Source organism: Microvirga aerilata (assembly GCF_016743775.1).
Taxonomy (GTDB): domain Bacteria; phylum Pseudomonadota; class Alphaproteobacteria; order Rhizobiales; family Beijerinckiaceae; genus Microvirga; species Microvirga aerilata.
This window is the reverse complement of the sequence record NZ_JAEQMY010000012.1, coordinates 1-115,343: the sequence shown is the minus strand read 5'-3', so window position 1 is coordinate 115,343 and position 115,343 is coordinate 1. Positions and strand designations below refer to the sequence as shown.

The following is a 115,343-nucleotide window of genomic DNA, read 5'->3' as shown; positions in this document are numbered from 1 at the left end:
TTTCCGCGAAAGCTTGATCAAGGGCGGAGAAACGGCAAGACGTCCGGATCGTCTGCGATCCGGACCATGACCGCCGGTCGGATCCCTTCCACAGGGACGCGCGATCTCTCGCCGCCTGACGCGAAAACGGCAACCAGCGGCCGATACGATCCTGTGCGTAACGTCTCTGAGACCCGCTTGGCAGCATCGAACCCTTGTCTTGCAACAAGGCATCGGCTTCTGGCGCGGTCGGCTGGTGCTGCCAGAGAGGATCGAACTCTCGACCTCTCCCTTACCAAGGGAGTGCTCTACCACTGAGCTACGGCAGCGCGCCAACGGGGAGGGCCGCTTACTGCCACAGTGCAGCCCTCCGTGCAAGCTTGAAAATGATCTTTATTCGGCCGCCTGCACTTTCGGCTCCAGGGGGAGCCTGAGCGCCGTCCAGACCTCCACGAGAGCTGCGGCCAGGGCGTCGATATGGGCGTTGGAGTGGAAGGGGCCGGGCGTGATGCGCAGGCGCTCCGTGCCGCGGGGCACAGTGGGGTAGTTGATCGGCTGGATATATATGCCGTGCTTCTCCAGCAGGCGGTCGGAGGCCGCCTTGCAAGCCTCCGCATCACCCACCATCACCGGCACGATATGCGTGACCGTATCGAGCACCGGCAGGCCGGCGCCGGCCAGGACCGCCTTGGTGCGGGCAACTTGGCGCTGCTGCTGCTGGCGCTCGGTGGACGATCCCTTCAGATGCCGGATCGAGGCCGTGGCGGCGGCGGCGACGGCTGGGGGGAGGGCCGTGGTGAAGATGAAGCCGGGCGCGAAGCTGCGGATGGCATCCATCACCACCTTGGTGCCCGTGAGATAGCCGCCCATCACCCCGAAGGCTTTGCCGAGCGTGCCCTCGATCACGTCGATCCGGTGCATGGCGCCTTCGCGCTCCGCGATCCCGGCGCCGCGGGGGCCGTACATGCCTACCGCATGGACCTCGTCGATATAGGTCATGGCGCCGTAGCGCTCGGCCAGGTCGCAGACGGCATGGATGGGGGAGATGTCGCCGTCCATGGAATAGATGCTCTCGAACACGATGAGCTTGGGCCGGTCGCCGGCCGCCTGGAGCAGCTCCTCCAGGTGTTCGAGATCGTTGTGGCGGAAGATCGCCTTGTCGCAGCCGGACTGGCGCACGCCCTCGATCATGGAGTTGTGGTTCAGCGCATCCGAGAGGATCAGGCAGTTCGGGATCAGCCGGGCGAGCGTCGCGATGCCGGTCTGGTTGGACACGTACCCCGACGTGAAGACCAGAGCGGCCTCTTTGCCGTGGAGATCCGCGAGTTCCGCCTCCAGGGCAACGATGGGGTTGCTGTTGCCGGAAATGTTGCGGGTGCCGCCGGCCCCGGTGCCCAGCCGCCAAGCCGCTTCGACCATGGCGCGGGTCACGTCACGGTTCTGGCCCATGCCGAGATAATCGTTGGAGCACCAGACGGTGATGGGCCGCTGACCTTCCGGGGAATGCCAGATCGCCTGGGGATAACGGCCGGCCAAGCGCTCGATGTCGGCAAAGACGCGGTAGCGCCGCTCCGCTTGGAGATGCTCGAGGGCTGACGTGAAGAAGTTCTGATAATCCATCATCTCACCGGGTGGGCACTGCAATGCCCAGGGATACTAAGGTCTTATTATGCCAGATGGCATTGATCCGGGTCAAAGTCTCGGAACTGCGACATTACGGTTGAGGGCCGCCTGCGAAGCCTCTATTGGGTAAAGGCGACGACGGGTCGCTTGAACCATGACTGACGTGAAATCGCAACAAAAGGCCGACCGGCTCAAGGCGGCCTTGAAAGAGAATCTGAAGCGCCGCAAGGCTCAGGCCCGTGGACGGCAGGCCGTGAGGATGTCGGGAACCGAAAGCGGGAGCTTGAGCGTTTCGGCAGAGCGCGACAAGCCGTCCGACTAGCCTGGAGGGCCGAAGGCGCGCATAGCGCATGGCTCAGATAGATATTGCAAGGGGACTTTGATGGATCGCATTCGCATTACGGGCGGCGCGCCTCTCAACGGGTTGATTCCGATTTCAGGCGCCAAGAATGCGGCCCTGCCTCTCATGATCGCCAGCCTGCTGACGGAGGATACGCTTGAGCTCGGCAATGTGCCGCGGCTCGCCGATATCTCTTCCCTCCTGCGGATCATGAGCAATTTCGGCGTCGATCACTCGATCGCCGGCCGCCGGCCAGGACAGTCCACCGAGACGGGTCAGACGATCCGCCTGACGGCCAAGAACGTCATCGACACCACCGCTCCTTATGAGCTGGTCTCGACGATGCGGGCGAGCTTCTGGGTGATCGCCCCCCTGGTTGCCCGCTTCGGCCGGGCCAAGGTTTCCATGCCGGGCGGCTGCGCCATCGGTACCCGCCCGGTGGACCTGCTCATCATGGCGCTGGCCAAGCTGGGCGCTGCCATCGAGATCGAGGCCGGCTATGTGGTGGCAACGGCTCCCAAGGGGCTCATCGGGGCCGAGATCGACTTCCCCAAGGTGACGGTCGGCGGCACCCACGTGGCCCTGATGGCGGCAACCCTTGCCCAGGGCACCACCGTGATCCGCAACGCCGCCCGCGAGCCGGAAGTGGTGGATCTCGCCGAATGCCTCATCAAGATGGGCGCCAGGATCCAGGGCGCCGGCACCTCGGAAATCGTGGTGGAGGGTGTCTCCCGCCTGAATGGCGCCTCCCACGACGTGATGCCGGATCGCATCGAGACCGGCACCTACGCCATGGCGGTTGCCATGACGGGCGGGGACCTGGTGCTCGACAACACCCGGCCGGACTGTCTCCAGGCCGCCCTCGACGTGCTGGGACAGGCGGGAGCCGAGGTATCGTCAACCCATGGCGGCATCCGCATCCGGCGCAACGGCAATGGCATTCAGCCCGTCGATATCACGACGGACCCGTTTCCCGGCTTCCCGACCGATCTGCAGGCCCAGTTCATGGCCCTCATGACCCGCGCCAACGGCACCTCGCGCATCCGTGAGACGATTTTCGAGAACCGTTTCATGCACGTGCAGGAACTTGCCCGCCTTGGCGCCCAGATCCGCCTCGACGGTGACAGCGCCTATGTGGATGGCGTTTCCGGGCTCAAGGGGGCCCCGGTGATGGCAACCGACCTGCGTGCCTCCGTGTCCCTGGTGATTGCGGGCCTCGTGGCCGACGGCGAGACCACCATCAACCGGGTCTACCATCTCGATCGCGGATTTGAGGCGCTGGAAGCCAAGCTCATGCGCTGTGGTGCTCAGATCGAGCGCGTCAGAGGTTAAAACAAGCCAAAAGGCCGGCGCTCCAGCCGGCCTTTTCTTTTCTCGGGCCTTTTCCCGGGAAATTTCCGGCCCTCGGCCCCGGGACGGCAGCCGCACTTCAGCGGAGAGGTTGCGCCCGGGCAGGGGGCTCTCTACCTAAACCTCAAAGTTCAACAACAGGTTGGTAGGCCCATGGACCTTCTGAGACTCGTCGCGTTCGACCCTGAAGATCTTGCCGTCATCTCCGCACATCTCCAGGATTCCCTGCTGCGCGTCGGCGATATCGCCTATCTGCCCAAGGAGCGGCGCTTCGCCATCCAGGTCCGCCGCTATGACTGGGAGGCGGCCACGCCCCAGCGCCGCCTGACCTGCATGCATTTCGAACATGTCACGAGCGTGCGCGTGCGGGGCATCGAGCAGACCAATAAGGATGCCGTTCTTAACCTTCTCGCCATTGCGTTCGAGGAGCGGAATGCGCCCTCGGGCACCGCTACCTTGATCTTTGCCGAAGGTGGGGCCATCCAGGTGGATCTGGAGTGCGTCGAGATGCAGATGAAAGACACCGGCCCCGTCTGGGCGGCCGAAAGCCGTCCCTCCCACGAGGACCAGCCGCAGCCGGCGGAGCGCCTCTGATGGCGCAAAGGCTCGATGCGCGGGAGCCGTCCTTCCCGCAGGCGTTCGCCGAACTCCTGTCCGCCAAGCGCGAGGTGTCCGAGGACGTGGACCAGGCGGTCCGCGCGATCATCGAGGATGTGGTCGTGCGGGGCGACGAGGCCCTGATCGACTATACCTATCGGTTCGACGGACTGGCGCTCCAGCCTGAGACCTTGCGGGTCTCCGATGCCGAGATCGATGCCGCGGAAGCCCAGTGCCCCAGGGAAGCCCTGGAGGCGCTTGCCTTCGCCAAGGAGCGCATCGAGGTCTACCATCAGACGCAGCGCCCGCAGGACTCCATGACCACGGACGCCCTCGGCGTCACCCTTGGATGGCGCTGGAACGCCATTGAGTCCGTTGGACTCTATGTTCCCGGCGGCCGAGCCAGCTACCCTTCTTCCGTTCTGATGAACGCCGTGCCCGCAAAGGTTGCGGGCGTTCCCCGCATCGCCATGGTTGTCCCGACCCCGCGTGGCGACACGAACCCGCTCGTCCTGGCGGCCGCGCGCCTTGCCGGTGTCGACGAGGTCTTTCGCATCGGCGGTGCGCAGGCCATAGCGGCGCTCGCCTACGGCACCTCCTCCGTCCGGCCGGTCGCCAAGATCGTGGGGCCTGGCAATGCCTATGTGGCGGCCGCCAAGCGGCGGGTGTTCGGTCAGGTGGGCATCGACATGATCGCCGGTCCCTCCGAGGTGCTCATCCTCGCGGACGCCCACGGCAATCCGGAGTGGATCGCGGCCGATCTCCTGGCCCAGGCCGAGCACGATCCCGCGGCGCAATCCATCCTCATCACGGACAGCGCTGCTCTTGCCGATTCGGTCGAGCAGGCGGTCGAGCGTCAGCTCAAGACCTTGCCGAAGGCTGACATCGCAGGGGCAAGCTGGCGCGACTACGGCGCGATCATCCTGATCGATCACCTGGAGAATGCCATTCCTCTTGTGGATCGGCTGGCTCCCGAGCATCTCGAAATCGAGACGGATGATGCGGAGGAGCTCGCGAGCAGGGTCCGCAATGCCGGCTCGATCTTCCTCGGCAGCCATACGCCCGAGGCCATCGGCGATTACGTGGGCGGCCCGAACCACGTGCTGCCCACGGCCCGCTCCGCCCGGTTCTCGTCGGGCCTCGGCGTGCTTGACTTCATGAAGCGAAGCTCGATCCTGAAATGCGATGCGGAGGCCCTGCGGGCGCTCGGCCCCGCAGCCATCGCCCTTGGGCGATCGGAGGGGCTGGAGGGGCATGCGCGATCGGTTGCGATCCGCCTGAACCTCTAGCGCATCGTGCGGAGGAGTGGATCCGGTTTTCGCCGACGCGGCACACCGGGTTCGGCTCAAACGATGCGTGGGTCTTAGGGAATGAGCATCGGATCAACCCAAAAGTGGATCCCACTTTGAGGTCCGAGGCTCTGAAGCAGGCGGAGGCGGGATGGCGAGCGAAGCAAAGGAGCAGAGGCGTCTTGTGGCCGTCACGCTCGACGAAGCCTCCATCGGCCGGGGCAACCCCGATCAGGAGCATGAGCGGGCCATCGCCATCTACGACATCCTCGAAGAGAACACCTTCGCGTTGCCGAACTATGATGGCGGCCCTTATGCGCTGCGCATTTCGCTCATCGACAAGAAGCTTTGCTTTCAGGTCGACACGCAGGACGGCGCGCATCTCATCTCCCACCATCTGTCGCTGACGCCGTTCCGCAAGGCGATCCGCGACTACGAGATGATCTGCGACAGCTATTACCAGGCCATCCGCTCCGCCTCGCCCGCACAGATCGAAGCCATCGACATGGGGCGCCGGGGGTTGCACAACGAGGCCGCCGAATTGTTGATGAAGCGTCTCGACGGCAAGTTGATCCTCGATTTCGACACGGCGCGGCGCCTCTTCACGCTCATCTTCGCCCTGCACTGGAGGGGCTGACGCTTGGAGGAGCCCCGCTCGAAACGGATCCACTCGGTTCTGTTCGTCTGTGCGATGAATGCCGTGCGCTCGCCCATGGCAGAGGCCCTCGCGCGCCACTATTTCGGCAAATCGATCTATGTGCAGTCGGCAGGCGTGCGCAAAGGCGAGACGGACGGCTTCATGGCATCGACCCTGTCGGAAATCGGCATCGACGCCTCCAAGCACAAGCCGCGCACCCTGGAGGAGCTGGAGGAGTGGGAGGGGCTCAATTTCGACCTCATCATCTCCCTCTCGCCGGAGGCGCACCATGCCGCTCTCGAGCTGACGCGGACGATTGCGGCCGATGTGGAGTACTGGCCGACACCGGATCCGACCATCGCGCAGGGCTCGCGCGAGCAAGTGCTCGACGCCTACCGCAATATCCGCGATGGCCTGATGTACCGCATTCGTCTGCGGCTCAAGCAGGGCTCACCCAAGAGCCCTGATGATGGCGAGGGTGCCTAGGCCTGCCACGAGGCCGACAATGTCGATCCGCGTGACGGCCATCGCAACGACAGCGGCGCCCAGGGCGACGAGCGCCGGCCAGCCGTTGTCGATCACGGCGGGCAGAATGGTGGCCAGGATGATGGAGCCGGGCAGAGCGCGTAGGCCCCGTTCGAAGCGAGGCGTGATGCGCACCCGGCTCATGACCACGACACCTGCGATGCGACAGAGGAACGTCACCAAGGCCATGGCCGCTATGGCCATCACGGAGCCCCAGGGACTTGCAATGAAGGTCCCGAAGGTGGTCATTCGATCAGCATTCCGGCCACGACCCCGGCCAGAGCCCCTGCAATGATGAAGGCATAACCGGGCACGAGGGCATGGACAATGAGCGAGACCACACCGGCCACCAACCAGGGCAGGGCGGATTTTGCGCCCTTCCAAAGGGGAACAAGCATGACCCCGAAGAAGATCGGCATCACGAGATCGAGGCCGAAGCGCCTTGGCTCCGGCACGAGGGCGCCTGCGAAGTACCCTGTGAGCGTGGCGAAGAGCCAGACCAGCCAGAGGATGAGCGCGCAGCCCAGCAGCACCCCCACGTCCCTCCCGCCCTGGTTGTGGTAGCGGGTGCCGATAAGCCAGCCGGCCTCGGTGAGGAGAAAGAGGTTGAGCGCTGTGCGGGCGAGCGGCTCGTCCTTGAGCCAGGGCTGAAGGGTCGCGCCCAGAAGGATCATGCGCGCGTTCACGACGGCGGTCACCGTGACGATCGTGAGGATCGTCGTGGGCGACCAGACCTGCTGCCAGATCTCAAGGCCGACCATCTGGGAGGCGCCTGCATAAACGAAGGCGGAGAGGCCGAGGGTTTCGCCGAGCGACAGCCCCTTCTGGGCCGCTGCCGTGCCAAAGGCTATGGCGAACATGATGAAGCCGGGGAAGGCGGGCAGGGCGGCGCGAACGCCGTGGCGCAGGCCGGCTCGGGAAAAGTGAGGGCGGGGAGCGGGGGACATGAGCGTCACGCTCTGTGCCTTCCCGCATCCCCGCCGTCAATCGGCAAATGGCAGGGCCGACCGATGGTCGGCCCTGCAGTGGAGTTTAACCGGTCACGCCGTTGACGTATGGAGCCACCTCGACATAGCCCTCGTAGATCATCTTGAGCGCCACGTAGAGGATGATGGCCAGGCCCACATAGGCAATCCAGCGATAGCGCTGCAGCAGGCGGGCGATGTAGGAGGCTGCAAGGCCCATGAGAGCGATGGACAGCAGGAGACCGAAGGCCAGGATGTAGGGATGCTCGCGCGCTGCGCCGGCCACGGCAAGGACGTTGTCGAGGGACATGGACACGTCGGCGATGACGATCTGCCAGGCTGCCTGGGAGAAGGTCTTGCGCGGGACGCCACCGGCGACGGTGCCGTCCTGGTTGATGTCGCGGCCCTCCAGAGCCTCTTCCGCCGCATGCTGCTCCGCCTCATGGCCCGTGCGTAGCTCGCGCCACATCTTCCAGCACACCCAGAGAAGGAGAACGCCGCCTGCGAGCAGGAGGCCTACGATCTGGAGAAGCTGCGTTGTGAGAAGAGCGAAAATGATGCGCAGGACGGTTGCAGCGAGAACGCCGAGCAGGATCGCCCTGTTGCGCTGCTCCTTAGGAAGGCCCGCGGCCGCAAGGCCGATGACGATGGCATTGTCGCCGGCCAGCGCCAGGTCGATGCCGATGACCATCAGGAAGGCCACGACCTCCGGGGAGAAGTATTGTGAGAGCTCAAACATGCGTTGCCTCATATGTCGGTTCGGGAGCAGCGCATGCGAAACGCTCAAAAGGGCGCATCCGGCACCAGCATGGTCCGAAATCATTCGGGCCAGAGGCCGAGATGCAGGCAAAACCGTCTTTTTGAACGAACCCAGGCCGTCCTGGTTTTCATCCAGTCCGACATCGCCGCTCAAAGGGAGCGACCAGAGGGGCCCGGCCTGGCTATACCGGGTCCATCTAGACAAGACGGGGCGAGGGATCAAGGGACCCTTCATCCGCTTTGGGCAGGTGTCCAATAGTTTAATAGACCTTTTTTCTCCCCTTGCTGCACTGATGCAGGCATCCATCTCCATCGGGATGGGTCTTGTTGAGAAGCTTTACCCTCCAACAAACAGTAGCTTGATCCGGCCTGCCGCCTTAGGTCATATCGGGTTGAAGAACCTTGGCGCATAAGGCGTCCGTCGGGAGGTCGTCCATGTCTCTTTCTCATGAAGGCTCCGGTCTCCCGGGCCCCCGAGGGCCGATCCGCGCCCCGCAAAGCTTGGCCGGGGGGATCCTGCTGATAGCTCTTGCGGCCCTGGCGTTGTGGCTGACCCGGGATCTCGATCAGGGCACCCTGAACGCCATGGGCCCCGCCATGCTGCCGCGCTGGCTCGCCATGGCCGTGGGCCTCTCCGGTCTGGCCCTGCTCGCCTTTGCCTTCATCAAGCAGGGCGATGTGCTCGAGCGCTGGAGCCTGCGCGGCCCGGTCTTCGTGATCGGGGCGATCCTGGCCTTTGCCGTCACGATCCGACCCTTCTCCTTCGGGCCGCTCGCCATGCCGGGGCTCGGCATGGTGGCGGCGGGTCCGCTGGCCATCATCATCGGTGGCTTTGCCACCCCCGAGGCGCGCCTGCGCGATCTCGTGATCCTGGCCTTGAGCCTGACGCCCTTCTGCATGGTGCTGTTCGGCGATCTCCTGAACCTGCCGATCCCCATCTTTCCGCAGGCCCTCACCGGGTTGTTTCCCGCCGACTGGTCGCAAAAGGCGGTGCTGCGCGCCACCGCCGCGATCATGGCCGTTGCGGCGGCCATCCTGTTCTTCGCAACCCGCAGCCGCCGCACGAACCGGATCGACGTCGCCGATCACAGTGGGAGAATCTGATGGGTGACTTTTTCTCCAACCTGAGCCTCGGCTTCGGCGTCGCCCTGACCCCGCTCAATCTCGGACTGGCGTTTCTGGGCTGCCTCGTCGGCACTCTGATCGGCGTTTTGCCGGGCGTCGGCCCGATTGCCACCATCGCCATGCTGCTGCCGATCACCTTCGGGCTCGATCCCACCGGCGCGCTCATCATGCTGGCCGGCATCTATTACGGCGCGCAATACGGCGGCTCGACCACGGCAATCCTCGTCAACATCCCCGGCGAGGCCACCTCCGTGGTGACCGCGCTCGACGGCCACCAGATGGCCCGCCAGGGCCGCGCGGGCGTGGCGCTCGGCATTGCGGCCATCGGCTCGTTCTTTGCCGGCACCGTGGCAACCCTCGTGATCGCAGCCCTGGGCGTGCCGCTGACCGGCCTTGCGCTCATCTTCGGCCCGACGGAGTATTTCTCCCTCATGGTCATGGGCCTCGTCTTCGCCGTCGTGCTGGCACGTGGGTCGATCCTCAAGGCCATCGCCATGATCCTGGTGGGCATCCTGCTTTCCACCGTGGGCACGGATCTCGAGACCGGCGAGGAGCGTATGACCTTCGGTCTGCCCATCCTCTCCGACGGCATCGACTTTGCGGTGCTGGCCATGGGCATCTTCGGCATCGCCGAGATCATGCGCAATCTCGATCATACCGAGCACCGGGACGTGGTGAGGCAGGCCATCGGCCGCTTGCTGCCGAACAAGGAAGACTTCCGGCAGTCCTACAAGCCGGTGCTGCGCGGCACCTTCATTGGCGCGATCCTCGGCATCCTGCCGGGCAACGGCGCTGTGCTCGGGCCTTTCGCGGCCTATACGCTGGAAAAGAAGCTCGCCAAGGACCCGAGCCGCTTCGGCCGCGGCGCCATCGAAGGCGTGGCAGGCCCCGAGAGCGCCAACAATGCCGGCGCGCAGACCTCGTTCATTCCGCTGCTGACGCTGGGCATTCCGCCGAATGCCGTGATGGCCCTGATGGTGGGCGCCATGACGATCCACGGCATCATCCCGGGCCCGCAGGTGATGACCAAGAACCCGACCCTGTTCTGGGGCATGATCGCCTCCATGTGGGTGGGCAACCTGATGCTGCTGGTGATCAACCTGCCGCTGGTGGGCATGTGGGTGCGCCTGCTCAAGGTGCCGTACCGGCTTCTGTTCCCGGCGATCCTGATGTTCTGCTGCATCGGCATTTACTCCATCAACTCGCTGCCCACCGACGTGATGTTCATCGGCCTGTTCGGGTTTGTGGGCTACATGCTGATCAAGTTCGGCTTTGAGCCGGCGCCGATGCTGCTTGGCTTCGTGCTCGGTAAGCTGATGGAGGAGAACCTGAGGCGCGCGCTGATCATCTCGCGCGGCTCGCTTGAGACCTTCATCGAACGCCCAATCAGCGCGGGCCTGCTCGCAGTCGCCGCTATCCTGCTTGTGATTGCGCTCCTGCCCTCCATACGAAAGGGGAGGGACGAGGTGTTCACGGAGTAGCTTGTCTTCGAAGGTGCCTTGCCCAATTGTAAGGCCATAACTTTCCAGGGAGAAAACAGATGAAGAAGATCACTTTGGCCCTTGCCGCCGTTGCCGGCTTGGCCGCAACGGGCGCCCAGGCCCAAGGATACCCGACCCGCCCGATCACCATGATCGTGCCCTTCGCGGCCGGAGGCCCGACGGATGTGATCGCCCGCATCGTGACCGACAACATGAGCCGCACGCTAGGCCAGCAGATCGTGATCGAGAACGTGGCAGGCGCCGGCGGCACGACGGGCATCACCCGCGCTGCGCAGGCTCAAGCGGACGGCTACACCATCATGATGGGACACATGGGCACCCATGGCGCAGCGCCGGCCCTCTACCCGAACCTGAAATACGATCCCACCAAGGACTTCGCCCCCATCGGGCTTGCCGCCGGCACGCCGATCGTGATCGTGGCCAAGAAGGACTTTCCGGCCACCGACCTCAAGGGCTTTCTCGATCACATGAAGGCCAATGGCGAGAAGGTGAACATGGCCCATGCGGGCGTGGGCTCCGTCTCCCACTCCACGGGCATCTTCTTCAACTCCGTCATCAAGGCGAAGCCCACCATGGTGGCTTATCGCGGCACCGGCCCGGCCCTGAACGACCTCATGGCCAACACGGTCGACTTCATGACCGACCAGATCGTCAACGTGGCACCGCAGATCCAGGGCGGCAACATCAAGGCCTTCGCCATCGCGACCCGTGAGCGCTCCCCCGTGCTGCCGAACGTGCCGACCACCAAGGAAGCCGGCCTGGAGGGCTATGAGGTCAGCGCCTGGAACGCGGTCTTCGCCCCCAAGGGCACTCCTCCGGATGTGGTCAAGAAGCTCAGCGACGCTCTTATGAAGTCCCTCGACGACGAGAACACCAAGAAGCGCCTTCTCGAGCTTGGCGGTGTCATCCCGACCGGCGCAGAGCGGACCCCGGAAGCCCTGCAGAAGCTCGTCGAGAGCGAGGTCGCCCGCTGGACCCCGGTTCTCAAGGCGGCCGGCGCCACGGCGGAATAAGCTTTTCCAAGCTTGAACATGGATGCGGCGGGCTCCACAAGCCCGCCGTTGTCATTTCGGGCCCTCAAACCGCCAAACAGGTCTTGAAATTGCTCGCCCGGGCGATTACACCCTGCCTCACGTGCAGCCGTAGCTCAGTTGGTTAGAGCACCAGATTGTGGATCTGGGGGTCCCCCGTTCGAGCCGGGGCGGCTGTACCATCAATATCAAAGGCTTAGGCCTCGCAGGTTCGAGGGCAGCTTACCAGAGAAGAAGGTTGGGGTAACAAACGGGGTAACGCTCGCCTGGTGTCTGGCACGTGCTGCCTATAGGGCCCCACAAATCTGGCCTTCGGCTTCCATCCCGATATCAGGTCCTATTCTAAGGAGGAGGCGGATCGCCTGCGGTGCCCCTTCACAAAAATCATCATTGAAATGATATTACAGACGTAAGAGGTTGCATTTGCAACTCGTGGCTTGTACTTGCGTGTAAGGCTTTGGGTATACAGCGTGCAAGTATGTTTCAGGTCGACCGAAAAACAATTACGTTTCGTCACTCCCTTCATTCTGAAGTAATCGACACGCTGAAGCACGCTGGCATCGTGTGCCTTGAAACCGCTGATGTGCTTGTTAGTGTTATATCACTTCTCGCGAACTATCAGGAGGAGGGGCACAGCCTTTCACCGGATGTTTTCGTCTGCAACTCTATCCGGGATTTGGTGCAGCGTGTTGGGACCGCGGAGTTTGTCTTTCTTGGCAAAGCCCCGCTGAACGGGGGCGCTGCCCAACGAGCCTTGAAGGAGGCGGCTCCGCTGGCAACCGGTAACTGGGCCATTTTCCTGGAGCGAGGGTCCCAAAGTGAGCTTCACTATGGGCTGTTTACTGGGTCTACTGATCCCTCTGCATTAACCCTGGTCGAAACCGCGCTTGAAACGCCAGATCCTGCCTTCCCTGTGCTCATGGCACGACAACTTGGGCCCAACAGGGTAGAAATCCGCTCTAACGCTTCTAGGTCCAGATGCTTCCATTTTCATGGCGAGGAAGGATCGGCCCACCAGGGAGACGAGGAGCTTGCATCCTTGGCTGCCTGCATTGCCTCCGGCGTCTCAGAAGAGTTGATGAGCGTCTTTCCCGGAATGATGAAAAGGGTACTGGCAGAGGCGATTCAGAAGTCACATGGGACGCTTATTGCTGTTGTTCCTAATTCAGCGACAGCCATCCCAAATGTGCTTCACGATATGGTTGTTCTGAACCCCATCATTGATTTTGCTGGGCGGCTCCTGCGCCACCGCGAGGATGCTCTGTCTGGTGCATCGCTGAGCAGTCTTCAAGCAGCAGCACAACTGATCCAAGGCATGATCTCCAGCGATGGCATCACTGTCTTTAAGCAAGGCGGCCATGTCTTGGGATTTCGGGCCTTTGTTCAATCAAAGCCTGCCGCGGCAGGTGTTGTTGGTGGAGCGCGAACTCGCGCCTTTCAGGCTCTCTCTGAGCATGTTGGAGGTGAGTTTTCTGCTGCTTTTTTCCGATCTCAAGACGGCGTAACTAAGCTTAAGCTTTCCGAAGCTGAACCCAAAGTATAGGTGGCCTGCACAAATGCCAAACGACATTGCAATCTGGAAAGGGCCTGAGGGACATGTTGTTCCACAGAGTGCAAGGAGTGCCAAGCAAATCCTAGCTTATGCGCAGCAACTCACGCCTCGGGATGCTCAACATATCGTAAAGGCATTCCAATCTGGCAGCTACGAAATGGTCAGTGGATATGTTCTGAAAAAGAGCTTGGCCGCGCTAAAGAAACAGCTTGCCGAACTCGGGATGGAGTTCATTGGCGAGATGCTTGGACGTCCAGATATTACCGAGAAATCAGTTCCGAGCGCGGTAATTACTGACTTTGAAGCGATTAATCTCGCTCGCGAACTTGGCGTCATGAATTCTACTGACGCGAAGCGCATGATGCAGACACTCGAAATGCTTTCTCACTTCGAGGAGCTTGCGCCTGAAGAAGCTCAAGAAGTGGAAATGAGCAAGGAGGAGGCGATAATCTGCCTTCGGACTTGTGTTCAATCGGTTCTAGGGCGAGCTGACAGTGCTGTTTCACTTCAATTCGTGTCATTCAGATCAGCATTAGAGTCAAAAACGTTCAAGAAGGATGACATAGAAGTCGTTAAACTGATCGACTCTCCATACTTCTTTCAAAGGACCACATTGAGTGTCCTCCTCGCAGGTTTGAAGACGAAGACTGGAGCACAGTTTGAGCACCTTGTTGGGAACACAGCAGTCATAATTCCTGTACTTTGGCCATCACTAAAGGGGCCCGAGAGATGGTCTGTTGGGCAGAGTTACGCGGAGGTCGTTTCTGCTGGTATGGCGGCGGCTGCTAAGGGCCTTAAAACAGCATTGTTGGCAGTGAAAGGTTTCGACTATGTACCCGAGAGCCTCAGGTCGAGCACTTTCACGGCTGCCGCAAACGCAGTACTTGCTGCTCACGCTGGTTTCCAAAATTTCTATAATGAGCCCGCTGCCATAAGTGCTTTGGCGCGTCTCGGTACAACAATACCTTGGCCTGCATTTCCAAATTGCATGTCTGCAGTCATGGCCGTTGCCCTAGGGAACATGTACGGTGTCGCATTCGCTGCTCAACCTGACGCACATGCGCTGTTAGATCGTCTGTCGGATAATCAATGGGACTACTACCTCAATGAATGTCTGCCGCGAGATAGGCTCATCGTGCAAAAGCTAGAGGCAGACAATCCGAGGCAGCGTTGGATCGAAATTGCTTCAAAGTACAACTTGCAAGATAGAAACATAAAAGATCAAAACGTGAAAAAATTAGTGAAGGCTTCGGTAGAAAAGAAGCCATCTTCAATAAAGGCGTTTGCTGAAACCATCATAAAAGCGATCGAAACCCCATAGTAGCTATCTATTGCCGCTCACTTACGGTAAAGATCTGCGAAATCCCCATAACGGCAGAAGGATTAAGTGCTGTGATGGGGATTCGCCTGTCGACCATGCCTTTGCATTCTCGTTCCACATTGGTTTGAGATGGATAGGTTTGCCCACTCAAACGGTAACTCAGTACTTAGTTACAACCCTGGGCTCAGTAGTCTAAGCTTCATGCGAGACAGCCAGATAGAACCTCAACTCAGGGTCGCGGGTACTAGAGCGCGCATTCTCGAAGGCTAGGCTTAGACTCGCTAAGCGAACGAACAACAGCCCACGAGCTGTGGCTTCCAAGCAATTGCAACCTTCATCCCATTTTAGCCAAGTTACCTTTGAACCCCGCTGAATCAGCTGCGCTATGTAACAAGGACGCAGAAGCAAGCCCCGCCTCAGCAGCCAAGAAGCTCACGGGGCTGCACGAACCAAAGTAACATTCTGGACTGGCCTTTAGCGTGGCAATTAAGCTAAAGGGGAGCGTACAAACGTGGAATGCGGGCTGAGGGGATGACAACAGAGTATCACGCCAAGCTTTATGCTCATGAACTGCTTCGGCGGCGCTCGGTGGCTGACGGGGAAAAGCTTGCTGCAGCCCTGCTCGATGCGCAAGTGGATCTCAATCCTCACCAAGTCGAAGCAGCCCTATTCGCCTTCAAGTCTCCCCTCTCCAAAGGTGCTATCCTTGCTGACGAGGTCGGCCTTGGTAAAACAATCGAGGCGGGACTCGTTCTGGCTCAAAAGTGGGCGGAGGGCAAACGGCGCATCCTTGTCATTACGCCTGCCAACCTACGCAAACAATGGGCGCAGGAAATCGAAGAAAAGTTCTTCCTGCCGACAATCATTCTCGAAGCGCGCAACTACAACAAAATGTCCAAGGAGGGGATGCGCCGTCCCTTTGAGCAAAAAGCTCTTGTCATGTGCTCATACCAATTTGCCGCGCGCCATGCCGAAGAGCTCATGGTAATCCCGTGGGACCTAGTGGTGATTGACGAGGCCCATAGGCTGCGAAACGTCTATCGTCCGGATAACCGGATTGGGAAAACGTTGAAAGGAGCTTTGGCGAATGCACCGAAGGTGCTTTTAACTGCAACGCCACTCCAGAACTCCCTAATGGAGCTTTACGGCCTCGTTAGCCTGATCGATGATTATGCATTTGGAGACGCTAAGAGCTTCCGCGCACAATATGCCCGGCTCACTGGTGATAACCTCTTCGATGAGCTGAAGGGGCGCCTTAAGCCAGTCTGCCACCGCACTCTTAGACGACAGGTGCTCGAATATATCCGCTACACAAACCGGATCCCAATCACACAAGAGTTCGTTCCGACCGACGCGGAGCAGACGCTCTATGACATGGTCTCCGACTATTTAAGACGGCCATCGTTGCAAGCACTGCCGTCAAGTCAGCGGACGCTGATGACGCTGATCCTTCGCAAACTGCTCGCCTCGTCGACGTTTGCAATAGCAGGAGCACTAGACTCACTGGCGCGTAAACTGGAACGTCAGCTCCGAAGCGATAGGAGCCTACGTGATAGACTTGAAGAGGAACTTTCTGACGATTACGAGGAGTTCGAGGAAGTTGCCGATGAGTGGGGCGAGGATGTTGCTGAGCCTGAGCTCCTCACCGCTGAAGACATCACCAGCATTGAACAGGAGATTGCTGATCTGAGGCAATTCCGGGATCTCGCCGTCTCCATCTCCGAGAATGCAAAGGGGCAGGCGCTGCTTCAGGCGCTGCGCGCCGGGTTCGCAAAGGCTGCTGAGCTCGGGGGTGCCGAAAAGGCAATCATCTTCACGGAATCGCGTCGTACGCAGGAATACCTTGTCCGCCTTCTCTCGGACAACGGCTATGATAGCAAGCTCGTCTTGTTCAACGGCTCAAATTCTGACCCAGAATCCAAAGCGATCTACGAGGCATGGGTTGAGCGGCACAAGGGCACAGATCGGGTAACTGGCTCGCGCACCGCCGACATGCGCGCAGCACTCGTTGAACATTTCCGCGAGAGTGCAGCGGTCATGATTGCAACGGAAGCCGCAGCGGAGGGTATCAACCTTCAGTTCTGCTCAATGGTGGTCAACTACGACCTTCCCTGGAACCCGCAACGGATCGAACAGCGGATTGGACGCTGTCACCGCTACGGCCAACGCTATGACGTGGTCGTCGTCAACTTTCTCAACAAGAATAACGCTGCCGATCAGCGAGTCTATGAGCTACTCGCGGAGAAATTCAAGCTCTTCTCTGGTGTATTTGGAGCGAGCGACGAAGTGCTTGGTGCTATTGAGTCTGGTGTCGAATTCGAGAAGCGCATTGTCTCCATTTATCAGAACTGCCGTTCGACGGAAGAAATAGAGGCCGAATTCAAGCACCTCCGCGACGAAATGGAAGCCGATATAACAGTAACCATGGAGGACACTCGGCGTAAGCTGCTTGAGAACTTCGATGCCGAGGTCCACGACCGCCTAAAAGTGAATATGAGCCAAAGCAAGGAGTATCTGGATCGCTTTGCAAGGATGCTTTGGGCAGTGACCAAGCACGAACTCGGCAAATATGCGAACTTCGACGACGACTATTTAACGTTCTCGCTCGGAGTTGTGCCTGATGGATTTCAAGCGTCGGAAGGCAGCTATTTTATGGCTAGGCATGGGATCGATGGCCACCGCTATCGTCTCGGTCACCCGCTGGCGCAACATGTTCTATCGACTGCCTCATCACGCCAGCTCGAATGCGCTGAGATTGTGTTCGACTATACTGCGTGGCCGCAGAGAGCTTTGGCACTGGAGCCCTTCGTCGGAACTTCCGGAATTCTTATCGCGCACAAGCTCTCGATACGTGGTGCAGACGATCAGGATCATGTCCTACTCGCGGCAATGACAGATGAGAGCAAGCTCCTAGATCCTAAAATTGCGATGCGCCTGTTTGAGCTCCCTGCCCGCAAGACAGGGGTAACCATAGTGCAGTCGTCGGAAGCAGTTAGGCAGATTGTCGACAACCAGCGAAGAGCCGTGCTCGACGAAATGGCAAACCGACAGTCCACATGGTTCGACGAAGAGATGCAAAAACTTGACAATTGGGCTGAGGATAAGCGTGCGGGGTTGAAAGCTGATCTCAAAGATCTTGATGAGCAGATCAAGGCGCTTAAGAGGGATGTCCGCCAAACCAACAATCTCCCGGACAAACTCGTGCTTCAGCGACAGGGTCGTTTGCTAGAGGCCAAACGCGACGAGGCGTGGCGCACCTATGATGCTGCCGCAAAAGAGATAGAGGCTCAGAAGGATAGTCTCCTCGACCAAGTGGAAGAGCGCCTCGGGCAATCGGTATCGGACGAAGAACTGTTCGTAATCAGGTTTATGGTTAAGTAAGGGGCTAAGAATGAACAAACCGGAGCCAGCAATGCCTGAGAAAGTGGACCTCAGGTCAATGGATGTGGTGGCAGGAAAGCGTGATGTGCTCAAGAGTGTCCTAGAGCAATATTTTCCGGAAGCACTCACGGAGGGGAATGTCGACTTCAACCAACTTAAGAGAGCACTTGGCGATTGGATTGATCCTGACAAGGAACGGTTCGGTCTGACCTGGCCAGGCAAGGCCGAGTGCATGAGGATTATTCAGCAACCGAGCGTCGCTACGCTGAAGCCTGAGCGAATTGAATCAGTAGACTTCGATTCGACTGAGAATCTTTTTATCGAGGGCGACAATCTTGAAGTGTTGAAGCTGCTTCAGAAGGCGTACTATGGTAAGGTAAAGATGATCTACATAGACCCGCCATATAACACAGGGCAAGAATTTATTTATCCCGATAAGTACGCGGAGAGTTTAGAAACCTACCTCGCCTATACAGGGCAAATTGACAGTCAAGGGAAGAAGTTCGCGACAAATTCTGACACTGTTGGCCGCTACCATAGTAATTGGCTCAACATGATGTACCCTAGGATCTATCTGGCTCGTAACCTGCTGAGCGACGATGGTGTAATCTTCATTTCGATTGATGACAACGAGGTTGCGAACCTTCGCAAGTTGTGTGACGAGATCTTCGGAGAGGAGAATTTAGTAGCCACATTCGTTTGGAAAAGTCGGCAGAACAAGGACAACCGACCTGAAAAGGGAGCTTCGGTCGATCATGAGTACATCCTCTGCTATGGTCGCCGAGTTCGCGGTGACGAGCGCAACTTATCGCAATACAGCAATCCGGATGATGATCCACGCGGCCCATGGACCAGTGCGAATATGGTCGGCTTGGCTACGAAGGATCGGCGACCGAACCTTCACTTTGATCTTATCGATCCTGCAACGGGTATCAACTACGGCTGCCCGGCTATGGGATGGCGCTATGATCCAAGAACAATGGCGCATCTCATAGCGGAAGGGCGCATTTTGTGGCCTTCGTCCGCCGATGGCCGTCCTCGGAGAAAGGCTTTTCTCGAGGAGCTCACCAGCGAGTTCACTGGCGTTTCCTCAATCATCGGCTCTGATGTTTATACGCGCGATGGAACAGCAGAAGTAAATGAAATATTCGGCTTTCGTGCTATGGATTTTCCCAAGCCGACAGGTCTGCTGCGAGAGCTAATTGAGCAAGGTGCGAGCGATGGCTGCGTTGTACTAGACTTCTTTGCGGGCTCTTGTACGACCGCCCACGCGCTGTTCGAGCATAACATCTCAAAGAATATGAAGTGCCGATTCATCACTGTCCAGCTCCCCGAGAAAGTGGACGAGACATCAGAGGCATATAGAGCCGGATACAAAACCATCGCAGACATAGGTAAGGAACGGATTCGGCGGGTCGCAAATCAACTTTCCTCAGTGCAGGATGGGCACCTAGATGGCTCAACTGCGATCACTGATTTCGGTTTTAGAGTGTTCAAACTCCACCGTTCCAACTTCAAGGTGTGGGATGGGCAGGTCTCCTCAGAGGCAGACCTCGGCAATCAGCTTGAGCTGCATATCGATCATGTTCTCGACACCAGCAATGCCGAGGATGTGCTCTACGAGCTGCTGCTGAAGGCTGGGTTCCCTCTGACAACCAAGGTGCAAACGACCGAAATGGCTGGAAAGCAGGTCTACTCCGTTCAGGATGGTGCGCTGCTGATCTGCCTTGAGAAAGAGATCACGCCCGAGCTGCTTGACGCCCTCGCCGAGGCTGACCCATTGCAGGTCATCTGCCTGGACGAAGGCTTCAAAGGCAACGACCAGCTCAAGACCAATGCGGTTCAGACCTTCAAAGCACGGGCTCAGGCCGAAGAGTCCGAGATCGTGTTCAAAACGGTCTGAGGAGATTACGATGAAGTTGAAATTTGATCCTTCCCTTCAGTACCAGCAAGACGCAATCAGCGCGGTTGTTTCCGTCTTCAACGGTCAGCCTTACGTGCAGACGGGCGCAATGGCATTCCAGTCACTGCAAATCGGCGGATTGTTTCAAACTGAGCTCGGGATGGGCAATCGATTAATTATTCCCGACGAAACGATACTGACCAACATTCGGACAATTCAGGAGGCGAATCGTATCGAGAAGGTGACGGCGCTTGAAGGCCGCGAGTTCTCGGTCGAAATGGAGACCGGAACGGGCAAGACTTACGTTTATCTCCGCACCATTTTCGAGCTGAACAAGGTCTATGGCTTCAAAAAATTCATCATCGTCGTGCCAAGCGTCGCAATTCGTGAGGGTGTGCTCAAGAGCATCGAGGTGACAAAGGATCACTTCCAAACGTTATATGAGAACTTTCCCTTCGATTACTTTGTCTATGACTCAAAGCGGCTCGGAAAGGTGCGGCAGTTCGCAAGCAGCAATCAAATTCAGATTATGGTCATCAACATTCAGTCCTTTCAAAAGGACGTTGCTGACAAAGACCTAACGGAGATGACCGAAGACGACCTCAAGAAGCTTAACGTGATCAACCGTGAAAACGACCGGATGTCGGGGCGTCGGCCCATCGAGTTCATTCAGGCTGCCAATCCTATCGTCATTATCGATGAGCCACAGAGCGTGGACACAACCGAAAAGTCAAAGCGGGCGATCCGAAATCTGAATCCACTGGTCACGCTTCGGTACAGCGCGACCCACAGGGATCCTTATAACCTTATCTATAGGCTTGATCCGATCAAAGCATACGATCTCCGGCTGGTGAAACGCATCGAGGTCGCCTCCGTCCGTTCGGGCGATAACTTCAATGACGCCTATGTGAAGCTGCTAAAGACGGACAACAAGAATGGCATCAAGGCTCAGGTAGAGATTCACAAGGCATCTCCATCGGGTCCGAAAGCCACTAAAATGTGGGTCAAGCAGGGTGATGACCTTTTCGTGAAATCCGGCGAGCGGGAGGTGTATCGCGACGGGTACATTGTGCAGAATATCGACTGTACACCAGGCTCGGAGTACCTAGAGTTCAACCAAGGCAAGTTCCTGGAAATGGGTCAGGAAGTAGGGGGCACGGGCGAGGACCTCATGAAGGCCCAAGTCTATGAAACGGTTGAACAGCACCTCAAAAAAGAGCGCGCTCTCAAGGGCAAGGGACTCAAGGTGCTTTCGCTCTTTTTCATTGATCGCGTCGCCAATTACCGCATTTATAACCCAGACGGCACCACGAGCCTCGGCAAAATCGGAAGGTGGTTTGAGGAGGCCTACCTAGAGCTTACGACAAAGCCCATTTACAAGGGACTGATTCCGTTCACGGTCAGCGAAGTGCACAACGGCTACTTCTCACAGGACAAGGAGGGGCGCGCGAAAGATACGCGTGGGAATACAGCCGACGATGAGGATACTTACAATCTCATCATGCGGGACAAGGAGCGCCTGCTCGATCCCAAAGTCGCCTTGCGATTCATCTTCTCACACTCCGCTTTGCGCGAGGGGTGGGACAACCCGAACGTTTTTCAGATATGCACGCTCAGTGAGACGCAGTCTGTCGAAAAGAAGAGGCAGGAGATTGGCCGCGGGCTACGGCTGCCCGTCAATGAGGCTGGTGAGCGGGTCCACGACGAAACGGTCAATCGCCTCACCGTTATTGCCAACGAGTCCTACGAGGACTTCGCGCGAACGCTCCAAACGGAATTTGAGAACGACTTTGGACTGAAATTTGGCAAGGTCGAAAAGATTGCTTTCGCTGAGATTGTGCGACAAGCCAGCGATGGAACCGATACTCCAATTGGGCAGGATACATCGCAGCAAATTTGGGCTGAGCTAGTTCGCGCAGGCTACCTGAGTGCAGATGGAGACATTCTAGACAAGTTCGATTCAAAGAACCCCCACTTTGAGCTACAGATCGGCGAGAGCTACGCGGATCTGAGCGGAGAAATTATCGATGAGATCAATCGCAAGGTCTTTAAGAACCGCATTGTCAATGCACGTGAGCGTCGTGAGTTGAAGTTCCGCAAGGAGGTGCAGCTGAGTGAAGAGTTCCAGACACTGTGGGACAAAATCAAGCAGCGCACTCGCTACCGGGTCAACTTCAAGACAGACGAGCTCATCGAGCGGGCTCTGGCTCGTATTGCGAAGATCGAGCCAATTAAAGCGCCGCGCATTGCCACAACCGTCGTAGAGTTGGACATCTCGGATGCGGGTGTTTCTGCGGATCGGCAGATCGCTACTCGTGTTCGTGACATGGAACCAGTCAAGGTCCTGCCGGACATCCTCGCATTTCTTCAGAAGGAAACTGAGCTCACGCGACATACCCTCGCGGAAGTCCTGAAACGGTCAGGACGGTTGGCAGAGTTCAAGATTAACCCGCAGGCTTTCATGGCAGCGGTGTCCAGAGAGCTTTCGCGGGCCCTACACGATCTCATGCTGGACGGTATCAAATACGAGAAGGTCGCAGGACTCCACTGGGAGCAGAGTCGGTTGGAGCAAGATGCGGAAGGAGGCATCGTCCGGTATCTGACGAACCTGTATGAGGTGAAAAATCGCGACAAATCACTGTTCGATGCTATCGAATACGAATCGGAAGTCGAAAAGCAATTCGCCCGTGATCTCGACAACAATGAAAATATCAAGCTTTTCGTGAAACTACCGGGCTGGTTCAAGATCGATACACCCATTGGCAGCTACAACCCTGACTGGGCTTTTGTCACCGAACGCGAGGAACGCCTCTATTTTGTCCGTGAAACAAAGAGCACGCTCAACGATGACGAGCGCCGCAAGAAGGAGAATCAGAAGATTGCCTGCGGTCGAGAGCATTTTAAGGCACTCGGAGTTGACTATGATGTCGTGACCTCCCTAGCGGAGGTCGCGATTTAGCCATAGGTCAGTTTCCTGCGACGAGGGCACCAAGGACTGGTGAGTGAGGACACCTGTCGCTCGGTGCTCTCGTTCTGACATGTGGGCTCACGTGCCGCTCACTGAGGCAACCCTTGGTCTTGAGGTAAGTAACTTGGAAGCGGCCAATGACTTTCTAGAACCTTCTTATGCGGGACTTGGCAGAGATGTATGGTTCTCCGCCTGGAATCTGCGCCCCCGCGTCCATCGAGTAAGCTATCGAAAGCGTCTGGCGCAAAACATCCTCGCTTGTTTGCCCAACTACTCTAACTGTATTGCCGACAACTGCTTCGCGATGGCCGGCCCCATTGAGGTGGTCGGGGATCAATGTTAGTGCATGATTGGTTGTGGCGCCACAGCACGACCTCTGGGGCGGGTGGTCGATAGCCCAATGATGAGTGTGGGCGCACGGTATTGTAGTGGCGCCTCCAGCATTCGATCACGATCTGAGCCTCTTTCAGCGTGTAGAAGATCTCTCCTTTCAGCAACTCATCCTGGAGCTTCGAGTTGAAGCTCTCGCAATAGCCGTTCTCCCAAGGGCTGCCCGGCTCGATGTAGGCCGTCTTTGCTCCCACAGCTGCAATCCATTCGCGGACTGCTTTAGCCACGAATTTGCTGCCGTTGTCGGAACGAATATGGCCCGGAACACCGCGCAGGATGAATAGGTCTGAGAGCATGTCGATCACATCGACGGCTTTCAGCTTCCGGTTCACTCTGATGGCCAGGCATTCACGCGTGAACTCGTCCATGATGTTGAGCATGCGGAACTTGCGCCCGTCATGCGTGTGATCCTCGACAAAGTCATACGACCAGACATGGTTGGGATTTTCCGGCCGCAACCGAATACACGATCCGTCATTGAGCCAGAGCCGTCCTCTCTTCGGTTGCTTTTGTGGTACTTTCAGCCCCTCCCGCCGCCAGATCCGCTCGACCCGCTTGTTGTTCACGAGCCTGCCGGCGTCCCGCAGCAGGGCCGTGATGCGCCGGTAGCCGTAGCGGCCATACTGGAGGGCAAGCGCGATGATGTCGGCGGTCAGTGCCGCCTCGTCATCCGGGAAGGCAGAGATCTTGCGCTGGGTGGAACGGTGCTGGCCTGGGACCCGGCAGACCCGTCGCTCGGACAGGTCCAGTTCGGCTCCCACGTGATCCACACAGGCGCGGCGGCGGGCGGGGCTTAGAAGTTTCCCTTGGCAGCCTCTTTCAGGATCATCTTGTCAAGGGTGAGATCCGAGACGGCGCGCCGGAGCCGGGCGTTCTCGGCCTCGAGCTCCTTCAGGCGCTTGACCTGATCCGACTTCAGCCCGCCATACTCGGAGCGCCAGCGGTAGTAGGTGACCTCCGTCACGCCGATCTGCCGGATCGCCTCGGCCACGGTCCGACCCTGCGCGATTAGCACGTCGACCTGCCGCAGTCTGGGGTAACAGCATTGAGCTTCGTTCTTGGTAGAACCTCTATCCAGAGGCCTTAACGGGCCATCTCGTAACAAAGACAGAGAAGCGTGCCATCCCAAAGGCGCTAGAGGTTTCAAACGGCTTTGGAGCTAGATGCTTTCCTTTAGCGTTAAGGCACAACAAACTTGGCCTACCCAACGCCAACCCGAAGGCTGGTTGGGCTTTTTTCTCCTCTTGGCCTATTATCCTTCCGCCGCTCGCCTTTTGGACTATCACGTTTACTAAATGGTACCTGACGGTATGCAAGGTAAGGGCGCTGTAAAGCGACACACGCTCGTTCAGGGCCGATCGATCGCGTATAAAAGGACAGTGATAGGGCGATGACTGAGTTGACGTTCAAGGGTAAGGAATTTGTCTACAACCACCACTTGGCGGTACCCTTTCGCCCCATAATCCCGCACTCTGACAAAGGTGTTGGCCCAGTCGCGTTGGACGGCAACCTCATTGTTCATGGCGACAATTTGCATGCTCTGAAGGCGCTCTTGCCGCTTTATGCCGGCAAGGTGGACTGCATCTATATCGATCCACCTTACAATACCGGCAACAAAGAATGGAGTTATCGGGACGATGTAAATTCTCCGATGATACGTGAGTGGTTTTCAGACAATCCAATCTCTGTGGACGACGGACTGCGCCATGACAAATGGTTGGCGATGATGTGGCCTCGTCTAAGATTGCTGAAAGAACTGTTATCAGATACAGGCATCATATTCATTTCAATTAATTCAATTGAGTATGCGAACCTAAAGTGTATTTGTGAAGAAATATTTGGAGCTGACCAATACATTGGGGAGTTTGTCTGGAAATCAAGGAACAATAAAGATAACAGAAATGAGAACGGACTGTCGAATGACCACGAATTTGTTCTGATCTTCGGCGGTGCTCTTGATGGGGAGCTTCGTTCTGCTTCTGACTATTCTAATCCAGATGAGGATAAGCGCGGTCCCTGGGCCAGCGCAAACATGGTTGGCCTCGCTTCTCGCGAGAAGAGACCCAATCTGCATTATGATCTAATTAATCCTAAAACAGGGAAAAATTACGGCTGCCCTAAGCGAGGCTGGCGCTTTGAGCGTTCCACGATGAAAAAGCTCATAAAGGAAAAGCGGATCTTATGGCCGCAGAAAGACGACGGCAGGCCTAGGAGAAAAGCCTTTCTTTGCGAACTGGATGCTCGAACTAATGTTGCGTCTGTTCTTTCGGGCGCATTCTATACGAATGAAGGCACGACCATATTCAATAGGTTGATGCCGGAGAAGGAATTTCCCTTTCCGAAACCTCCAGAACTGATCAGTTTTCTCCTGAGTCTGTTTGAGGGGAAAGACATAACTGTTCTTGACTCATTTGCCGGCTCGGGCACGACTGCTCATGCCGTGCTGGAAGCAAACAAACGTGACAACGGTAACCGGCGCTTCATTTTAGTCGAAGGCGAAGACTATGCTGATGAGGTAACGGCGGAACGCATTCGCCGGGTCATCAATGGTTACGCCTTCACTGGCAAACAAAAGACCGTCTTACTAAGAGAGCGCTTGAACTGGCGCGTTCTCACGAAGGCTCACACAGTCGTAGACAAGGTTCAGGCCATTGAGAACCTGCACGGGCATGAGTTCGATTGCATTAAAAGAGAAATCAAGGATGGCGAGTTGATTGTTGCTGGCGAGAAAGCCGTCAGCAACTTTGCGGAAGGCGTAGGTGGGTCCTTCACATACTGCACCTTGGGCCCTCCGATCGATCTGGATAAGATCTTGACGGGGGACACACTGCCCACTTTTGAGGTTCTTGGCGCGGCTCTTTTCCACATGGCAACGAACCGGGCGCTTGATCCGGCAGCTCTGTCCGAAGTTGAAAGCTACCTTGGAGCTGCCGACGGGCGGCGTCTGTGGCTGATCTATCGTCCCGATCTGGATTGGCTCAAATCGCCTGACGCAGCACTGACGCTCTCTCGGGCCAAAGTCTTCATGGAACGGGACCCCAAGGCAAAGCATCTGGTCTTCGCCCCTGCTCGCTTCGTGTCGCAGAAAGTCTTGGCGGAACACGGGCTGCCCGTTGAATTCGTGCCGCTCCCCTTTGCTCTCTATCGCATCGAGCGAGCCTGATACATGCTACGCCAACTCGAATATCAGGATCGGGTCCTGACTACGCTGGACGCTTATCTGTCAGTTCTAAAGGCAGAGAAGATGCGTGCGGATATCATCGCCAAGATAGCATCAGAACAGCCGGATTTGAACTTGGAGGTTCCCGATTTTGCAGCACACACATGGGCGAAGATGCTCAAAACCGGAAAGCTCCCCGCATCGCGCGCCGCAATAGGCTATTCGCCCCGTCTTGATGGCGTCGGCCATCCCGTGCCAAACGCTGTGCTGAAGGTGCCTACTGGTGGCGGCAAGACTTTGCTCGCTGTGCAGGCTTTGTCCCGCATCTTTGGCCAGTACCTGAACCGAAACACAGGGTTCGTGCTTTGGATCGTGCCGAACGAAGCCATTTACAGTCAGACCTTGCAGCGTCTGTCAGATCGGCAACACCCCTATCGCCAGATGCTTGACAGCGCTGCAGCTGGGCGTGTCCGTATCCTTGAGAAGACAGACCCGCTCGACGCTCGCGACGTGGAGGGACAACTCTGTGTCATGCTGCTGATGCTGCAGTCTGCCAACCGAGAAACGCAAGAATCGTTGCGAATGTTCAAGGACCGGGGTGACATTCACGGCTTCTTCCCACCAGAAGGTGACCAAGCGGGACACATAGCAGCGATTGAGGTTACGCCGAACCTGGAAGCTTATGACGGCTTCCTTCCGCTCGTAAAAGACAGCCTCGGCAATGCCCTCCGATTGATCCGTCCAGTAGTGGTAATGGACGAAGGCCACCGCGCCACATCAAATCTCGCTTACAAGACCCTCTACGGCTTCAATCCCTGCTTTGTCCTAGAGCTAACAGCGACGCCAAAGGACATTCAGCCTAAGGGCGGTAAGAAGCCTATTCCTGCTCGCTATCAGAACGTATTAGTCGAAGTGACCGGCAAAGAGCTGGACCGGGAAGGCATGATCAAGATGCCACTAAACCTGGATCCTCGGCAGGGCGCAGACTGGCGCTCGACACTTGCCGTGGCGCTCCAGAAGCTGATGGAACTGGACGCGCATGCAGCGACTTTGCGAGCTGATACGAACCGCTATATCCGTCCAATAATGCTAATTCAAGTGGAGCGAACCGGCGCAGAGAAGCGCGGCGCGCGGTACATTCATTCCGAAGACGTTCGCGAATGGCTGAAGACCGCCGGGTTCGACGACGCGGAGATTGCTGTAAAAACCGCGGAGATCAACGATCTCAAGCAGACAGAAAATCAAGATTTACTGTCTCCGACTAACCGCGTGCGGGCAATCATTACCAAGTCGGCCTTGCAAGAGGGGTGGGATTGCCCTTTCGCCTATGTGCTGTGTGCATTGGCTGCACAAAGCAACCTTGCAGCGATGACGCAGCTGGTGGGGCGAATACTTCGCCAGCCAGACGCGATGAAGACAGGCATTCCCGCGCTCGATGAGTGTTACGTCATCACGCATCACCGCGCGACGGGTGATGTTGTGAAGGCGATCAAGCGCGGGCTAGAGAAGGATGGGTTGGGCGATCTCGTGCTTCAGGTGCCCCCCGGCGAGGGTGCTGCAGCAAACGTCAGCCGGCCCATAGAGCGGCGCGATCGCTTCAGGAGCACGGATATCTACCTGCCGAAGGTGCTGATCGTCGAAGGTGGCGAGGCGCGCGACCTCGACTACGAGGGGGACATTCTGTCGGCTATTGACTGGCGTGGTTTCGACCCGCAAGCCATCATAGACGCTATCCCCCATAATGCCGGACCGGCGCAAACCCAGTTGCAGCGCATCATTCTGACAGAAGGCGATGACCTCATAAGCGCTCAAGCAGTCACGGCGAGTACGGAAAACCTTCGCTTCGATGCGCCCTATGCAGTGCGGATGATCTCTGACATCGTGCAGAATCCCTTTGTGGGACGCGACATTGTGGGTAAGGCGCTCACGCATCTGAAAGCGCGCGGCTTTGACGCCGCGAAGATCGGGCAGCTCGCGGGCTTAATCATTGGAGAATTGCGGCGCGGCCTTGATGCGGAACGCGACCGTCTGGCGGAGCATCTCTTCCGGACGGCAGTGACAGCAGGGCGTATCCAGTTTCGTTTGCGATTGGACAGCCACAATTGGCGCATGCCTTTTACTATTGAGACGACTCAGCCCGAAGACGGACGAAAGATTGTCAGCGTAACTGGAGGTCCGCTAGAGCGCAGCCTCTTCGCACCTATATTCGACGCCGACGTCAATGGGGACGAACAGAGCGTCGCTGTTCAGCTTGATGGCAATCAGGCTGTTACGTGGTGGCACCGCAACGTTGCGCGATCCCAATATGGAATCCAAGGCTGGCGGCGGCACCGTATCTATCCGGATTTTATCTTTGCGATTCAGCGCGGTGACGGTTCGACCCGCATCACGGTACTTGAGACGAAAGGCGAACAGCTCGACAATCGCGACACGGAGTACAAGCGCCGTATACTGGAACTAATGTCTGACTCCTTCGCGTGGAACACCTCAGTTCCGGCTGGAGAACTTGCATTGATTGCAGAGACTGGCGAAACTGTCACCTGCAGTTTGATCCTAATGGGAGACATTCCAAGAGATCTTCCCCGCCATTTGGCGGGCTAAGTGGCCTGGGACTGAATCATCTTCGACCGTAGTGAAGCCGGAGTAAGGTCATGCTACCAGTTTCCTCCGCTATTCGTTCGGTGCTGCATTTAGCTGTCCCTATAATTTCTTGGTAGTTATATGCCTCTGTGTGCAAAGTCATCTTTGCCAATCAAGCGGCTGATCTTGGTAGCCTACGAGAATTTTTGGCTGAGATGGGAAGGCTATCGCCGCCACCACTTCGTCCGGTTCAGAACACAAACCGTTTCCATTGTTCACCTGTTTATTCAGTGAATGGGCCGACAAAGTCAGAGGCAGGATTAGGAGGCTTCTAACGGCTGAAGAAGCCTGGAACTTGCGCGTTCTCCGGCGCTAGGGGGCGCCAGGAAGACTTACTCTGTTGCGTTCGAGGTGCGCCTGCCTCCCTACTTTCCCCACCTTGCATTTCGATGAGCGGAAGATTGTCAAACCCTTGCTGTGCTTGGGCTTCGTTTGCTGGCCTATGCTAAGAGTTTCCCCTCCTTTTTTTAAAGTGGGAAGCCATCACAGGGCGGGTTCACCCACAACGATGACAGGGCGCGTACGACCCTTATCCGCGGCAGCTCGGTCTTCGCGAAAAGCACCGCTTGCCCACCCGTCACCCGGCCCTCGGCGCCACTAATCTAATGTAGGCCTTTCGAACGAAGCGCGAGCAAGTGGCGCGAACTTGTCCTCAATGATGGCTCGAGTCTCGAGGAGACCTCGCCGGCGTCTGAATGGCGGGTTTTTGAAGTTATAAGCTTGTCAACCTTTGTCTGCCAAAGCTTGCTCCCAAAACTGGGGGCAGTGTGTGACCAGCACCAATCTTCACGTCACGTTGGGGTGGTATCTCGATTCAGGCGCGTATCCGAACGGAAGCGATCCGGACCATGCATCTATCGGCCGAGCCTCGCTCGGGCCCCTCGGGTTCTTGGATCTCCTCGAACGGCACCTCGGTTTAATCGGGCGGCCGATTGCGGAACCTGTCCGGGTGGCAATGTACCTGCGCCGGCTACGGCACGCGGTCACGGACGATTGCTTTTACAGCGCTTCGTTCACGGTCGACCCCTGGGCCACCGCGAAAGCGCTGCTGCAGTGGCGAGATGACCTGTTTTGCGGCGGCTGGACCGGGACGGCTGACGCTTCGGCGCCGCGGCGGCTTCAGCAACTGGCCGCTGTCGAGGCGGTACCAGCTGACCAACTGCCTCCCTGTATCGGGGAACGCCTGTCAGCGTTGCTCGATCGGTTGACAACCTCCTCCTTCCCGTACCCGCTCGACATTCGGCTCGTTGAAGCGCGCGCTTTATGGCCCCACCAGTGGCAGCGCCTGTTCGATGCTCTCGCCCGCACCGGCGTCAGCTTGCATGAGTACGAACAGCCGCACGGGGTAGGGGGCGGCAATCTCGGGGCCGTCCAACGCTTCCTCACCACCGGCGTCCGGGCCGCCGAGGACACGGACGGCAGCGTCGTTGTCTTAGACGCGGACAGTGAAATCGATGCAGCCGAAATCGTCGCGGACTGGCTCGCGGCCGACAGCAACCGCGACACCGTCCTCATTCGGAGTCAAGGAAGCCCGCTGCTCGACGGCGCTTTGAGCAAGCGTCACCTGCCGCGCGCGGGTGTGGTCGCGCGCTCCCCATGGCGCACGGCGCTGCGGGTGCTGCCGCTCGTCTTTGCCGCGCAGTGGGACCCGTTTGATCCGGCCCGTGTGCTCGAGCTCCTCGGGCTGCCGCAGTCCCCCATCCCAAGGGGCGCCGCAACGGGCCTCGCCCGGGCCATCCAGGAGGCGCCCGGACGCGACGGTACGGCTTGGCGCAACGCGCGGGCCCGTGCTGTGACCCGCCGTGAGGAGCTTTTGGCTGGCGAGGGCATGGCGGCCCGTGTCATCAAGCGCAAGCTGCAAAAATTCGAGCGCGATATTGACTTCTGGCTGCCCGTTGAGCGGCACGATCCCCACACCGGCCTTCCGGTTGCTCACGCAATTAAGATCTGTCGGCGGGTGGTGCGCTGGGCCGTCGAACGTCAGCTCACCGCTGGCGATGGTCTCTGGGCCGTGGCGGCTCAGCACGCCGCGGCTCTCGCCGACGTTCTCGTGTCCTCGGACCTGCCGCTGATTCCGCAAACAACCCTCGCGCGCATGCTCGACGAGGTGATCGGGGAGGGCGTCCGGGCGGAGGGCAGTCAGGGGCAAGCTGCCGCATGGCGTATCGTCGACAGCCCCGGTCAAATTGCCGACACCGCCGGGACAATCCTGTGGTGGGGGGCGGTCCGATCCGACAGTCCCGCTGCGATGCCGTGGACGGCTAAAGAGCTTGCCTGGCTTGAGCAGGCCGGCGTGGTGCCCGAGAGCCCGCGTCACCGTCGCTTGCGCGAGCGGGCTGCCTATGTGCGAGCCGTGCTAAGCGCCCGCAGCAAACTCATCCTGGTTGTGCCGCGGTGCGTGGCCGGGTCCCCCGCCAGCGCCCATCCGTTGCTCGGTGAGATCGAGACAGCACTGAACCTGAAGGACGGCTCGGTTGCGGTAATTCGTCGTGTGATCACGATGGACATGAGCCCGTCCTCCGTGCTGGCCGATCGAACGATCGTGCGCTCCCCGCTGCGCGGGCAATTGCTGCCCAAGCCGCGTCGCCTGTGGCCGATCCCCTCTGATATCGTCGTGCCGCCGCAAAAGATCTCGCCGACGGGAATGGAGCGCCTCATCGGCTGCCCGTTGTCCTGGGTGCTCGAAAACAAGGCTGAAATTGCGCCAAGCCCCTTCGTAGGGCTGCCCGATGCAAGTCAGATGATCGGCACCCTGTGCCATGCCGTTCTCGAGCTGCTGTTCACGGAGCGACGCGATTGGACGATCGAGGCGGCCGGACAGCGCGCCGAAGAGCTCTTTGATCAGCTTGTTCCCCAGGCGGCCGCCACGCTGCAGCAACCGGGTGCCGAGCTTGAGCTGCGCCGGACCCGTCAGGCAATCGCGAAGGCCGTAACGGTGCTGATGACCTACATCCGGCGAGCCGGTCTTCAGGTTGAGCATGTCGAACAAAAAATCGAGCGCGGCCTCGGGCCTGACGCCCCGCTGGTGAGCGGCAAGGTCGACCTGATTCTCCGCCATTCGAACGGTCAGCATTACATCGTGGATCTCAAGTGGACCAAGACCGCCAAGTACCACGAGGAGCGGCTGACAGAGGGCAAACCGCTGCAGCTGGCCGCGTACAGCTGGCTCGCCGAACGCATGCTCGGGCAGCGGCCCGAGGCCGGCTACTTCATGCTGAAGCAGGCCCGCATGCTGTTCTCGGCCTCCGCTCCCTTCGACAATGGCTATGTCGCGGGCACAGACCTCTCATCGACGTGGCACCAGGCCACACGAACCTACGAGACTCGCATCAAGGCCCTGGCTGATGGTCAGGCGGTTGCTACCGGGGTGCCGCACACGGCCGACGAGGGGGACGACACCCTCCCGCTCGCCCTCGACCCACCCTGCCGCATCTGCTCGTATCAGCCCCTGTGCCGGGCTACTCCGGGAAAGCACTAACATGAATGCCCTCACGCCTCCGACACAGCCGGTTCAGGTCATCACGGCCGGCGCCGGATCCGGCAAAACCTACGCCATCACCACGATCCTGAAGGATGCTGTCGATGCGGGCGTTCCGCCCGAAGCCATCATCGCGACGACGTTCACGAAGAAAGCGGCAGCCGAACTGTCTCACCGAGTGCAACTGCGGCTGCTCGAGGGCGGCCGCGTCTACGAGGCTGCCGCGCTCCCTGACAGCTTGATCGGCACGGTCAACAGCGTTTGCGGGCGCCTTTTGTCAGATTATGCCTTCGAGGCCGGACTATCACCGGCCTTGAACGTGCTGTCCGACGGTGAGCAGGTTTCGGTGTTCAGGCGCGCGATCGGTCCGATCATCGAGCACTATGCCGAGGACATCGAGCCCATTGCCGCCCGGCTGAGCCTCATTGAGCCGCCGGGCGCCCGCACGAAGGCGGACCGGGAAAAGGACTGGCGCGATCACGTCTTCGATACCGTCCAGGGCGTTCGCAACAACCTGCTCGACGATGCCATGATCGACCAAAGCTGCGAGCGCTCCGTCAGTTCGTTGCTCGACCTCCTGCCAGCACCGATGGCGATCGATCCCGAGCACCTCGACGAGGCTTTGCACAAGGCCATCGCCCAAGCACTCACAAACATCGGCGACGGCGACGGTACCAAGACGACGAAGGATGCGCTCAAGAGCCTGCGCGAGGCCGCCAGAAGCATCGAGGGGGACGAGGGGCTTCCCTACGCCAAATGGGTCAGCTTGGCCAAGATCAAGGCATCCCGGCCGTACAACAAGTTCCTCGATCCCGTTCGAGCGGCTGCTCGGGTGTACGACAGCCATCCGCGTCTGAGACAAGACCTGAAGGCCTATATCGAACTGTGCTTCAGCTGCGCCAAGGCCGCGCTCCACGCCTACCGGGCGTTGAAGGCGCGAGAGGGCTTGCTCGACTTCTGCGACCAGGAAACCCTCACCTACGAGCTTCTTGCGCAGCCTGCTATTTGTCAGGCGCTCTCGAGCCGGATCCGGCTGATGGTGGTGGACGAGTTTCAAGACACAAGCCCGATCCAGCTCGCGCTCTTCACCCGCCTTGCCGGATGTGCCGGCCGCTCGGCGTGGGTCGGGGATCCGAAGCAGGCGATCTACGGCTTCCGCGGCACAGACCCGGAGCTGATGAACGCGGCGGTCAACGTCCTTGGCTTAGATCCGAAGAACGTCCTTCGGCAGTCCCGGCGCTCACGACCGCCGCTGGTTCAGCTCGCAAACTGGCTGTTCACGCCGGCCTTTGGCGCTAACGGCATGCCCGAGGATCGCGTGCGGTTAGAGCCCGTGCGGCACGAGGATCCCGGCTTCGCGGCGCCTGTGCATGTTTGGTCGCCCAGCAGCGCCCGGGCGGACAACCGCCTCGAGGAAATCGCCGGCGAGATTGTCGATCTTCTCAACAATCCCGATCGCATGCCCGTCAAGGATGCGGTGACAGAGCAAATGCGGCCCTGCCGACCAGGCGATATCGCCGTGTTGTGCCGGCAGAATGACACGCTCGAAAAACTGGCCGGCTGCCTTAGCCGGCGAGGTGTGCGGGTTGCTGTTGAGTGGGCGGGATTGCTGCAGACTGACGAGGCGCGGCTTGCCGTGGCGGCCTTGCGCTACCTGCTGAGCGCTGATGACACGCTGGCTGTCGCTCAAATCCTGCACCTGACGGGCGAGGGGCAGAACAGCGATTGGCTGTACGAGTGGTTGTCCGAAGGGCAAGACAAGAGCTGGAAAAACGATCCCCGCATTGTTCGCCTCGATGCCGCGCGCGCCAACCTGATCACCATGACGCCCCGCGAGGCGATGGACGCTGCCATCGGTGAGGCACAGGTGGTTCGCAGCGTCGCGAGCTGGCCCTTTGCCACGCAGCGTCTTGCCAACCTGGATGCACTGCGTGCGCTGGTGGGGAAGTATGAGGAGCATTGCCGGTCGGCACGCCTTGCCGGGACCACCCAGGGCCTCGTGTCCTGGCTCAACGAAATCGAGCGCGATCCCAAGGCCAATCAGCAGCCGGCTGCCGCGGGCGACGATGCGGTTACACTCGTGACGTACCATGGGGCGAAAGGGTTGGAGTGGCCGATCGTTGTCCTCACCGAGCTGTCGTACAATGCGCTCGACAAGACCGCGAAACGGATGTTCGGGGCGAAGGTGTGCTCGGACGGGCCGGACTTTGATCTTGCGGCGCCGCTCAAGGGCCGGCACATTCGCTTGTGGCCATGGCCGTTTGCCGCTCACAAGACCGTCGAGGGGGTGACCGACACCCTCATTTCCTCCGAGGCGTATCGGCTGGCGCACGATCTGAGTTTCCGCGAAGAAATTCGCCTTTTGTACGTCGGTGTGACCCGAGCGCGCGATTACATCGTGTTCACGGGGCAGCGGCCGGACGAACCCGGCGATGAGGCTGCGAAGAGCCCGACGCCGTGGCTCGATCTTTTGGGAAACCATGCCACGCGCCTGTTTGCGCTGCCGCCTTCCGGGTGCAGCCTGCTCTCGCTCACTGATGGGGACATCGAGGTGGAGACGCGTGTGCTGGCGGGCAACGGTGCAGCCTACGATGTAGCACAGCATCGGTATCTCGCTGAGCTTCCTGAGGGGGAGGGACCCTGGTACAAACCGATGCGCTTGGCACCAAGTTCAGCCACCGGAACCCCGGCGCCGGCGGACCACCTGCGGGTGGACGACCTTGGGCAGCGCCTTTTGCACAAGAGCAGCATGGATGACTTTGATCGCATTGGCAGTGCCATTCATGCCTATCTCGGCGCGGAAAATCGCTCGGCCCCCGTTGAGGACCGCCTGGACCTTGCGTTTGCCCTAACGCAGCGCTGGGGGGTCGAGAATGCGTTGAAGCTCCCAGACCTCGTCACGGCCAGCGACCGCCTGCACACTTTCCTCGTGGGACGGTATGGGGGTTACGCTGTGCTTCGTGAATGGCCTGTTCACCGGCGCGATGCCGACGGTCAGGAGATGGTGGGGTATATCGATATGCTGGTCGAGCATGAGGGCGGGATCGCCATCATCGATCATAAGAGCTTCCCCGGAGGAGAGGCTCAGTGGCGCTCGAAAGCAGCCTCGTATGCTCCACAGCTCCAAGCCTATAAGGTCGTTGTCGAGGAAGCGACAGGGAGGCCGGTCACTGATCTGCTCATCCACATGCCCATCGCCGGGGCGATCGTCCATCTCTGAGCGCGGAGGACAGGGCATCCCGAGGCTGAGGCTGATCGCTCGACCATGAAGCGCCAGCCTCTTGGTGACGATCGGCGGGAGACCGGTCAAGGAAGTGCGTCCCATTTTGTCGTAGAAGTGCCGTACAGATCCCGCTGGCGCCAATGAGATATCCTACGTGGCCCATCCTGGATGATTGACGGTGATGAACACGAAAATCCTTCCTGCCGATGTCCGCCTGGAAGCCCATGGAATCGTGGAGCGTCTCACCGCGCCCATGCTGATTGCCCAACAGCACGCCGTGACGATCTTCGCGGTGACCTTCGCTTACGTCTCGTATGTGCCTTGGAAGGTGCCTGAGGCCACATTCTTCTCGAGCCGGAATTGTTCATGAAAAACACCAGTGAATTGAACCGAGCCGCCGGGGCCCTGCTTGGGCTCGCGTCCGGTGATGCCGTCGGGACGACCGTCGAATTCCTGCCCCGGGGCGGCTTCCCGCCTGTTATCGACATGATCGGCGGCGGCCCTTTTCGGCTCGAGCCAGGACATTGGACCGACGATACCTCGATGGCCCTGTGTCTGGCAGAAAGCCTGCTGATTGATCCCGACCTCTCGCCCGACGACCTGATGCATCGCTTCGATCAATGGGTCGAGACGGGCTACAACTCCTCGACCGACCGATGCTTTGATATCGGCAACACCACGCTGGCAGCCCTCGGCCGCTTCAAACGGACGGGCAATCCGTTCGCGGGCGATACGAATCCGAAGGCGGCAGGCAACGGGTCGATCATGCGCTTGGCGCCGGTGCCTATTCGCTGGTGGCGCGATCCTGCGAAAGCGGACGTGATTGCCCGACAGCAGAGCCTGACCACCCATGCCGCACCCGAGGCTGTCGACGCCTGCGCTCTTCTGACCCGGATCATCTCCTTCGCCATTCGTGGGGCCGAGCGGGATATCGTCTTCAGCCCCCCAGTTGATCCCACCTGGCAACCGGCCATCCAGGCAATCGCCGCGGGAAGCTGGCGCTCGAAACATGAGGCGGACATCAGCTCGACCGGCTATGTGGTTCATACGCTCGAAGCGGCGCTTTGGGCGGTCGCGACCACGACCTCCTTCAAGGATGCGGTCCTCCGCGCTGTCAACCTGGGCCATGATGCCGACACGGTTGGGGCTGTCGCCGGCCAAATCGCGGGTGCTGTCTATGGCCTCGACGCGATTCCGCAGCATTGGGTTGCGCAGCTGTATAGGGGCGAAGATTTGCTTGACCTCGCCACACAGCTGTTTGACGCCGGGGTAAGCGGCACGGGATCGGCTCGTCAGCGACAATAAACAACTACGTCAGAATGGCCCATCGATGAGCGTCACCCCACTAATGCGAGGACGGATCCCACCGTCGGACGCGAACGGCTGGGATGTCGCCGTCACCGTGATCGGCGGCGCGCTGCCCTCCTGGACTCGACCGGATCCGACGCCCACAGAGCAGCCTCATTTCGAGATCGTCATTGTCGACGATGCGGACCCGCAACCCAACACGCTTGCCCGGCTTCATGAAATCTTGCCTCGGATCCGGCTCGCCGTCGTAAGCGATCACGCCGCCAGCAGCGTCGTGCCGAACTGCAGCCTCAGGGTATCGGCCGCTCCTGAGCATTTGAGCCTCGTTGCTGAGGCCTTCGTGCGTCTCTCAACGGGAATGCTCTTCGTGGGCGTTGACATGATCGAGCTGATGATGGTCTCAAACGCCATACGTCGCGCGGAGGCTCCCGATGCGAGCGGCCGGCGCACACTCGAGAAGCACGTGGGTTATGGGCGTTCTATTATCATCGACAAGGTTGCGATTGACCCGCTACCCCAAACGATCCGGGACCATGATCACAGGTTGCGTGATGCCGGCTATGCAGGGGGCGCGGTGATCCTGCAGCTCGTTGGGGAACCCGATTCTTCAAGCTTCACGATGTTTGATCTCGATCGGTTTTTCACCGTCTGCCGCGAGGCATGCTCGGGGCGGGATCTCGTGATGACCGCGGCTCCCGCATCCTCCAGCGCGACCCTCATGATCGGGTTTGCATGAGTGCTCCGTTGCCGAGCCGTCCTTCAGGCCCGGTCACCTTCGGAGCCGACCCACCCATACGATAAGGTTATGCCATGCCCAGCGGTACGATAACGCGCTCCCAGATGAGGCAAAGCTGCTTTCGACAGCTCGTTGATACGGTGCAGGAGGCTGGGAGGCGTGAGGTATCGGGGCTCGAGATGCTCGCCGATCTTCTAGAAAGTCTCAGCATCTCCATTCGGACCCACGTTAGACAGGATGAACCTGATACGTGGCTGATCTACGCTCTAGCCGAAATCACCCACGATCTGCCAAAAGCAATTCCGGGTCTCGCAGATGCAACATCGTGCCAGGAGTATGTGGAGATCTTTCTGAAGGATTTTGCGTATTGGGAAGGATGGCTGGAGCGCGAGCACCCATAGCACGCAGGAATAACTCAGCTGAGGGCAGTTGATCCTTGGCGTGCCCTCAGGGCCTCATCCATCAGCGATAGAGCAGGGAGGTCGGGATCGGCCGTCTTCGCACGAAACCGGTGACCAATCCCGGGCGGTAGGCCTCGGGGAGTAACGCGACGGCCCGTCCGTCGAGGTCATAACGGATCGCCCGATCAGGGGTCAGGTTCACGATAAAGCCGATTGGCGCACCAAAGAACGGAATGTTGGACCTGCCCAAGGCTGCTCGCCGATGGGCTAGCTCGAGAATGGCTTGGCGGATGAACGTTGCCCTGGGGCGGGATGCGTCCAGGTCGATCCATATAAAGCGGTTGCCGCCAGCAAACGCACAGATCGAGATCGGGCTTGGGATCCTGCGCTCGGTGAGAATGATCGCGTGGGGCTTAAACGCTGCCCGCCATGCTGCAAGTTCCTCGGCGACGGCTTGCTCGTGTTGTTGTCGCAGGTGCTCAAAGGTAGCTTCCATCGCCTGCTTGACCGTTAATGGGTCCACATCCAACGCCGCGGGAAGGCGTGCCATCAGATGCGTCGGCCCGGCTCCTGTTTCGCACAGCAGTTCGGTGCGTCGCAGTGCCTTCGCTACGTTGGCATACCCGAGGCGGCGCGCGAGTTCACCGCGGGTGATTCCGAGATCCCGCACGCGGGTATCGATGAGTCGCTTTAGTGGCGTCATGGCTGCTCCGCGATAGGTCTATTTCATCAAATGGCATGGTGGACGTGCCGTATCGGCTGCTCGTGATCCCCAGGACAGGTTTTAGCTGCCGTGGCAGGAGAGCGGCGCTCCAGCCAAGCTATGGACTTGGCCTTCCATCAGCCCATCCCAGTCCAAGCCACAGGCGGGCAGGGGATCTCCCGCCGGATCGCTGGCAGCCACGCCCACGCTGAACGGCCCCGCATCGTCTCGCATATTGTCCAATTCCCACATTGCAGAGTCGAAGATATTGAGCAACGCGGCGACCTTGTTGTAGCGGCTCGATTGATCGAGGCACGCGGGCAACAGGATCCCTGCGTCGACGAGCTTACGGCGGATTGCGCGCGCCGTTTCGTGGCTGAGACCCACAAACGGGCGACCGTGCACGCTGTGGAGGAGCCACTGGCCTCGCGAGAGGCGTCGGAGCTCGATGATTGCCGGGGCCGGGCAATACTCGAGAAAGTAGGATCGGCCGACCGCGACAGAGGGGATCTCGTCCTTCAGGCCTTTGTAGAAGCGATTGGACGCCTCAAACATCGCTTGTGGCGAGCGAAGGCCCACCCAGTTCTGATCGTCCTGCACGGGAGGGGTGATGGCAAAAACACCTTTCATCATCCAGCGCCGGGCCCAATCATCGAAGTCTAACCTTGGACGAAGCTTTGCGATCGAGTTCAGAAGCTCCTCGTCCGTCACCGCTGGCACCATGGCGCGGATCAGGGAGATAACAGACTGTAGTTCCTCGACCTCTTCGGGCGTCTCAAGCCGCCGGACAACTTGCGCATGAAGGAACGACACGGGAAGAGCGCGGAGGACGCTCGCCGTCATGGGCGTGATCGTCTCAAGCTGACGCAGAACCTCAGCACGCGGCTCATGCTCAGGCATTGACAGCAGATCGACGAGCCCTCGGTAGGCAAAAGGGTGCAGCAGAGTGTTCCCAAGGCGGTCCAGGATACCCATAAGGCCCTTGGCGCCCGGGTGCAGGGCAGCCACGAGTGCGGCGTTCGATTGCCTCATCAGCGCGCGAGTCATCGTTCCTTGCGCATCCTGTTCTGCCAGGTCAGACGGATGGACCAGGCCAGCGTCGTGGAACCGCGCAACAGTAACTTCGGGCCCATTGAAGGAGGCATAGGACAGGGTCAGGACAATGGTTTGACGCCGGAGCGGGCTTGCCCCAATGGCGTAGCGTAAGAAACCAGGATGCTTCTCATCATAGGGAAGGAGGGCCTTCAGGGCCCATCCCTGGATCGGGCGCGGGTGGAAAGCATGACCGGATGTGGATGGTCCCAAGGGCAGCTCCGTTCGGGTGTTGGGCAAGAGCAGGACAGCGCCGGGATGGGCGCCGGCTCCTGTTGTCACTTGGGTTTATGTGTTCGCTGCGACAAAGTCGGTCGTAGGACACGTGCTGGAACGAAAGCGGGAGTCGCATCCGCATTGCAGCCGCGCTAAACGAAATGCGAGAGCCACACGCTACTATGGTATTGGACGTGCCGGCTGGAGAGAGGGATGTTCGACTTCGTCAGTGACTTGCACTTTGACAATGGAATGAGCGGCGGTCCCCTTGGATGGTTGGGCACAATCGACGTGTGTCCCTACAAGAATCCAGGGTCGTCGACGCTGCTGGTTGCAGGCGACACCAGCGAAACCGTCGACGATACAATCGACTTCCTCAATGCGGCCGCCGCTCACTATGAGCGCGTCGTCGCTGTTCTGGGCAATCACGAGAAAGGCTGCTCTCAGGTTCAAGCGCGCGAGAACGTTCATATCCTCGACCTCTGTGGTCACGAGTATCGAAGTGGCGCCATTGCCTATTTGGGCGGGTGCATGGAGAACGAGCGGGAGGTTGAGCAGGTGGCAGCAAGGCTCGACGCGGTACAGAAGGATAGCGCCGTCGGGCGCATCATCGTGCTCTCACATTTCGTCCCGACACCGCGGCTTTGTAATGTGCTTGGACGGGAGTTTCCTGAGAAGTGCAACCGCTTCCTAGATTTGGTCAGTCCACCCGTGAAGGCGACCGCTATCGTCTTTGGTCATGTGCATCTACCCTATGCAGGCGATCTGGATGGCTTTCAGTTGTTCTCGGAACCGCGGGGATACCGGGGCAAACGGCGTGATGGCTCGGCTTGGGGTCGCCGCTTCGGGGCATTCCCTTGAGGATCAGGGTGGCGCAGTGATCGTTGGCCTCGACCTAAGCCCGCTCGGACGAACGTTCCGTGCGGTGCCGCACAAGGGCCCGTTGAAGCTCAGCCACCATGAGATCCTGAAGGCGCGAGGGGGCCTGGATTGTGACGCTGTCGCCCCACGAAAAAAGGTGACGAACGAGCTCGAGAAGGCCGCCGGCCGTGAAGCGGATCACGATTGAGCCGTCCTCCTCAGCTTTGATCGTTTGCGACGGGTGAAACAGGAACCGTCGTGCATCGGCCGCTGCCGCTGGGTCGAACCGCAGAATGATTTCCTCCGGCGGCTCCTGGAATGCGCCGAAGGAGCGACTGGCAAATTCCGTCAGGTCGAAACCCTCGGGTGCTCCCTCAGTCGCGTCGCCGACCTCAACATCGCTGATGCGATCGAGCCGCCACAGCACTGGATCGGGTTTGTCGACCTCAGGTCCGACCAAATAGTATGCCTTTCCGAACAGAATCCCGTACGGGACGACACGTCGTAAGCGACCGGGAGCGTCAGGACGCGCGGCATAGCGGAAGTGACAGATGCGGAGGGATTTCACGGCGGCGCGCAGCTGAGACAGCGTTTGGGCGTCGGCTAACGGGCGCGGTCCGGCTGGAACGACGATCTCCTCGGCGTGGGTTAGGGCCTCGAGATCAGGTTCGATCCGCCGGCGTACGGGGCCCCGAAGGGCCGAACGAATTTTATCCGAGAGCGAACGGAGCAAGGCGGCACGTGGGGCGCCGCCGCTCTTGTCGAGGCTGCGGATCGCGGATTCGAGTTCGGCCAGCTCATCGGCTGTCGGAACATGCATGAAGCCGTGCAAGCCGCCTTGGATGCGGAAGCGCACCATGCGGCCGTCGCTCAGTTCTTCCAATTGTGGAAACAGCACCCGAAGGGCATCCCGCATACGCTCGACGGTTCGTCGGGTCACGCCAACACTGACTGCCATTTCGTCGAGCGTCATGCCTTCTGCACTGCTTGCTAACCGATAGGCTAGCTGCAGCAAGGTGACGGCCTTTTCATGCCTCATGGAATGTTCTGCGTCCGAATCTGTCGTGAGTGGACTGTAGATGATGTTTCACCCCGAAGGAAAGATCTCAGTGAGATCAAAGCTCTCGATTATGGGTTCTCAGAAAACCTGGCGATGCGTCAGGCGAAGAAACGCTACATCCAACGGAAGGCACGCATGAGCCGCACAGCCATCAAAGATCGCAACTTTCGCACGCTCGGCTACATCGAGACGATGCCGGACGGGCGTCAAAAGGCGCTGAACGCCAATTTTCGGACGCTGGGCTACTACGATCCCCGTCGGGATGTCACCACGGATGCAAACTTTCGCACGATTGCTCAAGGCAATGTGCTGTCTGCCCTGATCTATGATGAGGATTGAAGGGGCCAAGCGATCGACCGCTTCAGGTCGGGACCAGTTCCAAAGGCCCAGAGCCTCTCAAGTGCTTGGTGGAGTGTTACCGGCTGGGGACTTGGAGGCCCGCCTTATTCGAAGGAACGGCATCTCACATTTGGCGCCTTCCGCACCTTCAGCTTTGAGGCCAAGCTACGTCCAAAATTGTCGCAGTGATCGATGATACGAGTTCTCGCAAAGGCTGAACGACTGAGATCGTTCTATCTGCCACTCGATTCTAGTAAGTATGGAGTTGCTATTGGATAAACTACTGACCCAGAAACCTCGCACGCCTCGCCCCATTGAAGGATGGGCGCTTGATGCTCTGATCGAATTGGACGAACACTGCCCGGGCCTGTTGCGGTCCGCTCTGTCGGCCAGTCCATTTCGGCGTCAGGCGATCTTTCTCACCCTGTCGTCCGTGTTCTTCGAGGACGCCGATGCTGTTGCTGCGCGGTTCCGCAGTGGCATGCCTGAGCCCCACACGTTCGATGGAAGCGCGTCGGCCGTGATCGGACGGATGCTTGTGATGGGGCGGGTTCGTGACATCGTCTCGGCTCTCCATGGGCCGGTGCAAGGCTTGCTCGGTGCGCTGAACCGGCTCGGGGGCGATCCCCTTCCTCAGACCGCGTATCGTAGCCTCGTCCATCTCCTGACGGCTCCTGAACACAAGACACGAGCGAAAGCGTTGCAGCAGCTCGACAAAATCGATCTGTCGACGTTGTCTGCGCTGCGGTGGCTCCATCCATCCTTTGTTCATACCGACTTCGTGCGTCGGTTCCGGTCCGTCGAAAAGGTGGAACAGTTCAACGCCGCTATCGAGTTGATCCATGAGGTTGCGCCCCACGTCACGGACGAGGAGCTGGCTGAGTCGATCAAGGCCCTTGGACCGTCTTCTGATCTTGGTTCCTGGGTGAAACGCTGGCTGGCCAAGGGTGTTTTCCCGGTTGCGCAAGAGATTGCAGACGATGCCGAGTGGACTGGCTTGCGGTCAGCCGAAGCCATGCATGATGCCGCGGTCCGGTTCTCGAACTGCCTCCGAACGAAGGTCCCCCTGGTTGCGCTCGGACGGTCGTTCTACCTTGAATATCGTCCCGCGCCGGTCGTCATTGAGCTCGCCGGTCTTTCGCAAGGAAAATGGCTGGCCGAGGGACTGTACGGCCCCAAGAACGGGCCGGTCGATCCGGATGCCGTCCGTGCAATCCGGCAGAAGCTCGAACAAGCCGGCATTCTTATCCCCGCTCACCTGGGGGTCGCGAGCCGCTTCAACAAGGCTGCTAAGCTGATGCACATCAGCAGCTTCAGCTCGTTGAATGTTGAGGGCTTTGAAATGGAACCTGATGACGTTCTCGATGCTCCGCCGGATATCTTGGAACTCGCGGAACTCCTCGGCGGGATTGAGCCTCTCTCCGCTCTCCCCTGATGGCAAACGGCCGGTGGCTTGTGGCCCGGCGATCGTCATCGGACTGGCGAGACACGACGAGCCCACGGCAGTCCTGAGCCCAAAAGCTCTACCGCAAGGGAGACGGTGCCGCCGCTCCCTGTCAATCGAACCCGTAAGGAGATCATCGTGAATATCTTTGTACTGACCGGCGCTGGCGTGTCAGCCGAAAGTGGCCTTGGAACGTTTCGTGATAAGACCGGACTTTGGACGCGCTTCGACCCTATGAAGCTAGCAACCCCGGGGGCATTCGCGCTCAATCCCGATGAGGTGCATACGTTCTACAACTTGCGCCGCCGCAACTTGTTAGAAGCCTCGCCGAATCCTGCCCACGTTGCACTTGCAAGGCTGGAAGCCGAGCTGGGCAAGCGCAAGAGCCGACTGTTCTTGGTTACGCAAAACATCGATGACCTTCATGAGAGAGCCGGGTCGCAGTGCGTGACGCACATGCACGGCGAGCTTCTCAAAGCACGGTGCACCGCCTGCGATGCGGTGGGTTCCTACATTGACGATTTGGGTGTTGATGACCGCTGTCCGCATTGTGGTCAGCCTGGCTCGCTCCGGCCTCATGTCGTCTGGTTCGGAGAGTATCCTTTGCACATGGCAACCATCGACGAGGCTCTGCAGAACACTGATCTGTTTGTCTCAATCGGAACGTCCGGATCCGTGTATCCGGCAGCAGGCTTTGTCAAACAAGCCAAAGACCAGGGTATCCGGACCTGCGAGATTAATCTCGAGCCCTCCGACAATGCTGCACTGTTTGATGAAGCGTACTATGGGCCAGCCAGCCAAGCTGTGGCGGATTGGGTCGAAAAGATCATCGAAGTGGTGACACCAGCTCGATGAAAGGAGTCCCTGGTGTGCCGGAATGAACCCCGTCGGTTCACATCGAATCCCGCGGTGAAGATGCTGCACATCTTCAACAATGGAGAAGCATCATGATGGCGTTTGGTTTCTTCGTACAAGGCAAGGATGGGACGGCCCAAAGCATCCCGTTTGCATTTGAACTCGAGGACGCAATCCTTATTCTCAAAGGGATTTGTGGTAAGGACTACATCCCGAGGATCTTGCCGGAAGTTAAGATGGTCGAGAGCGGGGAGTTCTCGTCCGTTTCGATCCAATTCGATCGAGAAAAGCTCCTCGCCGCCGCAATCTCTCGCGCCACAGAGTCGATCAACCAATTCTACATCACGCCGCTGCGCAAGCAGAGAACCCGTACGCCTCCTGCTTTCCGAAACAGTTATCAGCTGAATGCCGTCGAGCGAGCCATCCACCTGGCCAGGAATGCTGCCTCTGTTCGGCTAGAGGTCACCTCAATGACGCATGATCAACCGTAACGGAGGCGGACAAGTTTCAAGGGTAAAAGTCAAAATCCGCGATGATCTTGTGCTGGCTCTCGACCGAGTCGCCGAGCGCGCTGGGCAAAGCCGCGAAGCTTTGATTGAACAGGTGTTGGTTTCTTTTCTCGCGGAGCAACAGAGGGTGCAAGCAATTGTCGATTCATGGACCGGTGACGATGCTGGAGATTTATAGAACGGCTCCGGGACACGTCGAAGCGTGGGTAAGGATCCACTCGCGTGTACGCGGTTCTGCATCGCTATTTCGGCCATACTGGCGACATCTCTCACCAACCGCAGCGTTACGACATGGCGCAGCCAATGGCGCTCACGGCGTACATACGTAGCTAGTCACGACCCGATGAACCTCAGGAGATTTCGGTGCCTGTCAAAATTCACACAATCGATGAGATCATGGCGCGTCGGAAGCGTGATACCTTTTTTATCCAGTTTAGAGGGCCTCGTTCGTCAAGGACGATGGCACGCCGGGAACACCTTGCATGGTTTGATCGTACGGCGCTGCGCTACGAGATGGCGGCCCCCCGTGGCTGGCTTGAGGGTGATCCCGGTCTCTTTGTGGTATACTTTGATGATACCGATGATCCGCGTCTCGGACAGTACTCCACTCTGTTTGAAGACCCCGATGGGCGAAGCCGGTCACCTGACGACTATCAGATGGTGCTGCTGCCGTTCGAGTCCTGGCTCAATGATCCTGCCCGATCAGCGGCGAGAGTCTGATCCCGGTAGGGCTGCTTGCTTTTGATCAGTCGGGAAGTCGTTCGGAGGGCATATCGCTTGGATTATGCAAGGAACCGCCGGCAGGCAGGGTTATCGGCCCGAACAAGCATGTCAAGGGCGACGGTCGCGCGCGTGGCGGCCGAGAAAATGGCTCTCAGGCTCGCCTCCAGTCTGCTCTCGTCGGGATCGACGTCCGTGAGAATGACCGCCGGTGATTGTTGCCCCTTGAAGCGCTGCGCGGAATCGAAGCGGATTTGCCCGGTCTCGAAGATCTGATTGCCGAGTGGATCGTATGAGCCGGTGAAACGGCTCAAGGTGTAGTTCTCGACGCCTTGAAGGTTCAGGGTCGCAGAGTTCAGACCGCGCAGGGACAAGACGGTGATATCGCTATGAGCAAATCCCTTTTTCATCAGTTCCGTGATGAGGTGGGAGACAAGTGCCGGCTGCTCCTGAGCGTCGGAGTAGGGCGTGACGCCGACCCTAAGCCCAGGAAGGTCGCAGGCGATCTCGAACTCGAACGGAAGGGTTTTTTGGAGAAACCTCGCAATGTTCACCGGAGACCGATAATTGACCCGGGTACGATAGCCAATGAACCCTTCCTGCAGGAGAACCGGCTCACTGCTTCGAAGGTTTTGATCGGGATCCTCGAGCCACAAGATATCGGCTTGCTCTTTCGCGAAGAGCCGCAGCGTGTCGAACCAAGGGGCTTCGAAATCTTGCCCCTCATCGACGATCAAGGTGTCGAACAGCCACTCGCCCGCAATGTTTTCCTCCAAAATGCGGTCCTGCAGCTGCTGCCAGAACAGCGGTTCAGTCTTCAACTTGGAGAAATTGATGACTTGGCCTCGGGCACGAAGGAAATCGGCCACGAGCCCATGCCACGTTGTGACCCTGCCGCCTGGGCCGAGCTTGCCTTTGAGCCGTTCGGCGAGGGGGCGGCTGAAGCACACAAGCAGCGGCCGCTTGCCCGCCGCCACCGCATCGTCAAAGAAGCGGGCTGCGACGGCGGTTTTGCCACAGCCGGGGGTGCCGCGGAGGCGCAGGCGCAAGGGGCTCATCTCAAGGCAGCTCACCATATCGGCGAGTCCGCCGCTGTACCGGGCCAAAGCCCGCTCGCTGGCCGCCGTGTACGCATGAACGTCGAGCGTGAGCTTAAAGCTCTGTTCGAAAAAGCGCCTGACGCGATCGCCGAAAGCGCTCGGTTGCCCGGGTTTCAGCAACGACGCGACGACCTCTGGCAGCTTGGCAGCCCGGGAAGCGTCGACGACGCGGCTTACGTCGAGACCTGCGGCATTGATGTCCTTCAGGCGGTGGTCGGGGCAATAGAGAAGGTAGTCGAGCGGGATGGCAAGATCGGAGTTCTGGAACCGGAACTTGTCGCGGATCCCGTCGAGGGTGCGATGGATTTGCTGAACGACGTTTTTGTCTTGTCCCTTATAGCGCTTCGTCAGCCCCTCCGATGTCTCGGTCAGGAAACCCGCCTTTTGCTCGATAACAAGCGCCTGGCCCGATCGGTTCACAATGATGAAGTCGGCCTCTCCGAAAACCGGGACGTTCCGGTAATCGCGCGACCAGTGAACATTGTGGAACACCGTATAGTCGGCAGGAAGAGACCGACGAAGGAGCTCCAAGGTCTCGAGCTCAGCTGTCTTTCCGCCCGTTAAGGCGAGGGGGGTTAGGTCGGACGGAGCGAGATAGGCCATGAAGCGGGTGAGGAGCGAGGGCGGTGCCGAAACGGCGCGAGTACAAGGTGCGCCGAAGGAGCACCCTCTGTAACGTTGTTGGCGTTTCAAATTGCTTAACAGGCGCACGGCGGATGTCGTGCAATGCATATCATGTGAGGAGGAGCTCCGTGCCCAGACAGATTATCGTTCATGTTCCGCATGCATCTGACGTCATTCCGCCCTGTGACAGTTACCTGATCGACACGCGCTTGGAGCGGAACATCGTCACAGACTGGTACACGAATGATCTGATTGTTGGGGACCAAAGTGTCACGTTCCCCTTCAGTCGGGTCTACTGTGACGTGGAGAGGTTCGAGAATGACCCTCTCGAGGCCGTCGGTCAGGGCATTTACTATACAAAAACCCTAGGTGGCGAGCCATTGCGAGAGCGGATGGATGACACGCTGCGCCAGGTTATGGCGCTTTATCGAAGCCATCATCAGTCTCTCGCATCGGCCATACAGCGAGCACTAGCGGTGTCGCCAGTGTGCCTGGTCGATGCCCACAGTTACTCGGATCATCAGGCCAGCTTCACGGGTCGCTTAGACGGCCCGGACATTTGCATAGGGACAGACCAGGAGCATTCACCCGGCCATTTGGTCGATGAACTCAAGGCGCTGTTTGTCAAGGCCGGCTATAGCGTCTGTCTTGACTCCCCATATGCAGGCACGATGATCCCTCAGGGCTTGCGCGGTCACCGAGACTTTTCGGCACTCATGTTGGAGCTTAACAAGCGCCTATACCTGCTCGACGAAGACCCACTTGCAATCCCACGACCCTCACTGGGATACGATAGACTGAGGCTAGTTCTCAAGGAAGCGATGGAGATAATCAGGAGGAGGTGAAAGATAGTTGCGAGCCCGATTCCACGCAACTGCTGTGCGCTTTAGCCCAAGGGTGGAGGGCCAAGCCGTGGGCACAATCTGCACCTCAGTTCTTGGGAGACCATAGATTCTCGGCTCTGCAGCCCAACAACTCACGATCGTAAGGCTGCAACACAAGATCGAAGTGCTGGCTGCAGCGAGCATTGCCCATTAATTGGCTCAGCCGGTTTCCGATCGAGCACAAGTGCTCCGAAATTATGCTCTAGGAGATAGTCTGTATGAGAGTACCGAATGGCGTCCGGAGCTAGCGCAGGCACAACGATGAAGGCGCTGTCGCACCGGCGGCCATGCCAGCGGAGAGAGTCCCTGTAGATGTGAATGTCTGCTAGAGCATCATGAATTGACTGACGGCTAGCACGATACTTTGCGTCAATGATCGTCCAGGCCACCAACGTTTGCTTGTCCCACACTGACAACGTGAAATCTGGTCTTCGTTTCCCACTCAAGCTCCGACGGCCCAGCTCTGTCTTACTCTCAGCGTAAGCACCAAACTCAGGCTGATAAGTTAGCTCGACGCGGGTACGATCGCTCTTGCTGTGCGCGATCCACTGGCGAGTGGAAGACCCATCGTGGGAAAGGAGCGCACCGGGTGTAAAGGGCCGCTCATCGATTTGCCACTGGGCGCCTAAAGTTTGGGTCAGTGCGCGCTGCAATCTCGAAAGAACCAGTAACTCAAACAGGTCAAACGTTGGTCGCAATGCACCCATCAAGCCTTCGGAAGGCACATCTCTATCCGCTAAGTCTAAGCCGGGTTCGAGCAGGCGGCGGACCATCGTCTGAATTCGTCCATATAACGGGTGTCCCCCAATAGCCTGGAGCGTCGTCTCGGTAAGTGGTAATGGTTCCAAATCTTTAAACAGGCTGCCCCGCAGAGTCGTTTGTATCTCCGCAACTGCGCGTGTCACCACAGAACCAAGATAAGCTGCGCGGGCCCTCGTCTCATTATCTGCTAAATGTCCTTCGCCACTCCCACGGGCAACACTTTCAAATGCTCGTGCTGTAAGACGTAGCGAGCGCTGTAATCGGCCAAGTAGGGACTTGATGTAGCGCGTTGCCGGATGGTTCGAAGTAACGAATACTGTACTCTGATCGACAACCAGGCGCGGATCAGGCAAGTCGGAGTTATCGGAGATCGATTTTAATGCAATTTGCGACTGACCTCGACTCAACATCCACTTCAATGTGCGATGGTCGGGCCTTCGGTTTCTAGAGAGCGGCAATACCTCCCGCCGGCGCTCTTGAAGTAGCAGCGGATCCGCCCGCAGCTGTCGAATCGCATCAAGAACAGCTGGAAGATCGGCTTCAATGATCGTTGGGTGAACGATTGGTGGCGAGTCTGAGCCGCGGGTTGCAGCGACGGCACCGGGAGAAAGACCCCACAGCAGATCTTTGTTGGTCTCTGCTAGCTCGTGCAGCATTTCGCGGAATCGAGCTGCGCCAAACTTCTCCTCATGAGGCGCAACATCGAGGGTCAGGCGATGTTCTTCACCACTCTCCTCAGACACGGAGAAGACGCTGCAGCCGGCCCAGACAAAGATCTCGATCTCCCACTGTTGAATATAGCCGCCCTCGACAGTATCTCGCTGCCTGTGGTCAATGACTACGCCTGATAGTCTGGCTGTCGCTCGACTACGAGTCTCCGCAACAATCAGCAGTCGCCAGCCCTCTTCAACCCGAACCTTCCTATCGACGATCGGAATGATTGATACTTCCGGACCAGGAGTGAGCCTTCGAACTAATAGCTGCATCAAAGCTCACGCCCAGAAGCGTGCCGCGCCGGTAGCCTCGAGCGCCTGTGACATTGCCTTCACCTTTCGGAGGCTGACCGGGAGGTTTTCTCGTTCACAGATGCCAGCAACACTGGCCAATGCAGCGCCCAGCTGTCCAGTATCGTCACCTCTTACCTTGGTCAGAATTTTTGCGAAGATGGCGTGGTCTAGTGCAGCGTTGAGCGCTGTGTCTGGAGCATCGTCGGGCACAATCTGGCAGAAGGCAAGCACCTCGTTTAATGCACGGTAGCCGAAGTGCCGGCGCGCTTCGTACAATGCATCATAAAGGGGTTTGACGACTGAGAAGACGCGCTCAAGTACAGCAGGATTCCCTTGCTTGAGTCGTTCATTCTTCCAACGCTCAAGATCGACGTCCCAGAACTCGAAAACGAAGGCTCGGTCAAGCACCTTGTCCGAGAAGGCGTGCGTGCTTTCGTCCATGTTCACTGTGCCGATGATGAAGAGGTTCTTTGGCCACTCAATACTGGCCGGCACATTGTCGATCACTTCACCTTCGGCGTGAATCTCAAGTCGGGCTCCTTCCATGGCTGAAAGGAGGGGAGCGAAGTAATGCTCGACTCGGGCGAGATTCATCTCGTCGAGACAGAGGAAGTAGGGTTCGTGTGGGTGTTTGGCCGCTCTCAGAAGAAATCGCAACGCATTGGTCGCCTGAAATCCCGGCGGGTTACCAATTGGGTTGAAGAAGCCGAGAAGCCCCCCAGGGTCGATCCAGTCAGGACGAACGGCGAGTTCTAGGCGATGCTCGTCAACGTGCAGATTGAGCGCCTCGCAGTAAGCTTGTGCATAGCCCCTTGCGAGGGCACTTTTACCAGTTCCCGACAAGCCCGCTAAAAGAACGAACCGCTTACCTGGCAGAGCATGAAGGGCATGGTGGACGAGACTTAATGTCTCTTCTAGGCCAACGAGATCAAGTGTCTTGAAACGCTCTCGGACGTCGGTGAGATCAGCAGGGCGCAGGGGCGCTTTGTCAGTGACCATGTCGTTCGCGGCTGCCGTGCCGAGCCCGTCGAGCGCAATATTGGATATGGCTGTAGCTTCGGCATCCGAGCGTTCGATCTTCCATGCGCTCATGTCGGTGGGAACGATTGCCGCCCATTCCTCTCCCGCTTCCGTGAGGCTGAGTTCCTTGCGTCCACCACTCCCAGGCTTGGAAATGATGAGCTTCAACGCGAGAAGCCATTGGAACAGGGCGGTGGGAGCAAAGGTCGTTGTCCAGTTCGGGTAGTACGACTGTAGCCGCTCGGCAAGTTCTCCCTGCACTAAGGTGCCTTTGGCGTTTCGGAGCTCATTCAAGATATGAGCAACACCAAACACTCTGGCGATAATCACCGGTGTAATTACATCACCTGGTGGCTCGCCGTCGAGGAGTGCGAGGCCGCGTTCCGTTGGGTAGTACGCTCCGTCTCGAAGTTCGATGAGGCCTAGTCGCGGGATCGTGGCGAATGCGCTCTGTGCAGAGTTCCTGTTAAGGAACGGGGCGTCCGACAAAATTTGCCGAATAAGATCATCCCGTGTAGCGCCATGTTCGCTTGCGCGAAGTGCGCCGAGGATCAGCGATATGTTGTCGCGGATGTACGACAGGCCCTTGCTCTGGACCTCAACGGGGAGGATCCGGACCGGCAATTGGGTGCTGTTCGCCTTGGCCTCGCGGACGTCACTTTCTGTGGGATTGCCCGTTGGCGAAATGTCGATCGCACCGTCGTCAGTCGGGCGGACCTTCACTAACATATACCAGGCGAACTGACTCCGCTCGATGTCATCACTCAGGTCCGTCTCAGGGCCCAGTTCGGAGCGCAACTTTTCCCGGAACAGCACCTGCTGCCCGATGAGATCCCAACCAGATTTCGGAATCCGAAATGCTCGCCGGACCCAGCCTGTCATGTAGTGGGCAAGCAAGCATACAGTGTCGCGAGGAAACATTGCGCAGAACAGGCGTGCGAGCCTGGCCGATGGACGACGTGCATTGTAGCGCGGCGTTACTGCCTTAAGGACCTCCTCAAACGCATCCTGAAGGAATTTTGCTCGGGCTAATGGCTCATCTGGCCGCGTCCAATTTCGCAACTGCCATAAGCGCTCTGCCAATTGGTTGTCGGCATACGCCCCGTCTACCGTCACCGAGTTTCCGGGCCCCAACTTGGCGACCGAGTCATCTTCCCAAAGCCATCTTTGGAACTCTGGCTGAAGCCATGTCTGATGATCTGCCGACTGAACTCGCTCAACCACGTTCTTGTAGGACTCAGCCCAACCGACGTATCCAGCGTCCCGATTCGGCAAGTAGTCTACCCGGTATGCCTGTGTGAGTGTCGTCACCAGTGCCCCCTCCCAATTTGCCTTCCCTTCTGCACCGGCAGGCGACCGGGAGCAAGCGACTCTCGACGCCTTTCTATTTCAAGTGATTGAGGTGTCCGGTCACACGTCTGTTCTTCCTGTGAATTCCCAGAAAGCTCTATGTTCCGTGCAGTCTTCGTTGATCCGGCTTATCAAACCGGGACCATCGATGATGCGTTTGAGCCGTTAAGACGTGCCCTGGCGCAGCTTGAGGCGAGCGCTCCGTTGTTCGAAAGATTGGTAAAAGATACCAAGAAGCAATTTACTTAGAGGGTGTGCCCAATTTGCCAGCGGGTTTCAAAACGACCTCTGATTGATGTCTCTTCAGTGAATGAGGTCATTTCGGAATGTAGTGATCTCCTTTATCTATACTCACGCTCAAATTCCCAAAAATGTCGCCAAGCGACACTAGCGGCGCGTCCGAGGTGCCCAATATCCGCTAAACTGGGATAGATAACGGCTATTCCTTCAGAATTGGCGCCAGCTCGCCGATATAAACTTCAACCGCGCCGGCCCATGAAATAAGTGGCAGTCGCAATAAAAATCGCTCAACACGTGTTCCCACGACGCTTTGCTCAGCGCCCCGTCGTCAAGGTCAACGGAGTTTTGTGGCAGGCCGCTGTTGTCGTGCGCCGATGTCTTGACAAGGCAAGGTACAGTCTCCCGCGCCTGGTATCGCCGCCGAACCCACCTGGGCACTGTCGTGGGCGGATCCCGCGATCTCACCATATCGAGTAATGAACTGCAATACGCCTGGAGGAACTTAGCGCTTCATAAAGCAGTTCTGGGGCGGCGCTATAGCATAAGACCGTTCAGGAAGACGCAAGTTGGCGCGCGACTGGAGGCATTGATCATCGCGCGAAGCAAACGGGTCCAAGATCCAGGCCGTACCCAAGGTCCAGGTGGTGGACGGTAATCCGCTCCCCCGACGGCTGATCATCCACCGGTCTATCGGCAGCGGAACTTTTACGGGCGACGCTTGTTGAGAGTGTTGCGTGGCTGGTGATGTTCGGCCTGCTGCGCAACACTCATTGCTGGGCCCTCGCCGACATTCAGGGCCGTCCACCAGATTCCTATTCGGATTTTTCCATTGGCGATCGTGCCGGAAGACCGGAAGGAGTCCTCCTATGTCCAAAAAAGCAGATCGGCATGGCCTTGGTGCTTCAAACGGGCATCGAGGCGCTTCATTGTCGAGCCCTTGGTTCTTACGACCACGACGACGGGGTTATGGCCATCTTTGGGCTCTTATCGGACGGCTGAGCCCATGTGCCGGCACCGACCGGCTCGACCGCACTCTGAAGAACCCCATTGGGCGCTTCTTGCCCGCTTCAAGCAGCATCAGCAGCCATATCCAATTGTGTAAAGTGATGCTGTCAGAGCCAGCTGCATTCTCGCGCTGCTCTGTCAACATGCAAATGGAGCGGCGATCGGACACCGTGCACCGGCGGGCCGCAATGCACTCGTGGTGCAAGCACCTATACCGCCGCCCGCATAGTATCCAGGCGGAGTGCGCCAGCAGCAAAAGCTGCCTTCGCGCAAGCGTCACAAGAACTGAACGGAACTGAATTCCGCTTCGTCGCGCGAATGCGTACCGATGCTGTTCATCCAGTGAGGAGACAACAATGCAGATCATAACGACACGACGCGAACTGCTGGGCTGGCTTTCGAAGCACCTGCTTGAAGTCGAGCCACTGCGCCCAATGGATGGGATAATCCTGCAATCCTATCAACATATTATCAAAATCTTTCAGGAGGATGGAGAGCTGGATGTTGACCGAACGAGGTGGAGCGAGCAAATCGACCAGCATTTTCTGGCGCTTCTGGACACCACCTCGACAATTATGCTCCCAGAAGCGGTTCTCGGGTTCATGTCGGACATCTTTGGTCGTGCGATCAACGGCGCTGTTCCCATCGAGGAGACCATCGAGTTGCTCATCCAGATGCTGGATTTTAAAGACAAGTACGTTCAATTCGAACGCGGAGGAAAAACCCGATACGTTGTCAGCACAGGTCAATGCGTTCGGCGGTTGAAGACCACATTCCGCGTCACACTGCGCCATGTGAACTATGCGTATGGGGGTGGCCGCGACAGCGATGACCGACTTCGCTATGGAGCCCTGTGGTGGAGGGAAGGCCAGTAGTCGCGAAAACGCTGGAAGGAGCTCCGAAGTGGCTCGGCTGGTTTGACCAGCCCTTCCGGACAGCCAAGTGGAGCGCCAACTGAGTCAGGCTGCCGCGAGGTGCAGCGGGTGGGTGAAGTCGGTCTGAACGGGTGTCCTTCAGACGCCGTGGGAAGGCCGCCACCGCTTGGCTGCTGGTCGTCAATCTTCAGCTCAGACGCTCTTGTTGGTTGCACGTGGCAGGCGCATAGGCGAGCATCCGAGTTGACGCCGGACAAGGTCAAATTCACCTTTTGGATGGAGCGCCCGAGATGGACACGCGAAAGCAACGCCATGAGCCCGTTCAAGGTAGACCTTTGGGCTATGCTCTGAACGAGTGCAGCCGAGTGCCAGGCCCGGCTGTACCAGAGATGCCTCTCAGCGCGCCTCAGGAGATAGCCTCGGCCTGATCCGCCGAGGCCGCCACCGCTGATGCCCATTCGCGCAGGGTCGGTTCGTTGGCAAACATCCAGGCCCTCAGCTTCGATGCTGCGCGGATCCCGCTGGCGACCGCGTCGAGCTGGGTGTTCACGGGGCGCTTGTTGTCCAAGCGAGGCGTGTCATGGACGAGCCCGAGACTGCGGCCCGCCCTTCGGAGATAGAGGCCTGTATGGCCCAGGGCCTCGCGGGCGCGGCGCTGCAGAAGGGGCTCGTACGCCGCCCAGCCGTCAAACATGATCTTGACGCTGGCGGATGGAGCCGAGGCGTCCCAGCATTGATGCGAGAACCGCAGCGTGGGCAGGAAGTCATAGCCGGGCAGAGTTTTCTTGGTGACGAAGTAGACCGTGCGGGATGCCTCTGGCCGCTCTCCGCCCGTGTTGGGATTCGGCTTCACAATCAGCTCAGGCGCCAGCTCTCGCACAAGCTGCCAGTAGCCTTCATGAAAATCCTGCACCTCCGGCACCGGGTCCGGTTCATAGGGCATGGCGAAGCGGCGAATGGCGGCCTGCATCAGCAAGGCATCCTCGCCGTCAGTCCAGTCGCAGACATTCTCGTAGCTGATGTGCGCTTTGAACGGGCCGACGTGGCGCGAGCGCTTCAGGTAGTCCGCAGGCGCGCAGATTACCGGCACGGCGGGGCGTCCGCTGCGGGACATTGCTGCCGCCGAGGATTCGTAGCGCTCGGGCTGACCCGGCGTGAAGCTGCTGTCGAGCTTGTTCTCGATCAGAATGCGCCCGGTCTCGCCGGAGCGTTCGGTGAACAGCCGAAGCAGAACGTCAATGGTGCCGCTGGTGCCTTCGTGCCGAACCTGGGCGTCGATGCCGACGCGCTCGCAGGCCAGAGCGATCCCGGCTTGCCTGCTGACGGCGTCGATCAGGTTCGCTGCGAAGCCGGCATCAGTGCGCAGCCGCCGGATCAGCAGGGCGTCAACGTCCCGCTCCAGGACGGCTGGTCGCCCCTGGGTCTCATCGCGTGTCTCTCGCATTGTTTGCTCGCTCCGTACTGCACGACCTGCTGCTGCATATTGGTCAAGGGACTCTTCGTGGGACTACAACTCATGGGCACAGCCCGTGCGGCCCTGTTCGCCTTTGAGTACCGCCTCATTAGCTGCTCCACCGCTGCAAAGCCTGCTCGTGCAGAGCCACTGCGTGCAGGCGGCGCTCCGCCGCAAAATCTATCACGAGCGCGGACAGGCGCCGGGCCTCGGCGAGCAGTGTCTCTGACAGCTCGCACGGCTGCGACAGGAGGGCTCCTTCCAGAGCCGCTCCGACCGTGCCGCTCAGGCACAGCGTTGCCATGTTCTCCCGGACGCGCGGCCAGCCCACACTGCTTTGAAAGTCATTGGCGGAGCGCATCAGGAGCCGCTGGCACGTCCGCGGCGTGATGGGATACCAGACTGCGTAGACGTGTTCAGGCTGGAGCGGACCGCCATTGAGACCCTCGCCAGCGCCGTCGAGCGGGACCCGCAGTTGATCAGCCTCAGCCTCATGCTCGGGCTCGGGCTCGAAGTCCAGGACTGCGCTGCGAACCACCCCATTCCAGAGCACATCAACCGCTTCGGTGCCGTCGAGATAAAGCCACGGGCGCAACAGCCGAATCGGGTTCCCTTCCGCCGCGACATCCACCCGAGTCCTCACCTCGAACAGCGGCCCTGCCTCGGTCAGGAGATCGACGGGGCCAATGGCCAACCGCAGCTCGCGAACGATCCGGACATTGACCTTGATAGCCTCGGCAGACCCCTCCGGGGACAGAAGCCGAAGCGTTCCCCGGCGAAAATGGGCCAGTTCGTCTTCATGGATGAGAACCGAGGGCACCGGCGGAAACTCGTCATAGCTCTCGAAATTGTTCGCGAGCGGACCGTGCTGAAACAGAACAATGGACGCGGGCAAAAGCTTGTCTGCCGCGAGGTCGTAGCGGCCCCGTGTGGCAGCCGCCCGCACGACATGGTCGTTCAGCCGTGCCCCTCGGATAACCCAGGCGACCATTTCGGAGATCTGCCTGGACAGCAGACCCCAGCATTCCTCCGCCTCCGGCTCGTGCAGGACCCGCAGACAGAGTTCTTCGTTTACCGCGTCTACCGACGTGCCGCGAAACAGATGGAGCAGCATGTCATCAACATCCATCCGGAGAAGACGGGCCGCCGCCATGCCGACGCGGGCATAGTTGCCCGGACCTTTCTGCAGGCGGCCCAGCCGAGACGCGGACGCGCCCTGGCTCGACGGCGGCACAGTGATCTTATCGAGGTCCTTGAGGCGCGCTCCCGGCCAGCCCGCCTGCAGCACACGGGTTTTTGGGATACCTTGGGCTGCGGCGCGCTCCAGGACTTCGCCGAGCCGGGCCGCCACGGTCGCAGCATCCTGCCCGCGCTTGAACTTCTTTGTTCGCGAGACGGCCTGCTGGATCGTCGTGCGCTCGGCATCTCGGACCGGAGCTAGTGCTTGGCCAGCATTGGTTTCGACCGGAGTTGGTGGTAATTGCGTCATGGTGGGATTCTTGGTCTGGCGAAATCTCGAGAACTCTATCACGGTAGCCATTGCGAGAGCCTTTAAGCGATATGCATTGAATGGGTTGCCATCTGGCGGCGGTATCGTCGTCCACGAGAGCCATGCTGGGGCCTAAGAACAGTCGCCACCCCTCGCTGACCGATGACGGCGACGAGACGGGTGGCCCTCGCGGCTTCATCCGGCGTTGCATGTCCTGAGGCAATCAGGGTGTTGGCATGACGGCGGCTGAGACGGATGTGCTCGCAGCCATTCCCCGCATGGATCGCCACGTCAGCATGGTCGAGAACAAGGTCAAGAACCCGCCGTGGAACCCCGCGTTGCCGGACGCGAAGATAGGCATGGCGCGTGAGGTCAATTGGCATCGGTGCTAGAGTTGTCATCGGGGATCGGCCTCCATTGCGGGCTGATCAAAGCGGACTCTGCAGACCAACGCTATTTCCCCCGAGGGAAAAGCGGCGGCATTTTTCAGGGAACCTAGAATGAGGAAAATAGGGAAGGTGCCTGTCGCCTGCGCGGCGGAAGGGTCAGCACGCGATTGAAGTCGTCTGTAGGGATAAGGGTTCGCCTGTGAGTTCTTCGAGCCGGGCGACCTAAGGGTGCTGCGCAGCCCGGGGTCAATGAGCAGGGGAGAGGCGTCACCCGAGGTCCGGCACATGACCGAAGGACAGCCCGAGCAATCGGATCTCGGACGCTGCGAGGGCAATACGTCATCGTGTTGGGCCTGCGCAAGGCGCTGCACGGGCGGTCAGCGTCCTATGTCCAGCGCAGCTTGCCAGTGGGATAGCCTGCTGAAGAACGCAGCTTGGCGGTCATCGGCACCATGGGTGTCGCGCCCGGCACTTCTTGGCAGGTTGGTCCGACTGCTTTGTCTTCACCTCTGGGGGAGTTTGTACAGCCGAAGTTTGGAGCAGCCGCCTGTGCTTGCGCGGCAGAGGCGTTCCGGCAATTGCAGCCTTTAACGCCATGACGAGGTGCCAGTTGCCCTTCTCTTTTGCCTTCGCGAGCCTTTGCTCCAGGAGATGTCTTTCTTCTGCGGCCCGGATCCGTTCTTGAGCGCTCTGACGGGCACTTCTTCGGGCATCGTGGTCATCGCGAAGGCTCTCATTCTGATCAGAGCGAGAGCTCTGGAATGAGCCAAGCCGCAGAAAATTACGCGCAGCAGATTTGAACATATTCAGTCCGTGATGTTGGGCGTGTGATCTGAATCCTGCCTCAGCGAAGTTAGCTTGGCAATACTTGTGGCATCGCTGGAACTTCGTACGGTGATGTCCGCTGCTGCGATTAAGTTGCGCTGTCCTGTGCGCTCGCCGATCATCCGAAGCGGGAACCCTCGTTGCAAGTATGGAACGATCTCGTCTTCCCGGATCGCGATTTGGTTGGCCGCAAGATGCTTCGTGCGTCCGAGGGAGGGGTCAGCAACCCGGTATAGGCCATCCTCATAGCGATAGGGAATGTAGCGTTCTCCATCGGGCCTGATCCGTTCGATTATGAAAAATTTCATCGAACTATTAGCCCGCTTCGGTGAGCTATCCTCTCTGGTCCGGCGAGGAGCCTGGTGAAGCGGGACCACAGGCTCGGACGCGCTCTCGGACATCGAGATGTCTGGGGGCGCACCGGCGAGGCGGACGGCCTCGCACGCCAGACGCTGCTTGTGACCTTGCGGAGTTGATGGACCACCCGCCATCCACGCTAGATGATGGCCGTTCAGCCCGGACGGATGGCTGATGTGGACCCAGATTACGTCGCCTGTCCGGTAGCTGACATCGTTGACGGGTGCGAACCTCGGTCCGTACAGAGACCGAACAAGACCGCGGCACCCCTCGATATATGCGTTGCCCGTGCCCAGCATCAGGACGAGCCGAACGGAGCGGGGGAGGTCCAGAAGAAAGGTCTCGGCACAGCGGCGTACGAGAAGGGCGACATCTTCCGTGAAAGCTTTCGGCATGATCGGACCTGTGCATTCAAGCCGCCCGGTTCCCTCGTTCTGGCGAGCAAGGCTGCATCTCACCAGAGAGCCGAATGCAAAGTCCGTCTCGGATGCTACCATCCTGTCATCGACTTCTTCCGCAGAGCCGAGAACGCCAAGAAGCCTGAGGCTCTCCGTGAGACGAGTCCGCATGTTCTTGAACGGAACATCCTCGAAGCGGCTGGTCCGGTAGGCTCCAGCCTGGGTGAAGCCCTTGCTGAACCCGAGGATCAGGACGCGGGGCGTCGCCGATCCCCATGCGCCGGGATCGTTCACGACCTGCCACTTCCCGATCCTCTGGGTATCATCCGGACTATTGAAGCAGCGGCGGCATGAGATGGGGCCATGAGCAGGTAGGCTCATTGGGTGCGCACCTTATCTTGTTGCTCAATCTGCAGGGTGACGTAGTCTCTGAAGACGCCATCGGTGGGCATTCGCATGGTATCGCGCCATAGATGAGAAGCCAGCAATTGTGTGAAATCTGAGAGTGCCTCGTTGAGGCCGCTGCGCGGGAAGCGAATGTCTAGCCCAAGGTCGTCGGGTTCGCCGTACACGATCATGACCCTCGACAGGAGCGAGCCGATCAGCGCGGGTCGATGGCGCTCGATCAGCGCTGAAACGGCAGTGCACAGGAGACGCTGGTCCTGTCGAAGTTCATCGTCGTGAACGTACGTGTTCACGAAGAACAGCCGTCCCTTCACGGGAACCGTTGCGGCACAATCGTACTCCTGAGCCCCCGTTTTGGTGATGATGGACGTCTGCGCGCCTCGGAGGCTAGAGGGCAAGCGCTCGGTGACAGCCAGACCGAGAAAGGCTCCGCCTGGGCAAGGAAGGAGGAAAGGTCTCGCAACAAATGGCTCAGGAGACCTTTCGATGAGTTCCACCAGAAGCAGGCTCGGCCAGAGCGAACGGGTCACGCTGGCATAGTCACGGTCAGAGCGCTCCAAAAAGCGGCTGATGGCATGTTCGCGCACGTAAAGGGGATATTCGTAGCGCCGTCCTTCAATCCGAGTTCGTGTGACCCGGTCGTAGAACAGCGAGAAGGCCCGGATTTTTTCGTCGTGATCTGTCCACGGCCACGGATTCCAGGAGAGTGCGCCGCCGGCCACGGCTTCATCAAAGTCTGGAGAGAGCGACTTGATGCAGGGATTGATGAAGTGCTCGATGAAGACCGTATGATGAGGATGGCTTTTAAACTCCCGGTTCCGCGCGACCAGTGCCTTGGCTTCCTGCTTCTTCAGTCTCCCCCGGCCTGTGATCTTCTCAATGTATGGCTTGAACACGGATGCTTGCGTATCCGTCACATCGTCCAGCGCGCGGAAATCCTGCCTGAAACCTTGGCGCGTAAAGCCCTTCGCCAGCTTGGCGTCCATCACGTCTGCCCCAAACTCTCTTGGTTCGGAGAGCTACCACTCTGGCGCTCCCTCTCATCAGCACTTTCCTAAGCAAGAGGGAAAGCATTATCAACGCTTAGGACAATAATCAGAAAAGCGTGCCGTGTTGATGAACACCACGGCACAACTCGCTGCTGTAACGGAATGGGCAAGTTCTGGCTTCAGGTGCTGGAGAATTGGCGAGGTTTCAAAGCCTATCCAGCATACGAATGCTGTGCGGAGTTTGCGCCGGAGCGCAACTGTCCCGGCAGTCTTGTATAACCGTGGCCGTTAGCTGCGCTGTAGTGGAATTGGAACGGCCAAGCTTTCTCAGAAAAAGCTTGCATTAGGTATATAATCCTAGTATACTGATTGAGCTTGGATGGAAGCTCGACCGTGATGCACCATGTAGCTCGGCAATATTAAGCATGGCTGTTCGCGTATAGCCGCCACCGCAAGCGAACTGATGACCAGGGCCCCACGGGGCCCTCCATCGTATTTGGAGGCCTTATTATGAAGCGCAAACTTTCAGAAAAGCCGACCGTCGCGCCCGGACCGAGCGTTGTACTTGTCGGTCCGACCCAAGCTGGCTGTGCCGCTGCCGCGTGGTTTGACAGCACGGAAGCCTCGCACGCCGGCGCCGCAGCAACCGATTGCGGATTTCAGGTTCTGCAGCTTGCCGATGATGAGCACAAACGGCTCGCTGCCAAGCTACCGCACGGGCGCCTGCGGAAAGACGGGATGCCGCATGTGCCGCGTGTGTCGGCCTCAGCCAGCGATGCGCTTGCTCAACTCAGACGGCTCACGAGCAAGCCAGCCGAAGCTCCCGCAACAGCGGGGCAGTCGGATCCGGAGAAAGCGAACGCCGCCGATGCTGGCGTTGGGTCCACGCTGAAGCCGCGCCTTGCAAATCGCTTGCCAGCAACGCTCGGCACAGTCGCACCTGCCCGCCCGCTGCCGCAGGACTTTGACGAGGTTGGTCCGGGATCGCTGGTGCTCGCACGGGACGACGAGTCCGAGGGTTGGTACGAGGCCATCGTGGTATTGGCACAAGGCGAGCACTTCTGGCTGCGGTGGCGGGACTACCCCCGCGAGCGGCAGATTCAGCGCAACCGCAGTCAACTCGCGCTGCTCTATCCCAAAGCCGCATGATCGAACGCACGAACGCTTGGGCCAAGTCATTTGGCCCAAGCGGCCATCGCGGTGGCCATCCGCGATGACGCTCCCATGCGGCACAGCCCATTATTCAATGGCCGACGCACCGGATTCTATGCAGCCGTAACACTTCCGATCCCAAGCGCACCACCCAGCCACCTCTTTGTGCATCTTAAAAGCCTAAGAAGTAACCTTTCGAGGAATATCTGCTTGCTCACTTCGCCTTCACAGTCAGTATTGCTCACCTAGAATCTCACCACTGCCATGCGTGGTTTAAAGACGGAGTTCTAAAGAATGTCATTTACCCTCCGATGGGCACGGCACTGGAGTGCTCTGTTCATCCTCGCCACATTGACCTGTGTCGCGTCCTCAACGCTGCAGGCCAGCGAAGTTACCGGGCAACGCCGGTGGCGGTTAGTAGAGGGTGAAACACCCGCGGGCGAAGCTTGGATTTCATCGACCAATCTCCCTGAGGTGGAACTCGGATTGGTGGGGTGCGAGCGGCGGCAAGGGGGCTTGGAAGGCGAGTTCATAATCCTTGTCAAGGAAGGCCACAAGGATCCTCGCATACCTCGCGCACTAGCAGCGCCGAAAAGGACTGGCCTGGTACTTTCGGTTGACTTCAATCATGGTGCTCAAAAGAAACTGCGAGCGGAGATAAGCGACTATTTTGCGGCCTATGGATTCAACGCAATCTTCCACCGCTCGGACGTTACGTCATCATCTCTAAAGCTAGCATTGGGAGACACGATGATCATGTTTGGCTGGCCGGAAATGAAATCCGTTATACAGAAGATATGTCGCTAGCCTTCTAGCGTCAGTGAACTCACTGGAACCTGTTGTTCAGAGGGGATGTGGCTAGCACGCCCAAATCTCCCGGTATTCATTTACTTGTTGCGGCGCAAAGCTGGATTAGCTTCTACGTCGCGAAATGTTTACACACTAAACCTCGGCTTTGGCTGTCTCAAGTTCACGCAACACATTGCCTCCTCCCTGCCGACACTGATGGTGTGCCGAGGTACCGGATCAAGGTCCCAACACTAGGAACCGAGCGGGTGGTCAATCAAACGGAGACAGCTAAGGTTTAGCAAGCCCAATCATCGCCAACCTCACATTACCACAGTCGATAGCTAGAGCCATGGTGGGGCGGAGAGCCGGATTTGTTTGTGGCATATCCTGAGAAGGCACCAACGGTAGACACCTGCGTTTATGCTCGCTTGGATAATCCTGTTTCAGGTGGTCTATTATAGCGGGCGATGGTGTGGAAGCGCATTTTTCCTTTGAGGCTTCACGTTGCAATCTTCAAGGTTCAGTTGGGAGAAATCGTCAGGCCTAAATCATCAAAGTTGTCCCAGCCCGGTACAAACTTGGCGAACCGAGCCGTCCGCTCCTCAAACATTACTTTATCCTGGCACCTCCGTATCGCCTTTTCTCGTGCCTCGTAGTTTGCATAGTTTGCCATTACTTGAGGTCTGAGGCCCTTCTCGACGGTCATCATTATTGATCTAGCTTCGGGCGGCGCTTTTGTCCTGCTCCTCACTTCCTATTGCAAGTCATCCGAAACAGGCTGCTCCCCTGAACTATCCAGTTTGGGTTAGCCACTGAAACCCAAGGGCCACCGTTAACACCGGGACGATAGGAACCAGAGTCAAGAAGTATCGTACTTGTACGGCAGTTTACGGTGATTCTCGTGGAGGATGACGATCTGTTTTCCTCGATGCACTTCTGGGCTTTTTGATCAGGCAGGGTGAGGTCCTGGTAACGCTCACAGAACTCTGCGGCGTTCGCATCCACACCCGTGCTGTAACTTCAACTGTGTTCCTATCCGTGCGACGGACTGAGGTGACCGTATAACCTGGTCCATTACCGAGTGCAAAGACGTCCCCAGCCTCGACTGCATAAGCAACATTTACTGAAGCCCCCACAAGGGTGAGAACAAGGGCAAGGCTGCGCGGGAGGATAATATGGTCCCCAAGGTTCATCGGATCTCTAACTCCGAGAAAGGCTTGGCTTTCAGATGTGCCTCGCCAGAAGGCATTCGTCTAGCCAGCCCATAGTCTGCTGCTGGGATAGACCACGACAGGCTGCCGAAGGGTGAAGCTCGCGCCTCGATTGGCCACTATCTGACCTTCTATGATAGTCGGAGGCGTCATTCGAGCCTTGACCGGGGAACGCCCGATCAGGCCTACTTCAAACCGCTGCCGCAACTCGCGGCGGCTTAACCCCGGCAGAGGCTCCACTTAGCGAACCGAAAGCGCTGTTCAGACAAACCGAACCACCTCACCCCCTTGAGCCCTGGGCGTGTCTTGGGGCTTTCTTTTGACTGAGCTTCCATGGAATCTGATCCACCTATTCTCCACAACGGCTTTGAAGGGAATCCAGAGGTGTATCTGGGGAGCGTAGTGGTGGGGGCGTTGATCTGACACGTTACCAGAGATCGTCATCTAGTTTTGTAGATCACGTATAACGCAGATCAGGTCAGACCTAAGACCCGCGATGCCTCCGACCTCTGGCAGATCACAACATCCTCATAGGAGTTAGGATCAATCTAACATTCAAGATTTATTGCTGCAGGTTGGTCAATGTCTCTTCAAAGCATCAATGAAGGCTACTATCCCCTTGCAGCTCAGGATGAGCCGCCAGTTCCCACGTTCCTGCTGTGGGAAAACTCACTCGCACGAACTGGATTTGAGCACATTTTGTCTGATACGTGCTTCCGGGTACAGGACAGTGCCATCAACGACGGCTTAACCCTCTCACGCTTCCCTGATGCCAGGGCCATCCTGTTCATTGTGGGGCCGACTCACAGCCCAGGCGAAATGGCTGACTTGATCCGGGGGCTGAAGGTGCATTACGCGGCTGCGCGGATTGTCGTTCTAGCCAGTAGCTTTGACCTAGACCTCATCATGCTGGCACATGAAGCCGGAGCAGCCGGTTTGCTTCAGACAACGACAGTCCCGGATGTTCTGATCAAGTCCCTTGAACTGGTGGCGCTGGGAGAAAGTGTTTTCCCCGGTGCAGCAATCCTGTCCCTTATCGAGAATGCGCGAAACGACCCTGCGCCATCAAATGTGCATGGAGCAACAGGGGTAACGATGGATGCGCCGCTCTTAGAGGGTAGAGGTCTATCGAACCGGGAGCAGGAGATACTGCGTCTGCTGACTGAAGGAGCTGCGAACAAGATGATAGCTCGAAAGCTCGATGTGAGTGAGGCAACAGTCAAAGTTCACGTCAAGGCCATCCTGAGAAAGATCGGCGCTCAGAACCGCACCCAAGCAGCCATGTGGGCCGTTAGGCATCCCTGATCGGCATCTGAGGGGAGGGGCGGCATGGCTCAGTATCAGCTCTTCCTTCGGAATAAGCACGATCGGTACAAGTACCCTATGAGCGTGAATGTATCCGACATTGAGGCTGCTCATTGCTTCGCCTTAAGGATGGCAAATGTCCTTCTGGAGAATACCCTCCTCTGGCGTGGCTGGTCCGCGAAAGAGCGCACTAACTTCGTAGTCGATGTCACGGACGAGCCTGGTCAGGCCGTGCTGACGGTTCCCTCTCGGTTCGTCGCTACAAGGCAGTTATTGGGGTCTCCATAGTATCCGCGTGTTATTTACCGGAGGGAGATGCCTCTTAGTTGAAGCTCCAGACGAATATCCTTCAGTCGTCTTTGAAGCTCATGTTCTCGCCGCTCGAATTCATCTCGTACAGCACTGAGTTTGCCCGTTAAGCGGTTATGTTCTAATAGCAGTGCTGCATTGTTTAACCTTCGTACGGCGGCACTAGATCTGCCTGCGCCGTGGGTCACTGCACGAATCCTTGCCAGAGTCGTCGGACCGAACCCTGGAAGTTTCAACAGCTTGGCATCGGGCACATCTGCTATCTCAAGCATCGACGGACAACGTCCGCCAAATTCGTCCAAGATGCTGTCTCGCACACGCTGGCCAAAACTCTCAATGGAAAATCGACTACCTAGTTGCACCACGCCCTCACGTGCATGTTCATGACATTGGTAACGTAACCTTGGCCATTAGCTTTGGTAGGATGGTAGTCCTGATGCTCTGATATCTTATCCAAAAGGAATTGCTCAGGCACTTCAGACCGGAGCAGCCTTACTTCCTAGGTAGGTCAGAACCCGCGAAAGGTGGCTTCCGTCTAGAGCCATCCCGGTAATCATTTAAAATGTGCTGGACCAAAGCAGTAGGGGCAGCGTTGTCTTTGTGCCAAGGAACTTCTTGTCAGCCTCATATGACGCCTAGGACGGTTCGACTGGTCCCTTCAGACAACCGTAGGACGCACACTCCTGGGGTTCTTTTTGTTCGTGTCGCATCGTAGCGTTAAGAACAAGGCATAGGATACAGTTGCGCTTGCTGCGCTAAAGTCTAACGGACCTAATGCTGGGAGACAGAGTTAATCTTGCGCTTGGCAGACTAGATCCTCACCGTTTTACCGAGCAGCGATGACTCAAGTGAGCGAGAGCCCCAGGAACCCCACCCCTGGGGCTTTCCTTTTTTCTCAGTGCTGGGCTGTCCGGTGCCGTTGGACTGATGCACAGTTATCACCAGAAACACAGGCGCACGGCTGCTAACCTTAGATCATCAACATACCGGGATGGTTCACAGAGAGGGCTTGAGAAAGTAAAAAGGGCCGCGCTGGACCAATTATTCGGTCTTCAGTCGCAGCCCTGGCCCAGGATGCCCCCACGGGTGTAGTAGGAATATCTGATTTGGCTGAGTGCCATCAATCAAAAAAACTACTCTAAATGATTAATCCAATGGACTATATGATCTTGGCCGTGTGAGAATTAGCTTGCATGTTGCTTCTATCACTCGCTAGGTCTGTAGGACCGATCACGAGATTTGCCCCTACGGGTCGGACCTTAGAGCGCCCTCCTGAGACGACGGGCGCTTTCTTTTTGCGCTGAACGGGGCAAACTTCTTCTTCATTCCTTTGCAGCACCTGGTCTGAGGAATGGCAGCGCGAGTGCGGGGCCAAGGCCGTTCGCGTCGTTAAGGCCGAGAGCCCTCAGACCTCTCGCTGGAGTCTGAGCATTCCTTGTGTCAAGAGGCCCGAGCCAATCCCTGCTTGGGTGCAGTGTATTCGTAGTTCCAGGCGGCTTAGATGAACGAGCAGCTAAGCTGTCAGTGGGATGCTAAGGACATGGTCTATGCGCAGGTCATTATGGTGACGGCGCAGCTGACTAAGAGATGATAGCGCAGGGGACCTTTGAAACAGCACCACACAGGTGCCGCAACCTCTAGGCAGCCTTCTTTTGAATGTGCCGCTCCAGCTTGCCGATCCCCCGCAGGTAGGGAGCTCGTCGTTCCTGGTGGCGCTTTGCAAGTGTAGCAATCGCGCGCTGTTTAAGCGGTTCGTCGAAGGTGCTCTTCAGGATTATCTCCCGGTCCTTCTGAAACTCAATGTCTACCTTGGCCAAGGCTTTCAGCCGCGGCTGCAAGAGGAGCGGAATTTCAGGCAAGTAGGTGCCTGAAGGCTGTTGAGACCTATCCAAGGTCACGCGCTTGAACATGGCAGAAGCCGTTGGACTTCTCCGAGTTTTGCTGCCCTTACAGCGTCGCTAATACGCGAGGGCAGGTTGTCCGGTTCTGGTGAGGGTCTGCACGAAGTCAGAACAAAGTTCCGTTGGGAAGGGCCTAATGCAGGACTGGAGGGCGTTCCGTTCCAAACAGAGATGCCCGCTTCCAGAGGAAAAAATGATCCTGCTCTGCAAGACCTAAGTGCGGATCCTTTTCAAGACGTGCAATCTGCGCCTCGACCGCTGCGAGTTGATGCTCAAGCAGGTTGACGCGCCGACGCTTGCTCGGCAGCAGCTTCTGTTTCTTGCTTTTCATCGACGCACCCCCATCCACAGCGATGCCATCGCCCTCCCTCAGGCTGATGCTTGGCAGTATCGCCGGCGATAATAGCGCCCCAAAACTTTGCTTATTTTTCCCGGGAATATGCCGATTCGGAATTGACCTGTCTGTCGGGCAGGCAACAGAACGGCAACGATTTCTTAACTTCCGTTTACGTGGCGCGGCGGGTCGAATGGGCAATAGGTCAAGGCGCGGCTGACAATGCGGCTTGAGACCCTGAGCGCGCGGAAACTGCATCAGGCAGACCTGCTTTGTCTCTAGCACAGGGAGAGGCAGTTCAGATGTGAAGCAGCTTCTGGACCATCTCACCCTCCCTCTTGTAGCTCAAGAAGGACGGGTGCAATCGGGCTGCCTCGGATCACATCTGACCTCGCCTCACTGGTTGTGGTGGCAGGCATGACAGGCCCCTGAAGAAGGGGCAGTGCGAGGATACCAGCAACAAGAGCTATCGCTGCAACGACGTGGCCGGTCAGCCCGTCGGCAGCCCTTTTGGAATGGAGGGAGAGGGTAGTGTCCCTTAGTTTGGAAGGTGCAACGGTCAACCCAGTGTGGCGCTGAAGGTCATTGTCGTTCGCCGAGCCCTCACACTGACGAGGGCTCATGGCGACCATCGGCAGCAATGCTTTCAAGAACATTCTTGCCGAGCAGTAGGAAAGGACGGTTTTCATCGTTCGGCCTCCCTGATAGTGGGTCAAGACTATCCGCCTATTCTGCAGGGAGGATGTGTGCTCGGGCACACCAAAGCGAGGCTAAAGCACGTCTACGGTCTATAGTGAGACTTGAATCCTTTAGCCGCTCTCTAGCAAACCCTTCTATCTCGTTTCAAAGGACAACAATCTGCCTCAGGGTGTCGGTGCGGGAGGCACAGTCAATCTCCAAGCATTATACTTCGAGGGAACAAGAATCCGCTCACGAGTTGCCTTGGATTAGCCCCGTTCTGCACGCCGCAATAGCAGATTGCGTGCTTGAGTTTGCAGGATGGCACATGCCCTTGGATAAGCCTTTTCCTCTCAACGCTGTTCCCTCTCGGGTGGCATACGTGCTTGTGCGTGAGTTCAAGCGGCGCTGCCCGAGCATCCGGGAGGTTGACGAGATCCCAGACAAGGATTGGCTGACGGCCCCAGGCATGGGGCCGGCCTCTCTGCAGATAATTCGTAGCATCACCAATGCTGCGCGTCAGCAGGAAGTCAGTCACGCCACTTCAGACCGCTTATCGGATGCCGAGTTGCTGAGGCGTCTTGAAAGGCTCCAAGAGGATCTGCGCTGGCTGAAGGCTCGACTATCCAAAGGCCCAAGGCGCAGACCGCAGCGTCACGAGCACAATCGCGCAACACGAAATGAGACTGACCTCCCGGATCGCGAGACTCGTGAGGCCGAAGCTTCAGAGCATCGTAGCGACCAAGGCCACATTGCTTAAGAGTTCTCGGCCCTCCCAGGATCATGCCGCCGCTCTTGGCTCGCTCATCCGCTTTCCTGGCGTGGACTCCTCCAAGGCGAGCAGAAGAACTCCGATGTCCTCGTTCAGCAGATTGATGGCATTGCGGGCATATTCCCGAAAGCGATCTTTACGATCCAAGGGCTCGCTATCCCACGCAAGTTCTTGGTGCTCGGCTTGGTGAATGGCCCGAGCCACCAGCTCGATTTTGTGCTGCATCTTGACCTCTGGTGTTCCGAGCAGGAGCTGTCCTGGCTCAAGGGAGCCTCCGGCGTCTGCCGCCTTAGATGGCAGTCAGCAGAAGGGCTGCTCCGATAAACGAACTGACAGACGCAACAAAGAGAAACAACGCACACTGCGTAAACAGGCCAGGGTTGGTAAGGTGCTTAGGATTTGAAGTAACGCCTTGGATGGCTGCCGATTGTCGGGTGACGCTCATAAGATGACCCTGTATCTGAATTGCCGATGAATGATCAGCAAACGGGTGCAGCCGCAGGCTTATTCCTTCACGAATTTTATATGAATGTTTCGAGAGTGCCTGCCGTGTTCTATCCCCGGTGGATCTTGTTCATTGCCCGCACGGGTCTGATAAACAGTGACCTCGTGGGAGCCCCTGGCAGGGATCAACTGACTGGCTGAGACTGCTTGGTAATTTCCGCATACGGGATGGCGAGGACTGGTCGGAGCTCCTCGTCTACAATCTCGATGACGATCTGGCTGCTATAATCCGGCGAGAGGCCCGCACAGCCTTCCAGCAGGTTCTCGCCAAGCCTCAGTGCCTCAGTTTTGGCAGTTGCAACGTCGGGCAGCTCGACGCCATCGACATCTTCTTTCCTCCCAAAATGGCTCCGAACGTCAATATAGTAGCGGGGCATGAATGGTCCTGAGGGAAGGGCAGTTGGATTGGAGGAGGTATCCGGCTGTCACATGCATCAATGTAGAACCAACCCACATCATCAACATTCGTTCGCGCGCTCACCTGCTCATGTGGGTGGCTGTTCTTTCGAGTGACCTTCAAGCACCAGCCTCACCCACCTTCTCAACGACGCCGCCTTTCACAAGGATTGCCTGACCCTTTTGAGGTACAGACGGCCATCGTAACGCTAAAGGGTTGATCTAGGGGCTAGAGCTACGACACCGTGCAACCGAGCAGGAGGCGTGTGTCATGGCTCAAGCACGTGTCGGCGTCCGAGTTGCTGATGATCGAAGGAGCGTAACCATCGAGATTGGTCCTGTTAATGGGCCATCAGCCCCTGTGGGGTTGGACCTCGAACAACTCACCAAGGTCATCACTCTGCTGGGGCAAGCACGACGGCGGATGCTTGAAGGTTCGCGGGTAGAACCTCTGGCTGGAAAGACGGTTGAAACCATTGCCAATCCTATGTGGTGTGTCCAGGTTGCCCAGATCGATGGTTCGCTGCTGGCGTTTGATCATCCTAACTATGGGCCTGTCGCCTTCGCACTCCCTAGAGATGATGTAGCCAGGATTGTTCAGATCCTGAGTGCCCACCTTGCACTTCCTGCGGGCTCACAGGGCAAGCCAAGCTGAATTGACCAGTGCTTGAACGGTGGGTGCGAAGATCCTTTTATGGTCCAGGAGGAGGCATATGGCTGAAGGTGTGAGCCGAGGGTCCGAGGACGGCTATTTCAAGCTCTATACGCACCAGAAGGCACGACTGATCCAGCTTGAGGAGGAAAACAGGCACCTTCGCTCCGCGCTGGGTGACATGCGGAGCATTCTAGTCGCTCGGCAGAGTCAAACCGGGGACTGGCACAAGGCGCTCATCACGATCATCGATGCTGCCCTCGTCAAGCCCCTCTAGGCCTGATGCCAAGGATGCCTGATCAGTGGTTGCCTCAGACCTGAAATTTCTGATGCTACCTCTGAGTCGGTATAGCATCGTCAGGTTTTCTGGGAGAGAAAGCTTACAGCCTAGATAGTTCTCCTAGGTGGCAGGGCTGGGGCACTGGTGGCTACTCTTAAGACAAACATTGAATACCTCAATGACGAGGAAACTCCAGACGCGGCGAACGAGAACCGTCCAGAGTTCCGCCAGCAGCAGTCCCAAGGCGCTGCCGCTATTGTCCGCCAACGCCAGAGCAGGTCCAACCCAGCATTGTCAGAGCCGGAGGCGCAGGTTCTCCAGTCACTCCTTGCAGGAAAACAGAGCAGCCAGATCGCTGACGACATCGGTGGCGGTACGCTTGCCGTGAGGGAACACATCAAATCGATGCTGAGGAAGATCAGAGGCCACTAGAGCCAGCCTGAGGTATTAGGTGCCGTACTCAGTAAGACCGCTAAACGACGTGCGCTACCCTGCCGGGAGTGAGTTGGTGTCAGTCTGATAGGGTAGTTCGTATTCAAGCTCGGCCAATGAGACCCTGAGAACCTTACGAAGCCTCTCATCAATGACTTCGATGATAATCTCAGATCGGGCATCCGGCGGCATCTCCGACCAGCGTTCTAACAGCTTGTGCCCCACCTTGAGAGCCTCGGCGCGTGCTGCGGTCAGGTCAGCGAGGTCAAGACCGTCACAGTCCTCATCCACCCCAAACCGGCTCCACACGTCGATGTAATAGCGAGGCATAGTTCGTCCTCGTTACCTATAGGCTCAGACCATCGCTCCAGTTGCCCGCATACCGGCAAGAAGCAGCCTATGTTAATCTACAGTGACGGATCGGAGAGCGAACATGGCCAGTTCGGGTTTAAACCCAAATATCCAGTGGGACACTCTGGAGTTCTCAGCCACACCCTTGCAGGGTCGTAGCGGTATTCTGGTCGTCGCTCAATTCAAGACCCAGAAGCAAGATCAAAAAGGTCCTGACGAATACCGCATCAACTTTGAGATAAACCGGCACCATGGTCTCGTATCCCATGACACTGAGGTTCTGGTCACGGCTGCTGGTGGGGATGGTCCACGCTGGCGGTATTCAGGACGGCGCGACCTTGTTGTGGCAGTCAAAGACCGCTTCCTCACCACACAGCTATACGCCCACATGGCACGCCAACTGGGCTGGGTTCCTGACACAAGTGTGCCGCTGAACCATGCACCTTTAGAACCATGAGGCACAGCCATCCGGAACATCGGCCATCCAGCATTGTTTGTCCGTGCCCTCACGTTCCTCCAGTCGTGACGGTTCCCTCTAGATGCCCCCTTCAGCCCTGAGCGTGTCTTGGGGCTTCTCTTTGCTTGGACCTCATAGGATTCCTAGCGATCATGAGCCATCCCAGGGTGCGGGCAACTTCTGAGGCAACTGACTTTGGGTCTGTGCGTTGCCTGCCATCAATGATGCTTGGGGGGTGGCCGATGCCCGACAAGAAGCGTCTTCGCCTATGCAGCTGTATCAGCCTTGTTGTGGCATCCTTCGCGCTGATTGGTGCTATTGTTGCCCAGCCTCTTCTGAGCGCCATGTGGTCCCCACCGATTACCACTGCTCAGCTTCGCTAGGCCACTCAGGTGAGAGACCCTGCTAAAGCCCAGCAGTCTGCTGCGGCCTACCGGCAAGCCCTTGCGAGTGCTGTGTAGATAGAGGATCTCGTTGCCTTGCACTTCGCCATGTTGGCGGACGAGTTGGAGCGCCAAGGTCAATCCGACATCGCTGATATGCTGCAAGAGGCATGCCAACACCATCAAGCCAATAGCATGATGAACCGTGCTCTTATGACGGCTCTAGGTGGATAAAGCCGCAGCAGCTTTGCGCTCTAACTGCTTCGGGAAGGCCAACCTAACCCGGACAGACTTCTTCGTAGTGAGCTGGCCAAGTCTGTCTGTGATCACCCGAGCAACCTCTGGCCCAATGTCCGGGATCTGGTCAATCACGGAAGCCATGGTCTGAAGCTGCTGAAGATTGTCGATGTGCGCGTCCTCCAGAGCCTTCCAGGCGCTCATGGGCAGGAGTAGACCACTGAATGGATCGTCAGGGTTCTTGGAAGGAGCTTGGGACATCAGACTCACCTCCTGATTGGGAGTAGTGTCAGGCCATTATGGCTAGAGATGAACCCCTTCCGATGAACTCCCGGTGAACATCGAAGCAGCCAAGCTCAGGTACATAGGAGCCCTCTCCAGCGTTGAGACAGGACATAGCCATGGAGGCTCTCTATGGACACTCACGACCTCAAGTCTCTCGTGATTCCGCTGATGGCAGTTCTTGGCTTCACCATCCTTGGGGTGCTGGTTGCTGTCTATCTAGGATTCGCGTGGGACTGACCCGCCACAGTCTTAGCTCAGAGCCTTACCTGTTAGCTTTGCATTTTAGGCATGAGACAACGTAAGGTGTCATCTTCAACTAGTATACTAGTATGATAATTGGCTCACGTCTCTGACGGTGATCTTTGGGTAGGTTTTGGCTGAAGCGTAGGCCAATACCCCGTCACCATCCTCAAACTTCATATCTCTCAGTTTCTATTTTGGTCATGAAGTATTGAGACAGTGGTTGTGCGCCTTATCAACTGAGTGGCACCCATGAGAACCTGTTACATCTTCCAATCTGATGCCAACCCCAATCTATGGGGTTTCACTGATGATCCTTCGGGCGACAAGCTGCCCACCGAGAGCGGCCCCTGGACACCTGTGAAACAGGTCAATCCCGAGGAGCGGTGGACCTATGGCGTCGGTCGCGCCATCGTTTCAGCGGGGATACTTGAGAACGGCTTCCTTGTATGGGAGGCAGGCAACCAAACGGGCAGCAGCGAGGCAGCCGAGTTTCACCCCGTGATCGAGAGTGATCGTGTGGAGGGCACGGCTGTGTTCAACCAACAGGGCAGACAGATCGGCACGATCAAGCGGCTTCTGATCGAGAAGGTGAGTGGGCGTGTCCTCTATGTGGACGTGACGTTTGGCGGCTTCCTCGGCATCGGTGTTCACCACCGCACCATCCCATGGGATAAGCTCACCTATGCCAAAGACCTTGAGGGCTACCGCACTGATGTAACCGAAGAGCAGGTGCAAAAGGCCCCAGTCTTCTATGGTGATGACGAGGTCTGGCCTGATCGCAAGCGTCAGCAGGAGATGAGGGACTATTGGCACGACTACCCAAGAGGACCAGTCTAACCTCATGCGGGAGTTGCCTATAGCTACGGGAAGGAGTTGATGCTGGCAGGATAGTTATCGCACAAGCGCCTGAACTGATTGTAGGCAGCCGCCAATGTAATCCTTAGGAGTCCATTACAGGATAGGCTTCCTTAGTTACACTATCATAGCCATGCCGACTTATGACGTTTACGTCTTGGACAACTTTCGCCGACTGAAATATCCGCGCGGCTTGAATGTTCCGAGCTTGGACGCGGCGCACGGTATTGCGCTGAGGATGGCGCGAGTGTTCATCGGACTTAGATCGCCCAAAGGTTACCTACCAGTAGCAGAGCGCGACTTCCTGATTGAGGTTGTTGACGAGGATGGTCGAGCCGTTCTTCTGGTGCCGGGGCGGTGGATATGCCCGCGCCCAAATCGCGTCTGGTAACATTGAACGAACGATCATCTCAAATTCAAATCGGGCTCAGTAACGGCTTTCCACTCGCTGTCTCGCGCCCCTACAGCCACCGATCAAGCGCAAACGCAGTCTCGACGCTCTGATCCTGATGGTTGCTCTTCCAGTCAGAAGCCAGCGCCAGTGAGTGAGATAGGAGTCAATCTCGGGCTTACGTTTGGAAAGCACGGTCAATCATCATCAGCTATGCTCTTCCACTCAGCGACCTCCTCTGCTGTAGCCTTCCGTTTGCTGACTAGATCAGCAAGCAAAATAACAGAGAATGAAGCGCTTTGTAGTGCAGTCGTGATGAAGCCGTGCTGATCCAGTTCAAAAAGTCGGATGGTCAGCCTATTCGGCTGCTCTGAGTCATACTCGATATCAAACGAATGGTAGGAACTGTTCTGTCGGTCTTCCACCGCAACGGGAATGTTAAGTGAAACTACTCGGTCATCAGGTCCGGAAAACCCAAGGCGCGCTTCAGGAATGGCGAAATTGGTCATGTTGTTATCAGTTAGCTTCAAATGTTGGCGGGATAAGACTGGAAAAGGAATGGCAGGTTAGCTGAGCTGGCTCTTCAACGATTTGTGGCGAAAAGAAGTTTCGCCATGAAAATTGCACGATTTAGTCGGGGTGGAAAGATAAAAGATAACAGGAGAAGCGCCTGATAGTTTTCTTATTATAGGAAAAACCGCAAGTAGTTCCGGCTTATCTTACGATCTGCGTACCCCAGAATAGCATCAGGCGCAGGAAGTCTTTTTAGAACAATGTAAAGACCAGTACTCCGAGAAGCTGTTAAGCTGAAGTCCTCTCTGCTGGGAGAGGGTTCATGGTGATATGACCGATCTGATCTGCCTTGAGGCATTTTGCGAGGCTTCACTCGATCTTGAGAAAGCTCAACTCAAGTACCGTCAGGCTGCCGTTGATCTGGCGCGTATCCGCGAAGAGCTAGAGCAAGCACTGGTTCATGCCTACAGGGAGCAGGCATTCGGTCCACTTGATCCCCTGTTCTCTAAGGAGGAGGCCGCACTTGCTCTGTTTGAGCAAGCAGAGGCTAAACTCACGGTTGCTGAGGAGCGATGGTGCGCCCTGAGGGTCGCTTTAGCTTACGAGAGGGAGTTGATGCAGGTAGCGCATCTTGCTCAGAAGCGACTGAACTGAGTTGTTAACAGATCGAGAAGTAATACCTATGAGAGGATTGATGGCTTGAAGTGCTTGGCTGATATTCCTTATCGTCATGCCCCAGTACACTCTGTTCATTTCCAATCATCAACGCCGGATTAGATATCCCAAAACTTATGACCTGCCCGGTGTCGAAGTTGCCCGTCAGGTCGCATTGAGAGTGGCTCGGGTCTTCGTTGAGGTTGTTCCATACTGGAATGATCTGTCCCCTGACCAGCAGGATGACTTCGCGGTTGAGATCGACGATGAGGGCGGCCAAACCATTCTGATCGTGCCTTTCAGGGAAGCGCAGGAGCCTGACCCCACTAGAAACTCCGATTAGAGAAAAGGAGCCCCACCAAGTCGCTCGACTGATGGGGCTGGCGAGTTCAGGAAGGAACATCCTCAGCTTAACAAACCCTTAGATAAGTCCATGCGGAAACGCACTTATACCCAATGGCGGAACCCGGATTGGCCTGCTTCAATTAATTTTACATGACCGGGCATCAACTCTGTGTCGGCGTTCATTGCACGTTTGGGTCTGCGTCAATGCAAGGCCTAATGACGGACCAGCTAATGCCGTCATAAGAATGGAGGAACATCATGACAAAGTATGTGTTCAAGATCGGTCAGGTCGTACAGGCTAGAGGAACCTCGCCAAAGCTTCCAGCTGGCTAGTTCAGGGTTCTTCGCCATCTCATGCCGACACCGTCCGGGGTTCCACGCTATTGTGTAAAGAGCGCCACAGAAACGACTGAGCGTGTGGCTGAGCAGGACCAAATAGAGCCAGTTGCCCGATAGGCATGATACGCAAAGCTTCGTCCGCGGGACTGGCGGAAGGCTTAGCCCCTAGTTTCTGAGCTTCGTTGATCCCTTTAATGAGCTTAGGAGCCTGATGGTATAATCCTCCCTTCAGGCTCTTTCTTTTGACCTGTTGCCGACCGTAGCCCTCGTCAATTTCTCAGCCACCTTCTCCGGCCTTAGGTGAGTGTATCGGCTCAGCATTGGAGCGTCTCTTTGTTCACCAAGCCGTCCCTTCTGGATGAGGAGGGCTGCCATTGTGATTACTCTTCTAGCCTGGAGCTTGATAAACCCTGTTACCGGACCAACCTTGATCTCTGAACAACATGGCTCCATTTGGCGTACAAGGGTAAGCAGGTAAATGTCTGGGGAGGCAGCGAAAGGCCGCAATCAGTTTTTGACCGTCCTCATCTGCAAGAACCCTTTGCTCCATGCAGGGCTCAAGCATCTCTTGGCGAACACCCGCTTCACCGTATCTGACAGAGTGTTTGATGAGACCTTACCTTGGCGACACCACCTCGGTACACAACCTGCTCTGTTCATCGTAGATGCCAACAACTCTTCCGAGGAGTCGCTAAAGATCATCAATCTTCTGAAGGTCCGACAGACCGAGGCACGGGTCGTCGCTGTCGCCGATCACTTCGACATTAACTTCGTGCGACTAGGAATCGACGCTGGTATCCATGGTTTCTGTCTGACAGCAAATGACCCTGAGGTTCTGATTAAATCGCTTGAGTTGGTCATGATGGGCGGGAGCACCCTACCCGTAACGTTGGCCCGTTCGCTGCTGAACGAGATCGGTTTGAACACTGAGCCGGATCAGGAGAGGTCGATGGCAGAGGCATTGCCTGTTGATCTGGGGACGCACAAACTCTCAAATCGGGAAGCAGAGATCCTGAGGTGCATCATGCGTGGTGAACCGAACAAGGTCATTGCGCGCAAGCTTGATGTTGCTGAGGCGACGATCAAAGTTCACGTCAAAGCGATCCTGCGCAAGGTCGGAGTTGCCAATCGCACCCAAGCTGCCATGTGGGCCAGCGAAAATCTTATCCGGGGGCCAACCTCCTCAGGACCTAAGTCGTAAGGTCCTTTGACTGGAAATGGGATCACATGTTTGCGGCACTCTCCGGAAGAAAGTTTCCTTTTGGAGAACGGTCGAAAACTGAAGGGTTAGATGAGTCCTAGGCACGGACGTTGCGTTGTTTCTGTGCCTAGGGTCTCATCGTTCCCTTGAAATACCTAGGCTGCTTCAGTACACCGACTAGAAGGCTCTCTCGCTGAGAACCCTAGGTTCCCTCGCCTGGGGCTTTCTTTATGCGTACCGGATCGCCGGTATTTAGAGTTGCAGCGGGTGAACAGCGACACTTGCGCATCGGGTAGAAAGGAGCAAGGTGGAGCGCGCTTTCGGGCAACTTTGGTATAAGACCTAGCTACGCGCGGTAGTCACGCCCTCAAAAAGACTGCTCTCGCAGACATATCCAACGCGAGCGGCCAACTCGATCAAAGCCCTGAACAGCAATCTGCCGCCGCCGCTTACCTCCCACACCAAGAATAACTGATTGCTTTGAGGTCAGGTACTCCAACACGCTTTCCGCCGCTGGTCCTGAGCCGATCATCTCCCTGAATTGCACAGGGTCAATGGCGATGAACGCACCATGCTCCCGATCAGTCCGCTTAAAGCCCCATGCCTGATTCTTCAGATTTGTTGGTAATGCATCTCCCTTTTCGACCTTAGGAAAGCGCCTTTCATCTTTGACAGCTTCGCGTAGGCGTTGGAGCAGACTTGCAGTTCTCTCTTCGACCGAGAGCGCCGACCGGCGGGCAAGGCGATACACTCGAACCACGCAACGCTTCGCGTGTTCCTTATCTACCGGCGCGACGCCGAACCCAGCAGCCAAGATCAGGGCTGCTGCAATCAGCCCAAACTTGCTCGCGAATCGCCTTTCCCACGCATCTGTATCGGCATGTACATGCTTTATGAAAGCAGCCACGATGTTCCCGATCCGCTCCTTCAAAGCATCTCGTTGGGCAGCAAGCTTCTCAGCAAACACCCTGATCGCCACTCCATGGTTGTCCGCAATTGTGTCCTCCACGAGTGCAGCTAAACGGGCTGCCTCCCTCCTCTTCTTCTCTGGGCTGCCTTCGACCAAGTTGAAGATCCCGCCAGTCTCCCGGCCTGGGATTTCAATATCAATATGGCGGACCTTCTCTCCTGCAACCCGCCTATCACCGGGCTGATCGTCAAGTGGCGTTTCGCCCGATGACAGTGCAAACAATTTCCAAGTCAGGTTGGCTAGGCCGGAGTCCTGTGCGGCCTTCACGGACCGCATCATGCCTCGCCCGCTTGGGACCGTGAAGGCGATAACCCTACGCCGTTCCCGCCGCTGATGCTGGCTGCCTTTGTTGCGACCTTCCTCATCGAATACCACCGCAAGGTCGTTGCGGGCAAAGCACAACTCCTCCAAGGCTCGGTCCGTAATATCGAAAGTTGCGAGATCTGATTTCCGTGCGCGGCCAAACACAGACTGAAGTGCCCGACCTGTCAAACTCTTGCCGCCCGACGACTCGCCCCGAAGGTGCAGGATAGCTCCTTCGTCCTCTCCGGCAAGTTCAAGGAGCGCGCCAGCAAATGGAAGCCCAATCCCGACCGTTAGAATGTCGGAGTTTAGGCAAGGTTCGCGAAGACCATTAAGCCAGGACTCTAGATCGCCGCTTGTAAGGCCGAGGCACTCATCGACTGACGAGTTGGCAAGGAGACGAAGCTGTTTTGTGCTCTTGACTGTCGTCCAGCCCCGCCCGAGAAATCCTTGTTCGTGCCAACCGCCTCGGCGAGTAGTTGCAACTTCGTGCTCTGGTGGTTGCTTCAGTGCGTCTGTCACGAAACCAACGGCAGATTGTGGATCATTGGGAAGGAGGGCTCCTGCATTCAAGAGGTCTTTGACAACATCACCTGGTCTGCCGAGCGCAGCCCGCGGAACCAGCAGGCTCTCGGACCCTCCTCCTACTTTGCGAAATTTTAGTTCTAAGGCGTACTTGTTCTGGTCTATGTCGTGGACGAGTGCCGTGACCCGCACATTAGGTATAAGGGCTAGTGTTTTGTTGTGCAGACCTGTGTTGGCGCGCGCGCGATTTTTGTGGTTCATCATTGTCTCTGTTCCTTGATTGAGAAGTGCTATAGGGGTGGTGCAACTGCTCACCTGCTCACCTGCTCACCTGAAATGGATCGCTGATATCAGCGGCGAGTGGTTGACAGGATCGGCGCCGACCAACGTGCAGTTCACACCGTTTTCTATCGATTTTTGTTGTTTAACGGGCTTCCAGCGGCTGATAACAAGCTAATTCCTGCCTTTTACGGATTTCACTGATTTTGCTTGTCATGGATTGAGCTTCGTGATCGGTCTGATCATCGGTCCGTGGTTCGTTCGCACAATGCGTGCCCCACGCATGAACAGTCGTGCATTGAGGCCCGCCTGATCCAGTGCGATCATAAGCTCGATTTGCTGTTCGACACGCAGCGGACGGTGGCGAGTGTTTTGACAGGCATGTTGTGAGCCATTGTCACTGGCTTCCCGGTCATAGGTCATGCGGCGGTTGAATTTGGATTTGATGGCGTATGCCAATGCCGCACGGTTGCCGTTCCATTTCAGGATTTTGACTGGACGACGTGTGGTGTGAGTCGGTGGAAAGACTGCCAGCAGATTTGCTTTGGATTTCCGTGCTTCGTGCCGAGGGATTAGCACCCACAGCTGGGGTTGGTAGTACGGCGTGAACTCGTCGGCTTCGTGCTCGTTGGCGCTAAAATCCAAGCCGCCGACAGCAATGGTGATGCCCGCCTTCTCCATGGCCTTTCTCACGCGGTTGGCCATGGCTGGTAGGACTTCAGGTCCGAATTGCCCGATGGGCATTCCTTGATCAGGTGGAACCAGCGATAGGATGCTGACATCCTGCCCGAGTTCCTTGAGAAAGCTGAAGCTCGAAGCCACAAACCATCGCTGCAGGATCCGTAGGCACTCGGGACAAGCACCGCTCATACAGCGACTGAGCCGATGGCAGATTTCCAATCGATTGGCTAGGACCAGTGCGGCTGGGTTGTGTTTACTAGCGCGTCGGAGTTGGTCAATCAGTTCGTACCGTTGCTGCTCTGCGTCCTCGGCTGTCTGGCAAGACTTTTGGAACCTGCCGACCTTCCAGTGCGGAGGACCATTCCCTTCGTAGCGCCCTGAGGCGATCATCTCACAGATCAAGGGCGACGCTTGGGTTGGGTCATAGGTGTAGCGGCGGTTAAACAGCATGGCCAACCTCCTCACGCAGCAGTCGGAGAGGGCAGGTAGATGTGGGCCACGGGCGGATGGCAGTGGGCTGGCCAATGGACGGCAAGAAATCGGGTTCGGGCATGGGTGTGATCCTGGGCAAGGTGCTCCCGCTCGTCGGCCATGCGAAATGGCTGACGTGTGAGCGGTTGTGGCTGTGAAATGGCGGCTGGCGCCGCTGTGCTTACTTTACTGAAATGGCTTTTCGCTGCTGCGCCAGTCCAACCGGCGCAAGTGCGCGGAGCTGCTTGTTAAGCGTGTTGTCAGCCATCAGTTTCTGCCGCTTACGAAGTGTTCGGGCCACGGTCAGGCAGGCGCTGGGCCGCCTCCCATTCCTCAAGATCGCGGAGCCACCAGTAACGCCGTCCGTTGACCACCAGGGGCTTGGGGAATTGCAGACGGGGGTCGCGGAGCCAACGCCATAAGGTCATGTCCGAGATGCCGCCAAAGCGGTGCCGGAGCCGAGGGGCTGTGATAAGGTAGTCAAGCGGGTTCATCGGTGGCCCTCACTGTCACAAAGCGCGATCCCGTGAGGAGGAGCGACTGAAAATCGTAGTGTCAGAGATACCGATGTTGATCGGCGGCACAGGGCACGACCGATGGAATTCCCGAGCCGATGTTTGCTCAGAGCAGTCCGAAGCCGTGGCGGCCTCAAAAGGCGAGCCTGCATCGCAGGACAGGTTATAAAGACGATAATAGTTTTGTCTGTCACGCCTAGAGCCTCCAAATCCATTTGAAGGCCAAGACAACTCACGTTGCCGCAGCCTTTAAATGTTCGGTTCCTCCTAAGGCGTCGCGCACCGTGTTTTGGCACAGTGCGTGGTGTCCCAAACCTTCACCACGATGGCAGTTGAACACAGGCTAGCGCGTGATGCAAGAGCGGTCACATCAGGCCTCTGCGTCGTGATATTGGTGTTGTTCACGACTTTGGCCTCTGGGCCTCCATTCAAGGCTGAGGGCAATTCTTTCATCTGCTGTGGTGAACCTACGATCCGAATCATGATCGCGGTGCCCCAAGAGGCGCGGTGCCCGTTCAAAATGGATGATGAGGAGAGGCGAAGGCGTCGGATAGAGAGGACTTCCTGCAGATGATTTGGGCCGTCACAAGCGATGTGTGCTGACGCGGCTGAAATCGACTGGCAACTGCTCCGGCTAGCGGCCCGGGTGAAGTTCACGTTGGTGTGGTCTCGCATCGGCTTCAAGTCAAGGGTTGGAACCTCAACATGATCGGAGGCCATGAGGGCGTTATGAAAGGCAAGCCGTTCACCCGTGCCTTAGCGGTTCTCCCGATGAGACAGAGGCCTCAGAGGCGGCAGCGCTGGTTGCCCCTAAATGAGGGAGCTGTCGCGGCGGACCGGCAAGGGCCTCGATGAACCGGCCCCAAGCTTCCAGCGCGTGCCGCTTTTCGACCAGATAGGAGTAGCGGTTGTAGATGGCAGCAACGCCGCTGATCGTGCCGTTGGTGTGGTTCAGGACTGCCTCTACGACATGTGGCGGATGACCCAGCCGGGCCAAGCCAGAGGCGAGCGTGCGTCGCAGGTCGTGCAGTCGCCACTCCGGCAGGATGATCGCATCCGGGTCCCCGCCGCGCGCCTGAGCCTCCGCGCGGGCACATTCCAGCATCAGCCGGTCGAGGCGGGCCTTGGCCTTGGAGTAGCCTGAGACGGCATGTTCGCCGGTGGTCGTGAACAGGTAGCCCGGTCGCCCTGCGACCGGCAACAAGCTGGCCATGACGGTTTGGGCCGCTGTGCTGAGCGGCACGTCGTGAGCAATGCCGTTCTTGGTGCGTTCGCGCGGGATCGTCCAGAGGTCAGGCTGCCTGAGTTCGTTGCGGCGTGCCTTGGCCACCTCATCGCGCCGCTGACCCGTGAGCAGGAGAAAGCGCGTGAAGGGGCCAAACGGCCAGCCTAGGCGCTCGCTGGCCATCCAAAGCCAGCGCAGCTCATCCTCGCTTAGCACCCGGTCGCGGCTCGTTTCGGCATGGGGTGCGCGCACGCGCATGCAGGGCGAGGCGTCCAGCACAGAGCGCTCGATCAGCCAATTGAAGAACTTGCGGACGGCGGCGAACGTACGATTGGCGGTCGTGGGGGAGCCGCGATCCATGAGCGCATCAAGCAGGGCGACCACGTCAGCGCGCGTGATGTCCTGCACCCGTCGGTTGCCCCACAGCGGGCGCACCTCGCGCTCTAGCAGGCGTTCGACCTCGCCCGCGTAGCGGGGACGGCCCTTGAGTCTGACGTGCCGGGCCAGGAACGCGTCGAGCTGGTCTGAAATAAGGTCGCTGGCGCCGTCGTCGGCAACTGCCGTAGCACCAGGAGCCTGTCGCTTGTCCGCCGCCGGATCCTCTCCGGCTTGGGCAGCCTTCAGAGCGGCGCGGGCGCGTTCCCGGGCAATGGCTAGGGTGAGGGCAGGGTAGGGGCCAAGCGTCAGCTTGCGGGTCTGGCCGTTGCGGCGATAGCGCACCGCCCATGACCGTGCGCCGCTCGGCTGAATGATGAGGTAGAGGCCCGGCAACAGCCCGTCGGGCACCTCCAGCCGCTTGGCGGGATTGGGCTTGAGCTTATCGACGCTTTGCGCCGTGAGGGGGCGGGCCATGCCGTCTGGTGCTCTCGTCGGGGTAACACAGGGGTAACGGATACGGGCCGTTACGCCCTGTTATCCAATGTGACGATCTTGGCTTAACACTGGACTTAGTGCAAGGAAACAAGAGACTTTTTTGGCCCTGATATGGGAGGAACTGATTGGCTCCGTTAAGGCTGTTCTCCAGATTGCGGATCTGGGGGCTCTTTGCATGGGCAGGGTGGCATGGAAGGGAGCGCTCGTTGGCTTTGTGCCGACTGACCAGAGCGTGTTCACTTGTCGGCGCGTGATGTCCTGAACTGGTTCGAGCGTCTGGAGGGGTCGCCAAACACCATTTGCGCGATTCAAGAAGTCTGCACAGGGAGCGAAGACTATATCTGAAGATACTCTATCTGAAGCTACTCTTTGGAATTGAATTGCCTCATCCTATCATAAGAGCCAAATCGGCAGAATAACGTTTTAGCATGGAACGTACCGTTCCTGCCTGTTCGATATGTCAGCTATTGATTCTACTGTGGCGAAGCGGGCGACTGCCAAGCACTTGCCCACGCCTTGGGGAGGCCACGCTCGGATCATGCTAAATACCAGATGATGGAGCCACGCGACTAAAAGTTGGCGGACTGGTATGATCAACCTGAACCTGACTTCACGGAGAAAGCGGGCTGCACGGCTTCAGAAGCCAACAAGCATAGGCGCTGTCCTTGCATGATCCAGCACCGCTCGAGCCGAAAGATTTGGGGCGTCCCAGGCCTAGAAGTTTTTCGGTTCGATGCCCGAAGACGCGCCGGTTCGCACGAAGCAACTCCTCATCGTCCGGTCGCCGCTCCAGTCAGCCTGTGCGACAAACCAGTATCAGACCAATTGCTGATTGGTTTAGCGGTGGTTTGCATTAAGATCATCAGTGCGCATGGTTTTGAACAGAAAGTTCGCCACGCTATGCGCTGGCAGAACAGTTGGTTCCGTTTGGTGTCCGATGTCCCAACCAGAGTCATTGCCTAATAGCTCGAACCTTGCCCTGGTGCGGCTTCGGGCTCTGCTTGAGGAGGGCTCCTTCGAGGAGGGGCAACGGCTCCCACCGGAGCGTGTTCTGGCCACGCAAATTGGTATCAGCCGACAGGCCCTGAGGCGGGCTCTCGAGGTCCTGGAAACCGAGGGACGGATCTGGCGCCATCAAGGAAAAGGGACATTCCTCGGCCCGCGTCCAGTTCAGCCCCACCCGAGCTTGGAAGAACTGACCGAGCGCACCAATCCCCTCGAGGTCATGGATGTCCGTCTCGAGATCGAGCCGGCCCTCGCGCGAATGGCGGCGCTGCGGGCCTCGAACGGCGACGTCCAGCGCCTGTTGCGCCTTGCCGACAGGGTCACGTCCAGCGCTGACGCGGACAGTCGCGAGCTCTGGGACAGCGCTCTGCACCGGACGATTGCGGAGATTGCCGGTAACAGCCTGCTGCTGGCGATTTTCGAGATGGTCGATCGTATCCGGCAGGACAAGACTTGGCTGCTTCTGCGCGAACGCGCTCGCTCCGGCGAGCGGCAGCGGCTGATCGCTGAGCAGCACCGCCGGGTTATCACCGCCATTGGACAGCGCGAGGCCCATGCCGCAGAGCAAGCCATGCGCGAGCACCTGCAACTCGTCCGTGACGGCATTCTCCAGACCATGACGAGCCCCCTATCCTATGATGGCTGGGCTTCGTCGGGAACAACCATTTCTCCTGAATATCAAGAAAGAACTCCAATATGGAGTGTGAAGCAGCGTGGCCGGCGATGAACTCTCCAGATGGCGTGGGACCAAAATCGTTCCTGCGCCCAGCGCGGGGCAATAAGCAAGCATCACTGTCGGCCGGGCAGGATCAATCGGGAACGCCAAGGAAAGTCTCAGTTGATGCGAGAGCCTGCGATGTTGCCTCTGATGAGCGGCAAGTTTTGCATAGGGGTCAGTAAGGATGAATGAGCAAACGATAACTCCGAATGACATCGAAGCAGCAGAGCGCCTCTTAGGGATTGTCTATACATCGCAAGAGCGAAGCCAAATGGCGGGCAATCTGGAGGGTCAGATCACCTCAGCCCGTGCCCGCCGAGCGGTGCCGCTCGCCAATTCTACGCCGATGGCTAGCCGTTTCGATCCCCGGCTCTCCACCTTCCGCATGCCCGCCCCCCTGGGCCCGCTGCGCTTCAGTGCCCCCGGGCCGACGTCCGTCCCGCGAGACGACTCCGACATCGCTTTTGCGCCGGTGACGCAGCTTTCTGCCTGGATTGCCTCGGGCGCTCTGACCAGCCGCAGATTGACAGAGATCTACCTCGCCCGGATTGAGGCGCTCGGACCTAAGCTTGAATGTTTAGCGATGGTGACGCCTGAACTTGCACGGGCCGAGGCGGACGCAGCGGATGCGCTGCTGCGGGCTGGCGTCAATCTTGGGCCGCTCCACGGTATTCCTTATGGGCTCAAGGATTTGTTTGACACCAAGGGTATTGTCACCGGCTGGGGAGCGGAGCCGTTCCGGGAGCGGGTGCCTGAGAACGATGCGACCATCGTTCGTAAGCTGCGCGCGGCCGGCGCGGTCCTGCTTGGCAAGACAACCGTCGGCGCCCTGGCGTACAACGACATCTGGTATGGCGGGCGCACCCGCAATCCCTGGAACCTCAACGAAGGATCGAGTGGATCGAGCGCCGGGTCGGCTTCGGCCACGGCCGCAGGGCTGTGTGCTTTTGCGATCGGTACGGAGACGCTGGGCTCCATCACATCGCCGAGTCAACGCTGCGGCACTACCGGCTTGCGCCCGACCTTCGGCCGGGTCTCGCGCGCGGGCGGTATGGCGCTCTGCTGGTCGCTCGACAAGGTAGGGCCGATCTGCCGATCAGTCGAGGACACCGCCATTGTGCTGGCTGCCCTCAATGGCCCTGATCTCGCGGATCGCTCGTCCATTGATGCGCCATTTCATTTCGATGCGAACGCGGACTTTGCGGGGATGCGGCTCGGCTACCTGCCTGAGGCATTTGGTGAGGGAGCCAACGCAGTCGACCATGCGGCACTTGAGGCCGTGCGCCGCCTCGGGATCGAGGTTGTCGAAGTCTCACTGCCCGATCTGCCCTACGGTTCGCTGATGAACATCCTCTATGCTGAGGCCGCCGCCGCCTTCGAGGAGCTGACGCTGACCGATCTCGACGACACCCTGACCTGGCAGGACGAGGGCGCATGGCCCAACACCTTCCGCAAGGCGCGGTTTCTCTCGGCTGTGGACCACGTCCAGCTCGACCGGCTGCGCTATCAGGTGATGCTGGCGCTAGACGGCCTCTTCTCCCAAGTTGATGCGCTGATCGGGCCGTTCATGACCGGCCCGATGCTGATCGCAAGCAACTTCACCGGCCATCCATGCTTACACCTGCGCGCTGGCTTCCTTGATGTTGGCACCCGCAGCGATGCCTCCCTCGGTGAGGGCAAGCTTACGACAGGCGAACCTGACGCAGCGGGACCGACGTTCAGGGTGCCGCAGGGTATCTCGATCTGGGGGCGGCTTTTCGAGGAGGGGTCCATCCTGAACTTGGGAATGGCCCTTGAGCGCGAGTTCGGTGTGGCCGCGCTCAGGCCTGGTCTTCCGTCCTGACCAAGCTGATCCGGGAGCGTCGTCCCGGCGGCAGGCTCCCTGGAGACACGCTCCCTGGAGAGGAGCAGGCCGAAGATCAGAGATTAACGATAAGAAGCCCGCGGCCACCGTCTGCCGGAGCCAGTGGGACAGCTCACAACACGATTAGCTCGCGCCCACAGCGCACAGTGAATCAGAGGGATCAGATGAAACGCAGAGACTTTCTGAAATCCACCGCAGCCGTTATCGGGGGAGCCGGCTTCCTCGGGACGCTGCACCCGGCCACCCTCACGGCTCAGGACGCGCCAAAACGCGGCGGCACCCTGATCTGGGGCCATTCGGAGACCACACAGAACCTCGACATCCACCAGACCGGGACAGCCTCTACCCTGCGGGTGCTGCAGAACGTGCATGCCCCGATCGTGACAGTCGATCAGAACCTCAAGGTGATCCCGAACCTCGCCGAAAAGTACGAGCAGAGCGACGATGGGTTGACCTACACCTTTCGCCTGCGACCCGGCGTCAAGTTCCACAACGGCAAGACCATGACCTCTGCTGATGTGAAGTACTCGTTTGAGCGCTGCAAGAACCCGGCCACTGGCGCGGTCAACTTCGAGGTCTTCAACAACGTCGCGGCCATCGAGACGCCGGATGACCTGACCGTGGTCGTGAAGATGTCCAAGGTCAACGCTCCCTTTCTCAGTCGCCTCGCGGAGAACGGAGCAGGCGCCATCATGCCGGAGGGATCGGGCGAGGCGCAGGCCAATACGCCGATCGGCGCAGGCCCCTTCAAGTTCGTGCGACGCGAGTTCGGCCACGAGGTCGAACTGCAGCGCTTCGATGACTACTGGGACGGGCCTGCCTACCTCGAGCGCGTGATCGCCCGCGAGGTGACCGAGCCCACGGTGCGCCTGACCGGACTTCGCACAGGCGAGCTCCACATGATCAACGATATTCCAGCGGACCGGATTGAGGAGATCAAAAGCAACTCCAAACTCCAGGTCCGGACCTGGTTCCCGCTCAACTGGGATTTCGTTAACTTCAATCATGAGTTCGAACCCTTCAAGGATAAGCGGGTTCGCCTGGCCTTCGACCTGCTCATCGATAAGGAGCAGTTGCTTCAGGGAGCCCTCTGGGGCCAGGGCAAGCTCACGGCCACCCCGAGCTACCCAACCTCAACTTCCCGCAACGCGGCGCTGAGCAACCGGCCTCAGGACATTCAGAAAGCCAAGGCGCTCCTAGCCGAAGCAGGCTACGGTCCTGGAAAGCTCAAAGTCGTCTTCAAAACAACTACAAACTATCCTTACCACATTGAGGCTGCCCAGATTATGGTCGAGTGGTTCCGCGAAGCGGGCGTCCAGATGACCATTGAGCAGCTGACCTGGAGTGATTGGCTGAGCCAAGTCTGGACCAACAAGGACTTCCAAGTCAGTATGATGAACTTCTTCACGTTGTGGGAGCCTGACTTCCTCTACTACAGCGAATGGCATTCAACGGGCGCCTTCAACTACCGCAAGATCAAGGATCCGGTCTTGGACGAACTTCTTGAGAAGGCACGCGTCACGACCGATCCTGCAGCGCGGGATGATATTTACAAGCAGGTGCAGCAGCGCATTTTCGATGAGGTTCACGATGTCATCCTGTGGTTCCGGAACGGCTCAATTGGGGCGCAGCCGTCGGTTGGTGGAATTGACACGATCGTTCATCCGAACGGCAGCAACCTGAACTTTCATAAGGTTTGGCTGCGGGCCTAACCTGCGCAAAGGCCGGCGCGCAACGGCGCGCCGGCTCCGTTTGTTTTGGGACGCGGCCCTGTTGGATACACCTCATGACCTATATCCTGAACCGATTGCTCTCGATCGTCCTCACCCTCTTCCTGATCTCGGTGATCACGTTTGGGGTCACAAACATACTTCCAGGCGACGTTGCCACGATGATCATGGGCACCCAGAGCAACCCCGCGGCGCTGGCCGGGCTGCGCGAGTCGCTCGGCCTCAATGATCCCGTTATCATGCGGTACGGCCGCTGGATCGGCGGGTTGCTGACCGGAGACTGGGGGCACTCACTGGTGTTCAAGCAGCCGATCGCGGAACTCCTGATCCAGAAAATCAAGGCGAGTTCTCTCATCGTCATCATGTCGATGGTCATTGCACTCGCATGTGCGGTTCCGCTCGGGGTATGGGCTGCCGTCCATCGCAACCGATGGCAGGATACAGTCAGCAGCAGCAGCGCCCTGCTCGGGATCAGCTTACCCGATTTCTTCTGGGGCATCGTCATGATCCTGCTGTTTGCCCGAACGCTCGGCTGGTTCCCTTCGAGCGGCTTTGCCGATCCGGCTCAAGAATTCGGGCGTGCTCTGATGCACGCCTTTTTGCCCGCTCTTGCGCTCGGCCTTGGCCTGATGGCGCATCTCACCCGCATGACACGATCCACCATGACGGGAATTCTCGAACAGGAGTTCATCCGGGTCAGCCGCGCCAAGGGGCTCGCTGAGCGAACGGTGGTTTGGCGTTACGCGCTGGCGAATGCAATCGGACCCGTAATGACCGTCGCTGGGCTCCAGGTCGGCTATCTCTTCGGGAGCATCATTGTGGTTGAAACGCTATTCAATTATACCGGCATGGGTTGGCTCACCTATCAGGCTCTGCTGAACCGCGACGTGCCCCTGATCCAGGCAACCGTCTTTGTCATCGCTGCAGTAGTGATGTTGACCAACCTGATCGTCGATCTGCTTTATCTGCTCGTCGATCCTCGCATCCGGCTGGGGTAGGCGCAGTGAAACGGTTTCTCACTCCTAAGGGCCTCATCGGACTCTCGTTGGTTCTAGCGATCCTTTTGATTGCGATCCTGGCGCCTCTGCTGATTCCCGCCGATCTCGCGACGCGGATGACCATGACCGCTCGGCTCCGCCCCCCTTCGGCGGATTACTTGCTCGGCACAGACCAACTGGGACGCAGCCTGTTCTACCGCGTAATGCTTGGCGCTAACACTTCGCTGATGATCGCCGGGGCCGCCGTTGCGATGAGCGTACTCCTCGGACTTCCACTTGGCATCATCTCAGGCTACTATCGCGGGCATGTTGATAACGTGCTGATGCGGCTTGTCGATACTCTGTTGAGCTTCCCGGCCCTGCTGCTGGCACTAACCATCAGTGCAATGCTCGGCCCGAACCTGCCAAACACGATCATTGCCATCGGCATAGCATTCACACCCTTCCTCGCCCGGATTATTCGAGGCGAGGCGCTGCGGGTGGCACAGATGCCCTATGTCGAGGCGGCTCGAGCTGCGGGCACGAACGACCTGCAGATGATCCTCCGGCATATCTTGCCAAACATCATGCCGCCAATCATCGTTCAGGCGACGATCAGCCTCGCCTTCGCCATCCTGGCTGAAGCTGGTTTGTCCTTCCTCGGCCTCGGAACACAGCCTCCGCAATCCTCCTGGGGCCTGATGATCCAGGCCTCGCGTGACTACCTCGATATTGCTCCCTGGACAGCGCTGGTGCCTGGAGCAGCAGTGGCCCTGACGGTGCTCGGTCTCAACATGTTCGGAGACACTCTAAGGGATGTCCTGGATCCGCGGACCAAGTAGTGGCGCCGATGACTGGAACTGAAGGAAAGTTTGAGATGCTCGACAGGAAATCTGAGACGCTCAATACTGCAAGCAACCATAGCGCCCAGCCACTGGTATCCGTCGAAAACCTGCGCGTTGAGTTCGACACAGATGACGGCATTGTCGTTGGCGTCGAAAATGTCAGCTTCTCAATCATGCCGGGTGAGACCGTGTGCGTGGTCGGTGAGTCGGGATCAGGAAAGTCCGTCACCTCGCTTTCGCTCATGCGGCTGGTCGAATTCGGCGGCGGGCGCATCACGAAGGGGAGTCTGCGGTTCAATCGAGCAAGCGGCGAGATGATGGACGTTGTCCATGCGGACACTGCGCTCATGCAGGAGATCCGTGGCAACGAAATTGGCATGATCTTTCAGGAGCCGATGACGTCCCTCAATCCAGTCTTTACCATTGAACGCCAGCTGACCGATGGCCTCAGGATCCACAAAGGTTTGAGCCAGGAAGCGGCGCGTGCCATGGCCCTGGAACTCCTGAAGAGCGTGCGAATTCCCGAGCCAGAGCGGCGGCTCAAGCAGTATCCACACGAGCTCTCAGGGGGTATGCGGCAGCGGGTGGTGATCGCAATGGCAATGGCGTGCGAGCCGCGGCTTCTGATCGCTGACGAGCCAACCACCGCTCTTGACGTTACGATCCAGGCTGAAATCCTTGCCCTGATCGACCGGCTCAAGCGAGAGAATGGGATGGCGGTCCTGTTCATCACACATGACATGGCAGTCGTGGCGCAGATGGCCGACAGGGTCGTGGTGATGTACCGCGGCAACGTTGTCGAGCAGGGAACAGTGGATCAGATTTTTGAGACGCCCCGCGAGGAGTACACGAGGGCTCTGCTTGCAGCCGTGCCGAAGCTTGGCGAGATGCGCGGCAAAGCGGCACCGGAGCCGATGCGCATCCTCGGTGCTGAGCCGACTCCCCCAATCCAGCCGAGCGTCGCTCAGGACCTTGACCGCGAGGTGCTGCTCAATGTGAAGAACCTGACCACGCGCTTCCCTGTGAAGGGTGGTGTGCTGCGCCGAACGGTTGCGAACGTCCATGCTGTGGAGGATGTGAGCTTTTCACTCAAGGTGGGAGAGACACTGTCGCTTGTCGGCGAGACAGGCTGCGGAAAGTCGTCTTGTGGGAGATCAATCCTCCGGCTGATCGAAGCCTACACGGGAGAAATCTGGCTTGATGGCCAGGACATCCGAAAGCTCGGCGCCACCGAGCTGCGCCAGGCGCGCCGGAATATGCAAATGATCTTCCAGGATCCCTTCGCCTCTCTCAATCCCTTTCGGCGGCTTCAGGATCAGGTCGCTGAGCCGCTGCTGAACTTCCATCTCACATCCGGCAGGGAACTTGAGGATAGGGTCGCCCATCTTTTTGACAGGGTAGAACTGCCGCGCAGCTTCCTGCGCCGCTACCCGCATGAGCTCTCCGGCGGGCAGCGCCAGCGTGTTGCGATTGCTCGGGCAATTGCAACTAATCCTAAACTCATCGTCGCGGACGAAGCGGTGTCGGCATTGGATGTTTCCGTGCAAGCGCAAGTCTTGAACCTCTTGATGGAACTCCAAGCCGATCTTGGATTGTCCTTCCTGTTCATCAGCCATGATATGGCCGTGGTCGAGCGGGTTTCGCACTCCGTCGGGGTGATGTATCTTGGTCGCATTGTCGAACTCGGGCCACGGCAGGCCGTCTTCGAGGATCCGCGTCATCCCTACACGAAATCCCTCATGCTGGCCGTGCCGATCGCGGATCCGCGGCAGCGCCGTATGCACGAAAACCTGAAGTTTAAGCCTGTTCCCTCGCCCATATTCCCGCTGGGACATGAACCAGAGCGTTCGGCCTATGATGAGGTCGCGCCAGGCCATTACGTCCTCCGCCCCTCCTGAGGGCACGGCGGCACTTGGCTACGATGAAAGCTTGGCCAATACGGCCCAGCAGGACAGGGCTCTTTCAAAGCGGGGGAGACAGGGTTCTGACCGAAAATGCAGTCTTCAATCTTCCCTCTGACCAACAATACGATTGCTATGGAGCGACGCCTCACATGCCCACACTCGACCTGATCAACCGCTTCGCTGATGAGCTTACGGCGATTCGGCGCGATCTCCATGCTCATCCCGAGGTCGGCTTTGAGGAGGTGCGCACCTCAGGCCTAGTGGCCGAGAAGCTTGCATCGTGGGGCATTGAGGTTCATCGCGGCATCGGCCGAACAGGCGTTGTTGGCGTCCTCAAGGGTCGCAGCGATAATGGGCGGCGCATCGGGCTCCGTGCCGATATGGATGCCCTCCCAATGGAGGAGGCAACCAACCTGCCGTACCGATCGACCATCCCAAACCGCTTTCATGGGTGCGGCCATGATGGACACACCACGATCCTTCTCGGTGCTGCGCATTACTTGGCTGAAACACGGAATTTCAGTGGAACCGTCGTGTTCATCTTCCAACCGGCCGAGGAGGGGCTTGGCGGCGCCCGCGCGATGCTGGCGGATCGCCTGTTCGAGCGCTTCCCCTGCGATGAGATCTATGGTCTCCACAACGCGCCGTATCTTGAACCGGGGCAGGTCGCCGTCTGGCCAGGAGCCGCTATGGCAGGTGCTGATTTCTTCGATATCAGCATCAAGGGGCGCGGGAGCCACGGTGCGATGCCGCAAGAGGCGCGCGATCCCACAATCGTGGCAACCGCTCTCGCTCAGGCGCTACAGAGCATCGTGAGCCGGAATGTTCATCCGATTGAGCCCGCTGTGCTGTCGATCACGCAGATCCACGCTGGATCCGCTTACAACGTCATTCCAGAGCATGCCGCCCTCGCCGGGACAATCCGGGCGTTCTCGGATGAGGTCCGCGCTAAGATACGTGACAGGGTCAGAACCATTGCGGCGGGGACGGCCATAGCGTTCGATGTCGAGATCATTGTCGATATCCGCGATATTTTCACCGTGCTTGAAAACAGCGAGGAGCATGCTCTTGCACTGGCTGAGGTCGCTCGTGAAGTGGTCGGCGAGGACAAGGTTCTGACAGCGCCTCGACCGATGATGGGCAGCGAGGACTTTGCCGACATGCTCCGCGCGGTGCCGGGCGCTTACTGCTGGCTCGGCCACAGCGGTGACGTCCCGTTACATAATCCAGGGTTTATTTTTGACGACGCAATCCTGACCACTGGCGCGAGCCTCTTCGCCCGTTTGGTCGAAACACGCCTGCCTGCGTTGTGAAAAGAGAGGAGGTTGTCGATGGCGCAAGTCCTGTGGCAGAACCTTACGGCCGCTGAACTGCGTGACCGTGCCGGCCGCGGAGCCATCGTGCTCCTGCCTGTCGCATCTACGGAGCAGCACGGACCGCATCTTGCCACGGGTGTCGACGATGTCCTCTGCTCGGAGGTTTGCCGCCGGGCTGCGCTGAAGCTTGCAGGCCAGAACGCCCCAGTGGTCGTCGCACCGACAATTGGGATCGGGCTCGCCGAGCACCACATGGCTTTTGGCGGCAGTCTCACCCTTACATTGCCAACTTACCACGCACTCCTGCGCGATCTATGCGGTTCTATTTTGCGGGCCGGATTCAGCAGGATCCTGATCGTCAATGGGCACGGCGGCAACATGAGTGCCCTGAATGCTTTGATGGTGGAACTCACGCGGGAGCTTAAAGCGCCGATCGCCACCACATCCTACTGGCTTCTCGCCGATGAGGCCTTCGCAGAGATCCTAGAGGATCAGCAGTCCGTCCTGCACGCCTGCGAGGCCGAGACCTCGATGATGATGGCAGTTCGACCAGATCTGGTCGACGTCGCAGAATTACCCAATGCCCTGGGGCCGCAGGCAAGCGGAGCGGGTTCTGTGCTGAGTCCGCCATTGCACCGGTGGCGATCATTTCAAGAGTTCGCCCCAACCGGGGTGATCGGTGATGCCCGTCGCTCTTCGGCTGACAAGGGCGAGCGTCTCCTGGAGGCGGCCTCAAGCGCCCTTGCAGATCAACTTGCTCTCGGCAAACCTTGGAACTGAATATTCCTTAGCTTCTCTCAGCCCCTTCACAGTGGAGCCGTATGGATGGTCGAGATCAATTCCACCCGCCTGCTTGATGATTTGGCGGCGCTCCGACAGATTGGCGGCCACGGCACCGGCGTGGTGCGGGAGGCTTTCACTGCCACCGATCTGGAGGGGCGGCGTTGGCTTGCACGGCGTTTTGCGGAAGCAGGTCTGCGCCCTGTATGGGATCCAATCGGCAATTTGTTTGGCTTGCCTCCTACAGGGAGGCCCCTGGTCCTCATCGGCTCCCACTCGGATACACAGCCTGAGGGCGGATGGCTCGATGGAAGTTACGGTGTGATCTGCGGGCTGGAGATTGCGCGCGCAGCGCAGGAAGCCGGCCGACCGGGTATTGCCGTGGTTTCCTTCGCTGATGAGGAGGGAACCTTCGAGCCGCTCTTGGGAAGCCGGGTGTGGAGCGGCGAGTTGCCCTTCTCGGCAATCCTTGACAGGACTGACCGCAACGGCCGTAGGCTCCGCGATATTCTTGCCGGCATGCCTGAATTGATAACCGCGGAACAGGTCTCGCCTCAGCTCTTCAAAGCCTATATCGAGGCCCACATCGAGCAGGGGCTTGTTCTGGACGACGCCGACGAAGCGATCGGTGTTGTCGAGACGATTGTTGGGATGCAGCATGTCGAGGTAGCGGTCATTGGCGACCAGAACCATGCCGGAACCACCCCGATGAACCGCCGGCACGATGCTGTCATGGGCTTTGTGGCTTTTGCCCATGCGGTGGACGAAGCGTTCCGCTCCGAGGCCGGCCCCTCCACCGTGTGGACCTTCGGGCGCGTGACGGTTAGCCCGAACGCCACATCCATCGTGCCGGGCCGTACCGACGCCATGCTCCAGATCCGCGATCCCGAGCAAGCCCGCCTCAACCACCTCGCCGCACGTGCCGTGAGCATTGCAGAAAACATCAGCGCAAAGGGAGCCGTTCAGATCAGGACGCAAGTGACCGCTAAACTCCCGCCAGCGCCGTTAGATGCTACGCTGGTTAGCACCCTCGCCAGTGCTGCCGAGCGTCTGTCACCAGGATTGTGGCGGCGGATGGTATCCGGTGCACTGCATGATGCGGTGCCGGTGAGCCGCATCATGCCAAGTGCCATGCTGTTTGTGCCGTCGATTGCCGGCAGGAGCCATTGCTTTGAGGAAGACACACGGCCTGGTGATCTTGTTCAAGGTTGCACCGTTCTCGGAGCCGCCGTTGAGTCACTGCTGTTGCTTAGTCCCTGAACCGTCAACTCCGGCTGGCTGCCCTCACTGGGATATTCTCAGCTTCAATGCCTGGAACGCACGATTGGCATGACAACGCCTTTCGTCCTTGGCGCGAGGGGACGGACGGCAGATGCTCCGCCTGTGCTACCGGACTTCTGCCACGCCGTAGCCACCGCCGGTTGGTGTCTTGATGATGATCGCATCGTCGGCCTCCAAAACGGTCTGATCACAGCCACCAAGCCGTTCCATGTTCCCGTTGGCGCGCCGGTCTCAGTGCTCACCGACTTGGCCCGGCTCACCGCCTGCAAGGCTAAAGGGGCGTACCCGCCGGTGGCCTGAGAGTATGGCGCAATCCATCCTTTGCATGAACCGGATCGTGCGGGATGTCCCATCACCGGCTTTCCAGCGGCCGGTCCCGCCGGATCCCCGACGGATTCGTCAGCTACTCCATCAAGAAGCTGGAGCGCCTTAGCTGATCAGCCGCCATAAAAGGGCAAGGAAAAGCTGGTTTCATCGACGGCCGCCGGCACGAAGGCATGCGAGAAGTACAAGGCCATCCGGGAGGCGCTTCTGGTCGAGCCTGTCGCCTCCTTGGAGCTCGACGAGGCCATGCTCTCGCGGATCGCGGGGCAGATGCGGACGCTCTCCGGGTACTATGACCAGGCGGCGAGAGCGGCCGCTTCTTTGTAGAACAGCAAAGGGCTCCTTTTTGCGCGCGAGAACTGGCTTGATGAGTACTGTACGCTTAATTCTTGGGCATCCGGTGTCCAGAAGAGAAGCCTTGTACCGATTTCTCGACAAGTTATCGGTAGTTTGTCATCATCCGCTGCAAGGCCACGGACGCTGGTCGGTGAGGGAGCGAAGTATGAGCAATGAACTGAAGCAGTTTAACCGCCGTACTCTTCTGGCAGGTGCCGCTGTCGGCGCCGGAGCGCTCGCGCTCCGCCCCAGCGCAGCTTTCGCTGTCGGGCAAACGGTCACGCTGGCAGACATTGGTGTTGGCGATCCAAACGGCGACTGGTCCGGCTACGAGAAGGCCACTGGAAACAAGGTCAACCTCGTCTCAATTGGCAATGGTCCATCGGCTGTGTTGAACCAGTTGATCGCCGGCGGGGGACGGCAAACTTACGACATCATCAACATTGTCGGCGGCATGCAAAAGCCATTGGTCGAGAACAAACTGATCCTCCCACTTGATACAAGCCGGCTTAAGAACTGGCAGAACAACGAGTACATAGCATCGTATTTCAAGCCAGGGTCCAAAGGCTTCGACTTCATCGGCTATGACGGCAAGGTATATGGTGTTCCAACCATTCTTCAGGGAGACTCCTTCGCCTATCTGCCAGAGAAGACCGGCGGCGAGCTGAACTCCTATGGAGCACTGTTCGATCCCAAGTTTCGTGGCTATGTCGCACTTGAGGACAACTACACAACGGCAGGTCAAAAAACCGCGCTGTACCTTAAGGCCGCTGGATTGGTTGACATCAAAGATCCTTCCAACATGACCAAGGAGGAGATCAAGAAGGTTGTCGATTTCCTGATCCAGAAGAAGAAGGAGGGGCAATTCCGCGTTGTCTGGTCCAGCTTCGAGCAGGCCGTCAACCTCCTCGTGAACCAGGAGGTCTACGTCATGGACTGCTGGGAACCGATGGTTTTTGCCGCTAAGGCCAAGGGCGTCAATGCCGTTTACGCGTCTCCGAAGGAGGGATTCCTGCTGTGGGCCATGGCAGCCTACCTTGTCGCGGGTAACCGCTCACCAGAGAAGCTTGAGGCCTCCTACCAGCTTCTCGACTTTATGCTGAGCCCGGAATACGGTGCGGTGATTACCAATCTTCGCGGATACATGACAAACCCGGCGGCTCCCGAGTTTGCCTCTAAGTCCGGCAAGTTTGATCCTGTCACGGCCAAAAAGATCGCCGACATTGATGCGGGCGTGAAGACCAAGTTCCAGTCCGGAGGAACCTGGCAGGCTCGTTGGCCCTCGAACATTGAGGCTTATGAGGAAGAGTGGCAGCGCTTCAAAGCCGCGTAACCACGATATTCCGGGGTGTTTCCATGAGCGCTGCTGTGAAGCGTCGGGACCTAGGGGCGGCGGTTCTGCTTGGAGTACCTGTTCTCCTTTGCGCTCTTGCCATCGTGGTGCCCTTGGTCCTGACGCTGATCATCAGCTTCTGGGAGCGCCAGATGATTGGCATGAGGCCAGGCTTCAGCCTGGCCTCATATGCGCTGTTCTTCGACGGCGCGCGCTTTTCTGTCCTTCAGCGAAGCTTTTGGGTCGCGACCAGCTCAACGCTCTTAATGTTGGCGTCCGCCTATCTTGTTGCGTATCTGATCACCTTCAAGCTTCCACCAAGCCGGACACGGATCTTTCTCTTTCTTCTGTCGGTCCCGTTTCTCGTGAATTACGTGATCCGGACCTTCTCGTGGGCCTATCTCCTCGGGCGAACTGGACCCCTCAATCAGTTTCTGCAATGGGCAGGCCTCACGAGTCATCCCATTGACTGGCTGCTGTTCAGCGACTTCGCCGTCTACCTCGGGCTTGTGGCGGCCTACATGCCCTTCATGGTCTATCCGATCTGGCTGTCACTCAGCGCCATTGACAGACGGCTCATCGAGGCAAGCTGGATGCTGGGGGAGCCCCCGCTGGGTACCTTTCTGAAGGTTGTCCTGCCGCTTTCGCTGCCTGGTGTGTTTGCCGCCGCAATCTTCGGCTTCGTTGGTGCCTTCGGTGAGGTGGCGGTTTCGCAGATCCTTGGCGGGGTTGGCTACCAACTCATGGGCAATGCCATCACGAGTTCCCTGGACGTTCTGAACTATCCGATGGCAGCCGCCATGTCGACCGTCGTGGTCGGCTGCATGCTGCTCCTGCTCCTCCTATGGCTGCGGTTCTTTGATCTGCGGCTCTTCCTGGGCAAGATGCTGGGGCGTTGATGATGAAGCCGTGGACGCGCATTCTGGTCTGGCTGTGCCTCGCGGGCGTTCTTCTGTTCCTGTATGCGCCGCTGTTCCCGCCGCTTCTTCTGGCAATCCAGGATCCCGCGACCGGGCAGCTGACACTGCAGAACTTCGGGACGATCCATTCCGACCCAACGCTGGTCGGAGCGTTGATGAATTCCATTATTCTCGCAGCCATCGTTGGAGTAGCCGCTCCGTTGCTTGCTCTGGCTGCGGCCCAGGCCGTCAGGTCCTTCGGTATTCCCCGTCTTATTATCACAGTGATTTTGCTGCCGCTCTTCATCCCGGGCGTCAGCATGGGAGTTTCGACCAGTCTGTTTTTCAACCTGACGGGGATTGATCCCTCTCTTCTGACGATGGCTGTGGTTCAGACTCTCTGGGCTTTGCCATTCGCCTTCTTGATCATACTGACCGTGATGTCAGGATTCGATACGCTGTACTTGGAGGCGGCCTACACGTGCGGAGCCAACCGGGCGCAGGCCTTCCGCGAGATCGAGCTCCCGCAAATCGCGCCTGGCATTAGTGGCGCGGCGACGTTCTCGGTGATCCTGTCGTTCAATGAGACCATCCGCACGGCGGTCGTGCAGGGGGGCAACAATACCATCCAGACGTTCATCTGGTCCCGGTATCAGCAGGTCGGCCTCACCCCGAATATGTACGCCCTAATGAGCCTCATCATCGCAGTCACGCTCCTGCTAATCCTGGTGCTCGTCGCGCTCGGCCGCAAGCAGCAACCCGCAACCTAAATGAATGGGAAGCAGACCATGCCTGAGATTCTTCTGACCGGATTTCAACCCTATGGAGGGCGTCAGCTCAATCCCTCCGCCGAGGTCGTTCGAGCTCTCGATAGAACCCAGATCGGCGGCTGCACCGTTCGGGGCATGCTGCTTCCGGTCTCCCTTGGCGCAGCACGACAGCCCCTGGAAGACGCGATTTTGGAGCATCGTCCGGCCCTTGTCGTCTCGACCGGCCTCTGGCCCGGTGAGCCGGTCATCCGGCTTGAAAGGGTGGCCGTCAACCGGGTCAGCTTCGAGATGCCTGACAATGATGGGCAGCGCCCCTTGGATGAGAGCGTCGATCAGGAGGGGCCGGTTGCTCGGGCTGTGACCCTGCCCGTAGGCCAGATCATCGCCTCGCTGCGCGAGAAGGGCATTCCGGCAAGGACGTCTGACACGGCGGGAACATTTCTGTGCAATGCGACCCTCTATCGGGCCCTTGGGGCCTGCGAGCAGCTTGGGATCGGCACGCGCTGCGGCTTCATTCACGTGCCGTATCTTCCGCAGCAGGTCGCCGAGCTCCTGAACGACCTCAGCAACGAAGGGCGCCTTGAACTGCACCAGCGGGCGGATCTCGCGTCGATGAGCCTGGACATGATGCTTGACGCCATTCGCACGACGCTGGCCCTCTCCCTTGAACAAGGCTGACTGCCCAAGCAGGACCAAATGAGCCCTTCTCCTCTTCTCCATGTTCACGCCGTCCGGAAGCAGTTTGGAAAGCAGGTCACGGCTGCGGGTGTCGACCTCCAGGTTGCAAACGGAGAGTTCTTTACGATGCTCGGGCCGAGCGGGTCCGGAAAGTCGACGATCCTCCGCATGATCGCAGGGCTTGAGCATCCCGACAGCGGTCGCATTCTCATCAACGGCCAGGACGTCACTGACCTTCCGCCGTGGCGCCGCGACCTCGGAATGGTGTTTCAGCAGTACGCCAACTTCCCTCACATGACTGTGGCCCAGAACATCGCCTATGGCCTGCGCCGTCGAAAACTTGACCGGGAGGCCGTGCGCAAACGGGTTTCCGAGCTTCTCGACCTGGTGAGCTTGCCCGGTTTTGAGGAGCGGCCAGTGACGCGGCTTTCGGGAGGTGAGCAGCAGCGTGTTGCCATCGCGCGTGCCTTGGCCCCCCGGCCGCGGCTCCTTCTCCTCGATGAGCCGCTCTCAGCACTGGATGAAAAGATCCGCCGCGAGATGCAGGCGCAGTTGAAGGACATCCAGAGGGTAACCGGCACGGCTTTCGTCTACGTGACCCATGACCAGGAGGAGGCTCTGACAATGAGCGACAGGGTGGCGGTGCTGAACTGGGGACACCTTGTCCAAGTCGATGAGCCGCACGCGCTGTTCCGCCATCCAAGAACAAAGTTCGTTGCAACCTTCTTCCGTGGCAGCAACGTTGTTGAGGGAAAACTGGTTGGACAGGGCAGAAGCAGCATTTTCGAATGCTCGGCGTTCCGCGTTGCCCTTCCAGAACTCCCATCAAAATTCGCCCATCCGCCCGCCGTTGCGATCCGCGGAGAGGACCTGCGTATTAACGGCCACCCGAGTCCTGAGGACATCACGTTTGATGCGGTTCTGGAGCGGGTGGTCTACCGCGGCGTCTACACGGATTATCAGCTGAGACTTGTGGACGGACAGGTTGTGACCGCATCCGCGACATCAGGGCAGAACCTGCCTGCAGGACAAAAAGTTCAAGTTGCGGTGCGCCCAGAGGGGATTACACCACTCCAGGCTGAGCCTGCCTGAGTTCCACTTCCAAGCGCTCTCTCGTGACGGTGAGAGGCTGTGAATAATGGCTACCAATGCACTTCAAGAACTGTCAGGAGGGCTCTGTTCAAAGCGATGTACGATCACCTTAAAACCCTGCGTGTCGTCGAAGGAGCATCCTTCATCGCGGCACCCTCGTGCGGTCTTCACTTGGCCCAGCTCGGAGCGGAGGTGATCCGGTTTGATCAGATCGGCGGCGGTCCCGACATTCATCGCTGGCCCCGCATCCCGGGTGGACCGAGCCTCTATTGGGAGGGCCTCAACAAGGGGAAGAAGTCTATTGCACTCGATCTGACGCGTCCTGAAGGGCGCGAGCTCGCCGTGCGCCTGGCGACCGCACCCGGGGAGAACGGCGGCATTTTCCTGACTAACTACCCGGTCGATGGCTTTCTATCCCATGATCAGCTGCGAATGACCCGCCCGGACCTGATCACGGTAAGGGTTATGGGATGGCCGGATGGGACGCCCGCACTGGATTATACAGTTAATTGCGCAATCGGCGTACCGGCTATGACCGGCCCCTCGTCCCTGAAGGGGCCGGTCAACCATGTCCTTCCGGCCTGGGACCTGCTCACAGGAGCATACGCGGCCTTCTCTCTGCTGGCCGCAGAGCGGCGGCGGCGGGAGACCGGTCAGGGCGAGGAGGTGCGCGTACCGCTCGGGGATGTCGCAATGGCAACACTCGGCAACCTCGGCCAAGTTGCCGAGGTCCTCATCGGAGGGAGCGATCGGCCCCGCACGGACAACGATATTTTCGGCGCTTTTGGACGCGATTTCATCACCCGCGATGGCCGCCGCCTGATGATTGTCGCGATCACCGCCAAGCAGTGGAAGGGACTTGTCCGTGCGTTAGATATCCAGGAGCAGATTTCCAGCTTGGAAGCCGAACTGGGGCTGTCCTTCGCAGTGGATGAAGGACTGCGCTTCGAGCACCGCGGCAGGCTGAACCCCATCGTGGCCGCAGCCGTCGCCCGCAGAGATTCCAACGAGCTTACAAGCGGCTTTGATGCCGCGGGTGTCTGCTGGGGACCTTACCGCACGCTCAAGGCCGCCCTTGAACAGGACGAGCGCCTCTCTCCGCGCAATCCGGTGTTTTCGGAGGTCGAGCATCCGAGCGGTCACCGTTACCTGACGCCGGGATATGCGGCGACCATGACTGGCCACAGCCGTCAAGCCCCAGCCTGCGCACCGCGGCTCGGCGAGCATACCGAACAGGTCCTCGCCGAAGTTCTGCGGCTCACCGATGGCGAGATCGCGGATCTTCACGACCGCAGAATTGTCGCCGGTCCAGCAGAGTAGGGCTGGATGAGGAGATCAGCGAGATGTCAGCGGAGCGTCTGATTACCGACAGCATGATCGAGGAATATCGGAGCTATATCGGCAGCAGCCAGAGTGCTGTGCAACAGACAGACGCCGCCAGTCTGGCGCGCTTCGCTGTTGCCGCGGGACGGCGTGCAGATGAACTCTTTGCGACGGTGCCGCCGATGATGCACTGGGCATACTTTCTTCCCGCCGTAGCCACCCATGACCTTGGCGAGGATGGACACCATCGACGCGGCGGTTTCATGCCCCCCGTTACCCTGCCCAGGCGCATGTTCGCGGGGGGGCGGACGGAATTTCTGTCGGCGCTGAAAGTTGGCGCAGTGGCCTCCTGCGTCACGAGGATCCGTGATGTCACGCACCGGACGGGGCGGTCCGGCGAACTCGTCTTCGTCGAAGTTGAAAGGCGGATCGAGCAAGAGGTTCGTACGTGTCTCATCGAATCCCAGACAATCGTGTACAGGCAGGCCGGGGGCTCACCTCCGGTCATTCCTGCATCAACACCCTTGGAAGGCAACGTGTGGCAGCCAAATACCGTCGAGCTTTTCCGGTTCTCTGCTGTCACATTCAATGCCCATCGCATCCATTACGATCAATCCTACGCACGGGACATCGAGTTCTATCCCGACCTTGTCGTGCAGGGACCGTTTACAGCTTTGAAACTGTGCCTGCTGGCCTATCAGGGCGAAGAGCGTCCCATGCGCTCATTCAGCTTCAATGGGCAGGCTCCGCTTTTTGTCGGTCAGCCGGTGCGCCTGCGGAAGGAGGAGGTCGATGACGGCTACGACCTTTTCGCCGACCGCTGCGACGGCGCCATCGCCATGAAGGCCAAGGCTGCCTTCTGATCAGGCAAACGAGAGAAACCTATGCACATCCACGCGATTCACCCGCTCACCCACGATACCGTCGTGGATCTTGCAGTCAGCGCGGCGGCCGCTGCCCGCCGGTACTGCACCGCCGCCGAGCGGATTGTCGCTCAGAATCTCATAGATCAGAATGGCCGCGTCGATCCTCAGACCCTTAACCGGGAACAGCGCCGTCTGCATGGGCTTGCATGGATCGCCACCACCGTAGAGACGCTGGCCCAGACGGCATCCTGGGCAAATAGCCTCAAGAATTCGGCGACGCTCGGACAGACTGAGGCACTGATTGTCATGATTGGCTTCGGCGAGTACCTCGGGCAGTTGGTTGGCGGCCTGCCGATGAGCCCGAACGAGATCGTGCGGCCGGGCGAACTCGGGCTTGCCGCTGATGCGACGGCCCTCCAATCCGATCCCGCGGTCGCGGTCTTCCTGGCCTCCGGCAATGTGGCCGCCAACCGTGCTGCATTAACGGCCGAGCTGCGCGCGGGGCATCGCCCTGACGAGACGCCCGGTGACGACACTCTGGACATGATTCGGGATCAGTTTCGCCGCTTCGCCGCGGAGAGGATCGCCCCGCAGGCGCATGCTTGGCATCTTGCCGATGCTCTGGTTCCGGATGAAGTCATCGCCGAAATGTCTGAGCTCGGGGTGTTCGGTATCTGCATCGGTACGGAGTATGGAGGCCTCGGCCTCGGAAAGCTTGCCATGTGCGTTGTGACCGAGGAACTGAGCCGAGCTTGGATTGCTGCAGGATCGCTCGGCACGCGCTCGGAGATCGCGGGCGATCTCATCGCCAGTGCTGGAACGCCGGAGCAGAAGGCCCGTTGGCTCCCGCTGATCGCTTCAGGCGAGGTCCTGCCAACTGCCGTCTTTACCGAGCCGAACGCCGGTTCTGATCTGGCGAGCCTTCGCACCCGCGCTACGCCTACATCAACCGGCTGGCGGATTGACGGCAACAAGACCTGGATCACCCATGCGTCACGCAGCGATCTGATGACGATCCTTGCGAGAACGGATCCTTCGAAGCCTGGGCATGGTGGTCTGTCGGTGTTTCTGGGACCGAAGCCGCGCGGCACGGACATCGATCCCTTTCCGATCGAGACTATGTCGGGAAGTGAGATCGAGGTCCTCGGCTATCGCGGAATGAAGGAATACGAGATTGCGTTTGACGGGTTCGCACTGGGGGCGGAGGCCCTTCTTGGAGGAGGGGAAGGGCAGGGCTTCAAGCAGCTGATGCAGACCTTTGAGGGTGCACGCATCCAGACCGCAGCCCGTGCTGTCGGAGTTGCATGGAAGGCTCTCGACCTCGGAATGCGCTATGCACTCGAACGTGCTCAATTCGGGAAACCTATCATCCAGTTCCCGCGGGTTTCCGACAAACTCGCGCTGATGGCGGTCGAGACCATAATGGCGCGCGAACTCACCTACTTTGCCGCGCGGGAGAAGGACAGCGGCCGCCGTTGCGATGTCCAAGCGGGAATGGCGAAGCTGTTGGCCGCCCGGGTGGCTTGGAGCAACGCGGACGCAGGCCTCCAGATCCACGGAGGCAACGGCTATGCCTTGGAATACGAAATAAGCCGCGTTCTCTGCGACGCCCGAATTCTGAACATCTTCGAGGGCGCTGCCGAAATACAGGCCCATGTTGTCGGTCGCGGTCTCCTGGCACGACACCGTGAGGCCAATGCGGCTGCCTAAGCGGAAGCAATGGCCATGAGCCAGTTGAGGCTACAGAATAGGCTTCCGGCCGCAAATCAGGTTCAGCCGATTCGCTCGGCCACTCTCAACATGCTTCGCTCCCGTTTCGGGGAGCGCCTCTGGCCGGAGTTCGTGTCCGGCCGTGGTCCAGCATTCGGACAGGTTCACCCGAGAATCCGATCCATGGCCGCGAGGGTAAGGGGCTCACTCAAAGAGGGTTGTGGGTGCCACTGGGGTAACATCAGGGTAACGGAGATGTCGTGTTATGCACCGTTATGGCTTGAGCATAACGAAGGCGAACATCAAGGTCTAAGCCATTATCTATCAATAGTTTAGGAGGTTAGGGATGGCCGAATTTGTTACGTTCTGTTAGGTCTTCGGACCAGATTGTGGATCTGGGGGTCCCCCGTTCGAGCCGGGGCGGCTGTACCATTTAAATATCAATTACTTAGCCTTCGTAGGTTCGAGGCTTGCTCCCCCAAAAAGTTCTTTGGGGTAGCATTGGGGGAGCAGCCTGTGCAGCAAACATCGTGCTGCTACATGTTTGCGTTCCACCAGTGGAGATCTCCCATACGTAGATTGCTGGCGGTAACAATGCCTCGAGCACATGTGCAGCAAGCGACAGGCGTGACGTTTCGATAACGGCCCTTCAACCTTAGGTGGCTGCACCCGAAGATGAACTACACGTCTTTCACTAGTAAGCCGGTTAAAGCTGCCTATATGGGGCGAGACATTGAACGGCGCGAAGGGAAGTACGGCATCCCAGTGCAGATGCCGGTCCCATAACCAGCCAAGAACCCTAGCTTGGCCACTAAGAGGCAATTGTTGGTATGCAGGAAGGATGGGGCAAGCGCTTCATTCAAGCCGCATATAGGCGCTGGTTTCGGTTAGGTTAGATAACGGGGAGTGATCCTAAACGCAGCGAGTGCATCTGCAAAGTTGGACAGGATGTGTACGTGTGCTGGACAAAGCACAATCTGACGAGACGGCCCAGATCTTGGACACAGAGACGAGCTAAAAGCGTGAATTCGGTATCTTTGTCAGCCCGAATCTTGTGGGTGGCCGCAAATTGTTCTGGGGACGGTCGCTTGAGGATGCAGTGAACTGACGACGCTACTGTTGGAGGATTTGAGGGCTCAAACAAATTGCGCGTAATACTTGGTATAGAATGCGAGCCGCTGCGCTCCAGACCCGGCATCCCGTGCAGAGAATTCAGGTCTCATCCTCTGGCAGGGTGGTTCCGCAGACCTCGTCCTTGCCCTCCCGCGTGATGACAACGATTGTTTTGATCCCTGCTTGTGTCCGCTCCGCGGCACGTTTGAATGTTACCGAGAGTGCTTCCTCTTCGGTCGGGTAGGTAGCGAACGTCTCTCCATCATACGAGACCGACCAGATACCTTCCCTTGTTTGCTTGACCACAAAGCAATCCAAGCTTGCGGCTCCCTGTGAGTGCCAGTAGTCAAGCTTAGGGTATGGGGCTTTGCTCCCGCACTGGGTCGAAGGGAGTAGCGCAACACCAAAAAGCCGAAGCCATTGGCCAAAGCCACGGCTTCATTCACCTGTGACGCGACCGCTTTGAAAAGAAAGGTCGTCCTGCGGTGCCCATGATTTTGATGCTTGATCAGGCAACAGAAAGGCCTCCTGACCCACAATGGCCAAGGAGGCCAGCCTGCCCTGTTTTGATCCATGGGCGCTACTGGGGCTTGGATCGGCACCGCCGGGCAGCAGTTGGCGGACGTCTTCTTCAGCGAAGAAGAGGTAGAGAAGGCGCCTAACGCGATTATGCGAGTGAACCGGCGTCAGGTTGAGGGCATTCTCATCAGCAGACTCTCGGAGGAAGAACGATGTCAGATGTCACTCACGCCATCGAGAACCCGGAGCGACTAGCGGCTCTCCGTCGTGCTGACCTCCTTGACACTCCGCCTGAGGAAGCCTTTGACCAACTGACTCGCTTGGCTGCAAAACTTCTTAGCTCGCCAATCGCTCTGGTCTCCCTCGTGGATAAAGACAGGCAGTTCTTCAAAAGCTGCATCGGTCCCTTGTCAGAGCCATGGCTGTCGCAGCGGCAGTCTCCCCTATCTCACTCCCTCTGCCAGTACGCCGTTGCTTCCGGCGAGCCACTCATTATTGAGGATGCTCGAGATGATCCCGTAATAAGGAACAATCTTGCCGTCACGCAGTCTGGAGTCATTGCTTATGCGGGCATCCCGCTTATCACTCCGGACAGTCATGTGCTGGGGACATTGTGCGTTTTCGACTCCAAGCCGCGGCATTGGACACAAGAGCAGATCGAAAACCTGCGTTCCCTTGCCTCCTCTGTAATATCGACAATTATGTATCGCGCAGCCGCTCGCGCGAGTCAGCCTGCCGCCTTTGACGAGGCTGGTGCGCCTGCTCCGGACCAGGAGGGCGTCTCACAGCTGGAAGAGGCTGGAGATGTGCTGGCGGAGGCCGTAGCGGAGTACCTGAGGAGTTTAAATTGGTTTGATGAATGCTTGCAGGACCCAAAACGCCGCGGCCAAGAGGCGGAATGTCAGAGCGCACTTCTGGATGCTGAGGAACGGATGAGACAGGCTACGCAGGAGTTCCAAAGGCGCCTGGGGGAGCTGAGCGAGAAGCCGGATACTCCGAAGCTTAAGCCTGCACTCGAACTTTTGCAGGCGTGTGTAGCCTACTTTAATGCGCAAAACCGCAGGTCAGAGGTCATGAAGCACTTCACAAAGCTTCAAGCCGCTCTGAGCGAGGTAGAGCGCGAGGTTATGCTTGTTACGAAAGCGGAGCATGCGATCCGCTTAGCCTCACAGATGTACGAATTAAGACGCGAGTGACACCCTCTTCGTGACCCTGATTTAATCCATTAGGTCTGATTGTAGAGCTTCTGGACAAAGCGGAAGAGGCGATCGTTGCAGACTGCCTCAACCCCCTTAATCTGCTTTATCTTGCGGTGGAAGATGGCCCAGCCGATGCCCTTTAGCTTGTCAATGGGATCTCCCTGCTACCTCGACCGTGGGCTATCCAGCGTGTCTTTATTGAACATGAAGTGCGACTGGCCCTCAATTGATACTTCACCATGGCGCGGCGCGCCTGCGATGCTATGGATGACAAAGACATGGTCACGCCTGTTCTCCTGCTAACCGTGGGATTCTGCACGATTAAACCTGAGGCAGGCGTCGGCTATTGTAGATTCACGCCCTCACAAAATTAGTTGCAGACATCATAACCGCTCATGTCATGGGCGAAATGGAAGCTGTGGCCTTTACTGGCGTGATCCTATTTGCGGGTTCCTTAGCCACCTGCAACTGGCTCCTAGGCATTGCGTGATTTTGCAAAGGCGCAGTATGGCATGGGGCCGACACTGGCGAGATGCTCAAGGTAGCTGCGCGGGGGGAAAGCGTATATCGGAAACCGTACCCCGAGGGGATAGGGTATACGATCGTTGCCGCCATACGATACGGTAGTGGTCAGCATGAAACCCAACAGTGGCAGTCGCAAGTGTGACCTTGAAAGCCTCGCCTATGTTGGGGCTCTTCCGGGCGTGCTTGTGGCCGGAACGCATCAGATGTATTCCATCTACATGGGGGACTTCCACAGCGACGATCCGTTCACCCACATGATGGTGGAGTTGTTTGGTGCTGCACTAGGCGGCTCTCTCCTGTTCTGCGCCGTCGGCTGGATTCGAAACCAGAACGTCGCTAAGCAGGAGCGCACGAGCCACAAGGCACCCTCTAAACCAGAGACATAACCCTGGGAGCATCTATGAGGGAATGATGCCGATTGAGCGCGTGCCCGACCTACGTGAGCACGGCGGCTCTTGCCGTCACATCTTGAGGCCCAGATCATTCGCCAAATCGATTGGCTCAAGCTTGTCCTAGAGCAGTCCAGCTCCTGATACTCTATGCGGCTTGCCAACAGGGTGATGGCACCAAGGCGGGCCCCGAGCCCATTGATGGCGACAGCAGTATGAGCTTTTTTGTGGGTGTCAACGCCGATGATGATCTCGGCAGGATCGGTCTCTTGCATCCCTATCCCTCCGCAGCTGAGGCCCTGACGGGTTCCTGCGGGCGGACAGGACTGTGACGGGACGAGTTCCCCCAAGCTCCTATCAAGTCACGCTGTAGCAGAAGGTCAGGTGGCGCCCGGAAGGCGGACACGTCAACCCAATGACACGCGGTCAATCATAACAGGGGTCACACCCTCGAGGCGGCTCTGACATTCTCACAATCACAACAGTCATGATCTCCCATGGTGCTTCTTCAATCACCCAATGGCCTGATGTTAGCCTTGACCGATCCAAGGTGAGAGAACCAAACAATAACATGGCTTGCATAGCCGTGGAGCAGAACGATCCTGTCCTCCTGAGCCTCAATCGCTGCAGGTGGGGTCAGGGTGCAGCCGTCTTAAGCAGCGACCGGATGTAAGTTTGAATCGAACTAGCTCCTGGGTTACGCATCAATCTCATGTCTTGGAGCCGAAGTGCCTCAGGGATTGCCATTATGTTCGTCTCCCGGAAGCCGGCTTAAGCCTGCCATCCTCGTGTAAGTTCTTTTTCCGATCTGTACTACTTTGGGGTATGCGCTGCCTAGTCGCAGCTCAATTATAAGCAATGCTTTTATGCTGCGTTCCTTCTGACCCTCATCATGGGGAGCTCTCTACAAAAAGTAGCTAATGCTTTCAAAGGGTCAGAAACTACCTCTGAGGTCAGCGTTTTCTTTCTCGCTATCCCGGAGATGGTTTAAGGTAGGGGGATCGTTATGGATCTAAACATCGTTCTGCGCGGGCAATCCAACGCTTATTGGTTTCTAACCTATGGCGACGCTGAAAAATTAAAGTCTACCGTCGAGAGATACCTCGGGTTTGATGGCATCAACGACAAGGTAAACCTTGTTGCTGATGTCGCGCCGTGGGATGTGACCAACAACATGCCCGCCGCAGGCGAATATACCATCTTCTCGGGCACGGCATTTCTGCCCGGCTCAAGTGGTGCATCTGGCCAGTCTTGGATATCTCCTTTCGAGAATGGGGATTGGCGAACAGGCTGGAAATCCAACCCCTACCACCTGGGCTTTATCAACGAGCTGTCCGGCCTCAGCGCTGCGCAAAAAGCCGCGCCGACCGCAGTGCTCTGGTTTCACAGCGAATCTGACAGCTGGAACTATACAAATGTAACAGCCGAACAGTGGATCAGCGGCGTGCGGTATGACGCCAACTTAGTCCGTACAACTTTGGGGCAGGCTGCAGCGACAGTGCCATACATTTTTGTAGAGGCGATCCCTGTTGGTGGTGGCAGCGACTTAACTGTTCAGGCCATAAGGGTTGGTATGGATACTCTCGCCGCTGATCCCTTCTTTAATGCTTCCATAGGGGCGCAGTTTGGCGACGTCGATATGAACCATGACGGGAAATACGGCGGCGCACACATGAGCGCCTCCGACTCTCTTTTGCTGCTTGAACGCTCGGCCCGATCGATCGCTGAAGAGTTCGCCTCATATGCCTTAGCTGGCTCTCCTATTGCGCAAGCCGGCGGGAACATCGCGAGCCTCGGGCCTCAGGTCAGTAAGGCGTCAATCAACCTCGCTAGTCCAGATCAGCTGATTTTGGAAATTGCACATGACGCGGCCACAGGCTTCCAGTCGATTGATCCCGATGCAGCTACTGGACTCGGCTGGAGCATACACTATGGTGGTAGTGTCTTGCTCGCAACATCCGCTGCGATTGTCGACAGCACTCATCTCATGCTGAAATTCCCGCAGAACATTCCTCAGGAAGTAGGTGCTCTGCTCCACTATGCTTTCGGAAGTCAGCGCCTCGCCGTCGGTGAAACGTCGGGCTCTGGAAACGCCATCTACGACAATCATGGCTTGCCGATCTGGACTTTCTCAGCTGGCGTGAAGATAGTCCCTTCTACACAGCAGCCGCCCTCACCTGGGCCAGATACAACCTTACCGGTTCTGAAGATGACGAGCCAAACGCTCGCGCAGGACACCGGACGATCTCAGACTGACTTCATCACACGCAACGGGGTCATTACCCTACAAGGAACAGTATCGGATGACCGTCCCGGCGTGGTGGTTGAGGTCTGGAGCGGCAGCGTCAAACTCTCTGACAGCGTGCAGATAGATGCAAACGGCAACTGGAGCCATAAGATCACTTTGCCTGAGGGAGCGCACCAGATGCGCGTGTCGGCGACCGACGGAGCTGGGAACATGACTGATGTCAGCGCCTCAAGACCTATCGTGGTTGACAGCACTCCCCCTAGCGAGCCGTCCATAGGCCGCATATCCGTAAGTGCTAAGGGAGCTTTCAAGCTGTTGGGCATAGGGGAGGCAAACAGCACAGTCACCATATTTGAAGGCACGAAGAGCCTGGGAGCCGCTGATGTGGACGGAACCGGGCGGTGGGAATTTACAACAGGTTCAATGTCGCCAAACTCTCACAGTTTCCGCGCCAACAGTACTGACACTGCAGGAAATACAAGCACCAACTCCGGGCTTGCAATCTACGGCGGCAAGAATGCGGAAACGCTAACCGGAGCCGACAAAAACGATCTTATCATCGGCGCCGCAGGCAATGATGCACTTTTCGGAATGGGAGGGCGAGATGCATTTGTGTTCACTCCTGGATTTGGGAAAGATACCATCAGAGATTTCAATGTCGGATCTAGCACCGACGACAGGTATGACAAAGTCCTGTTCAGCTCTGCGCTATTTTCAAGCGTGGACGGAATTCTCGCTCGCCTCGGCGAAACCAACGGCAATGCCATTATTACGCTAGACCCGCAGAACAGCGTTGTCTTCGCTGGAGTCAAAGTTCAGGACCTGAAGCATTATCACTTTGACATATGGTAGGGACATTGAAGCGCCAATTACCTTCGAATCTGCTTTGAGGGAGTAGGTAATAAAGGCCTGAATCGGACTGTGTTGGATATCGCAAATGCACACGGCCTGGCTTTAGTCGATCGCTAAAGACAACCTGTATGTTTCGCAAATCTTCCGAAACATACAGGAGGGCTACCTCTATTAGAACAGGCGCTGTCCACAATTCTTCCGAGGCAAAGCTGAGGCGCCGAATTTTGGATATTGTGTGATAGTTGAGGAGTCGACCCTTACAGGCTCGAAGGCGTTACATAAAAACGAGACACAGGAGATAATGTCTTGGAACTGTTGATCGTTGGAGGGACGCCTTCGCATCGAGGCGGGGTCGAAACTTTCTGCGAGCGCGCGCGCGCTGCTCTCACCAGCATCGGGCATCATCAAGTTGAGTGGCTTCCAACACATACCGCTTTCGCAAAGCGGCAGACCTTGCCTGCGGTTTTTCGAAGCTTGATACATCTCCTGAAGATGCGCCGCCGCTGGAGCAGCATGTGGCTACAATACGTAAATTTTCCAGATCTGCTATTCCTCATTGTGGGAAAATTGTGCGGTTATCATATTGTGGTTACTCCCCATCTCGGGGTTAACTGGCGCTCCCAATCGAGCGGCACGCTCCGGGCGATAAGTATTGGCATGTTGCGGTTTGCCGACCGCATAGCCCTGATTTCCCCGACGCAAGAGCAGGAACTCCAGTTTCCACCATCTGTACCAAAATGCCATATCCGAACATTCCTTCCGGGTGGAATTGGGAAAACAGAAAAGCAAACTTTCGCTAAGTCGTCCGATGGAATGATGCACCTTGCCCACGCCGGCCGCCTCTCCAGCGGTAAGGGCACTTTTCTTTTCCTAGAGGTATGCGCGGAGTTGAACCGTGCCGGGCGTCCCTTCAATGCCTATCTGGCAGGTGCGGCCGATCCGTCGACAAAGCAACAGATCGACTTTTTTATATCTGAGAACAATCTGCAGTCAAAAATCCACGTGCTTGGTCCCCTGACTGAAGACGCACTCTTGGTTCATCTGTCCAAGATGGATGTTCTTGTGCATCTCTCAATCATTGATTCATTCCCGCTGATCGTACTGGAAAGCATCGGCTGTGCTGTATTTCCAATCTGCAAGGATCTGCCTGGAGCTCGCTACATGGTCGAGAGGTATTGTGGCCATGTCGTGGGACAGAACGCAGTCGCTGAGACGGCGGATTTTCTCCTGCGAGCCGATATCAATGAGATAAGATCGGCCGCCTTGGATGCGGCTCCACGCCTTGGCCATTACTACCAGTGGCAGGCATGCGTCAAAGCACTTGAAGCAGCAATGCTATCGCAACCCAACTCCGCTGAGCACTGATGCCGAACTCTGAATCAGATCGTCCTTCGAGGACAATTCTCGGTGTGGAGATTGAGGCTTGGAGCCTAAGCGATGCCATTGAGTTTATGGATCGTCGGGTTGCTTCCTCAGAGGCGACCTGCGTCGCGTTCGCAAACACGAACCTGCTCAACCATGCCTACGAGGATCCTGAGTTCCGTAGGGTGCTGGGCCAGTTCGTTGTGCTCAACGATGGAGTCGGCCTGGATATAGCAAGCCGGCTGCTATATGGGGCCGCCTTTCCGGAGAACCTGAACGGTACAGATTTCATCCCCGAGTACCTCCGCCGCTCGCAGCATCGGCATCGTATCTTCCTTCTGGGTGGAAAGCCGGGGGTTGCGGAGCGCGCGGCGCTCGCCGTCTCCAAGTTGAGTGGTCAACATGATGTTGTAGGCAGTCTGAACGGGTATTCGGATCTGCTCGACACGAAAGCAGTGTTAGATACCATCGTCCAAGCGCAAGCGAGCCTCCTGCTGGTTGCTATGGGAAATCCAAAGCAGGAGTTCTGGCTTTCGGAGCATCTTGTCTCAACAGGGTGCAAGCTAGGCTTTGGGGTTGGTGCTTTGTTCGACTTCCTTGCCGGAGACGTTGCGCGAGCGCCTCAGATTATTCAGCGGATGAGGCTCGAATGGGCTTTTCGGCTGGCTCAGGAGCCTCGCCGACTCACTCGCCGTTACTCCACAGAAATGGCCCTTTTCCTCGGCCGTGTTCTTTCTAAAGGCGTTATGTAGTAGAGCAAGCCTCTATCTGTCTGGTAGCGGAACGTTGTTGGGATCAGGTGCGTTGCGCGATTGAGGAGTATACTTGGCGCTTCGATGGTCTACGACGTCGAGTTCCTCGCCGCAGGAGGACGTGATGCACTCCCTTCATCCGCAAGCCCGCACCACCCCCGCCGTTCGCCAGGAGATCGCCCGCAAACACGAAAGATAATTGCTCACTAGATGTTTGATCCCAGGGTTTGACGGTGCGATATTATCCCTGGAATGGAGGGAAGCGTTATGGGCCAAGTTCTCCATGGGAGCGCCACCACGACGGAGGCAGTCCGTCGCGCGATCCAGCTACGTCAAGAGAGCGTGAGAGCGCTGGCCAAACGCTATGGGATCAGTCCCACCACGGTTCAGAAATGGCGTAACCGCTCCAGCACAGCCGACGCCAGGATGGGTCCTAAAGAGGTGCGCTCCAGTGTGCTGACAGCAGCGGAGGAGGCCATCATCGTGGCCTTCCGCAGGCACACGCTGCTGCCGCTCGATGACTGCCTCTATGGCCTTCAGCCAACCATGCCGCACCTGACCCGGTCGGCTTTGCATCGCTGCCTCCAGCGGCATGGCATCAGCCGCTTACCTGAGATCACAGGCGACAAGCCCCAGAAGAAGCGGTTTGCCGCTTACCCGATCGGTTA

98 protein-coding genes, 3 tRNA genes and 2 pseudogenes (1 of these 103 running past the window's edge) are annotated in these 115,343 nt (G+C 58.2%); 72 read left to right on the top strand and 31 right to left on the bottom strand.

What is annotated here, in order from left to right; all coding sequences use genetic code 11:
* A protein-coding gene (locus JKG68_RS10945; RefSeq protein ID WP_202059196.1) for a LuxR C-terminal-related transcriptional regulator crosses the window boundary here: on the top strand, nt 1-17 show its end. Its footprint begins 748 nt before the window's first position; only the last 17 of its 765 coding nucleotides appear in the window; its start codon lies off the left edge, out of view; the stop codon is at nt 15-17.
* A gap of 216 nt (nt 18-233) precedes the next feature.
* Here JKG68_RS10945 and JKG68_RS10940 read toward each other — a convergent pair.
* Both JKG68_RS10940 and hemA read right to left on the bottom strand, forming a co-directional pair.
* Nucleotides 234-308 (bottom strand) — tRNA-Thr (locus JKG68_RS10940).
* A gap of 64 nt (nt 309-372) precedes the next feature.
* Entirely contained in the window at nt 373-1,599 is a 1,227-nt protein-coding gene (hemA, locus tag JKG68_RS10935; protein WP_202059270.1) for a 5-aminolevulinate synthase, read from the bottom strand.
* A gap of 157 nt (nt 1,600-1,756) precedes the next feature.
* Here hemA and JKG68_RS10930 point away from each other — a divergent pair, with 157 nt between their 5' ends.
* The 6 genes from JKG68_RS10930 (at nt 1,757) to JKG68_RS10905 (ending at nt 6,301) form a co-directional block, all read left to right on the top strand.
* On the top strand, nt 1,757-1,924 hold the full coding sequence (locus tag JKG68_RS10930) for a hypothetical protein (protein WP_202059194.1): 168 nt from the start codon (nt 1,757-1,759) through the stop codon (nt 1,922-1,924).
* Between the two features lie 60 nt (nt 1,925-1,984).
* Nucleotides 1,985-3,274, top strand: coding sequence for a UDP-N-acetylglucosamine 1-carboxyvinyltransferase (murA, locus tag JKG68_RS10925; protein ID WP_202059192.1), 1,290 nt, complete (start codon nt 1,985-1,987; stop codon nt 3,272-3,274).
* A 171-nt stretch (nt 3,275-3,445) separates the two neighbouring features.
* A complete protein-coding gene (locus tag JKG68_RS10920) occupies nt 3,446-3,886 on the top strand; it encodes a DUF2948 family protein (RefSeq protein ID WP_202059190.1) in 441 nt (146 codons plus the stop codon).
* Nucleotides 3,886-5,178: a histidinol dehydrogenase gene (gene hisD / locus JKG68_RS10915; protein WP_202059188.1), complete on the top strand. Its 1,293-nt coding sequence runs from the start codon at nt 3,886-3,888 to the stop codon at nt 5,176-5,178. Before JKG68_RS10920 ends, hisD begins: the two co-directional genes overlap by 1 nt.
* Nucleotides 5,179-5,329: 151 nt before the next feature.
* Complete coding sequence (locus JKG68_RS10910) at nt 5,330-5,815, top strand: UPF0262 family protein (protein WP_202059186.1); 486 nt, start codon at nt 5,330-5,332, stop codon at nt 5,813-5,815.
* 3 nt (nt 5,816-5,818) lie between these two features.
* Nucleotides 5,819-6,301 (top strand): arsenate-mycothiol transferase ArsC, encoded by a 483-nt coding sequence (locus JKG68_RS10905; protein WP_210346289.1) that lies wholly within the window; start codon nt 5,819-5,821, stop codon nt 6,299-6,301.
* Here JKG68_RS10905 and JKG68_RS10900 read toward each other — a convergent pair.
* From JKG68_RS10900 to JKG68_RS10890, 3 genes are all read right to left on the bottom strand, one after another.
* Nucleotides 6,266-6,589, bottom strand: coding sequence for a branched-chain amino acid transport AzlD family protein (locus JKG68_RS10900; protein WP_202059184.1), 324 nt, complete (start codon nt 6,587-6,589; stop codon nt 6,266-6,268). The genes JKG68_RS10905 and JKG68_RS10900 overlap by 36 nt on opposite strands.
* Nucleotides 6,586-7,287, bottom strand: coding sequence for an AzlC family ABC transporter permease (locus tag JKG68_RS10895; RefSeq protein WP_202059266.1), 702 nt, complete (start codon nt 7,285-7,287; stop codon nt 6,586-6,588). The genes JKG68_RS10900 and JKG68_RS10895 overlap by 4 nt, the downstream gene beginning before the upstream one ends.
* Before the next feature lie 85 nt (nt 7,288-7,372).
* A complete protein-coding gene (locus tag JKG68_RS10890; RefSeq protein WP_202059182.1) occupies nt 7,373-8,044 on the bottom strand; it encodes a TerC family protein in 672 nt (223 codons plus the stop codon).
* Between the two features lie 455 nt (nt 8,045-8,499).
* Here JKG68_RS10890 and JKG68_RS10885 point away from each other — a divergent pair, with 455 nt between their 5' ends.
* The 9 genes from JKG68_RS10885 (at nt 8,500) to JKG68_RS10845 (ending at nt 22,838) form a co-directional block, all read left to right on the top strand.
* Entirely contained in the window at nt 8,500-9,168 is a 669-nt protein-coding gene (locus tag JKG68_RS10885; RefSeq protein ID WP_202059180.1) for a tripartite tricarboxylate transporter TctB family protein, read from the top strand.
* Complete coding sequence (locus JKG68_RS10880; RefSeq protein ID WP_202059178.1) at nt 9,168-10,670, top strand: tripartite tricarboxylate transporter permease; 1,503 nt, start codon at nt 9,168-9,170, stop codon at nt 10,668-10,670. The genes JKG68_RS10885 and JKG68_RS10880 overlap by 1 nt, the downstream gene beginning before the upstream one ends.
* A 59-nt stretch (nt 10,671-10,729) precedes the next feature.
* Complete coding sequence (locus JKG68_RS10875; protein ID WP_202059176.1) at nt 10,730-11,704, top strand: tripartite tricarboxylate transporter substrate-binding protein; 975 nt, start codon at nt 10,730-10,732, stop codon at nt 11,702-11,704.
* A 123-nt stretch (nt 11,705-11,827) separates the two neighbouring features.
* Nucleotides 11,828-11,904, top strand: a tRNA-His gene (locus JKG68_RS10870).
* Between the two features lie 296 nt (nt 11,905-12,200).
* Nucleotides 12,201-13,265, top strand: a complete 1,065-nt coding sequence (locus JKG68_RS10865; protein WP_202059174.1) for a hypothetical protein — start codon at nt 12,201-12,203, stop codon at nt 13,263-13,265.
* A 13-nt stretch (nt 13,266-13,278) separates the two neighbouring features.
* Nucleotides 13,279-14,595, top strand: a complete 1,317-nt coding sequence (locus JKG68_RS10860; RefSeq protein WP_202059172.1) for a hypothetical protein — start codon at nt 13,279-13,281, stop codon at nt 14,593-14,595.
* Nucleotides 14,596-15,126: 531 nt separating this feature from the next.
* The gene (locus JKG68_RS10855) at nt 15,127-17,976 is read left to right on the top strand and encodes an SNF2-related protein (protein WP_202059170.1); all 2,850 of its coding nucleotides are present in this window, start codon (nt 15,127-15,129) and stop codon (nt 17,974-17,976) included.
* Nucleotides 17,977-17,986: 10 nt separating this feature from the next.
* Complete coding sequence (locus JKG68_RS10850) at nt 17,987-19,879, top strand: site-specific DNA-methyltransferase (protein WP_202059168.1); 1,893 nt, start codon at nt 17,987-17,989, stop codon at nt 19,877-19,879.
* Nucleotides 19,880-19,889: 10 nt separating this feature from the next.
* Complete coding sequence (locus JKG68_RS10845) at nt 19,890-22,838, top strand: type III restriction-modification system endonuclease (protein WP_202059166.1); 2,949 nt, start codon at nt 19,890-19,892, stop codon at nt 22,836-22,838.
* Nucleotides 22,839-23,122: 284 nt separating this feature from the next.
* Here JKG68_RS10845 and JKG68_RS10840 read toward each other — a convergent pair.
* Nucleotides 23,123-24,267, bottom strand: a protein-coding gene (locus tag JKG68_RS10840; protein WP_376773134.1) for an IS3 family transposase whose coding sequence is annotated in 2 segments (ribosomal slippage) — nt 23,123-24,045 and nt 24,045-24,267 — 1,146 coding nt in all. Because the reading frame shifts where the segments join, the coding sequence is not laid out codon by codon here.
* Nucleotides 24,268-24,627: 360 nt separating this feature from the next.
* On the opposite strand from JKG68_RS10840, the gene JKG68_RS33370 reads away from it, so the two are divergent.
* The 8 genes from JKG68_RS33370 (at nt 24,628) to JKG68_RS10800 (ending at nt 38,183) form a co-directional block, all read left to right on the top strand.
* Nucleotides 24,628-26,400: a site-specific DNA-methyltransferase gene (locus tag JKG68_RS33370; RefSeq protein WP_246515307.1), complete on the top strand. Its 1,773-nt coding sequence runs from the start codon at nt 24,628-24,630 to the stop codon at nt 26,398-26,400.
* A gap of 3 nt (nt 26,401-26,403) precedes the next feature.
* On the top strand, nt 26,404-28,998 hold the full coding sequence (locus tag JKG68_RS10830) for a DEAD/DEAH box helicase (RefSeq protein ID WP_202059163.1): 2,595 nt from the start codon (nt 26,404-26,406) through the stop codon (nt 28,996-28,998).
* 808 nt (nt 28,999-29,806) lie between these two features.
* Complete coding sequence (locus JKG68_RS34525; protein WP_202059161.1) at nt 29,807-32,515, top strand: PD-(D/E)XK nuclease family protein; 2,709 nt, start codon at nt 29,807-29,809, stop codon at nt 32,513-32,515.
* 1 nt (nt 32,516) lies between these two features.
* A complete protein-coding gene (locus JKG68_RS10820; RefSeq protein ID WP_202059159.1) occupies nt 32,517-35,735 on the top strand; it encodes a UvrD-helicase domain-containing protein in 3,219 nt (1,072 codons plus the stop codon).
* 184 nt (nt 35,736-35,919) lie between these two features.
* The gene (locus tag JKG68_RS10815; RefSeq protein ID WP_202059157.1) at nt 35,920-36,108 is read left to right on the top strand and encodes a hypothetical protein; all 189 of its coding nucleotides are present in this window, start codon (nt 35,920-35,922) and stop codon (nt 36,106-36,108) included.
* Nucleotides 36,105-37,043 carry an ADP-ribosylglycohydrolase family protein gene (locus JKG68_RS10810; RefSeq protein WP_202059155.1) on the top strand — a complete coding sequence of 313 codons (939 nt, stop codon included), beginning with the start codon at nt 36,105-36,107 and terminating at the stop codon, nt 37,041-37,043. The genes JKG68_RS10815 and JKG68_RS10810 overlap by 4 nt, the downstream gene beginning before the upstream one ends.
* A gap of 25 nt (nt 37,044-37,068) precedes the next feature.
* Entirely contained in the window at nt 37,069-37,782 is a 714-nt protein-coding gene (locus JKG68_RS10805) for a hypothetical protein (protein WP_202059153.1), read from the top strand.
* A gap of 179 nt (nt 37,783-37,961) precedes the next feature.
* Nucleotides 37,962-38,183, top strand: coding sequence for a hypothetical protein (locus tag JKG68_RS10800; protein ID WP_202059151.1), 222 nt, complete (start codon nt 37,962-37,964; stop codon nt 38,181-38,183).
* 61 nt (nt 38,184-38,244) lie between these two features.
* Here JKG68_RS10800 and JKG68_RS10795 read toward each other — a convergent pair whose 3' ends face one another.
* Both JKG68_RS10795 and JKG68_RS10790 read right to left on the bottom strand, forming a co-directional pair.
* Nucleotides 38,245-38,886, bottom strand: coding sequence for a hypothetical protein (locus tag JKG68_RS10795; RefSeq protein ID WP_202059149.1), 642 nt, complete (start codon nt 38,884-38,886; stop codon nt 38,245-38,247).
* 81 nt (nt 38,887-38,967) lie between these two features.
* Nucleotides 38,968-40,191, bottom strand: coding sequence for a hypothetical protein (locus JKG68_RS10790; protein WP_202059147.1), 1,224 nt, complete (start codon nt 40,189-40,191; stop codon nt 38,968-38,970).
* 216 nt (nt 40,192-40,407) lie between these two features.
* Between JKG68_RS10790 and JKG68_RS10785 the strand changes: the two genes are divergently transcribed.
* Nucleotides 40,408-41,055, top strand: coding sequence for a metallophosphoesterase (locus tag JKG68_RS10785; RefSeq protein ID WP_202059144.1), 648 nt, complete (start codon nt 40,408-40,410; stop codon nt 41,053-41,055).
* Between the two features lie 34 nt (nt 41,056-41,089).
* Here JKG68_RS10785 and JKG68_RS10780 read toward each other — a convergent pair whose 3' ends face one another.
* On the bottom strand, nt 41,090-42,028 hold the full coding sequence (locus JKG68_RS10780) for a helix-turn-helix transcriptional regulator (RefSeq protein WP_202059142.1): 939 nt from the start codon (nt 42,026-42,028) through the stop codon (nt 41,090-41,092).
* A 222-nt stretch (nt 42,029-42,250) separates the two neighbouring features.
* Between JKG68_RS10780 and JKG68_RS10775 the strand changes: the two genes are divergently transcribed.
* The 6 genes from JKG68_RS10775 to JKG68_RS10750 all read left to right on the top strand — a co-directional run bounded on the left by JKG68_RS10775 (nt 42,251) and on the right by JKG68_RS10750 (nt 45,982).
* A complete protein-coding gene (locus JKG68_RS10775) occupies nt 42,251-42,454 on the top strand; it encodes a hypothetical protein (protein WP_202059140.1) in 204 nt (67 codons plus the stop codon).
* A gap of 433 nt (nt 42,455-42,887) precedes the next feature.
* Nucleotides 42,888-43,889 (top strand): hypothetical protein, encoded by a 1,002-nt coding sequence (locus JKG68_RS10770; protein WP_202059138.1) that lies wholly within the window; start codon nt 42,888-42,890, stop codon nt 43,887-43,889.
* Nucleotides 43,890-44,036: 147 nt separating this feature from the next.
* Nucleotides 44,037-44,753 carry an NAD-dependent deacylase gene (locus JKG68_RS10765; protein ID WP_202059136.1) on the top strand — a complete coding sequence of 239 codons (717 nt, stop codon included), beginning with the start codon at nt 44,037-44,039 and terminating at the stop codon, nt 44,751-44,753.
* A gap of 92 nt (nt 44,754-44,845) precedes the next feature.
* On the top strand, nt 44,846-45,244 hold the full coding sequence (locus tag JKG68_RS10760; protein ID WP_202059134.1) for a hypothetical protein: 399 nt from the start codon (nt 44,846-44,848) through the stop codon (nt 45,242-45,244).
* Nucleotides 45,231-45,440 (top strand): ribbon-helix-helix domain-containing protein, encoded by a 210-nt coding sequence (locus tag JKG68_RS10755; protein ID WP_202059133.1) that lies wholly within the window; start codon nt 45,231-45,233, stop codon nt 45,438-45,440. The genes JKG68_RS10760 and JKG68_RS10755 overlap by 14 nt, the downstream gene beginning before the upstream one ends.
* Nucleotides 45,441-45,625: 185 nt before the next feature.
* A complete protein-coding gene (locus JKG68_RS10750; RefSeq protein WP_202059131.1) occupies nt 45,626-45,982 on the top strand; it encodes a hypothetical protein in 357 nt (118 codons plus the stop codon).
* A 62-nt stretch (nt 45,983-46,044) separates the two neighbouring features.
* Here JKG68_RS10750 and JKG68_RS10745 read toward each other — a convergent pair whose 3' ends face one another.
* A complete protein-coding gene (locus JKG68_RS10745; protein WP_281399106.1) occupies nt 46,045-47,685 on the bottom strand; it encodes an NERD domain-containing protein in 1,641 nt (546 codons plus the stop codon).
* Between the two features lie 149 nt (nt 47,686-47,834).
* Here JKG68_RS10745 and JKG68_RS10740 point away from each other — a divergent pair, with 149 nt between their 5' ends.
* Nucleotides 47,835-48,551 carry an N-formylglutamate amidohydrolase gene (locus tag JKG68_RS10740; RefSeq protein ID WP_202059127.1) on the top strand — a complete coding sequence of 239 codons (717 nt, stop codon included), beginning with the start codon at nt 47,835-47,837 and terminating at the stop codon, nt 48,549-48,551.
* A gap of 131 nt (nt 48,552-48,682) precedes the next feature.
* Here JKG68_RS10740 and JKG68_RS10735 read toward each other — a convergent pair whose 3' ends face one another.
* On the bottom strand, nt 48,683-50,338 hold the full coding sequence (locus JKG68_RS10735) for a nuclease domain-containing protein (RefSeq protein WP_202059125.1): 1,656 nt from the start codon (nt 50,336-50,338) through the stop codon (nt 48,683-48,685).
* Between the two features lie 6 nt (nt 50,339-50,344).
* Nucleotides 50,345-52,690: an McrB family protein gene (locus tag JKG68_RS10730; protein WP_202059123.1), complete on the bottom strand. Its 2,346-nt coding sequence runs from the start codon at nt 52,688-52,690 to the stop codon at nt 50,345-50,347.
* A gap of 1,020 nt (nt 52,691-53,710) precedes the next feature.
* On the opposite strand from JKG68_RS10730, the gene JKG68_RS10725 reads away from it, so the two are divergent.
* Complete coding sequence (locus JKG68_RS10725) at nt 53,711-53,968, top strand: hypothetical protein (RefSeq protein WP_202059121.1); 258 nt, start codon at nt 53,711-53,713, stop codon at nt 53,966-53,968.
* Between the two features lie 362 nt (nt 53,969-54,330).
* Nucleotides 54,331-54,849 (top strand): hypothetical protein, encoded by a 519-nt coding sequence (locus JKG68_RS10720; RefSeq protein ID WP_202059120.1) that lies wholly within the window; start codon nt 54,331-54,333, stop codon nt 54,847-54,849.
* Nucleotides 54,850-55,255: 406 nt separating this feature from the next.
* Here the strand turns inward: JKG68_RS10720 and JKG68_RS10715 are convergent, their stop codons facing one another.
* Entirely contained in the window at nt 55,256-56,293 is a 1,038-nt protein-coding gene (locus JKG68_RS10715) for a hypothetical protein (protein ID WP_202059119.1), read from the bottom strand.
* A gap of 118 nt (nt 56,294-56,411) precedes the next feature.
* Nucleotides 56,412-57,842, bottom strand: a complete 1,431-nt coding sequence (locus JKG68_RS10710; protein ID WP_202059118.1) for a hypothetical protein — start codon at nt 57,840-57,842, stop codon at nt 56,412-56,414.
* A 185-nt stretch (nt 57,843-58,027) separates the two neighbouring features.
* Here JKG68_RS10710 and JKG68_RS10705 point away from each other — a divergent pair, with 185 nt between their 5' ends.
* The gene (locus tag JKG68_RS10705; RefSeq protein WP_202059117.1) at nt 58,028-58,183 is read left to right on the top strand and encodes a hypothetical protein; all 156 of its coding nucleotides are present in this window, start codon (nt 58,028-58,030) and stop codon (nt 58,181-58,183) included.
* An 803-nt stretch (nt 58,184-58,986) separates the two neighbouring features.
* Here the strand turns inward: JKG68_RS10705 and JKG68_RS10700 are convergent.
* The gene (locus JKG68_RS10700) at nt 58,987-60,054 is read right to left on the bottom strand and encodes a hypothetical protein (protein ID WP_202059115.1); all 1,068 of its coding nucleotides are present in this window, start codon (nt 60,052-60,054) and stop codon (nt 58,987-58,989) included.
* Between the two features lie 83 nt (nt 60,055-60,137).
* The gene (locus JKG68_RS10695; RefSeq protein WP_202059113.1) at nt 60,138-61,151 is read right to left on the bottom strand and encodes a hypothetical protein; all 1,014 of its coding nucleotides are present in this window, start codon (nt 61,149-61,151) and stop codon (nt 60,138-60,140) included.
* Between the two features lie 513 nt (nt 61,152-61,664).
* Between JKG68_RS10695 and JKG68_RS10690 the strand changes: the two genes are divergently transcribed.
* From JKG68_RS10690 to JKG68_RS34695, 5 genes and pseudogenes are all read left to right on the top strand, one after another.
* Nucleotides 61,665-62,303: a hypothetical protein gene (locus JKG68_RS10690; protein WP_202059111.1), complete on the top strand. Its 639-nt coding sequence runs from the start codon at nt 61,665-61,667 to the stop codon at nt 62,301-62,303.
* Between the two features lie 297 nt (nt 62,304-62,600).
* A complete protein-coding gene (locus JKG68_RS10685; RefSeq protein WP_202059109.1) occupies nt 62,601-63,113 on the top strand; it encodes a hypothetical protein in 513 nt (170 codons plus the stop codon).
* A 1,289-nt stretch (nt 63,114-64,402) separates the two neighbouring features.
* Nucleotides 64,403-64,528: pseudogene (locus JKG68_RS10680) on the top strand (IS3 family transposase); the annotation flags it as partial.
* A 360-nt stretch (nt 64,529-64,888) separates the two neighbouring features.
* Nucleotides 64,889-65,611, top strand: a complete 723-nt coding sequence (locus tag JKG68_RS10675; RefSeq protein ID WP_246515302.1) for a LuxR C-terminal-related transcriptional regulator — start codon at nt 64,889-64,891, stop codon at nt 65,609-65,611.
* Between the two features lie 24 nt (nt 65,612-65,635).
* Entirely contained in the window at nt 65,636-65,899 is a 264-nt protein-coding gene (locus JKG68_RS34695; protein WP_376773133.1) for a DUF6894 family protein, read from the top strand.
* A 1,658-nt stretch (nt 65,900-67,557) separates the two neighbouring features.
* Here the strand turns inward: JKG68_RS34695 and JKG68_RS10670 are convergent.
* The 5 genes from JKG68_RS10670 to JKG68_RS10650 all read right to left on the bottom strand — a co-directional run bounded on the left by JKG68_RS10670 (nt 67,558) and on the right by JKG68_RS10650 (nt 70,486).
* Nucleotides 67,558-67,830: a hypothetical protein gene (locus JKG68_RS10670; protein WP_202059107.1), complete on the bottom strand. Its 273-nt coding sequence runs from the start codon at nt 67,828-67,830 to the stop codon at nt 67,558-67,560.
* A 124-nt stretch (nt 67,831-67,954) separates the two neighbouring features.
* Entirely contained in the window at nt 67,955-68,152 is a 198-nt protein-coding gene (locus JKG68_RS10665) for a hypothetical protein (RefSeq protein ID WP_210346288.1), read from the bottom strand.
* Between the two features lie 329 nt (nt 68,153-68,481).
* The gene (locus tag JKG68_RS10660) at nt 68,482-68,844 is read right to left on the bottom strand and encodes a hypothetical protein (RefSeq protein WP_202059105.1); all 363 of its coding nucleotides are present in this window, start codon (nt 68,842-68,844) and stop codon (nt 68,482-68,484) included.
* 770 nt (nt 68,845-69,614) lie between these two features.
* Nucleotides 69,615-69,830 (bottom strand): hypothetical protein, encoded by a 216-nt coding sequence (locus JKG68_RS10655; protein ID WP_202059103.1) that lies wholly within the window; start codon nt 69,828-69,830, stop codon nt 69,615-69,617.
* 404 nt (nt 69,831-70,234) lie between these two features.
* Nucleotides 70,235-70,486, bottom strand: coding sequence for a DUF6894 family protein (locus JKG68_RS10650; RefSeq protein WP_202059101.1), 252 nt, complete (start codon nt 70,484-70,486; stop codon nt 70,235-70,237).
* Nucleotides 70,487-70,776: 290 nt separating this feature from the next.
* Here JKG68_RS10650 and JKG68_RS10645 point away from each other — a divergent pair, with 290 nt between their 5' ends.
* From JKG68_RS10645 to JKG68_RS34520, 3 genes are all read left to right on the top strand, one after another.
* Nucleotides 70,777-71,160, top strand: coding sequence for a hypothetical protein (locus JKG68_RS10645; protein WP_202059099.1), 384 nt, complete (start codon nt 70,777-70,779; stop codon nt 71,158-71,160).
* A gap of 58 nt (nt 71,161-71,218) precedes the next feature.
* Nucleotides 71,219-71,434, top strand: coding sequence for a hypothetical protein (locus JKG68_RS10640; protein WP_202059097.1), 216 nt, complete (start codon nt 71,219-71,221; stop codon nt 71,432-71,434).
* A 147-nt stretch (nt 71,435-71,581) separates the two neighbouring features.
* Complete coding sequence (locus tag JKG68_RS34520) at nt 71,582-71,869, top strand: LuxR C-terminal-related transcriptional regulator (RefSeq protein ID WP_202059095.1); 288 nt, start codon at nt 71,582-71,584, stop codon at nt 71,867-71,869.
* 54 nt (nt 71,870-71,923) lie between these two features.
* Here the strand turns inward: JKG68_RS34520 and JKG68_RS10630 are convergent, their stop codons facing one another.
* Nucleotides 71,924-72,199: a DUF6894 family protein gene (locus JKG68_RS10630; RefSeq protein WP_202059093.1), complete on the bottom strand. Its 276-nt coding sequence runs from the start codon at nt 72,197-72,199 to the stop codon at nt 71,924-71,926.
* Between the two features lie 103 nt (nt 72,200-72,302).
* On the opposite strand from JKG68_RS10630, the gene JKG68_RS10625 reads away from it, so the two are divergent.
* Nucleotides 72,303-72,677: a hypothetical protein gene (locus tag JKG68_RS10625; RefSeq protein ID WP_202059091.1), complete on the top strand. Its 375-nt coding sequence runs from the start codon at nt 72,303-72,305 to the stop codon at nt 72,675-72,677.
* A 605-nt stretch (nt 72,678-73,282) separates the two neighbouring features.
* Here the strand turns inward: JKG68_RS10625 and JKG68_RS10620 are convergent.
* Nucleotides 73,283-73,558, bottom strand: a complete 276-nt coding sequence (locus tag JKG68_RS10620; protein WP_202059089.1) for a hypothetical protein — start codon at nt 73,556-73,558, stop codon at nt 73,283-73,285.
* 516 nt (nt 73,559-74,074) lie between these two features.
* On the opposite strand from JKG68_RS10620, the gene JKG68_RS10615 reads away from it, so the two are divergent.
* Nucleotides 74,075-74,662 (top strand): PRC-barrel domain-containing protein, encoded by a 588-nt coding sequence (locus JKG68_RS10615; protein ID WP_202059088.1) that lies wholly within the window; start codon nt 74,075-74,077, stop codon nt 74,660-74,662.
* A gap of 151 nt (nt 74,663-74,813) precedes the next feature.
* The gene (locus JKG68_RS34690; RefSeq protein ID WP_376773132.1) at nt 74,814-75,071 is read left to right on the top strand and encodes a DUF6894 family protein; all 258 of its coding nucleotides are present in this window, start codon (nt 74,814-74,816) and stop codon (nt 75,069-75,071) included.
* A 197-nt stretch (nt 75,072-75,268) separates the two neighbouring features.
* On the opposite strand, the gene JKG68_RS10610 is transcribed toward JKG68_RS34690, so the two are convergent.
* A complete protein-coding gene (locus JKG68_RS10610; RefSeq protein ID WP_202059087.1) occupies nt 75,269-75,580 on the bottom strand; it encodes a hypothetical protein in 312 nt (103 codons plus the stop codon).
* 334 nt (nt 75,581-75,914) lie between these two features.
* On the opposite strand from JKG68_RS10610, the gene JKG68_RS10605 reads away from it, so the two are divergent.
* On the top strand, nt 75,915-76,238 hold the full coding sequence (locus tag JKG68_RS10605; protein ID WP_202059086.1) for an HlyD family secretion protein: 324 nt from the start codon (nt 75,915-75,917) through the stop codon (nt 76,236-76,238).
* 4 nt (nt 76,239-76,242) lie between these two features.
* On the opposite strand, the gene JKG68_RS35140 is transcribed toward JKG68_RS10605, so the two are convergent.
* Entirely contained in the window at nt 76,243-76,641 is a 399-nt protein-coding gene (locus tag JKG68_RS35140) for a hypothetical protein (protein ID WP_202059085.1), read from the bottom strand.
* 759 nt (nt 76,642-77,400) lie between these two features.
* On the opposite strand from JKG68_RS35140, the gene JKG68_RS10595 reads away from it, so the two are divergent.
* The gene (locus JKG68_RS10595) at nt 77,401-78,123 is read left to right on the top strand and encodes a LuxR C-terminal-related transcriptional regulator (RefSeq protein ID WP_202059083.1); all 723 of its coding nucleotides are present in this window, start codon (nt 77,401-77,403) and stop codon (nt 78,121-78,123) included.
* 367 nt (nt 78,124-78,490) lie between these two features.
* Here the strand turns inward: JKG68_RS10595 and JKG68_RS10590 are convergent, their stop codons facing one another.
* From JKG68_RS10590 to JKG68_RS10575, 4 genes are all read right to left on the bottom strand, one after another.
* On the bottom strand, nt 78,491-80,185 hold the full coding sequence (locus tag JKG68_RS10590) for a DUF927 domain-containing protein (protein WP_202059081.1): 1,695 nt from the start codon (nt 80,183-80,185) through the stop codon (nt 78,491-78,493).
* A 228-nt stretch (nt 80,186-80,413) separates the two neighbouring features.
* A complete protein-coding gene (locus JKG68_RS10585) occupies nt 80,414-81,331 on the bottom strand; it encodes a hypothetical protein (protein WP_202059079.1) in 918 nt (305 codons plus the stop codon).
* 302 nt (nt 81,332-81,633) lie between these two features.
* Complete coding sequence (locus JKG68_RS10580) at nt 81,634-81,846, bottom strand: helix-turn-helix transcriptional regulator (protein ID WP_202059077.1); 213 nt, start codon at nt 81,844-81,846, stop codon at nt 81,634-81,636.
* A 766-nt stretch (nt 81,847-82,612) separates the two neighbouring features.
* Nucleotides 82,613-83,944, bottom strand: coding sequence for a tyrosine-type recombinase/integrase (locus tag JKG68_RS10575; protein ID WP_202059075.1), 1,332 nt, complete (start codon nt 83,942-83,944; stop codon nt 82,613-82,615).
* Between the two features lie 958 nt (nt 83,945-84,902).
* On the opposite strand from JKG68_RS10575, the gene JKG68_RS10570 reads away from it, so the two are divergent.
* The 9 genes from JKG68_RS10570 to JKG68_RS10530 all read left to right on the top strand — a co-directional run bounded on the left by JKG68_RS10570 (nt 84,903) and on the right by JKG68_RS10530 (nt 96,364).
* Nucleotides 84,903-85,697, top strand: a complete 795-nt coding sequence (locus JKG68_RS10570; protein ID WP_202059073.1) for a FadR/GntR family transcriptional regulator — start codon at nt 84,903-84,905, stop codon at nt 85,695-85,697.
* Nucleotides 85,698-85,959: 262 nt separating this feature from the next.
* Entirely contained in the window at nt 85,960-87,531 is a 1,572-nt protein-coding gene (locus tag JKG68_RS10565) for an amidase (protein ID WP_202059071.1), read from the top strand.
* A gap of 185 nt (nt 87,532-87,716) precedes the next feature.
* Entirely contained in the window at nt 87,717-89,264 is a 1,548-nt protein-coding gene (locus JKG68_RS10560; RefSeq protein ID WP_202059069.1) for an ABC transporter substrate-binding protein, read from the top strand.
* Nucleotides 89,265-89,338: 74 nt separating this feature from the next.
* Entirely contained in the window at nt 89,339-90,280 is a 942-nt protein-coding gene (locus tag JKG68_RS10555; protein ID WP_202059067.1) for an ABC transporter permease, read from the top strand.
* Between the two features lie 65 nt (nt 90,281-90,345).
* Entirely contained in the window at nt 90,346-91,101 is a 756-nt protein-coding gene (locus JKG68_RS10550; RefSeq protein ID WP_202059065.1) for an ABC transporter permease, read from the top strand.
* A 35-nt stretch (nt 91,102-91,136) separates the two neighbouring features.
* Nucleotides 91,137-93,002 carry an ABC transporter ATP-binding protein gene (locus JKG68_RS10545; RefSeq protein WP_202059063.1) on the top strand — a complete coding sequence of 622 codons (1,866 nt, stop codon included), beginning with the start codon at nt 91,137-91,139 and terminating at the stop codon, nt 93,000-93,002.
* A gap of 155 nt (nt 93,003-93,157) precedes the next feature.
* Complete coding sequence (locus JKG68_RS10540) at nt 93,158-94,321, top strand: M20 aminoacylase family protein (RefSeq protein ID WP_202059061.1); 1,164 nt, start codon at nt 93,158-93,160, stop codon at nt 94,319-94,321.
* Nucleotides 94,322-94,339: 18 nt separating this feature from the next.
* Nucleotides 94,340-95,104, top strand: a complete 765-nt coding sequence (locus JKG68_RS10535) for a creatininase family protein (RefSeq protein ID WP_202059059.1) — start codon at nt 94,340-94,342, stop codon at nt 95,102-95,104.
* A 45-nt stretch (nt 95,105-95,149) separates the two neighbouring features.
* A complete protein-coding gene (locus tag JKG68_RS10530; RefSeq protein ID WP_202059057.1) occupies nt 95,150-96,364 on the top strand; it encodes a hydantoinase/carbamoylase family amidase in 1,215 nt (404 codons plus the stop codon).
* A 126-nt stretch (nt 96,365-96,490) separates the two neighbouring features.
* On the opposite strand, the pseudogene JKG68_RS10525 reads toward JKG68_RS10530, so the two are convergent.
* Nucleotides 96,491-96,781, bottom strand: a pseudogene (locus tag JKG68_RS10525) (hydantoinase B/oxoprolinase family protein); the annotation flags it as partial.
* 430 nt (nt 96,782-97,211) lie between these two features.
* Between JKG68_RS10525 and JKG68_RS10520 the strand changes: the two are divergent.
* The 9 genes from JKG68_RS10520 to JKG68_RS10480 all read left to right on the top strand — a co-directional run bounded on the left by JKG68_RS10520 (nt 97,212) and on the right by JKG68_RS10480 (nt 106,148).
* Complete coding sequence (locus JKG68_RS10520; RefSeq protein ID WP_202059055.1) at nt 97,212-98,378, top strand: ABC transporter substrate-binding protein; 1,167 nt, start codon at nt 97,212-97,214, stop codon at nt 98,376-98,378.
* A 23-nt stretch (nt 98,379-98,401) separates the two neighbouring features.
* Entirely contained in the window at nt 98,402-99,277 is an 876-nt protein-coding gene (locus JKG68_RS10515; RefSeq protein ID WP_202059053.1) for an ABC transporter permease, read from the top strand.
* Complete coding sequence (locus JKG68_RS10510; RefSeq protein ID WP_202059051.1) at nt 99,277-100,047, top strand: ABC transporter permease; 771 nt, start codon at nt 99,277-99,279, stop codon at nt 100,045-100,047. The genes JKG68_RS10515 and JKG68_RS10510 overlap by 1 nt, the downstream gene beginning before the upstream one ends.
* Nucleotides 100,048-100,065: 18 nt before the next feature.
* The gene (locus tag JKG68_RS10505; RefSeq protein ID WP_202059048.1) at nt 100,066-100,725 is read left to right on the top strand and encodes a pyroglutamyl-peptidase I; all 660 of its coding nucleotides are present in this window, start codon (nt 100,066-100,068) and stop codon (nt 100,723-100,725) included.
* Between the two features lie 18 nt (nt 100,726-100,743).
* Nucleotides 100,744-101,817 (top strand): ABC transporter ATP-binding protein, encoded by a 1,074-nt coding sequence (locus JKG68_RS10500; RefSeq protein ID WP_202059047.1) that lies wholly within the window; start codon nt 100,744-100,746, stop codon nt 101,815-101,817.
* Nucleotides 101,818-101,913: 96 nt separating this feature from the next.
* A complete protein-coding gene (locus JKG68_RS10495) occupies nt 101,914-103,137 on the top strand; it encodes a CoA transferase (protein ID WP_202059045.1) in 1,224 nt (407 codons plus the stop codon).
* Between the two features lie 23 nt (nt 103,138-103,160).
* On the top strand, nt 103,161-104,003 hold the full coding sequence (locus JKG68_RS10490) for an HTD2 family dehydratase (protein ID WP_202059043.1): 843 nt from the start codon (nt 103,161-103,163) through the stop codon (nt 104,001-104,003).
* A gap of 21 nt (nt 104,004-104,024) precedes the next feature.
* Nucleotides 104,025-105,716 carry an acyl-CoA dehydrogenase family protein gene (locus tag JKG68_RS10485; protein ID WP_202059041.1) on the top strand — a complete coding sequence of 564 codons (1,692 nt, stop codon included), beginning with the start codon at nt 104,025-104,027 and terminating at the stop codon, nt 105,714-105,716.
* 346 nt (nt 105,717-106,062) lie between these two features.
* A tRNA-OTHER gene (locus JKG68_RS10480) sits at nt 106,063-106,148 on the top strand.
* 780 nt (nt 106,149-106,928) lie between these two features.
* Here JKG68_RS10480 and JKG68_RS10475 read toward each other — a convergent pair.
* Nucleotides 106,929-107,147 (bottom strand): hypothetical protein, encoded by a 219-nt coding sequence (locus tag JKG68_RS10475; protein ID WP_202059039.1) that lies wholly within the window; start codon nt 107,145-107,147, stop codon nt 106,929-106,931.
* A 413-nt stretch (nt 107,148-107,560) separates the two neighbouring features.
* Here JKG68_RS10475 and JKG68_RS10470 point away from each other — a divergent pair, with 413 nt between their 5' ends.
* The 6 genes from JKG68_RS10470 to JKG68_RS10445 all read left to right on the top strand — a co-directional run.
* Nucleotides 107,561-108,544 carry a GAF domain-containing protein gene (locus JKG68_RS10470; protein WP_202059037.1) on the top strand — a complete coding sequence of 328 codons (984 nt, stop codon included), beginning with the start codon at nt 107,561-107,563 and terminating at the stop codon, nt 108,542-108,544.
* 638 nt (nt 108,545-109,182) lie between these two features.
* Nucleotides 109,183-109,458, top strand: a complete 276-nt coding sequence (locus JKG68_RS10465; RefSeq protein ID WP_202059035.1) for a hypothetical protein — start codon at nt 109,183-109,185, stop codon at nt 109,456-109,458.
* Between the two features lie 1,009 nt (nt 109,459-110,467).
* Nucleotides 110,468-112,561: an Ig-like domain-containing protein gene (locus JKG68_RS10460; RefSeq protein WP_202059033.1), complete on the top strand. Its 2,094-nt coding sequence runs from the start codon at nt 110,468-110,470 to the stop codon at nt 112,559-112,561.
* Nucleotides 112,562-112,867: 306 nt separating this feature from the next.
* On the top strand, nt 112,868-113,926 hold the full coding sequence (locus JKG68_RS10455; RefSeq protein WP_202059031.1) for a glycosyltransferase family 4 protein: 1,059 nt from the start codon (nt 112,868-112,870) through the stop codon (nt 113,924-113,926).
* Nucleotides 113,926-114,675, top strand: a complete 750-nt coding sequence (locus JKG68_RS10450; protein ID WP_202059029.1) for a WecB/TagA/CpsF family glycosyltransferase — start codon at nt 113,926-113,928, stop codon at nt 114,673-114,675. Before JKG68_RS10455 ends, JKG68_RS10450 begins: the two co-directional genes overlap by 1 nt.
* Nucleotides 114,676-114,942: 267 nt before the next feature.
* Nucleotides 114,943-115,343, top strand: a 401-nt coding sequence (locus JKG68_RS10445) for a helix-turn-helix domain-containing protein (RefSeq protein ID WP_202059027.1), incomplete at its 3' end; no start/stop codon positions are given.

What these genes read in the sequence shown, in the direction of transcription:
- hemA (WP_202059270.1), bottom strand. Translation starts at nt 1,599, where the DNA reads ATGGATTATCAGAACTTCTTCACGTCAGCCCTCGAGCATCTCCAAGCG.
- JKG68_RS10930 (WP_202059194.1), top strand. Translation starts at nt 1,757, where the DNA reads ATGACTGACGTGAAATCGCAACAAAAGGCCGACCGGCTCAAGGCGGCC.
- murA (WP_202059192.1), top strand. Translation starts at nt 1,985, where the DNA reads ATGGATCGCATTCGCATTACGGGCGGCGCGCCTCTCAACGGGTTGATT.
- JKG68_RS10920 (WP_202059190.1), top strand. Translation starts at nt 3,446, where the DNA reads ATGGACCTTCTGAGACTCGTCGCGTTCGACCCTGAAGATCTTGCCGTC.
- hisD (WP_202059188.1), top strand. Translation starts at nt 3,886, where the DNA reads ATGGCGCAAAGGCTCGATGCGCGGGAGCCGTCCTTCCCGCAGGCGTTC.
- JKG68_RS10910 (WP_202059186.1), top strand. Translation starts at nt 5,330, where the DNA reads ATGGCGAGCGAAGCAAAGGAGCAGAGGCGTCTTGTGGCCGTCACGCTC.
- JKG68_RS10900 (WP_202059184.1), bottom strand. Translation starts at nt 6,589, where the DNA reads ATGACCACCTTCGGGACCTTCATTGCAAGTCCCTGGGGCTCCGTGATG.
- JKG68_RS10895 (WP_202059266.1), bottom strand. Translation starts at nt 7,287, where the DNA reads ATGTCCCCCGCTCCCCGCCCTCACTTTTCCCGAGCCGGCCTGCGCCAC.
- JKG68_RS10890 (WP_202059182.1), bottom strand. Translation starts at nt 8,044, where the DNA reads ATGTTTGAGCTCTCACAATACTTCTCCCCGGAGGTCGTGGCCTTCCTG.
- JKG68_RS10885 (WP_202059180.1), top strand. Translation starts at nt 8,500, where the DNA reads ATGTCTCTTTCTCATGAAGGCTCCGGTCTCCCGGGCCCCCGAGGGCCG.
- JKG68_RS10880 (WP_202059178.1), top strand. Translation starts at nt 9,168, where the DNA reads ATGGGTGACTTTTTCTCCAACCTGAGCCTCGGCTTCGGCGTCGCCCTG.
- JKG68_RS10875 (WP_202059176.1), top strand. Translation starts at nt 10,730, where the DNA reads ATGAAGAAGATCACTTTGGCCCTTGCCGCCGTTGCCGGCTTGGCCGCA.
- JKG68_RS10865 (WP_202059174.1), top strand. Translation starts at nt 12,201, where the DNA reads ATGTTTCAGGTCGACCGAAAAACAATTACGTTTCGTCACTCCCTTCAT.
- JKG68_RS10860 (WP_202059172.1), top strand. Translation starts at nt 13,279, where the DNA reads ATGCCAAACGACATTGCAATCTGGAAAGGGCCTGAGGGACATGTTGTT.
- JKG68_RS10855 (WP_202059170.1), top strand. Translation starts at nt 15,127, where the DNA reads ATGACAACAGAGTATCACGCCAAGCTTTATGCTCATGAACTGCTTCGG.
- JKG68_RS10850 (WP_202059168.1), top strand. Translation starts at nt 17,987, where the DNA reads ATGAACAAACCGGAGCCAGCAATGCCTGAGAAAGTGGACCTCAGGTCA.
- JKG68_RS10845 (WP_202059166.1), top strand. Translation starts at nt 19,890, where the DNA reads ATGAAGTTGAAATTTGATCCTTCCCTTCAGTACCAGCAAGACGCAATC.
- JKG68_RS33370 (WP_246515307.1), top strand. Translation starts at nt 24,628, where the DNA reads ATGACTGAGTTGACGTTCAAGGGTAAGGAATTTGTCTACAACCACCAC.
- JKG68_RS10830 (WP_202059163.1), top strand. Translation starts at nt 26,404, where the DNA reads ATGCTACGCCAACTCGAATATCAGGATCGGGTCCTGACTACGCTGGAC.
- JKG68_RS10820 (WP_202059159.1), top strand. Translation starts at nt 32,517, where the DNA reads ATGAATGCCCTCACGCCTCCGACACAGCCGGTTCAGGTCATCACGGCC.
- JKG68_RS10815 (WP_202059157.1), top strand. Translation starts at nt 35,920, where the DNA reads ATGAACACGAAAATCCTTCCTGCCGATGTCCGCCTGGAAGCCCATGGA.
- JKG68_RS10810 (WP_202059155.1), top strand. Translation starts at nt 36,105, where the DNA reads ATGAAAAACACCAGTGAATTGAACCGAGCCGCCGGGGCCCTGCTTGGG.
- JKG68_RS10805 (WP_202059153.1), top strand. Translation starts at nt 37,069, where the DNA reads ATGAGCGTCACCCCACTAATGCGAGGACGGATCCCACCGTCGGACGCG.
- JKG68_RS10800 (WP_202059151.1), top strand. Translation starts at nt 37,962, where the DNA reads ATGCTCGCCGATCTTCTAGAAAGTCTCAGCATCTCCATTCGGACCCAC.
- JKG68_RS10795 (WP_202059149.1), bottom strand. Translation starts at nt 38,886, where the DNA reads ATGACGCCACTAAAGCGACTCATCGATACCCGCGTGCGGGATCTCGGA.
- JKG68_RS10785 (WP_202059144.1), top strand. Translation starts at nt 40,408, where the DNA reads ATGTTCGACTTCGTCAGTGACTTGCACTTTGACAATGGAATGAGCGGC.
- JKG68_RS10780 (WP_202059142.1), bottom strand. Translation starts at nt 42,028, where the DNA reads ATGACGCTCGACGAAATGGCAGTCAGTGTTGGCGTGACCCGACGAACC.
- JKG68_RS10775 (WP_202059140.1), top strand. Translation starts at nt 42,251, where the DNA reads ATGAGCCGCACAGCCATCAAAGATCGCAACTTTCGCACGCTCGGCTAC.
- JKG68_RS10760 (WP_202059134.1), top strand. Translation starts at nt 44,846, where the DNA reads ATGATGGCGTTTGGTTTCTTCGTACAAGGCAAGGATGGGACGGCCCAA.
- JKG68_RS10755 (WP_202059133.1), top strand. Translation starts at nt 45,231, where the DNA reads ATGATCAACCGTAACGGAGGCGGACAAGTTTCAAGGGTAAAAGTCAAA.
- JKG68_RS10745 (WP_281399106.1), bottom strand. Translation starts at nt 47,685, where the DNA reads ATGGCCTATCTCGCTCCGTCCGACCTAACCCCCCTCGCCTTAACGGGC.
- JKG68_RS10735 (WP_202059125.1), bottom strand. Translation starts at nt 50,338, where the DNA reads ATGCAGCTATTAGTTCGAAGGCTCACTCCTGGTCCGGAAGTATCAATC.
- JKG68_RS10720 (WP_202059120.1), top strand. Translation starts at nt 54,331, where the DNA reads ATGCAGATCATAACGACACGACGCGAACTGCTGGGCTGGCTTTCGAAG.
- JKG68_RS10715 (WP_202059119.1), bottom strand. Translation starts at nt 56,293, where the DNA reads ATGCGAGAGACACGCGATGAGACCCAGGGGCGACCAGCCGTCCTGGAG.
- JKG68_RS10710 (WP_202059118.1), bottom strand. Translation starts at nt 57,842, where the DNA reads ATGGCTACCGTGATAGAGTTCTCGAGATTTCGCCAGACCAAGAATCCC.
- JKG68_RS10705 (WP_202059117.1), top strand. Translation starts at nt 58,028, where the DNA reads ATGACGGCGGCTGAGACGGATGTGCTCGCAGCCATTCCCCGCATGGAT.
- JKG68_RS10695 (WP_202059113.1), bottom strand. Translation starts at nt 61,151, where the DNA reads ATGGACGCCAAGCTGGCGAAGGGCTTTACGCGCCAAGGTTTCAGGCAG.
- JKG68_RS10690 (WP_202059111.1), top strand. Translation starts at nt 61,665, where the DNA reads ATGAAGCGCAAACTTTCAGAAAAGCCGACCGTCGCGCCCGGACCGAGC.
- JKG68_RS10685 (WP_202059109.1), top strand. Translation starts at nt 62,601, where the DNA reads ATGTCATTTACCCTCCGATGGGCACGGCACTGGAGTGCTCTGTTCATC.
- JKG68_RS10675 (WP_246515302.1), top strand. Translation starts at nt 64,889, where the DNA reads ATGTCTCTTCAAAGCATCAATGAAGGCTACTATCCCCTTGCAGCTCAG.
- JKG68_RS34695 (WP_376773133.1), top strand. Translation starts at nt 65,636, where the DNA reads ATGGCTCAGTATCAGCTCTTCCTTCGGAATAAGCACGATCGGTACAAG.
- JKG68_RS10670 (WP_202059107.1), bottom strand. Translation starts at nt 67,830, where the DNA reads ATGTTCAAGCGCGTGACCTTGGATAGGTCTCAACAGCCTTCAGGCACC.
- JKG68_RS10665 (WP_210346288.1), bottom strand. Translation starts at nt 68,152, where the DNA reads ATGAAAAGCAAGAAACAGAAGCTGCTGCCGAGCAAGCGTCGGCGCGTC.
- JKG68_RS10660 (WP_202059105.1), bottom strand. Translation starts at nt 68,844, where the DNA reads ATGAAAACCGTCCTTTCCTACTGCTCGGCAAGAATGTTCTTGAAAGCA.
- JKG68_RS10655 (WP_202059103.1), bottom strand. Translation starts at nt 69,830, where the DNA reads ATGCAGCACAAAATCGAGCTGGTGGCTCGGGCCATTCACCAAGCCGAG.
- JKG68_RS10650 (WP_202059101.1), bottom strand. Translation starts at nt 70,486, where the DNA reads ATGCCCCGCTACTATATTGACGTTCGGAGCCATTTTGGGAGGAAAGAA.
- JKG68_RS10645 (WP_202059099.1), top strand. Translation starts at nt 70,777, where the DNA reads ATGGCTCAAGCACGTGTCGGCGTCCGAGTTGCTGATGATCGAAGGAGC.
- JKG68_RS10640 (WP_202059097.1), top strand. Translation starts at nt 71,219, where the DNA reads ATGGCTGAAGGTGTGAGCCGAGGGTCCGAGGACGGCTATTTCAAGCTC.
- JKG68_RS10630 (WP_202059093.1), bottom strand. Translation starts at nt 72,199, where the DNA reads ATGCCTCGCTATTACATCGACGTGTGGAGCCGGTTTGGGGTGGATGAG.
- JKG68_RS10625 (WP_202059091.1), top strand. Translation starts at nt 72,303, where the DNA reads ATGGCCAGTTCGGGTTTAAACCCAAATATCCAGTGGGACACTCTGGAG.
- JKG68_RS10620 (WP_202059089.1), bottom strand. Translation starts at nt 73,558, where the DNA reads ATGTCCCAAGCTCCTTCCAAGAACCCTGACGATCCATTCAGTGGTCTA.
- JKG68_RS10615 (WP_202059088.1), top strand. Translation starts at nt 74,075, where the DNA reads ATGAGAACCTGTTACATCTTCCAATCTGATGCCAACCCCAATCTATGG.
- JKG68_RS34690 (WP_376773132.1), top strand. Translation starts at nt 74,814, where the DNA reads ATGCCGACTTATGACGTTTACGTCTTGGACAACTTTCGCCGACTGAAA.
- JKG68_RS10610 (WP_202059087.1), bottom strand. Translation starts at nt 75,580, where the DNA reads ATGACCAATTTCGCCATTCCTGAAGCGCGCCTTGGGTTTTCCGGACCT.
- JKG68_RS10605 (WP_202059086.1), top strand. Translation starts at nt 75,915, where the DNA reads ATGACCGATCTGATCTGCCTTGAGGCATTTTGCGAGGCTTCACTCGAT.
- JKG68_RS35140 (WP_202059085.1), bottom strand. Translation starts at nt 76,641, where the DNA reads ATGTTCCTTCCTGAACTCGCCAGCCCCATCAGTCGAGCGACTTGGTGG.
- JKG68_RS10595 (WP_202059083.1), top strand. Translation starts at nt 77,401, where the DNA reads ATGTCTGGGGAGGCAGCGAAAGGCCGCAATCAGTTTTTGACCGTCCTC.
- JKG68_RS10590 (WP_202059081.1), bottom strand. Translation starts at nt 80,185, where the DNA reads ATGATGAACCACAAAAATCGCGCGCGCGCCAACACAGGTCTGCACAAC.
- JKG68_RS10585 (WP_202059079.1), bottom strand. Translation starts at nt 81,331, where the DNA reads ATGCTGTTTAACCGCCGCTACACCTATGACCCAACCCAAGCGTCGCCC.
- JKG68_RS10580 (WP_202059077.1), bottom strand. Translation starts at nt 81,846, where the DNA reads ATGAACCCGCTTGACTACCTTATCACAGCCCCTCGGCTCCGGCACCGC.
- JKG68_RS10575 (WP_202059075.1), bottom strand. Translation starts at nt 83,944, where the DNA reads ATGGCCCGCCCCCTCACGGCGCAAAGCGTCGATAAGCTCAAGCCCAAT.
- JKG68_RS10570 (WP_202059073.1), top strand. Translation starts at nt 84,903, where the DNA reads ATGTCCCAACCAGAGTCATTGCCTAATAGCTCGAACCTTGCCCTGGTG.
- JKG68_RS10565 (WP_202059071.1), top strand. Translation starts at nt 85,960, where the DNA reads ATGGCGGGCAATCTGGAGGGTCAGATCACCTCAGCCCGTGCCCGCCGA.
- JKG68_RS10560 (WP_202059069.1), top strand. Translation starts at nt 87,717, where the DNA reads ATGAAACGCAGAGACTTTCTGAAATCCACCGCAGCCGTTATCGGGGGA.
- JKG68_RS10555 (WP_202059067.1), top strand. Translation starts at nt 89,339, where the DNA reads ATGACCTATATCCTGAACCGATTGCTCTCGATCGTCCTCACCCTCTTC.
- JKG68_RS10545 (WP_202059063.1), top strand. Translation starts at nt 91,137, where the DNA reads ATGCTCGACAGGAAATCTGAGACGCTCAATACTGCAAGCAACCATAGC.
- JKG68_RS10540 (WP_202059061.1), top strand. Translation starts at nt 93,158, where the DNA reads ATGCCCACACTCGACCTGATCAACCGCTTCGCTGATGAGCTTACGGCG.
- JKG68_RS10535 (WP_202059059.1), top strand. Translation starts at nt 94,340, where the DNA reads ATGGCGCAAGTCCTGTGGCAGAACCTTACGGCCGCTGAACTGCGTGAC.
- JKG68_RS10530 (WP_202059057.1), top strand. Translation starts at nt 95,150, where the DNA reads ATGGTCGAGATCAATTCCACCCGCCTGCTTGATGATTTGGCGGCGCTC.
- JKG68_RS10520 (WP_202059055.1), top strand. Translation starts at nt 97,212, where the DNA reads ATGAGCAATGAACTGAAGCAGTTTAACCGCCGTACTCTTCTGGCAGGT.
- JKG68_RS10515 (WP_202059053.1), top strand. Translation starts at nt 98,402, where the DNA reads ATGAGCGCTGCTGTGAAGCGTCGGGACCTAGGGGCGGCGGTTCTGCTT.
- JKG68_RS10510 (WP_202059051.1), top strand. Translation starts at nt 99,277, where the DNA reads ATGATGAAGCCGTGGACGCGCATTCTGGTCTGGCTGTGCCTCGCGGGC.
- JKG68_RS10505 (WP_202059048.1), top strand. Translation starts at nt 100,066, where the DNA reads ATGCCTGAGATTCTTCTGACCGGATTTCAACCCTATGGAGGGCGTCAG.
- JKG68_RS10500 (WP_202059047.1), top strand. Translation starts at nt 100,744, where the DNA reads ATGAGCCCTTCTCCTCTTCTCCATGTTCACGCCGTCCGGAAGCAGTTT.
- JKG68_RS10495 (WP_202059045.1), top strand. Translation starts at nt 101,914, where the DNA reads ATGTACGATCACCTTAAAACCCTGCGTGTCGTCGAAGGAGCATCCTTC.
- JKG68_RS10490 (WP_202059043.1), top strand. Translation starts at nt 103,161, where the DNA reads ATGTCAGCGGAGCGTCTGATTACCGACAGCATGATCGAGGAATATCGG.
- JKG68_RS10485 (WP_202059041.1), top strand. Translation starts at nt 104,025, where the DNA reads ATGCACATCCACGCGATTCACCCGCTCACCCACGATACCGTCGTGGAT.
- JKG68_RS10470 (WP_202059037.1), top strand. Translation starts at nt 107,561, where the DNA reads ATGTCAGATGTCACTCACGCCATCGAGAACCCGGAGCGACTAGCGGCT.
- JKG68_RS10465 (WP_202059035.1), top strand. Translation starts at nt 109,183, where the DNA reads ATGAAACCCAACAGTGGCAGTCGCAAGTGTGACCTTGAAAGCCTCGCC.
- JKG68_RS10460 (WP_202059033.1), top strand. Translation starts at nt 110,468, where the DNA reads ATGGATCTAAACATCGTTCTGCGCGGGCAATCCAACGCTTATTGGTTT.
- JKG68_RS10450 (WP_202059029.1), top strand. Translation starts at nt 113,926, where the DNA reads ATGCCGAACTCTGAATCAGATCGTCCTTCGAGGACAATTCTCGGTGTG.